General features: G+C 71.6%; 107 protein-coding genes and 1 other RNA gene (1 of these 108 running past the window's edge). 33 read left to right on the top strand and 75 right to left on the bottom strand.

Going from position 1 to position 113,789, the window contains the following annotated elements:
* The 13 genes from AB0J40_RS38500 to AB0J40_RS38440 all read right to left on the bottom strand — a co-directional run.
* Positions 1–2,657: the 5' portion of a hypothetical protein gene (locus AB0J40_RS38500; RefSeq protein WP_364463728.1), read on the bottom strand. The gene continues 265 nt to the left of window position 1, outside the view; the window shows 2,657 of its 2,922 coding nt (coding positions 1–2,657); the start codon lies at positions 2,655–2,657; its stop codon lies off the left edge, out of view.
* A 101-nt stretch (positions 2,658–2,758) separates the two neighbouring features.
* Complete coding sequence (locus AB0J40_RS38495; RefSeq protein WP_364463725.1) at positions 2,759–3,760, bottom strand: C40 family peptidase; 1,002 nt, start codon at positions 3,758–3,760, stop codon at positions 2,759–2,761.
* Between the two features lie 2 nt (positions 3,761–3,762).
* Complete coding sequence (locus AB0J40_RS38490; RefSeq protein WP_364463722.1) at positions 3,763–4,362, bottom strand: hypothetical protein; 600 nt, start codon at positions 4,360–4,362, stop codon at positions 3,763–3,765.
* 3 nt (positions 4,363–4,365) lie between these two features.
* Entirely contained in the window at positions 4,366–6,450 is a 2,085-nt protein-coding gene (locus AB0J40_RS38485) for a magnesium transporter (RefSeq protein WP_364463719.1), read from the bottom strand.
* Positions 6,451–6,547: 97 nt separating this feature from the next.
* Positions 6,548–9,511: an ATP-binding protein gene (locus AB0J40_RS38480; protein ID WP_364463717.1), complete on the bottom strand. Its 2,964-nt coding sequence runs from the start codon at positions 9,509–9,511 to the stop codon at positions 6,548–6,550.
* A 3-nt stretch (positions 9,512–9,514) separates the two neighbouring features.
* Positions 9,515–9,997: a hypothetical protein gene (locus tag AB0J40_RS38475; protein WP_364463714.1), complete on the bottom strand. Its 483-nt coding sequence runs from the start codon at positions 9,995–9,997 to the stop codon at positions 9,515–9,517.
* A gap of 9 nt (positions 9,998–10,006) precedes the next feature.
* Positions 10,007–10,276 carry a hypothetical protein gene (locus AB0J40_RS38470; protein ID WP_364463711.1) on the bottom strand — a complete coding sequence of 90 codons (270 nt, stop codon included), beginning with the start codon at positions 10,274–10,276 and terminating at the stop codon, positions 10,007–10,009.
* Positions 10,277–10,799: 523 nt separating this feature from the next.
* On the bottom strand, positions 10,800–10,949 hold the full coding sequence (locus tag AB0J40_RS38465; RefSeq protein ID WP_364463709.1) for a hypothetical protein: 150 nt from the start codon (positions 10,947–10,949) through the stop codon (positions 10,800–10,802).
* Between the two features lie 634 nt (positions 10,950–11,583).
* The gene (locus AB0J40_RS38460) at positions 11,584–12,441 is read right to left on the bottom strand and encodes a hypothetical protein (RefSeq protein ID WP_364463706.1); all 858 of its coding nucleotides are present in this window, start codon (positions 12,439–12,441) and stop codon (positions 11,584–11,586) included.
* Positions 12,442–12,514: 73 nt separating this feature from the next.
* Positions 12,515–12,910, bottom strand: an RNA gene (gene rnpB, locus AB0J40_RS38455) — RNase P RNA component class A.
* Positions 12,911–13,101: 191 nt separating this feature from the next.
* Positions 13,102–14,352, bottom strand: coding sequence for an FAD/NAD(P)-binding oxidoreductase (locus AB0J40_RS38450; RefSeq protein WP_364463703.1), 1,251 nt, complete (start codon positions 14,350–14,352; stop codon positions 13,102–13,104).
* The gene (locus AB0J40_RS38445; RefSeq protein WP_364463700.1) at positions 14,349–15,143 is read right to left on the bottom strand and encodes a ferredoxin; all 795 of its coding nucleotides are present in this window, start codon (positions 15,141–15,143) and stop codon (positions 14,349–14,351) included. Before AB0J40_RS38445 ends, AB0J40_RS38450 begins: the two co-directional genes overlap by 4 nt.
* Positions 15,144–15,151: 8 nt before the next feature.
* Complete coding sequence (locus tag AB0J40_RS38440) at positions 15,152–15,820, bottom strand: DUF4142 domain-containing protein (RefSeq protein ID WP_364463697.1); 669 nt, start codon at positions 15,818–15,820, stop codon at positions 15,152–15,154.
* A gap of 236 nt (positions 15,821–16,056) precedes the next feature.
* On the opposite strand from AB0J40_RS38440, the gene AB0J40_RS38435 reads away from it, so the two are divergent.
* The 3 genes from AB0J40_RS38435 to AB0J40_RS38425 are packed head-to-tail and all read left to right on the top strand — an operon-like array spanning position 16,057 to position 19,971.
* The gene (locus AB0J40_RS38435; protein ID WP_364463694.1) at positions 16,057–16,635 is read left to right on the top strand and encodes a sigma-70 family RNA polymerase sigma factor; all 579 of its coding nucleotides are present in this window, start codon (positions 16,057–16,059) and stop codon (positions 16,633–16,635) included.
* Positions 16,632–17,168, top strand: a complete 537-nt coding sequence (locus AB0J40_RS38430; protein ID WP_364463691.1) for a zf-HC2 domain-containing protein — start codon at positions 16,632–16,634, stop codon at positions 17,166–17,168. The genes AB0J40_RS38435 and AB0J40_RS38430 overlap by 4 nt, the downstream gene beginning before the upstream one ends.
* 31 nt (positions 17,169–17,199) lie before the next feature.
* Positions 17,200–19,971, top strand: a complete 2,772-nt coding sequence (locus AB0J40_RS38425) for an AAA family ATPase (protein WP_364463688.1) — start codon at positions 17,200–17,202, stop codon at positions 19,969–19,971.
* A gap of 1 nt (position 19,972) precedes the next feature.
* On the opposite strand, the gene AB0J40_RS38420 is transcribed toward AB0J40_RS38425, so the two are convergent.
* The 5 genes from AB0J40_RS38420 to AB0J40_RS38400 form a co-directional block, all read right to left on the bottom strand.
* Positions 19,973–21,214, bottom strand: coding sequence for an SLC13 family permease (locus tag AB0J40_RS38420; RefSeq protein ID WP_364463685.1), 1,242 nt, complete (start codon positions 21,212–21,214; stop codon positions 19,973–19,975).
* A 46-nt stretch (positions 21,215–21,260) separates the two neighbouring features.
* Positions 21,261–23,009 carry a hypothetical protein gene (locus tag AB0J40_RS38415; RefSeq protein WP_364463682.1) on the bottom strand — a complete coding sequence of 583 codons (1,749 nt, stop codon included), beginning with the start codon at positions 23,007–23,009 and terminating at the stop codon, positions 21,261–21,263.
* Positions 23,010–23,193: 184 nt separating this feature from the next.
* Positions 23,194–24,303: a bifunctional RNase H/acid phosphatase gene (locus tag AB0J40_RS38410; protein WP_364463679.1), complete on the bottom strand. Its 1,110-nt coding sequence runs from the start codon at positions 24,301–24,303 to the stop codon at positions 23,194–23,196.
* Positions 24,300–25,037: a C4-type zinc ribbon domain-containing protein gene (locus tag AB0J40_RS38405; RefSeq protein WP_364463677.1), complete on the bottom strand. Its 738-nt coding sequence runs from the start codon at positions 25,035–25,037 to the stop codon at positions 24,300–24,302. Before AB0J40_RS38405 ends, AB0J40_RS38410 begins: the two co-directional genes overlap by 4 nt.
* Before the next feature lie 9 nt (positions 25,038–25,046).
* A complete protein-coding gene (locus tag AB0J40_RS38400; RefSeq protein ID WP_364463674.1) occupies positions 25,047–25,868 on the bottom strand; it encodes a Nif3-like dinuclear metal center hexameric protein in 822 nt (273 codons plus the stop codon).
* Between the two features lie 31 nt (positions 25,869–25,899).
* On the opposite strand from AB0J40_RS38400, the gene AB0J40_RS38395 reads away from it, so the two are divergent.
* Complete coding sequence (locus AB0J40_RS38395) at positions 25,900–26,454, top strand: chorismate mutase (RefSeq protein WP_364463671.1); 555 nt, start codon at positions 25,900–25,902, stop codon at positions 26,452–26,454.
* On the opposite strand, the gene AB0J40_RS38390 is transcribed toward AB0J40_RS38395, so the two are convergent.
* A complete protein-coding gene (locus AB0J40_RS38390) occupies positions 26,438–26,566 on the bottom strand; it encodes a hypothetical protein (protein WP_364463668.1) in 129 nt (42 codons plus the stop codon). The two genes, AB0J40_RS38395 and AB0J40_RS38390, sit on opposite strands and share 17 nt — an antisense overlap.
* A gap of 124 nt (positions 26,567–26,690) precedes the next feature.
* Here AB0J40_RS38390 and AB0J40_RS38385 point away from each other — a divergent pair, with 124 nt between their 5' ends.
* Genes AB0J40_RS38385 through AB0J40_RS38375 form a run of 3 tightly spaced genes read left to right on the top strand, consistent with a single transcriptional unit; the run spans position 26,691 to position 28,714 of the window.
* On the top strand, positions 26,691–27,152 hold the full coding sequence (locus tag AB0J40_RS38385) for a low molecular weight protein-tyrosine-phosphatase (RefSeq protein ID WP_364463665.1): 462 nt from the start codon (positions 26,691–26,693) through the stop codon (positions 27,150–27,152).
* A gap of 60 nt (positions 27,153–27,212) precedes the next feature.
* A complete protein-coding gene (locus AB0J40_RS38380; RefSeq protein ID WP_364463662.1) occupies positions 27,213–28,046 on the top strand; it encodes an SURF1 family cytochrome oxidase biogenesis protein in 834 nt (277 codons plus the stop codon).
* A 50-nt stretch (positions 28,047–28,096) separates the two neighbouring features.
* Positions 28,097–28,714, top strand: a complete 618-nt coding sequence (locus AB0J40_RS38375) for an FMN-binding negative transcriptional regulator (protein ID WP_364463659.1) — start codon at positions 28,097–28,099, stop codon at positions 28,712–28,714.
* Between the two features lie 29 nt (positions 28,715–28,743).
* Here the strand turns inward: AB0J40_RS38375 and AB0J40_RS38370 are convergent, their stop codons facing one another.
* The 3 genes from AB0J40_RS38370 to AB0J40_RS38360 all read right to left on the bottom strand — a co-directional run bounded on the left by AB0J40_RS38370 (position 28,744) and on the right by AB0J40_RS38360 (position 30,875).
* A complete protein-coding gene (locus AB0J40_RS38370) occupies positions 28,744–29,151 on the bottom strand; it encodes a hypothetical protein (RefSeq protein ID WP_364463656.1) in 408 nt (135 codons plus the stop codon).
* A gap of 91 nt (positions 29,152–29,242) precedes the next feature.
* A complete protein-coding gene (locus tag AB0J40_RS38365) occupies positions 29,243–30,133 on the bottom strand; it encodes a cobalamin biosynthesis protein (protein WP_364463654.1) in 891 nt (296 codons plus the stop codon).
* Between the two features lie 40 nt (positions 30,134–30,173).
* A complete protein-coding gene (locus tag AB0J40_RS38360; protein ID WP_364463651.1) occupies positions 30,174–30,875 on the bottom strand; it encodes an FCD domain-containing protein in 702 nt (233 codons plus the stop codon).
* Positions 30,876–30,960: 85 nt separating this feature from the next.
* Here AB0J40_RS38360 and AB0J40_RS38355 point away from each other — a divergent pair, with 85 nt between their 5' ends.
* The gene (locus AB0J40_RS38355; protein ID WP_364463648.1) at positions 30,961–31,458 is read left to right on the top strand and encodes a gluconokinase; all 498 of its coding nucleotides are present in this window, start codon (positions 30,961–30,963) and stop codon (positions 31,456–31,458) included.
* On the top strand, positions 31,455–32,822 hold the full coding sequence (locus AB0J40_RS38350; RefSeq protein ID WP_364463645.1) for a gluconate:H+ symporter: 1,368 nt from the start codon (positions 31,455–31,457) through the stop codon (positions 32,820–32,822). The genes AB0J40_RS38355 and AB0J40_RS38350 overlap by 4 nt, the downstream gene beginning before the upstream one ends.
* On the opposite strand, the gene AB0J40_RS38345 is transcribed toward AB0J40_RS38350, so the two are convergent.
* Entirely contained in the window at positions 32,819–33,445 is a 627-nt protein-coding gene (locus tag AB0J40_RS38345) for a DUF6518 family protein (protein WP_364463642.1), read from the bottom strand. The two genes, AB0J40_RS38350 and AB0J40_RS38345, sit on opposite strands and share 4 nt — an antisense overlap.
* 55 nt (positions 33,446–33,500) lie before the next feature.
* Between AB0J40_RS38345 and AB0J40_RS38340 the strand changes: the two genes are divergently transcribed.
* Positions 33,501–33,824 (top strand): metalloregulator ArsR/SmtB family transcription factor, encoded by a 324-nt coding sequence (locus tag AB0J40_RS38340; RefSeq protein ID WP_364463639.1) that lies wholly within the window; start codon positions 33,501–33,503, stop codon positions 33,822–33,824.
* Positions 33,821–34,327 carry an SRPBCC domain-containing protein gene (locus AB0J40_RS38335; protein WP_364463636.1) on the top strand — a complete coding sequence of 169 codons (507 nt, stop codon included), beginning with the start codon at positions 33,821–33,823 and terminating at the stop codon, positions 34,325–34,327. The genes AB0J40_RS38340 and AB0J40_RS38335 overlap by 4 nt, the downstream gene beginning before the upstream one ends.
* Before the next feature lie 55 nt (positions 34,328–34,382).
* On the opposite strand, the gene AB0J40_RS38330 is transcribed toward AB0J40_RS38335, so the two are convergent.
* From AB0J40_RS38330 to AB0J40_RS38280, 11 genes are all read right to left on the bottom strand, one after another.
* Positions 34,383–35,351: a BadF/BadG/BcrA/BcrD ATPase family protein gene (locus tag AB0J40_RS38330; protein ID WP_364463634.1), complete on the bottom strand. Its 969-nt coding sequence runs from the start codon at positions 35,349–35,351 to the stop codon at positions 34,383–34,385.
* Positions 35,348–36,613 (bottom strand): 6-phospho-beta-glucosidase, encoded by a 1,266-nt coding sequence (locus AB0J40_RS38325; protein ID WP_364463631.1) that lies wholly within the window; start codon positions 36,611–36,613, stop codon positions 35,348–35,350. The genes AB0J40_RS38330 and AB0J40_RS38325 overlap by 4 nt, the downstream gene beginning before the upstream one ends.
* Positions 36,610–37,500, bottom strand: a complete 891-nt coding sequence (locus tag AB0J40_RS38320) for a carbohydrate ABC transporter permease (protein WP_364463628.1) — start codon at positions 37,498–37,500, stop codon at positions 36,610–36,612. The genes AB0J40_RS38325 and AB0J40_RS38320 overlap by 4 nt, the downstream gene beginning before the upstream one ends.
* Complete coding sequence (locus AB0J40_RS38315) at positions 37,497–38,486, bottom strand: sugar ABC transporter permease (RefSeq protein ID WP_364463625.1); 990 nt, start codon at positions 38,484–38,486, stop codon at positions 37,497–37,499. Before AB0J40_RS38315 ends, AB0J40_RS38320 begins: the two co-directional genes overlap by 4 nt.
* Positions 38,483–39,841: an extracellular solute-binding protein gene (locus AB0J40_RS38310; protein ID WP_364463623.1), complete on the bottom strand. Its 1,359-nt coding sequence runs from the start codon at positions 39,839–39,841 to the stop codon at positions 38,483–38,485. Before AB0J40_RS38310 ends, AB0J40_RS38315 begins: the two co-directional genes overlap by 4 nt.
* Positions 39,842–39,864: 23 nt before the next feature.
* Positions 39,865–41,061 carry an ROK family transcriptional regulator gene (locus AB0J40_RS38305; RefSeq protein ID WP_364463833.1) on the bottom strand — a complete coding sequence of 399 codons (1,197 nt, stop codon included), beginning with the start codon at positions 41,059–41,061 and terminating at the stop codon, positions 39,865–39,867.
* Positions 41,062–41,268: 207 nt separating this feature from the next.
* Positions 41,269–42,288 carry an NAD(+) diphosphatase gene (gene nudC / locus AB0J40_RS38300; RefSeq protein ID WP_364463620.1) on the bottom strand — a complete coding sequence of 340 codons (1,020 nt, stop codon included), beginning with the start codon at positions 42,286–42,288 and terminating at the stop codon, positions 41,269–41,271.
* A complete protein-coding gene (locus AB0J40_RS38295) occupies positions 42,288–43,667 on the bottom strand; it encodes a pitrilysin family protein (protein WP_364463618.1) in 1,380 nt (459 codons plus the stop codon). Before AB0J40_RS38295 ends, nudC begins: the two co-directional genes overlap by 1 nt.
* Entirely contained in the window at positions 43,664–44,956 is a 1,293-nt protein-coding gene (locus tag AB0J40_RS38290; protein ID WP_364463615.1) for a pitrilysin family protein, read from the bottom strand. Before AB0J40_RS38290 ends, AB0J40_RS38295 begins: the two co-directional genes overlap by 4 nt.
* 9 nt (positions 44,957–44,965) lie before the next feature.
* Positions 44,966–46,528, bottom strand: a complete 1,563-nt coding sequence (locus AB0J40_RS38285) for a DUF2207 domain-containing protein (RefSeq protein WP_364463613.1) — start codon at positions 46,526–46,528, stop codon at positions 44,966–44,968.
* A 17-nt stretch (positions 46,529–46,545) separates the two neighbouring features.
* A complete protein-coding gene (locus AB0J40_RS38280) occupies positions 46,546–48,258 on the bottom strand; it encodes a DUF2207 domain-containing protein (protein ID WP_364463610.1) in 1,713 nt (570 codons plus the stop codon).
* Between the two features lie 258 nt (positions 48,259–48,516).
* On the opposite strand from AB0J40_RS38280, the gene AB0J40_RS38275 reads away from it, so the two are divergent.
* Positions 48,517–49,869, top strand: a complete 1,353-nt coding sequence (locus AB0J40_RS38275; RefSeq protein ID WP_364463607.1) for a neutral zinc metallopeptidase — start codon at positions 48,517–48,519, stop codon at positions 49,867–49,869.
* On the opposite strand, the gene AB0J40_RS38270 is transcribed toward AB0J40_RS38275, so the two are convergent.
* The gene (locus AB0J40_RS38270; protein ID WP_364463604.1) at positions 49,866–50,882 is read right to left on the bottom strand and encodes an RDD family protein; all 1,017 of its coding nucleotides are present in this window, start codon (positions 50,880–50,882) and stop codon (positions 49,866–49,868) included. The two genes, AB0J40_RS38275 and AB0J40_RS38270, sit on opposite strands and share 4 nt — an antisense overlap.
* Before the next feature lie 34 nt (positions 50,883–50,916).
* Between AB0J40_RS38270 and AB0J40_RS38265 the strand changes: the two genes are divergently transcribed.
* Positions 50,917–51,924, top strand: a complete 1,008-nt coding sequence (locus tag AB0J40_RS38265) for a stage II sporulation protein M (RefSeq protein ID WP_364463601.1) — start codon at positions 50,917–50,919, stop codon at positions 51,922–51,924.
* Here the strand turns inward: AB0J40_RS38265 and AB0J40_RS38260 are convergent.
* Genes AB0J40_RS38260 through AB0J40_RS38240 form a run of 5 tightly spaced genes read right to left on the bottom strand, consistent with a single transcriptional unit; the run spans position 51,921 to position 57,162 of the window.
* Positions 51,921–53,213 carry a DUF58 domain-containing protein gene (locus tag AB0J40_RS38260; protein ID WP_364463598.1) on the bottom strand — a complete coding sequence of 431 codons (1,293 nt, stop codon included), beginning with the start codon at positions 53,211–53,213 and terminating at the stop codon, positions 51,921–51,923. The two genes, AB0J40_RS38265 and AB0J40_RS38260, sit on opposite strands and share 4 nt — an antisense overlap.
* A gap of 1 nt (position 53,214) precedes the next feature.
* The gene (locus AB0J40_RS38255; protein ID WP_364463595.1) at positions 53,215–54,180 is read right to left on the bottom strand and encodes a MoxR family ATPase; all 966 of its coding nucleotides are present in this window, start codon (positions 54,178–54,180) and stop codon (positions 53,215–53,217) included.
* Positions 54,177–55,316: a DUF4350 domain-containing protein gene (locus tag AB0J40_RS38250; RefSeq protein WP_364463592.1), complete on the bottom strand. Its 1,140-nt coding sequence runs from the start codon at positions 55,314–55,316 to the stop codon at positions 54,177–54,179. Before AB0J40_RS38250 ends, AB0J40_RS38255 begins: the two co-directional genes overlap by 4 nt.
* The gene (locus AB0J40_RS38245; protein WP_364463589.1) at positions 55,313–55,954 is read right to left on the bottom strand and encodes a DUF4129 domain-containing protein; all 642 of its coding nucleotides are present in this window, start codon (positions 55,952–55,954) and stop codon (positions 55,313–55,315) included. The genes AB0J40_RS38250 and AB0J40_RS38245 overlap by 4 nt, the downstream gene beginning before the upstream one ends.
* Positions 55,948–57,162, bottom strand: coding sequence for a hypothetical protein (locus AB0J40_RS38240; RefSeq protein WP_364463586.1), 1,215 nt, complete (start codon positions 57,160–57,162; stop codon positions 55,948–55,950). The genes AB0J40_RS38245 and AB0J40_RS38240 overlap by 7 nt, the downstream gene beginning before the upstream one ends.
* A gap of 249 nt (positions 57,163–57,411) precedes the next feature.
* Between AB0J40_RS38240 and AB0J40_RS38235 the strand changes: the two genes are divergently transcribed.
* A complete protein-coding gene (locus AB0J40_RS38235) occupies positions 57,412–58,431 on the top strand; it encodes a neutral zinc metallopeptidase (RefSeq protein ID WP_364463583.1) in 1,020 nt (339 codons plus the stop codon).
* On the opposite strand, the gene AB0J40_RS38230 is transcribed toward AB0J40_RS38235, so the two are convergent.
* The 4 genes from AB0J40_RS38230 to AB0J40_RS38215 all read right to left on the bottom strand — a co-directional run bounded on the left by AB0J40_RS38230 (position 58,424) and on the right by AB0J40_RS38215 (position 66,613).
* A complete protein-coding gene (locus AB0J40_RS38230; RefSeq protein ID WP_364463830.1) occupies positions 58,424–58,843 on the bottom strand; it encodes a hypothetical protein in 420 nt (139 codons plus the stop codon). The two genes, AB0J40_RS38235 and AB0J40_RS38230, sit on opposite strands and share 8 nt — an antisense overlap.
* 88 nt (positions 58,844–58,931) lie before the next feature.
* The gene (locus tag AB0J40_RS38225) at positions 58,932–60,014 is read right to left on the bottom strand and encodes a potassium channel family protein (RefSeq protein WP_364463580.1); all 1,083 of its coding nucleotides are present in this window, start codon (positions 60,012–60,014) and stop codon (positions 58,932–58,934) included.
* Positions 60,015–60,126: 112 nt separating this feature from the next.
* Positions 60,127–63,366 carry an ATP-dependent DNA helicase gene (locus AB0J40_RS38220; RefSeq protein WP_364463577.1) on the bottom strand — a complete coding sequence of 1,080 codons (3,240 nt, stop codon included), beginning with the start codon at positions 63,364–63,366 and terminating at the stop codon, positions 60,127–60,129.
* Between the two features lie 73 nt (positions 63,367–63,439).
* Positions 63,440–66,613 (bottom strand): ATP-dependent DNA helicase, encoded by a 3,174-nt coding sequence (locus AB0J40_RS38215; protein WP_364463827.1) that lies wholly within the window; start codon positions 66,611–66,613, stop codon positions 63,440–63,442.
* Positions 66,614–66,785: 172 nt separating this feature from the next.
* On the opposite strand from AB0J40_RS38215, the gene AB0J40_RS38210 reads away from it, so the two are divergent.
* The gene (locus tag AB0J40_RS38210; RefSeq protein WP_257923117.1) at positions 66,786–67,109 is read left to right on the top strand and encodes an MGMT family protein; all 324 of its coding nucleotides are present in this window, start codon (positions 66,786–66,788) and stop codon (positions 67,107–67,109) included.
* 28 nt (positions 67,110–67,137) lie between these two features.
* A complete protein-coding gene (locus tag AB0J40_RS38205; protein WP_364463574.1) occupies positions 67,138–67,995 on the top strand; it encodes a siderophore-interacting protein in 858 nt (285 codons plus the stop codon).
* Here the strand turns inward: AB0J40_RS38205 and AB0J40_RS38200 are convergent.
* Both AB0J40_RS38200 and AB0J40_RS38195 read right to left on the bottom strand, forming a co-directional pair.
* Complete coding sequence (locus AB0J40_RS38200) at positions 67,992–68,798, bottom strand: uroporphyrinogen-III synthase (protein WP_364463572.1); 807 nt, start codon at positions 68,796–68,798, stop codon at positions 67,992–67,994. The genes AB0J40_RS38205 and AB0J40_RS38200 overlap by 4 nt on opposite strands.
* Positions 68,791–69,759 (bottom strand): YafY family protein, encoded by a 969-nt coding sequence (locus AB0J40_RS38195; protein ID WP_364463569.1) that lies wholly within the window; start codon positions 69,757–69,759, stop codon positions 68,791–68,793. Before AB0J40_RS38195 ends, AB0J40_RS38200 begins: the two co-directional genes overlap by 8 nt.
* 62 nt (positions 69,760–69,821) lie before the next feature.
* Here AB0J40_RS38195 and AB0J40_RS38190 point away from each other — a divergent pair, with 62 nt between their 5' ends.
* A complete protein-coding gene (locus tag AB0J40_RS38190; protein ID WP_364463567.1) occupies positions 69,822–70,217 on the top strand; it encodes a DUF3224 domain-containing protein in 396 nt (131 codons plus the stop codon).
* Positions 70,218–70,226: 9 nt separating this feature from the next.
* Positions 70,227–71,330, top strand: a complete 1,104-nt coding sequence (locus tag AB0J40_RS38185; protein ID WP_364463564.1) for a crosslink repair DNA glycosylase YcaQ family protein — start codon at positions 70,227–70,229, stop codon at positions 71,328–71,330.
* A gap of 10 nt (positions 71,331–71,340) precedes the next feature.
* On the opposite strand, the gene AB0J40_RS38180 is transcribed toward AB0J40_RS38185, so the two are convergent.
* From AB0J40_RS38180 to AB0J40_RS38120, 13 genes are all read right to left on the bottom strand, one after another.
* Positions 71,341–72,006: a DUF4097 family beta strand repeat-containing protein gene (locus AB0J40_RS38180; protein ID WP_364463562.1), complete on the bottom strand. Its 666-nt coding sequence runs from the start codon at positions 72,004–72,006 to the stop codon at positions 71,341–71,343.
* Between the two features lie 94 nt (positions 72,007–72,100).
* A complete protein-coding gene (locus AB0J40_RS38175; protein ID WP_364463560.1) occupies positions 72,101–72,898 on the bottom strand; it encodes a maleylpyruvate isomerase family mycothiol-dependent enzyme in 798 nt (265 codons plus the stop codon).
* A complete protein-coding gene (locus AB0J40_RS38170; protein WP_364463558.1) occupies positions 72,868–73,527 on the bottom strand; it encodes a TetR/AcrR family transcriptional regulator in 660 nt (219 codons plus the stop codon). Before AB0J40_RS38170 ends, AB0J40_RS38175 begins: the two co-directional genes overlap by 31 nt.
* 100 nt (positions 73,528–73,627) lie before the next feature.
* Entirely contained in the window at positions 73,628–74,725 is a 1,098-nt protein-coding gene (locus tag AB0J40_RS38165) for a uroporphyrinogen-III synthase (RefSeq protein ID WP_364463556.1), read from the bottom strand.
* Positions 74,722–75,063: a nitrite reductase small subunit NirD gene (nirD, locus tag AB0J40_RS38160; protein ID WP_364463553.1), complete on the bottom strand. Its 342-nt coding sequence runs from the start codon at positions 75,061–75,063 to the stop codon at positions 74,722–74,724. The genes AB0J40_RS38165 and nirD overlap by 4 nt, the downstream gene beginning before the upstream one ends.
* Complete coding sequence (nirB, locus tag AB0J40_RS38155; protein WP_364463550.1) at positions 75,060–77,567, bottom strand: nitrite reductase large subunit NirB; 2,508 nt, start codon at positions 77,565–77,567, stop codon at positions 75,060–75,062. The genes nirD and nirB overlap by 4 nt, the downstream gene beginning before the upstream one ends.
* 1 nt (position 77,568) lies before the next feature.
* Complete coding sequence (locus AB0J40_RS38150) at positions 77,569–78,960, bottom strand: nitrate/nitrite transporter (protein WP_364463548.1); 1,392 nt, start codon at positions 78,958–78,960, stop codon at positions 77,569–77,571.
* Positions 78,957–80,384 carry an FAD-dependent oxidoreductase gene (locus AB0J40_RS38145; RefSeq protein ID WP_364463545.1) on the bottom strand — a complete coding sequence of 476 codons (1,428 nt, stop codon included), beginning with the start codon at positions 80,382–80,384 and terminating at the stop codon, positions 78,957–78,959. The genes AB0J40_RS38150 and AB0J40_RS38145 overlap by 4 nt, the downstream gene beginning before the upstream one ends.
* Complete coding sequence (locus tag AB0J40_RS38140) at positions 80,381–82,429, bottom strand: molybdopterin oxidoreductase family protein (protein WP_364463542.1); 2,049 nt, start codon at positions 82,427–82,429, stop codon at positions 80,381–80,383. Before AB0J40_RS38140 ends, AB0J40_RS38145 begins: the two co-directional genes overlap by 4 nt.
* A 133-nt stretch (positions 82,430–82,562) precedes the next feature.
* Entirely contained in the window at positions 82,563–83,369 is an 807-nt protein-coding gene (locus tag AB0J40_RS38135; protein ID WP_364463539.1) for a TIGR02569 family protein, read from the bottom strand.
* Positions 83,370–83,501: 132 nt separating this feature from the next.
* Positions 83,502–84,677 (bottom strand): adenylyltransferase/sulfurtransferase MoeZ, encoded by a 1,176-nt coding sequence (gene moeZ / locus AB0J40_RS38130; protein ID WP_364463537.1) that lies wholly within the window; start codon positions 84,675–84,677, stop codon positions 83,502–83,504.
* 156 nt (positions 84,678–84,833) lie between these two features.
* Complete coding sequence (locus AB0J40_RS38125; protein ID WP_364463535.1) at positions 84,834–85,997, bottom strand: DUF3152 domain-containing protein; 1,164 nt, start codon at positions 85,995–85,997, stop codon at positions 84,834–84,836.
* 80 nt (positions 85,998–86,077) lie between these two features.
* Positions 86,078–87,091 carry an alpha/beta fold hydrolase gene (locus tag AB0J40_RS38120; protein WP_364463532.1) on the bottom strand — a complete coding sequence of 338 codons (1,014 nt, stop codon included), beginning with the start codon at positions 87,089–87,091 and terminating at the stop codon, positions 86,078–86,080.
* Positions 87,092–87,168: 77 nt separating this feature from the next.
* Between AB0J40_RS38120 and AB0J40_RS38115 the strand changes: the two genes are divergently transcribed.
* Positions 87,169–87,795 (top strand): TetR/AcrR family transcriptional regulator, encoded by a 627-nt coding sequence (locus tag AB0J40_RS38115; RefSeq protein WP_160701635.1) that lies wholly within the window; start codon positions 87,169–87,171, stop codon positions 87,793–87,795.
* A gap of 63 nt (positions 87,796–87,858) precedes the next feature.
* Here AB0J40_RS38115 and AB0J40_RS38110 read toward each other — a convergent pair whose 3' ends face one another.
* Positions 87,859–88,767: an alpha/beta hydrolase gene (locus AB0J40_RS38110; RefSeq protein ID WP_364463530.1), complete on the bottom strand. Its 909-nt coding sequence runs from the start codon at positions 88,765–88,767 to the stop codon at positions 87,859–87,861.
* Positions 88,764–89,672 carry a diiron oxygenase gene (locus AB0J40_RS38105; RefSeq protein ID WP_364463528.1) on the bottom strand — a complete coding sequence of 303 codons (909 nt, stop codon included), beginning with the start codon at positions 89,670–89,672 and terminating at the stop codon, positions 88,764–88,766. The genes AB0J40_RS38110 and AB0J40_RS38105 overlap by 4 nt, the downstream gene beginning before the upstream one ends.
* A gap of 55 nt (positions 89,673–89,727) precedes the next feature.
* Here AB0J40_RS38105 and AB0J40_RS38100 point away from each other — a divergent pair, with 55 nt between their 5' ends.
* A complete protein-coding gene (locus AB0J40_RS38100) occupies positions 89,728–90,501 on the top strand; it encodes a TetR/AcrR family transcriptional regulator (protein WP_364463526.1) in 774 nt (257 codons plus the stop codon).
* Positions 90,498–90,815, top strand: a complete 318-nt coding sequence (locus AB0J40_RS38095; RefSeq protein WP_364463524.1) for a DUF4873 domain-containing protein — start codon at positions 90,498–90,500, stop codon at positions 90,813–90,815. The genes AB0J40_RS38100 and AB0J40_RS38095 overlap by 4 nt, the downstream gene beginning before the upstream one ends.
* Before the next feature lie 60 nt (positions 90,816–90,875).
* On the opposite strand, the gene AB0J40_RS38090 is transcribed toward AB0J40_RS38095, so the two are convergent.
* Both AB0J40_RS38090 and AB0J40_RS38085 read right to left on the bottom strand, forming a co-directional pair.
* Positions 90,876–91,106: a DUF3107 domain-containing protein gene (locus AB0J40_RS38090; RefSeq protein ID WP_013223016.1), complete on the bottom strand. Its 231-nt coding sequence runs from the start codon at positions 91,104–91,106 to the stop codon at positions 90,876–90,878.
* A 119-nt stretch (positions 91,107–91,225) separates the two neighbouring features.
* Complete coding sequence (locus tag AB0J40_RS38085; protein ID WP_364463521.1) at positions 91,226–91,879, bottom strand: ferritin-like fold-containing protein; 654 nt, start codon at positions 91,877–91,879, stop codon at positions 91,226–91,228.
* A gap of 553 nt (positions 91,880–92,432) precedes the next feature.
* On the opposite strand from AB0J40_RS38085, the gene AB0J40_RS38080 reads away from it, so the two are divergent.
* Complete coding sequence (locus tag AB0J40_RS38080; RefSeq protein ID WP_364463518.1) at positions 92,433–93,902, top strand: DEAD/DEAH box helicase; 1,470 nt, start codon at positions 92,433–92,435, stop codon at positions 93,900–93,902.
* Between the two features lie 24 nt (positions 93,903–93,926).
* A complete protein-coding gene (locus tag AB0J40_RS38075) occupies positions 93,927–95,267 on the top strand; it encodes a hypothetical protein (protein ID WP_364463515.1) in 1,341 nt (446 codons plus the stop codon).
* 4 nt (positions 95,268–95,271) lie between these two features.
* On the opposite strand, the gene AB0J40_RS38070 is transcribed toward AB0J40_RS38075, so the two are convergent.
* The 7 genes from AB0J40_RS38070 to AB0J40_RS38040 form a co-directional block, all read right to left on the bottom strand.
* Positions 95,272–95,805: a hypothetical protein gene (locus AB0J40_RS38070; RefSeq protein WP_364463512.1), complete on the bottom strand. Its 534-nt coding sequence runs from the start codon at positions 95,803–95,805 to the stop codon at positions 95,272–95,274.
* Positions 95,806–95,846: 41 nt separating this feature from the next.
* Positions 95,847–96,698, bottom strand: coding sequence for a PD-(D/E)XK nuclease family protein (locus tag AB0J40_RS38065; RefSeq protein WP_364463824.1), 852 nt, complete (start codon positions 96,696–96,698; stop codon positions 95,847–95,849).
* 67 nt (positions 96,699–96,765) lie between these two features.
* A complete protein-coding gene (locus AB0J40_RS38060; protein ID WP_364463509.1) occupies positions 96,766–99,228 on the bottom strand; it encodes an alpha-L-rhamnosidase C-terminal domain-containing protein in 2,463 nt (820 codons plus the stop codon).
* 125 nt (positions 99,229–99,353) lie between these two features.
* A complete protein-coding gene (locus AB0J40_RS38055) occupies positions 99,354–99,983 on the bottom strand; it encodes a MarC family protein (protein WP_364463506.1) in 630 nt (209 codons plus the stop codon).
* 1 nt (position 99,984) lies between these two features.
* Complete coding sequence (locus tag AB0J40_RS38050) at positions 99,985–100,857, bottom strand: PHP domain-containing protein (protein ID WP_364463503.1); 873 nt, start codon at positions 100,855–100,857, stop codon at positions 99,985–99,987.
* Positions 100,858–100,895: 38 nt separating this feature from the next.
* Complete coding sequence (locus AB0J40_RS38045; protein ID WP_072481681.1) at positions 100,896–101,456, bottom strand: PH domain-containing protein; 561 nt, start codon at positions 101,454–101,456, stop codon at positions 100,896–100,898.
* Between the two features lie 20 nt (positions 101,457–101,476).
* Positions 101,477–101,641, bottom strand: a complete 165-nt coding sequence (locus tag AB0J40_RS38040) for a hypothetical protein (RefSeq protein WP_167379843.1) — start codon at positions 101,639–101,641, stop codon at positions 101,477–101,479.
* 196 nt (positions 101,642–101,837) lie between these two features.
* Here AB0J40_RS38040 and AB0J40_RS38035 point away from each other — a divergent pair, with 196 nt between their 5' ends.
* Entirely contained in the window at positions 101,838–102,251 is a 414-nt protein-coding gene (locus AB0J40_RS38035; protein WP_364463499.1) for an NUDIX domain-containing protein, read from the top strand.
* Here AB0J40_RS38035 and AB0J40_RS38030 read toward each other — a convergent pair whose 3' ends face one another.
* Together AB0J40_RS38030 and AB0J40_RS38025 are read right to left on the bottom strand one after the other, a co-directional pair.
* Positions 102,252–103,346 carry a DUF2332 domain-containing protein gene (locus tag AB0J40_RS38030; RefSeq protein WP_364463496.1) on the bottom strand — a complete coding sequence of 365 codons (1,095 nt, stop codon included), beginning with the start codon at positions 103,344–103,346 and terminating at the stop codon, positions 102,252–102,254. It lies immediately after the preceding gene.
* Positions 103,347–103,353: 7 nt separating this feature from the next.
* Positions 103,354–103,857 carry a MaoC family dehydratase gene (locus AB0J40_RS38025; RefSeq protein WP_361103451.1) on the bottom strand — a complete coding sequence of 168 codons (504 nt, stop codon included), beginning with the start codon at positions 103,855–103,857 and terminating at the stop codon, positions 103,354–103,356.
* Between the two features lie 328 nt (positions 103,858–104,185).
* Between AB0J40_RS38025 and corA the strand changes: the two genes are divergently transcribed.
* The 3 genes from corA to AB0J40_RS38010 all read left to right on the top strand — a co-directional run bounded on the left by corA (position 104,186) and on the right by AB0J40_RS38010 (position 106,928).
* Positions 104,186–105,268 carry a magnesium/cobalt transporter CorA gene (gene corA, locus AB0J40_RS38020; RefSeq protein WP_364463493.1) on the top strand — a complete coding sequence of 361 codons (1,083 nt, stop codon included), beginning with the start codon at positions 104,186–104,188 and terminating at the stop codon, positions 105,266–105,268.
* Between the two features lie 173 nt (positions 105,269–105,441).
* Positions 105,442–106,092: a metallophosphoesterase gene (locus tag AB0J40_RS38015; RefSeq protein WP_364463490.1), complete on the top strand. Its 651-nt coding sequence runs from the start codon at positions 105,442–105,444 to the stop codon at positions 106,090–106,092.
* Complete coding sequence (locus tag AB0J40_RS38010; protein ID WP_364463487.1) at positions 106,089–106,928, top strand: chromosome partitioning protein ParB; 840 nt, start codon at positions 106,089–106,091, stop codon at positions 106,926–106,928. The genes AB0J40_RS38015 and AB0J40_RS38010 overlap by 4 nt, the downstream gene beginning before the upstream one ends.
* 45 nt (positions 106,929–106,973) lie before the next feature.
* Here AB0J40_RS38010 and AB0J40_RS38005 read toward each other — a convergent pair whose 3' ends face one another.
* Entirely contained in the window at positions 106,974–107,126 is a 153-nt protein-coding gene (locus AB0J40_RS38005; protein WP_364463484.1) for a hypothetical protein, read from the bottom strand.
* Positions 107,127–107,622: 496 nt separating this feature from the next.
* On the opposite strand from AB0J40_RS38005, the gene AB0J40_RS38000 reads away from it, so the two are divergent.
* Positions 107,623–107,901 (top strand): hypothetical protein, encoded by a 279-nt coding sequence (locus tag AB0J40_RS38000; RefSeq protein WP_364463481.1) that lies wholly within the window; start codon positions 107,623–107,625, stop codon positions 107,899–107,901.
* Between the two features lie 387 nt (positions 107,902–108,288).
* Here the strand turns inward: AB0J40_RS38000 and AB0J40_RS37995 are convergent, their stop codons facing one another.
* A complete protein-coding gene (locus AB0J40_RS37995; RefSeq protein WP_364463479.1) occupies positions 108,289–109,788 on the bottom strand; it encodes an MFS transporter in 1,500 nt (499 codons plus the stop codon).
* A gap of 120 nt (positions 109,789–109,908) precedes the next feature.
* On the opposite strand from AB0J40_RS37995, the gene AB0J40_RS37990 reads away from it, so the two are divergent.
* The 3 genes from AB0J40_RS37990 to AB0J40_RS37980 all read left to right on the top strand — a co-directional run bounded on the left by AB0J40_RS37990 (position 109,909) and on the right by AB0J40_RS37980 (position 111,742).
* The gene (locus AB0J40_RS37990) at positions 109,909–110,574 is read left to right on the top strand and encodes a helix-turn-helix domain-containing protein (RefSeq protein WP_364463477.1); all 666 of its coding nucleotides are present in this window, start codon (positions 109,909–109,911) and stop codon (positions 110,572–110,574) included.
* 82 nt (positions 110,575–110,656) lie between these two features.
* Positions 110,657–111,493: a helix-turn-helix transcriptional regulator gene (locus tag AB0J40_RS37985; protein WP_364463474.1), complete on the top strand. Its 837-nt coding sequence runs from the start codon at positions 110,657–110,659 to the stop codon at positions 111,491–111,493.
* 9 nt (positions 111,494–111,502) lie between these two features.
* Positions 111,503–111,742 (top strand): DUF397 domain-containing protein, encoded by a 240-nt coding sequence (locus tag AB0J40_RS37980; RefSeq protein ID WP_364463471.1) that lies wholly within the window; start codon positions 111,503–111,505, stop codon positions 111,740–111,742.
* On the opposite strand, the gene AB0J40_RS37975 is transcribed toward AB0J40_RS37980, so the two are convergent.
* Positions 111,726–111,920 carry a PspC domain-containing protein gene (locus AB0J40_RS37975; RefSeq protein ID WP_364463468.1) on the bottom strand — a complete coding sequence of 65 codons (195 nt, stop codon included), beginning with the start codon at positions 111,918–111,920 and terminating at the stop codon, positions 111,726–111,728. The two genes, AB0J40_RS37980 and AB0J40_RS37975, sit on opposite strands and share 17 nt — an antisense overlap.
* Positions 111,921–112,161: 241 nt before the next feature.
* Here AB0J40_RS37975 and AB0J40_RS37970 point away from each other — a divergent pair, with 241 nt between their 5' ends.
* Positions 112,162–113,058: a hypothetical protein gene (locus AB0J40_RS37970; protein ID WP_364463465.1), complete on the top strand. Its 897-nt coding sequence runs from the start codon at positions 112,162–112,164 to the stop codon at positions 113,056–113,058.
* Between the two features lie 85 nt (positions 113,059–113,143).
* On the top strand, positions 113,144–113,707 hold the full coding sequence (locus tag AB0J40_RS37965; protein ID WP_364463462.1) for a dihydrofolate reductase family protein: 564 nt from the start codon (positions 113,144–113,146) through the stop codon (positions 113,705–113,707).
* Positions 113,708–113,789: the final 82 nt, after the last annotated feature.

Here is a 113,789-nt window from a genome sequence, read left to right as displayed (position 1 = left end):
AACGGCTGGGGTGTCGATTCCGGGCCGGGGAAGACGGGTTTGGCGGGCCGCGTCGGAGGAGCCGTCTTCCAGGGCGGATTGGCCGCGGCGGGGGGTTGCTGCGGGCTTGCGGGGGGCTGTTGCGGGGTGGGCAACGGGCCCGCCTGCTGCGGCGAGGCAATTGGCCGAGGCGGGACAGGTGGCTGAAGGCCGGAGGGCTGCTGCGGTTGCGTTCCGGGCTGCGGCGGCCCGCTGACCGGCTGCTGCGCACCGGTGGGCTCGTGCTGTTGCGGAGCTGACTGCTGCGGCCCGTCCGCCAGCTGAGAGCCGGTGGGCTGCTGCTGTTCCGGAGTTGGCTGCGGCGAGGCAGGCAGCTGAGGACCAGTGGGCTCCTGCGGCGGCAGAGCTGGCTGCTGCGGCCCGGCTGGCGGCTGAGAGCCGGTGGACTGCTGCGGTTGCGAGGTCGGCTGCTGCGGCCCACCAGCCAGCTGCGACGAAGCGGGCGGCTGCGACCCGGTCGACTCCTGCGGTTGGGAGACTGGCTGCGGCGGCTCGGCTGGCAGCTGCGAGCCGATGGACTGCTGCGGTTGCGAGGTCAGCTGCGGCAGCCCACTACCCAGCTGCGACGAGGCAGGCGGCTGCGACCCAGCGGGCTCCTGCGGTTGCAGAGCTGGCTGCTGCAGCCCGTTATCCGGCTGCACCTCGGCAGTCGGCTGGTACTGAGGGGCGCCTGGCTGCTGCTGCGCTTGCGTCCCCGGCACGGGGGGCTGCGGCTCCCCCGGCGCGTGCGACTCGGCAGGCGGCTGCGGCCGCACCGACGGTTCAGCGACCGGTTCCACCTCACCAGGCAGCCGCGACCGCTCGGCCGACTCGGCGTCCGGCAGCGTCTCAACAGGCAGTTGCGGCCGCACCTCCGACTCGACAGACGAGTCCGGCGAAACCACGGCCGGCGACTCAGCAGAAACCGGTGGCAGCACCCCGGGCTCATCAAGCGATTGCCCCTGCCCGTCGTCCACCGGCTCCGGTCGCACCTCCGACTCGTCAAGCGACCGTTCCTGAGCTGGCGCCTGCACGACAGGCTTATCAGGCGCCTGCGGCTGCGACCCACCCAGCGGTTCCGACTCGGCAGACTCGCCCGCCACCGACTCCGGCTGCGACTCAGCAGGAGGCTGCGGCTGCACTGCCGGCTCGGCAAGCGATTGCGGCTGGTCGGTAGCCGACGGTTCTGGCTGCGCGGCAAGCGGCTGCGGTTGCTCCGCAGCCGACGATTCCGGCTCCGACTCAACGGCCGGCTCCGGATGCACCGCCTCTGCAGCCGATTGTGGCTGGTCCGCAAACTCCGGCGATTGCGGCGGAGCGGTGGCCGGAGACTCAACGAGCGGCTGCGATTGAGCCGACGAATCGGCGATCGGCTCTCGCGAGTCGACGGCGGCCGCTTGCGGCTCCGACTCGACGGTCTTCTCCGGCTCAGCAGACGATCGCCGCCGCTCCGCAACCTCGGGCTGCGCTTCAACAGAGCGCTGCACCACCGACTCAGCGAGCGATTGCGGCTGAGCCACAGCCGCTGACTCAGGCTTCGACTCGGCAGGACGCTGCACCACCGGCTCAACGGCCGGCTGCTCCTGCCCCACGCCCGCCGACTCCGGCAGCGCCTCCACAGGCCGCTGCACCACCGACTCAACGGCCGGTTGCTCCTGCCCCACGCCCACCGACTCCGGCTGCGATTCGGCAGGCCGCTGCACCTCCGGCTCCGTGGACCGTTGCTGCTGAGCCACGATCTGCGACTCCGGCCGGACTACCGGCCGCCCCTGGTCGGCGGGCGCCGATTGTGGCTCCACCGCCGACTCGGTAGGCGGTTCAGCACCGCCCAACGACGGCGCGGGCGCAGCCTGCTCCGGCAACCACCCAGCGGGAACCGCCCCCGCCGCACCGGACGGTTGCGGTCCGCCCACCCGCTGCGCGTCGGCAAAAGGCTCCGCCTCGGCGGAAAACTCCGGCGCCGCATGCCGAGGTGACTCCCCGGACCAAGCCGGGCTCACCCCCGAAGCCGCCTGCCCCCTTCCCGGCAGCTGCTGCTCCGGTGTCCCCGGGACCGACTGCGCCGGGGGCGGGTGCGGGACCGTGCGCCACACCGGGGCCGGTCCGATATTCATCGGTGCCGGTGCCTGGCCCGGTGGGGCTCCCGGCGGGGGCGGTGCGGGACGCGCCGCCGGCCGGGGGATCGGGTCCAGGCACGACACCAACACCGACGTGTTCTCCGGGTCCTCGACCTTCCGGCCGCTCCTCTCCCGGTAGACCATCTCGCCGTCGGCGTCCATCTCCACCAGGTAGCCCGCCTCCGCGAGCTGCTCCTCGTCGAGGTCCGCCAGCCTTTCGTACCGCGATGGCACCACCCGGTAGATCGGCCAGGCCAGCGAGGCGTGCTCCGCGTGGAACTGGGCCAGCAACGCCGCCATCTGGTGCTGCCACGGCAGCGACATGCCCTCCGCCAGCGACCGGGGCAACACGACGTACCCCGGGTCCACCCCCGGGTAGCCCTGGGCCAGCTGGTCGGCCAGCGGCGTGCTGGACGCGGGGCGCGCCGACTGCCTCGGCGGCTGGGGTGCGCCGAACAGCGCCGCCGGGTCCTGGGGCGAGCCCGTGCCGGGCTTGCCTCGTTTGCCGAATTTGCGTCCCACGTGCTCATCCTCTGCCAGTACGCGGTCACCTGCTCGTGGAAGCGGCCGCGACGTCGGGTGAATCGGCCGGCCCCGTTCGGGTCGAGGGCCCTCAACCCATGCTAAACGCCGGGCCGGACGGCCTGCGGTACGACTTCGGCCTCGTCGAACGAGAAGGACCGCGTGTGCACCGGCACGCCCGTCTGCTGCGCCTCGACCACCTTGCCGTCGCCCAGGAACATCATCACGTGGTGGATCGTGTCCGGGTTCGACGGGTCGGTGGCCAGGAAGATGAGGTCACCAGGCTGTGCCTCGCGCACCGGCAGCAACGCGCCCGCGTGGTACTGGTCGCGTGACACCCGGGGCAGGATGATCCCGGCCGACTCGTACGCCCGCAGCATCAGGCCCGAGCAGTCGTAGGAGTTCGGGCCCGTCGCACCCCAGACGTACGGCTTGCCCTGTTCGCCCAGCGCGAAGCTGATCGCCTTGCCGGCGGCCTGGCTCGGCGGCAGCAGCTGCCCCAGCCCGGTGCCGCAGGCGACGACGTCGACGACCTGGCCGACGTTCTCCACCAGCGTCGCCGCCATCGGCTCCCACTTGTGGTACCGGTCCGGGAAACCCGAGCGCTCGACGGCCTGCGCGGCGTCGCCCGGGCGCTTGTTCTCCCAGTCCGGCACCGCGAGCAGCACGTCGTAGAACTTGTTGACCGCGTACGTCGGGTCGGTGACCTGCGACACCGTCCCCCAGCCCATCGAGGGGCGCATCTGGAAGATGCCCTGGGAGTCGCGGTCGCCGTAGGTGAGGTTGTGCAGCCCGGACTCGGTCATCCCGGCCTGGATCGCGACCTGCCACGCGCGCGGCGCCAGTGACCGCTGCTTGCCGATCGAGATGATCAGCGCGACGGTCCCCTTCTGCTCGTCGTCCAGCTTCGACGCGTCGACCGTGCCGCGCTCGCCCTGGCCGGGCTGGGTCGGCCCGACCGAGGCGTCGCAGCTCATCAGCGACACGCCCCGGGCCTGCGCCTGCTGGTTGTCGATGACCACCTTGGCGGCGACGGCGGTGACGACCAGGGCACCGATCGCGGCGAACACGACCAGCCCCAGCCACAACCCCAGCCGCCGCACGGTCAGCTCGCCTGGTCGTAGTCGGCGACGCGCCAGCCCGCGTTGGTGTTCACGACCGTGATGGCGAGCTTCGGCCCGTCCGTCGGGATGGTCAGCTGCACCGAGCTCGTGTACGACGTCCCGACGACCGGCTCACCGGTGACCTTGGTGGCCGGGATGTTCGCCGGGTCGACCGACGCCATCACCGGCAGGTACTCCTCGGTCGTGAACGGCTTGAGCTGCGCCAGCCACTGCTCGGAGGTGATGCCGGCGGGGTGGTTGACCCACGCCGCGGCCCACTCCTTGGCGACGCGGACGGCGTCCCCGTTCGGCGCGGCGGTGGTCGGGGTGACCAGGGGCGCGGACAGGCGCGTGGGCAGGTTCGACGTCGGGACCGGCGCCGCGACGCCCGGCGGGGTCGCGGTGAAGGACGTCGTCGGCCCGGTGGTGGGCGACGCCTTGGCCTGCGGCTTGCCGACCACCTTCGGCAGCACGATGCCGAGCGCGGTGACCAGGATCGCCAGGAAGACCAGCGCCCCCATGAGGTGGCGGGGCGAGCGCAGGGGCCAGCCCCACAGGCGGCGGTAGACCGCGGCGCGGCCGCGGTTGGTGCGGATCGGCATGGGTCACCGCCCCATGACTTGGTCGGTGTCTCGCGGTTCTTCGCGGACCTCGATGCCGCGCGAAGGCCGGTACAGCACGAAGACCGGCTTGCCGGCGACGACTTCGGGGTCGACGCGCCGGGGTTGCGCACGCACGCCCGGCGTCCGCGGCACGTCCTGCGGCGCGTAGTCGCTGAAGCCGGACTCGGGCGCGCGCAGGTCGGACGGCACGACGACGGGCTCGGGTTCGTCGTTCCAGCGCCGGTCGGCGACCGGCGAGGTGTCGACGCGCCGGCTTTCCTCGCGCGCGGTGGTCGGCCGCCCGCCGGCACCGACGACGACGTAGTCGCCGGGATCGCCGTTGGCCGGGTTGTACTGGCCGAACACGGGGGCGCCGGGGCGGCCGCCCGCGGGCAGCGCGCCCGCGGAACCACCGCCTCCGACGGCGCCCGGCCAGGCCCCGGACCAGGCCGCGGCCGGACGGGCCGCACCCGAGGCGTTGTCGAGGCGCTGGGCGTTGGCGAAGATCGTGGCTTCGGGCCGGAACCGGCCACCACCGGCGGTGGCGCCGAGCGGGCCGCGCTGCTCGCCGTCGACGACGTCGTCGGTGTCGCGCACGGTCTGCCAGAACTCGTCCTGCGGCGTCGGGCCGTTCTTGTGGCGCCGGAACCGCGAGAAGATCCCGCCGCCCGGCGACGGCACGGCGGCGCCGACCATGCTGACCGACATCTCGACCATCTGCCACAGGCGGCGCACGGGGCGTCCGACCATGAACAGCAGCACGGTGATGAGCCCGGCGAGGACCATCTGCGTGAGCATGTTGAGCGAGTTCCCGGCGTCGAAGATGGCTTGCAGGAGAAGGGCGTGCACGCCGGCGAGGACGGAGAGCACGACGAGGTTGAAGGCGACCCCGCCGGCGACCTTGAGGACGCGGCGGAGGATTTCCGGGTGCAGCAGGGCGATGAGCCCGATCAGCGGGGCGGTGAGGGCGAAGAGGCGGATGAGGACCTGGGCCAGGAGGACACTCGCTTTGGCCAGGAGCTGGAAGAGGGAGTAGACGAGGGCTTGGCCGAGGGAGAGGAAGCCCGCGCCCGTGCGGCCGCCTGCTTCGCCGGTGAAGTAGCCGGTCGCGGGGCCGAGTTTGGTGGAGATGTCCTTGTAGGCGTTCTTCTTGCCGTCGATGACCGACTGGTTGGCGTCGTCACCGTTCACCAGCTGGTTGCGGGTGAACGCCTGGGCGTCGAGCAGGGGCTTGCCGTACTGCTCGGCCTGCGGCGCCGTGGGCGTCCCGAACTCCCCGCGCAGCCAGTTGTTGTAGACGATCTGCGTGTGGAGCTGGGTGGGCAGGATGTCGCGGATGATCCGGTCGCCGCTGTCGTCGACGAAGCCCGCCTGGATGTTCGTGGTGGTCTGGACGATCGCTTTGTCGATCGGGTCGAAGTAGCGCAGCATCGCCAGTGACGACGCGGCGAGCCACACCCCGGCCAGCGCGTAGAGCGCCCGTTTGCTGACCGCCGCGAGGTCACCGCGCCAGATGTTGCGGAACAGCATGATCGACAGGATCAGCGCGACCAGGCCGAACAACTGGGCGTAGATGTTGTTGTAGACCTTCTCGGCGCCCGACTTCACCGCGGCGTAGATCGGGTTCAGCAGGCCGCCCTCGAGCACCGTGTAGTGCAGCGAGTTGGTCGCGCCGACGATGTTCTTGCCCAGGTTGAACAGCTGGTTGCCACCCCAGGTGTCCAAAGTGGACCCCGCCGGGGTGAGGTTGAGGCCCGAGCAGTTGGTCTCGAAGGTGTTCCAGACCATGCCCGCGTAGCTGTAGTCGATGTAGGCGCTGTTCGGTTCGCCGTGGCCCTCGGGCGGGTCGATCGCGCCGACCATGCCCGCGCCCGGACGCTCCGGGTTCGGCGCCTCGCCACAGGCGGCCGCGCTGGCCGCGGGGGCCGTGGCGATGGCCTGCAGGCCGAGGACCAGCATGACGGCGAACATCGTCGCCTTGCGGCTCGGGACGCGGCGCGCCTTCGGGCCTTCCTTGATGCGGCGTTTCAGCGCGTGCCATGCGGCGGCCAGCGTCAGCAGCACCGCCAACGTCAGCAGGGTGCTCATGCGGCACCCTCCGCGGTCGCCCGCGCGGTCACTGGGGAACGGCGGGCCCGCCCCTCGCAGCCGGGGGCGGTGCGGCTACTTCGGCTCCGGGCGGCGTTCATGCGGCGTCCCGGCCGGTGCCGCCCTTTCCGCCCGTGCGGGCGTGCTGCTGCCCGCCGTTGCCGTTGGACGACACCCCGCCTTCCACCTCGCCCGTCTCCGCCGCCAAGGGGTCCGGCGCGCCCAGGAGGTTCTCGTCGGCCAGGCCGACCTCCAGTTCCGCCGCCAGCTCGAAGTCCTGCTCCAGCTCGATGTCGTCCTCCGGCGGGACCGCGACGTACGGCTTCTTCTCCTCCGGCGGCAACGCCAGCTCGTTCCCCGGCCGGCGCGAAGGCGCCGCGTCCTTGGAACCCGGGGTCGTGTCCATGACCGCCCGCAGGTGGTCCAGGTGCGGCCCGGAGAAGTCGACGCGGATGCGCTCCACCCCGCCCGCGCCGTCGCCGAAGATGAACTGGCGCGGCTCGACGTCGCGCTCCAACCCGCTTCGCTGCGCACCAGGACGACGGCCCAAAGCCGCGACGACCTGCTCGTAACCGACGCCGACCGGGACCTTCAACAGCCGCAAAGCGTCGGCCTGGGCGTCGTCGTCGTCCAAGCGCCCGACGAACACCGAGTCCAGCAGTGCCACGAAACCCTGGATCTTCAAGAAGTCCGCCGGGATCTGCGAGGACAGCAGCACCCGGACGTTCCACTTCCGCGAGTCACGCGCGAAGCGGTTCATCAGCACGCGCCCGGTCGGGACCTCGGACAGGAAAAACGCCTCGTCGATCCAGACGCCCTTGCGCATCTCCTTCGGCTTCTCGTACACCGACCGCTGGGTCAGCCACGCCGCCAGGTTCAGCATCTCGACGCCGAGGCTCTCCGCGTCCGTCCAGTACTCGCGGGGGACGCCGTCCTTGGGCAGGGTCAGCCCGGCCATCGTCAGGACCGTCAGCCGGTCGTCGCGCGTCTCCGAATACGGGTCCGCGTCCGTCTCCGGGATCAGCAGCGCCATCCGCTCGCGCATCTCGTCGAGGAAGTCCGCGACGACGCCCGCGTGCTCGTGGTGTTCCGACGAATCCCGCCGCAGCGCATCGATTACCTGGCCGGGATCCGCGTCGAAGCGGCCACCCACGGCTCGCACCGCGCGCAGCAGCACGATCCGGGTCTGGGCCATCCGCGAGACCTCGTACGGCAGGACACCGGTCAACACGTCCAGCACCAGCCGCCGTCGCGTCGCGCCCGCAAGGGCTTTCTCGCGGCGCCACGACCGCTCGGGGTCGTCCTCGTCCATGAAGTGCTCGATCAGCGGCTCGGCGACCACCCGGTACGGGTTGAGGATCCCCGGCTGGGCGTTGAGCAGGTTGATCGGCCGCGCGTACGGGCGCAGCTCCGGCAGGTCGCACAGCCGCGACAGCGGCCCGGAGGGGTCGAGGATCGTCCAGTTCGCCCCCGCGCGCAGCGTCTTGTAGACGATGCCGCCGCCGAGGAACGACTTACCACCACCCAGGCCGGCCACCATCGCGGTGAGGCCGGAGCCGTCGCGGATCTCCTGGGCCATCCACGGGTCCCAAGCCACCGGGCGCCGCGTCGCCGTGCACGTCTCGCCGAGCAGGATGCCGCGGCGGTCGCCGACCTCGGCCGTCGCCGTCGGGACCGCCGAAGACGCCCAGACCACCGACCCGCGGCGCATGTACGCCGCCGAGGCCAGCGGCTCGCCCGGGATGAACTCCCTGGCCAGCGCGTACTGGGCCTCGGGGTGCTCGATGGCGATCTTCGGCTTGTACAGGTCGAGCAGCTGCTGGGCCAGGCGCAGCGCGTCGCGCTCGGTCGGGCCGGACACCGCCAGCCGCCACCACGACCGGACGCGGGTGGCCAGCGCCGTGAAGCCCGACGTCATCTCGTCGTCGATCTCCAGCACCCGCCCGGCCTGCCGCGACAGCGACTGCGGCGGCTCCAGCTCGTGCTCGTCGGTGTAGTGCTTGACCTGCGAGCGGACCTTGTTCATCTGCCGCTGCAGTTCACCGGCGACCTCTTCGGGTCGCCGGACGTAGATGCGCGCGGACACTTCGACCGCGGCGGGCAGGCGGTCGGCGTGCTGGATCCACGGGTCGTCGACCTCGGGGATCTGCAGGCCGTGCATCTGCCCGACGGTCAGGATCGCCAGGTGCCGCGAGACGCCGGCGTTGGAGCCGGTGCGGCCGCGGACGGTGACCGTCGGCGCGTACGGCTCGGCGTAGAAGTCGGCGGCGTCGGTGAAGCTGGCCAGGTCCTCCGGCTCCCAGGCCGCGCCCGGCACGGCGGGCATGTTCCGCGGCGCGGGCAGGCCCAGCGAACAGGAGCGGTGCATCAGCCAGGACATCTCCTCGGCGTGCACCGGACGGCCTTCCAGGCCCGCGCTGCCGATGACCTGGTCGAGGTGCTCGACCTCGGAGTCCAGCGCGGTCAGCTCGGCGTCGACGGCCTCGGGCAGGATCTTGCGCAGCACCGGCGCGGCCCGCTCGACCGCGCGGTCGACCATCCGCCGGGTCTGCACCTGGACGCCCAGGTAGACCTCTTTTTCCGCCATCGAACGGCCCATCAGCTGCTGCTGCTCGCCGATCAGGTAGTCGTCGAACGACAGCGCGCCCGGGACGTCGTTGGGACGGCCGTGGGCGTTGTAGACGTGCGCCTCGGCCCACATCCGGATCGGGTACGGCCGGTTCGTCACGCGCAGGTGCAGCCAGCGGCCCTGCAGCTCGGCGTACTGGCCGGCGATCGCCGCGATCAGGTCGCGCCGCTGCGAATCCGACCGGAAGGACCAGCGCTGCGGCGCCAGCCGGTACCAGGCGTAGACCTCGTACCCCGTGCGGACGAGGTGGCCGTCGATGCTTCGCACCGCGATCGACGGGGTATACGCGGGGATCGCCTGCTCACCGGTCAGGCGACGGCCCTTGCCGCCCCCCGAGCCGTTCCGCGGCGCGCGGACCTGCTCGGGCGGTTGCCATGCGCCCGAGTGCGTCTCCCGACCCCGTTTTCCTCGGCTACCGCCGCGACCGAACAACGACTACCTCCCGGCCCGAGCCGCGGTGCCGCGGCTCCGGCGCGCTCGTGGTGTTCCCTGGGTGAAGGCAGCACCCGGCGGCGCGCCGTGGTGCTGGTACTGCCGCCTCCGTTTGTGCTTCGGCAGCGGGCGTTCGGCCCGTACCCGGACGCGGCTGGCGCTGACCGCGCCACCGGTGCCCGTGGTCACCTCTCTGGGGGTGTTGAGCTCGCGCCCGGCCATCGCGACCACGGTGCCCAGCGGGCGCTCGTGGCTGATCTTGGCGGTGAGCAGCCGCGTGATCACGATGGTGGCGACGAACGCCCAAGCCGTCGAGAAGAACCCGAAGCTCCACCCCGCCCAGCGTTCGATGCCGAGGACGACGAAGAACGCCGGGATGCCGATGAGCCACGCGACGTAGCGGGCTCTCCAGGGAAAAGTCGCTTTCGGCGGGCCGAGCCACACGGCGTCGACCCGGTAGACCTCGTCATCAGTCCTGATCCGCACGCCGCCGCCTCAGCCGGTGAACAGGCCGGCGATCCACTGGCCCACGTTCACGCCCGCGCCGCTGACCGCGAGACCGATGATGGCGAGCGCGATGACCACGCCGGCGAGCCGCCGCATGACACCGGCGTTGTCGCCCTTGCCGCCGCCCAGCCAGAGGAGCAGGAGGGCCACGGCCAGCAGGACCAGGGGGATGATGTTGTCGAGCAGCCACTGGCGCACGTTGCCCGTGCCCAGTTCGCCGCCGGCGGCCAGCGTGTCGAGGGTGGTCAAGGTCATCATCGCGATACTCCCGGTGCGCGGTGGGGCCCGCGCGGCTGTGGCTCAGGCGGTGCTTCGAACATAATGGGGGCTACGAGGGGTAGTGGTCAAAGCGCGCTGCGTAGATGACGGCTGGCTTGTCAACCGGTGTGGCGGGCAGGGCACACGAAAACTCCACGCCCACCATCATCGCGGCAAGGGCCCTCGGGTTAAAGGGAGGGCACCCATACTTCTCAGTGTGCTGACGAACTCACCCCAATGCCCGGGATTTGCTCACTGTGGGTACTGGCACCGTGGCCGTTGTGCGGCCTGGAACAGTGTGACATGACCCGAACGGCCCCGTCGCGCGAGTCCGCTCTGTGACCGTCCTCCGGCCGGTCGGCGCCCATGTCGATCTTGGCGTCCCGCGTTGTCCGTCACACCCCGCTCAAAACCTCACGCGCTTTTCACTACATAGCGTGATCAAGTGGCGATAAGTCGGAGAGCCTGCTTCTCAGGGCGCGCCCGCCAGAACGGGGATCCAACGGGCGCGCTCCGACGTCTCTCAACGTAGCGCCGCTACGATGACCTCGATCAGTTCGGCAACCTCGTGCGTATTGACTAACCAAAGGACGAGTCCCGCAGTCGCCAGCACGAACAGACCAGCGGCACACAAGACCGCCATCGCCCGCCTGAAAAGGATCTTGCTGCTCAACAGGTGGATCAAGGCCCAGGAGAATCCAGTCAACTGCACCGGCAGGTCAGCGCCGTGGCTGGAATCATACGCCGGATGGGGCGAACCCCTACGGCGGCGCGGGACTTGGGTAGTACGCTTTGACATTGCGACCTCACTTACCTGGTGCCTACCTGGTTGGTTTGTCGCACTGGCGTCCGACTGTGTCCGCAGTCGGGCGCTTTTTCTTGCGGGCCGCCACACCGCAAGTTCGTGCGTGTTAATCATCATGGAGCCTACGAGGGGTAGTGGTCAAAGCGCGCTGCGTAGATGACGAGTGACTAGTCCACCGGGGCGACGCGCACGGCCCACGAGAACTCCACGCCCACCATCATCGCGGCAAGGGCCCTCGGGTTAAAGCCAAGGCACCCATACTTCTCAGTGTGCTGACGAACTCACCCCAATGCCCGGGATTTGCTCACTGTGGGTACTGGCACCGTGGCCGTTGTGCGGCCTGGAACAGTGTGACATGACCCGAACGGCCCCGTCGCGCGAGTCCGCTCTGTGACCGTCCTCCGGCCGGTCGGCGCCCATGTCGATCTTGGCGTCCCGCGTTGTCCGTCACACCCCGCTCAAAACCTCACACGCTTTTCACTACATAGCGTGATCTTGGTGCTCAGGAGCGGCGCTGAGCGAAAACGCCCTTCGGGAACGCCCCGGCCGCAACCACCCGGCGGGTGAGGTCCCGGCCGAGCTCCTCCAGCCGGGCCAGCTTCGCCGGCCCGAGGAGGTCCCACGGCGCCTTCGCGGCGGTCTCGGTGGCGGCTTCGACGCGGTCGCGGACAGCGACGCCTTCGTCGGTCAGCGCGCCTTCGCCGTCGAGCAGGCCGCGGTCGCGCAGGCGCTGCTGGGCGGCGGCCCACTGCTCGTCGCTCCAGCCGCGCGTCAGCTTGGCCGAGTCGACGGTGAACCCGGCGCCCGTGGCGACGTGCGTGACGAGCGCTTCGACGCCGCTCAGGCCGTTGAGGACGAGGGCGGCGATGTGGCCGTCGCCGCGGTGCTCGCGCAGCAGCGTGATGGCGTGCCAGAGCGCGAGGTGCGGCGGCTCGGGCCAGTCCAGCCCGGCGTGGGCGGCGTAGAGCGGACGGCCTTCGACGGTGCACCCGGCGGTGGCCTCGCGGGCGAGCTCGGCGGCCTCGACGACCTGGTCGCTCTTGATCTCGTCTTCGCCGAGGAGCCGGGTCAGCGCCCGGTCGACGCCCTCGAGCCGGGCGGTGAGGACCTGCTCCGGCGTCGCGAGGGTCCAGGCGCGCGGGATCACGCGGGCGACGACCTCGGGGTTGAAGTTGTAGAAGGTGGCGGCGACGACCTCGGGCCCGACGGCGCCCATGGCCGCGGACCGGCTCGCGAAGTAGGGCATCCGGCCGGGCCGCAGGCCGATGCCGGTGAGGGCCTGGTCCACCTCGGGCGCGAAGTACGCCAGAGCGTGCAAGGAGTCGAACGCCGACTTGAACCGCTTCTCGTCACCCGCCATGCGCGCACCCTACTACCGGGTAACCCCGCGTGGGGACGTTCGCCGCAACGAACGTCCCCGTCGACGCGTGGGGCGGACGAGCCGGCATGTAAGCCGGATCCTGTTCCCCGGTCGCCTCACGGCTCGCGGGGCGGCGGCCATCCATCTCGGCCTGCCGTCGCCGGCAGGCTCCAGCGGCCTACCCGCAGGCTCGGACGGGCCGTCCTCGAACGCCTGCGCAGGAGCTTGCGCTCCCTCTTGGCCTTGCTCCGGGTGGGGTTTACCCAGCCGCCCCGGTCACCCGGGACGCTGGTGGTCTCTTACACCACCGTTTCACCCTTACCCCGGCCCTCGCGGGCCGGGGCGGTCTGTTTTCTGTGGCACTTTCCCGCGGGTCACCCCGGGTTGCCGTTAGCAACCACCCTGCCCTGCGGAGTCCGGACTTTCCTCGGACCGGGTCGCCCCGGGCCGCGACCGCCCTGCCTGCTCGTCCGCGGAGCCGATGGTAGCCCAGCGCCCGGCCGCCCCCGCCGCGGCGGCTGGTCGTGAGGGGAAACGGGGTTAGAACGCTGTTTCTCAGTCACGACTGGTCGGGACTGAGGTGCCTTGCTGCCTCGCCGCGGAAGGGCACCCATGGCAACCACCAGGGCGCCGAACACGGGAAGCGCCGTCCACGCGGCGTCAGTACCCCGCCGCGGCCCGGCTGTGGTGGCGGGGCCGCTCGGGTTCCGGGGGCCGTTGCGGTGGCACCACCGCCGGCGCCGGGTGCTGCCGGGCCAGCTCCGCCGTCCAGTGCAGCACCGCCGCCGGGCTGTCGAGCCCGATCAGCCCGATCAGCCGCCCGTCGCGGACGAAGCCCGTGATCGGCCGCGTTCCCGGTACCGGGGACTCCAGCAGCACCGTGTCCGTCCCGAGCATCGGGCGGCCGGCGACCTGGATGCGGACGCCGTGCTGCTCCGACCAGTACCGCGGCACCGGCGTGTACGCCGGCGACCCGGCCGGCCCCGCCAGCAGGTTCTCCGCCGCCGCGCGGCTCATCTCCACCGCGTTCAGCCAGTGCTCGTCGCGCCGCGGCGTCGCGTCGTACCGCACGTTGGGCCAGCGGGCGACGTCGCCCGCCGCGACGATCGTCTCGGACCCCAGGACGTGGCACGTCGGGCCGCACACGACGCCGTCGTCGAGCGGCAGCTTCGCCCCGCGCAGCCACGACACCGCCGGCACGCTGCCGACGGCGACCACGACGCACGCGACGTCGATCGCCCGCCCGTCGGCGAACTCCAGGCCGACCGACGTCGTGCCCGGGCGCCACCGGCGGATCGTGGTCCCGAGCTCCAGCCGGACGCCGCGGGCGGTGTGCAGCGCGGTGAGCCAGTCGCCGATGTCGGGGCCGAGCACGTCGGCCATCAGCGCCCGCGACCGGCCGAACAGGACGACGTCGCGGTTCATCTCGCGCAGGCTCGACGCGACCTCGCAGCCGATGAAGCCGTCCCCGATGACCGCCACCGGACCGGCGCTGGTGGCCAGCGCGCGCTGCAGCGCCGTCGTGTCGGACAGTGTCCGGACGACGACGACCCGCGGGTGGCCGTGCGGCGCGCCGGGCATCCGGCGCGGTTCGACGCCGGTGGCGATGATCAGGCCGTCGTAGCGGACCTCTTCGTCGCGCAGGTGCACCACCTGGCGGTTGGGCGACAGCCCGGTGACCGGGCTGTCGAAGTACCACTCCGCGTCGACTTCGAGGGGGTCGGCGAGCAGCGTCTGGGCGCGGCTGACCGCGCCGGTCAGCAGGCTCTTGGACAGCGCCGGGCGGTGGTAGGCGATGTCGGGCTCGGCGCCGAGGACGACGACTTCGCCGTCGAACCCGAGTTCGCGCAGCCGTTCGGCGGCGCGCAGGCCGGCGAGGCCGGCTCCGGCGATGACGATGCGTTCGCTCATCGGGTGGCTCCCAACACGTGGATGGCTCTCATCGGACAGGCGCGCGCGGCCGCGCGGACGTTCGGCGTTTCTCCGGCACCGGGCCGTTTCTCGTACTCGAGCTGCCCGTCGTGGCCGAGCTGGAAGACCCCCGGCGCTTCGGACTGGCAGACGCCGTAGGAGTGGCAGCGGTCGCTGTCGACGTCGACGCGCAGCGCGGCGACCTCCGGCTCGGGCTCGATGAGGCCGGCCCGGACCAGCGCCGACGCGGGCAGCACCCGCAGCGCCGACAGCAGCACCGGCGGGACGAGCAGCGTGATCCCGGCGAGCCAGACGACCGCCAGGTGCCCGCTCGAGACGGCGCCCAGCCACGCGTGCACCGCGAGCAGCCCGACGGCGAGGTAGCCGGCCTGGTGGAAGCGCAGCCAGCGGCCTTCGCGTGAGCGGCGCAGGCCCGCGGTCACCGACACGGCGACGACGAGCTCGAGGCCGGCGATGCCGATGGCGTGCCGCGGCGAGCCGTCGTAGAAGGGCAGCAGCAGGTCGGCGACGCCGAACGGGTCGTCCTCGAGGAAGAGGAACGTCAGCCCGTGCAGCGCGCCGGCGGCGAGGGTGAACGCGGCGAGCACGACGTGGCCGGTGCGCAGCGCGTCCCGGCCGCTGAACCGGCGGACCCAGCCGGCGGCGGCGAGGACGCCCCAGCACAGCGTGAGGCACATGCAGAGGTAGGTGAGGCGGCCGGACAGCGCGGCGGCCTCGGCGATCCCGGTGTCGTGCGGCGACACCGGGAGCAGCGCGGCGGACGGGGACATGGACGGGCTTACCTCCGGGTGCGCGGCGGGGTCCTGCCGGGGGTTCCGAGCAGGCGGAGCAGGCCGAACGTGGCGACGGCGGCGACGGCCACGAAGCCGGCCCCGAGTGCGATGTCCCCGGCACCGAGGGTGTCGTCTCCGGTGGCGGAGACGAGCAGGGACGTGGTTTCGGCGAGCCCGGTGCTTTCCAGGAGCGTCAGGTGGCCGAGCGAGGTGTCGACGGCGGTCTGGGCGAACGCGCGGACGTCGTCGTCGCGGGTGCCGGCGCGGACGGCGGAGGCGAGGGAGAAGAGGGTGCCGTACTCGGCGCGGAGGCGGTTGACGTAGGCGTGGTCGAACGCGTCGCCGGTGTCCGCGGCGAGTTCGCCCGCCCAGGCGCGTTCCTGCTCGGTCGGTTCGGCCGGGAGGGTGATGGCGAGCCGGTCGGCGACCGCGCGCAGGGCGACGCCGAGGCGGGCCTGGTCGTCGGCGATGCGGACGGCGACCGCGCGCACGCGCCGGTTGGTGGCGCGCTCGGCGGCCTGCCTGCTCGCCGGCGTCGCCCACAGCGCGTGCTGCTTCAGGCGTGTCAGCAGGGTGCGGTCGGTCTGCTGCAGTTCTCCGGCGGAAGCGGGGAGAGCGCAGCCGAGCACGAGCGCGGTCGTGGCGGCGAACAAGGCCACGAATCGGAACGGCATCCCCGTTGTCCCTTCGCGAAGTAGTCCTCACCGGTGGTTACGGGGAAAAGGTGCGACCCGGTTCTCGCCGTCACCTTTTAGTGACTGTGACGTGCGTCACAAGACAGAAAATGAACCGACCGGGTTGGGACCACGGCTAATTGGGCAAGGAAACTAATGCATATGGCCTATTAAGTGATTGTGCGCTACGCTCCGGAGGCCCCACGGTCCGCCAGTCAGGTGAGGTTGCGAGCTTTATGGAAGCACCGGGCAGAGAAAGTCGCGGCCACGTCGGCCACACCTCGTCCGCGATCGCGGTCGAAGCGCGCCCCGACGCGGGAGACGACCTCGTCCCGTTGCTCTACAAGGACTTCCGCGCCACCCTGTTTGCGCAGGTACTGGCCCTGACCAACCACGACCGGCAGTGGACCGAGGACGTCGTGCAGGAGACCATGATCCGCGCGTGGCAGCACTCCGGAACGCTCCAGCGCGAGCCCGGAATGCTGCGCGGCTGGCTGCTCACGGTGGCGCGCCGGATCGTCATCGACGGCTGGCGAAATCGCCGGGTCCGCCCGCAGGAGGTCGCTCTGGAGATCCCGGAAAACGCCGAGCCCACCGACCGCACGGACAGTTCGTTAGCCGCACTAACGATTGGCCGAGCATTGTCGGAACTGGACGAGAAATATCAGGCCGTCATCGTCGAGACCTACCTCGCCGGAAACACGGTCCGGCAGGCGGCGACAATTCTGGGAATTCCCGAGGGAACCGTGAAATCGCGGTTGTACACGGCGATGCGGCAATTGCGGAAAGCGCTCGGGGAGGTGGCGGTCCGATGAGGGCGGAGCACCGGGCGGCGGCGGCCTACGAACTGGGTGTCCTCGACGACGCGGAAGAGTTCGAAACCCACCTGCGCGGCTGTCCCCGCTGCCGGGAGCTCCTGGCGGAGTTCCACCCGGTGTCCGAGGCCCTCGAAGCGGCGGTCCGGCTCGGGTACCTACCCGGCGGTGGCCCGCCGGCCGGCGAGGCTGCGGCCTCCGGTGCCGGTCTCCCGGCCATGGGTGGCTCCGCCGCCGGTGGCGACCCGGCGTCCGGTGGCGCCGTCCCGCGGCCCGAGGCCGACTACCCCGCGCCGAGCGGCGGCGCGGCCCGGGGCCGGAAGCCGAGCGTGTTCTCGCGCCGGCGGGGGATGGCCGCCGGCGCGCTCTTGCTGCTCGCGCTCGGGGCGGCCTCAATGGCCGCCCGCGCTGCCCGGCCGGCCACCGCGAGGACCTGGTTCGCATCCGCTGCGTCCATCGTCTCCCCTGCTCAGATCGTGGCCGGTACCGGCCGTGACCTGCGGGATCCCCCGTGTCGGGCCGGTTTCCAGTAGTCTGCCCCAACCCAACATGAAAGTCCTTACGGTGGATACCGAAGTAAATCCCGAGCACCCCGTCAGCGGGGCTTCGGTACCGAAGCGCCCCGCCCCGCGGCTCCCCGGCCGCGAGCCCGAGCTCAGCCGCCTGACCAGCCTCTTCCCCGTCGCGCTCGGCGGGACGGCCGCGAGCGCGGTGCTGGTCGGCGAGTTCGGCATGGGCAAGAGCGCCACGCTGCACGCCACCGCCGCGCTGGCCGCGGACGCCGGCTTCACCGTCGCGATCGCCACCGGGTCGCGGCTGGAGAGCCACCTGCCCGGCGGGGTCGCCCGCCAGCTGGCCGACGCGCTGGACCCCGGCTTGGCGCAGGTCCCCGCCGAGTGCGGCCCGGCCGGCGAGAGCGAAGCGCTGGACCGCTTCTTCCGGATCGTCCGGGACGCGACCGAGCGGGGTCCGCTGTTCCTCGGCATCGACAACGTGCACCTCGCCGACGCCTGGTCGATGCGCTGCCTCGCCTACATCCGGCACCGCGTGCTCGACCTGCCGGTGTTGATCATACTCACCTCCTTGATCGGCCACCCGCCGCACCACGAGGTGGCGCTGCTGGAGATGGCGGGCTGCACGCCGGCCACGATCACCCTCAACGGCCTCGGCGACGCGGGCGCGGCGGAGATCCTCGGCCTCGCCCCGGGCGAGCTCGCGACCGCGTGCCGCGAGGCGACCGGCGGGAACCCGTACCTGCTGCAGGCGCTGCGGCCGCGGCTGCTGCCCGGCGCGGACCCGCACGAGCTCGGCTCGTCGCTGATCGGCCAGGTGCTGCACACGCGGATGGCGGAGTTCCCGCACGCGCCGGCGATCCTGCACGCCGCCGCGATCCTCGGCGAGGACGCCGGCTTCGACCTGCTGGCGCAACTCGCCGGCGTCGACGAGTTCGAAGCGCTGCAGGCGATCGACACCATGGTCCGGCTGCACGTGCTGAACAACAGCAACTCCCCGACGCTGACCTACCCGTTCGTCCGCAACTCCGTCCTCAAGGACATGCCGAAGACCACGCGCGCGGTCAACCACGCGCGGGCGGCGAAGCTGCTGTCGGAGGCCGGCGCGCCGCCGGAGCGCGTGGCCGCGCACCTGCTCGACGCGACGTCGATCCGGATCCCGTGGGGCGTGGACGTGCTGCGGCTGAGCGCGCGCAACGCCGTGTTCTCCGGCCGGTCCGAGCTGGGCGCGCGGTACCTGCGGCGGGCGCTGGAGGAGCGGCTGACGTCGGGCCGCCGGGTGGCCGTGCTGCTGCAGCTGGCGCACGCGGAGTTCCAGGCCGACCCGCCCGCCGCCGCACAGCGCGTCCGGGAGGCCGTCGACACGATCGGCAACCGCGACACGGCCGCGTTCATCGCGTCGGCGATGCTGCTGTCCCTCTGCGGCGGCCAGGACGCGCGGCTGGCGATCAGCGCGGCCGGCCAGATCGCCGCGCGGCTCGACGCGGGCGGCCCGGACGCCGTCTGGCCGCTGCTGTGCATGACCTACCTCGCCGAGGCCGGCAGCCGGCTCGGCCCGCCGCCGGAGTTCCGCGACTTCGAGGAGCAGTGGGCGCCGCTGACCGACCCGGCGGCGCAGCGCAGCCGCTCGGCGCTGCTGGCGCTGGACGCCGTCCGCAGCGGCGAGTCCGCCCAAGACGCGGTCGCGCACTTCGCGGACGCGTTGACCGGCGACGACGGCGAACTCTTCGAACAGCACTATTTCTTCACCCTGGCCACGTCGGTGCTCGCCGACGAGCCCGCGCACGTCGACCGGCTGTGCCGCGTCCTCGACGTCGAGCGCGAGCCGTGGGACGTGCACGTGCCGCACGGCGCGCTCCCCACCCTCGCCCGCGGGATCGCGCTGCAGGCCAGCGGCGACCTGCAGCGGGCGAGCGTCCACTTCGAATCGCTGCTGCGCCGCTTCGACGAGCGCGGCGGGACGACGACGTGCCCGGTCGGCGTGCTGTGCGCGGCGAAGCTCGTCGAGTGCTGGGTGGACCTCGGCCGGTTCGAGGCGGCGACGTCGCTGCTGGACCGGATGGACTTCGTGGCGAGCCAGGGCCTGTTCACCCACACCTATCTGCTGTACGCGCGCGGCCGCCTGCGCGTCGCGACCGGGTACACGCGTTTCGGGTTCGAGGACCTGCTCAGCTGCGGGCGCCGGCTCGCCCACCACGGCATGCGGTTCCCGGGGTTCGTGCCGTGGCGCGCGCACGCGGCGCGGGCGGCGCTGGCGCTGGGCCAGGCCGACGACGCGGCCCGGCTGGCCGAAGAGGACATCAACGCCTCCGCTCGCTGGGGCGCGGCGCGGCCGCTGGGCACGGCGTTGACGACGCTGGGTCTCGTCCGCGAAGACGACGAAGCCGAGCGCGCGCTGACGAAGGCGATCACGACGCTTCGCTCGTCGCCGGCCCGGCTGCAGCTGGCGACGGCGCTGACCGAGCTGGGCACGCTGCAGGCGCGGCACGGCCAGTCCGAAAAGGCCATCGAGACGCTGCGGCAGGCCGTCGAGCTGAGCGAGCACTGCGGCGCGCGTCCGCTGGCCCGGCGCGCGGCGGAGGAACTGCGCTCGGCGCGGCGGGCGCTGACCCCGGCGAAGGACAACGAGCACGGCTTGACTCGGCAGGAGAACCGCATCGCCGTGATGGCCGCGCAGGGGCTGACGAACCGCGAGATCGCGACGGCGTTGCACCTCACGCGGCGAACGGTGGAGCTGCACCTGTCCGGCGCGTACCGCAAGCTCGGCATCCCCGGGCGCGCGGAACTCGGCGGCGCACTGGCGAAGTCGCACCGCGGCGGGTGAGTCAGCTCACCAGGCCCAAGCCGAGCCACAACGCCCCGGTCGCCGCGGCCAGGCACAGGGGTGTCGTGATCGCCCCCAGCGCGTGGAACGTCTTCGCCGACGGATGCTCCGGCAGCGTGCGGCGCCACAGCAGCGTCGCCAGCGAGCCGAGGTAGCCGGCGTTCGGGCCGATGTTGACGCCCAGCAGGACGGCCAGCAGCACGCCCGGCGCCGGGCGCGGGCCGAGGACCGACAGCAGGATGAGCGTCGCCGGGAGGTTGTTGACCAGGTTGGCCAGCAGGGCCGCCACCCCGGCCGCGACGAGGAGGTCGAGCAGCCCGGTCGACGTCGGCAGGACGTCGCGCAGCAGCCCGCCGAGCACGTGTTCCGAGACCGCCTCGACGACGACCGCGAGGCCGAGCACGAACAGGCACAGCTGGGGCGAGGCCTCGGTGACCAGCTGCCACGGCTTGATCTTGCCCATCGCCAGCGCCCGGACGCCCAGGATCAGCGACGCCAGCGCCGCGATCCAGACGGGCTCCACGTGCCCGAGCTGGCCGACGCCGAAGCCGGCGAGCGTCAGGCCCAGGACGACCAGCGCGAACGTCGGTGTCTCCAGGTGCTGTTTCGGCTCGGCGGTCTCGCGCGGACGCAGATCTGCGGCGAAGAAGCGGAGGAACACGAGCAGCTCGATGACGATCGTGACCAGCCACGGCAACGCCATCGCCGCCGTGAAGCCGGCGAAGGTCAGTCCGGACGCCGCGAAGGCGAGGAGGTTCGTCAGGTTGGACACCGGCAGCAGCGTCGACGCCGAGTTCGCCAGGTGCGCGCACGCGTAGACGTGCGGCCGGGGCGGGAGTTTCAGGCTGGTGGCCGTCGCGAGGACGACCGGGGTGAGCAGGACGACGGTGGCGTCCAAGCTGAGGATCGCGGTGACGCCGGCCGCCGCGGCGAACGTGAGGACGAGCAGCCGGCGGGGTTTGCCGTGGCACGCCTCGGCCAGGCGGTTGCCGAGCCAGGTGAAGACGCCGTCGACACTGGCCAAAAAGGACAACAGCAGGATCGCGGCCAGGAAGCCCAGGGTCGGCAGGATTTCGACGGCCCGCTGCCCGGCGGCTTCCGGCCGCACGAGACCGAGCAGGAGCGCGAGACCCGCCGCGGGCACGGCCGCGACGGCTTCGGGCCAGCCGCGGGGGCGAACGATGGCGAAGACCAGCACAGCGGCCAGGAGCGCCAGGCTTCCCGCCCCGGCCCAGAAGTTCACGCCCCCACGCTAATCGACGCCCGGCACGGGGTTGCCGGGGCGGGCCCTACGGCGTGCCGGGCATCGTGATCGTCTGGCCGGGCTTCATCGTCGCCCCGCAGTCGTCCAGGGGGCCGCCGAACCGGTCCGCCGCCACCGCCGGGATCGTCTTCGCCGCGTACTCCTGGGCCGCCTTCAGCTTCGCCGGGTCCGTCACCGCGTCGCGGCGCACCCAGTCGCCGTTGCGCAGGCCCTCGATCGGCGACGAGTAGATCAGCACGTAGTCCCGGTCCAGCCGCGGGTCGAGCGCGATGCCATTGCCGGCCGCCCACGGGCCCCACGAGTGGATGAACGTCGGCTTCACCGTGTCGAACACGTAGTCGCGCAGGCCCGCCAGGTCGTTGTCGTGGACCAGGTCCGCGATCGGCTTGTTGACCAGGCCCGCCATGTCGACCAGCTCGAGCCGGCTCGTCATCGACGAACCGCCGAGGTCCGGCAGCAACAGCGACGCCTTCTGGATGCCCAGGATGTCCGCGTAGGTGTTGAACCCGCGGCCGAACCGGTCGGCCACCAGGCAGGCCGTGATGTTCGGGTTCTTCGCGAACTTGTCCGCCGCGGCCGCGAACCCGACCGCCGACGGCACGAACGCCCCCACCAGCACGACCACGATCCCGACCCGCAGGAGCGCACGCCGGTGCCGCAGCAGTTCGCCCGCCGAGAGCGTGCCCGCGATGACGGCCAGCGGCCACACCGGGCTGGCGAACCGGTGCTGGTACATCCAGTCGGCGACCATCACGCCGTACGCGACGATCCCCAGCCCCAGCGGCACCAGCAGCGCGATCAGCGACCGCCGCCACGGCGCCTTGACCAGCGCGAAGACGATCACCAAGGCCAGCAGGACCACACCCGCCCAGCCCGCGTAGCCGGCCAGCTCGAACGGCCGCTTGAGAGCGTCGATGCCGGGCAGGCCCTGCTGCTTGGCCACCGACGGGTTGGCCAGCAGCCGCCCGAACTCCGCGTGCCGCCACACGACGTACGCGCCGAACGGCACCGCGAACGCCGCCACCGACAGCAGCGCCAGCCGGAAGCTCTTCCAGAACAGGCCGCCGCGCAGCAGGAACAGCGCCGTCAGCGGGTACGCGCCCGCGTAGATCAGGCCTTCCGGCCGGGTCAGCGCCGCGAACGCGACCATGACGCCCGCCCACAGCGCGACCTTGGGGGTCAGCAGGCGGTCGTTGCGGACCGCCACGAACAGCGTCACCGCCAGCGTGACGACGGCGAACGCGAACAGCGAGTTCTCCAGGCCGGACACGACCCAGATGACGAACGACGGGATCGTCGCCAGCGTCAGGCCGGCGATCAGCGTCGCCAGCCACGCGAAGCGCGTGAAGATCTGCTTCGCCGCGATGTGGCAGGCGGTCAGGATGCCGCCGGTGAACAGCAGGCCCAGCGCCTTCGGGAACAGCACGTAGTCGGGGATGCCGAAGAGCGCGCCGTGGTCGAAGAGGCCGACGAGCTTGCCCAGGCCGAGCAGGACCATCCACGTCGGGTCGGAGAAGCCCTCGACCGGCGGGGCGCCCGGCTGCAGCACCGGACCGAGGCCGTCGGCGAAGCTGCGGGCGTAGGAGAAGGTGATGGCGGCGTCGTCGACGATCCAGTGGCCGTAGCGGGTGGCGTGGGCGGCGACCGCCGCGACGCCGGCGAGCACGGCCAGCACCGGCGCCAGGCGCGCGCCCCAGCCGCGCGTGGTCGTCGCGGGTGCCGGGTCCTCGGGGACGTCGCTCGGGGAGGTCTCGGTGAGTGCGCTAGCCGTCATGTCCTCGTCACTGTTCCGCCCGCAGGCTTCTGCCGGTGGGATACGCGCGAGCTGGCGCCCCCTTAGTGGGCCGATCCAGCCGGCCCGCCACCGCGGCGACGCGGTCGAGACACTGTAGCCAATACCCCATCCGGGGTCGGCCACGCGTCGGCGTTGACCGTGATCCACCCCACATTTCAGCCGGTCAGGCCAGGTGCGAGGTGTCGTTGACCAACCGGACCGAAGCGTTCCCGTCCGGGTAGAACTCGACGATCGACAGCGACGCCAGGTCCAGGTGCAGCCGGAACAGCAGCTGCGGTCCCGCGTCGAGGCCCATCCGGAGCAGCGTCTTGATCGGCGTCACGTGGCTGACCAGCACCAACGTCTTGCCGCCGTGCTCGGCGATCAGCTCGTCGCGGGCCTTGCGGACGCGCCGGTGGACGACGTCGAAGCTCTCCCCGCCGGGCGGCGGCACCGAGCTGTCGCCGAGCCACGAGGAGTGCAGTTCGGGGTCGCGGTCGGCCGCTTCGGCGAACGTCAGGCCTTCCCAGTCGCCGAAGTCGGTCTCGATGAGGCCGGGGTGGGTCTCGACGCGGCCGCCGAGCGCGTCGGCGACGGCCTGCGCGGTCTGCTTCGTCCGGGTCAGCGGCGAGGAGACGATCGGGACCGCCTGGCCGTCGACGACCAGGCCGTCCATCGCGGCCAGCCGCTTCGCCGCCGCGGCGGCCTGCGCGCGGCCCAGCTCGGTCAGCGGGACGTCGCCGCGGCCGGAGTAGCGGCGCAGCGCCGACATCTCCGTCTGGCCGTGGCGCAGCAGGAGCAGCCGGGTCGGCGTGCCCTTCGCGCCGGTCCAGGCGGTCGTCGCGCGGTCGGGCTTGCGGGTGGGCAGCTTTGGCAGTGCGGGCTTTCCGGCGGCCGCGTCCATGGCCTCGTTGGCGAGCCGGTCGGCGTGGGAGTTCTGCGCGCGCGGGATCCACTCGTATTTCACGCGCGAGAAGCCGGCGGCCAGCTCCTTGGCACGTTCGGCGAGCGGCTGCATGTCCGGGTGCTTGATCTTCCAGCGCCCGGACATCTGCTCCACCACGAGCTTCGAGTCCATCCGGACGTCCACAGTGGACGCACCCAGCTCGGCGGCGGCGGTCAGCCCGGCGATCAGGCCCTGGTACTCGGCGACGTTGTTGGTGACGACGCCGAGGCTCATCTTGCGCTCGGCGAGGACCTCGCCGTCGCTGTCCTTCACGACGGCGCCATAGCCCGCGGGGCCCGGGTTGCCGCGGGACCCGCCGTCGGCTTCGACGATGACGTGCGACGTCACAGACCCGACTCCATGGTCCGGACCAGGATCGCGCCGCAGTTCTCGCACTGGATGACGTCGTCCTCGGGGGCGGCCTTGATCTCGTTGACGGTGTTGCGGTCCAGCTCCAGCTGGCAGGCGCCGCAGCGGCGGGCCCGCAGCAGCGCGGCGCCGATGCCCTTGTGCTCGCGGACGCGCTCGTAGAGCTTGAGCAGCGGCTCCGGGAAGCGCGGCAGCAGCTTCGCGCGGTCTTCGTCGCGGCGCGCGCGGGTGGTGTCCAGGTCCTTGAACGCCTCGTCGCGGCGGGCGATCGCGGCGGCGACCTCCGCTTCGGCCTTGTCGACCTCGGCGCCGGTGCGCTGCGCGTCCATGCCGAGGGCTTCGCGCTGTTCCATCAGCTCCAGCAGGTCGTCTTCCAGCGCGCTCTGGCGGCGCTGCAGGGTCTGCAGCTCGTGCTCGATGTCGGTCATCTGCTTCGAGTTGACCGAGCCGGACGCGAGGAGCTTGCGGTCGCGGTCCTCGCGGGCGCGCACCGACTCGATCTCCTTCTCCTGCCGGGCGATCTCGCGGTCGAGGTCGGAGGCGGCGGTCTCCACGGACACGAGCGCGTCGCGGCGCTCGCGGGCGGTCTTCTCCCCCGCGTCGATCTCGGCCAGCTCGGGCAGGGTGCGGCGGCGGTGCGCGGTGCGCGAGAGCTCGGCGTCCACCTTGGCGAGCTCGAGCAACTGGCGCTGCACGGCGGGTTCGGCCTTCACGGTGCTCCTCTAAATCGATGTGCGCTCGGCGCGGACGGTCCACGGGTCGGTGCACCGCGTGGAGACGTGAATGTCGACGTTACCCGTAAACGCTTCCGCCACGACCGCCGAGGCTTGCCCGCACCACGGCCATTCGCTGGCCCAGTGGGTGAGCCCGACCAGCGCGGGCACGGGGCCGGGGTTCGCCAGGTGCTCGCCGGCGGGGTGATGCCGCAGGTCGGCGGTGACGAAGGCGTCGACACCGGCGGCGGTGGCCTGCTTGAGGTAGGAGTCCCCGGCGCCGCCGGAGACGGCGACGGTGCGGATCGGCCGGTCGGCGTCGCCGGCACCGAGGACGCCGGGCACGGTCGCGGGCAGGGCGTCGGCGACGCGCTGGACGAACCGCGCGAAGGGCTCCGCTTCGGGCAGCTCGCCGAGGCGGCCGATGCCGGTGACGCCGTCTTCGTTGGGTGAGAGGGGGCCGGTGACGCGCAGCCCGATCGCCTGCGCGAGGGCGTCGGACACGCCGGGGTCGGCCGAGTCGGCGTTGGTGTGCGCGCAGTAGAGGGAGATGCCCTCGCGGATCATCCGGTGGACGAGCGCGCCCTTGGCGGTGTCGGCCGGCACGCCGTGCACGCCGCGCAGCAGCAGCGGGTGGTGGGCGACGATCAGCTGCGCGCCGAGCGCGGCGGCCTCGTCGACGGTCTCGGCGACCGGGTCGACGCAGAAGAGCACGCGCGTGACGGGCTCGGCGGGGTCGCCGCAGACGAGGCCGACGGCGTCCCACGACTCGGCGAGCGCGGGCGGGTAGGCCTGCTCCAGGACGGTGATGATTTCGGAAAGCGCGGGCACCGGGGGATCTTCGCATGTACCGTCGCGGGCCATGCGAGTACTGGCTGTGCTCTTCGCGGTGGTGTCGGGCCTGGTCCTGGCTTCGGTCCCGGCGTCGGCTTCGTCTCCTGGCCTGTGGCACCTGACGGACCTGGCGGCGCAGCGCGTGGCGATCGCCGACCAGGTGGCGGCGGCGAAGTACGGAACGCCGTCCCCGATCGACGACCCGGCGCGCGAGCAGCAGATCTACGACTCGGTGTCGGCGCAGGCGCCGGGACTGGGCCTGGACCCGGCGGACGCGGTGCGGTTCTTCCACGCCCAGATCGAGGCGAACAAGCTGGTGCAGCGCGGGCTGTACGCGCGCTGGGACGCCCACCCGTCGGAGGCCCCGACGACCCGGCCCGACCTGGGGCAGATCCGCCCGGTGATCGATCGGGTGAACGCGGGGTTGCTGACGGAACTGGCGGCGACGCTTTCGCTGCGCGGCTCTCGCGCGTGCCCGGCACGGCAGCTGGTGGCGGCGGGCCTGGCGGACGTGGTGCACCACTTCGACGCCCTGCACGTGCGGGCGCTGGGCGAAGCGACGTCGGCTACCTGCCTGGCTTGACGGGGAGGCGCCCCGGCGGCGGGTCCACCGCCGCCGCCGCGAGCGCCGTGTCCGGCGTCAGTTGCAGTTGCCGCAGCAGCCGCAGCCCTGTCCGGTGCACTTCGAGCAGCACCCGTGCATGATCGCTCTCCTTCCGGTTCGCGTCCTCGCGTGATCGACGCTAAGCGGCGGCGCGGGGCGCCGGGTACCGCCGAGTGAGCGGGTGACCGGGTGAACCGGCCGGTTACGCTCGCGGCGTGACGCACCTCGTCTTCGTCTGCTCCGGCAACATCTGCCGCTCCCCCATGGCCGAGCTCGTCTTCCGCGCCCACCTCGACGACGCCGGTCTCACCGATGCGGTCCGCGTGTCCAGTGCCGGGACCGGGCCCTGGCACGTCGGGGAGCCCGCGGACAAGCGCGCCCGGGCGACGCTCAAAGCTCACGGCTACTCCACCGAGCACGTCGCCTCCGAAGTTTCGGACGAAGACCTGGCCGCCGACCTCCTGCTGGCCGCCGACGAGGGGCACGCCGAGTTCCTCCGGGCGCGGGTCGACGACCCCGCCAAGGTGCGGCTGCTGCGGTCGTTCGACCCCTCCGCGCCCGAAGGCGCCGAGGTCCCGGACCCCTACTACGGCGGTGACGACGGCTTCGAGGACGTCCTCGGCATGGTCGAACGCGCCGTGCCCGGTTTGCTGGATTGGGTCCGTTCGCGCGGGTAGCGGTCACCATCCGCGGAGGTCGGCGGGCGGCCGCGGCGGGGCACGGCCTACCGTGGTGGGGTGCGGTTGCGGTTCCTGCTGAAGCCCGGGTGGCTGGCTCTGACGGTGGTGGTGTTCGCCTTCGCCATCTGCTGCTTCACGCTGCTTTCACCGTGGCAGTTCAGCCGCAACGCCGAACGCGAGCAGCAGAACTCCGCGCTCGAGGCGTCGTTCACCGCCGCGCCCCTGCCGCTGGCCCAGCTGCTGCCGCCGGGCAGCGTGCCCGACCAGCGCACCGAGTGGCACCTCGTCTCGATCAGCGGCCAGTACCTGGCGGACAAGGAAGTCGTCGCGCGGCTGCGGACGGTCCAGGGCGAGGGCGCCTACGAGGTGCTGACGCCGCTGCGGACCACCGACGGCACGGTCGTCCTGATCGACCGCGGGTACGTCCGGCTCGACAGCAAGTCCGGCGTGCTGCCGTACGCGCCGCCGCCGCCCGGGACGGTTTCCGTGACGGCCCGGGTGCGGGCGGACGAGACCGACCCGAAGAACCGGGACGCCTTCGCCGACGCGTCGACCGGCGGGAAGCTGCAGAGCTACGTCGTCGACTCGCGGGTCGTCGCGCGGGCGGGGAAGCTCGACATCCGGCCGGGGTACTTCCAGCTCGACGCCGGCCAGCCCGGCGTGCTGGGCGCGTTGCCGCTGCCGCAGACCGACTCGGGGCCGTTCCTGTCGTACGCGCTGCAGTGGATCGCGTTCGGCGCGATGGCGCTGCTGGGGTGGCTGTACTTCACCGTCCGCGAGCTGAAGCCGGGCGGAGCGCTCGACGCTTCCGCGGCGCCGACGCAGCGGCGGAAGTCCGTCGCGGAGATCCTGGCCGAGGACGAGCTGGCCGAAAGTGGCCATCAGAAATAGCTTTGCAATGGACCTTTGGTAAGGCCACTTGCGGTGGTGACACTGGGGTCATGCTGATCCACCCCTGGGACGCCGTCGCGGACGCGGAGTGGCGCGACTGGCTGTCCACGCACGACTTCGGCCAGCTGATCGCCGGCGGTGCGGGCCGCGACCTCCCGGTGGTGACCCCGGCGCACTTCGCGTTCGACGGCGACGACACGGTCATCACGCACCTGGCGCGCCCCAACCCGATCTGGCCGCTGCTGGAGGAGCACCCGCGGGCGCTGCTGACGGTGGTCGACGACTACACGTACATCCGCGCGGACTGGAACACGGCGGGTGACCCGGCGGTCGGGGTGCCGACGTCGTACTACGCGACGGTGCAGCTGGAGGGCGACGTCCGGCTGGTCGACGAGCCGGAGGCGAAGGCGGCGTTGCTGGACAAGCAGCTGCGCCACTTCGAAACCGACGGCGCCCGGGCGCGGGTCAGCGCTTCGCCGGAGTCTTCGGACCGGCGGTTGCTGCCCGGGATCCGCGGGATCGAGTTCACGATCACGGGGGTCCGGGCGAAGTTCAAGTTCGGCGGCAACAAGACGGCCGAGGACCGGGAGCGGATCGGCTCGAAGCTGACCGAACGCGACGGGCGGCTCGATCGAGAAGCGCTGGCGCAGCTGCGCCGCCGCGGCTGAGGGCCCTTCAGCCGCGACGCGCGTCGCCGTCAGCCGCCGCAGCCCGGGACGGGGAGCACGGCCAGGGAACCGTGGATGGTCTCGCCGGTCGCGTGGTTGAGCGCGTCCGCGGTCATGATCTGGGTGACGCCCGGCTGGTTGGCGGTCGCGTGCTGTTCCCGGATGCCGGCGGTCGTCGAGACGTCGTCGCCGGTGAAGAAGACCTTGCCGTTGTCGGCGAAGGTGATGGACCAGACCTGACCGGCGACGGTGGTGTGGATCTCGAACTCCTCCCCCACGACGAACGACCCGCCGGGGCCGTCGTCGTCGTGCTTGGACTTCAGCGTGAACGTCGTGCCCAGGCTGCCGGCGGAGTCCTGCTCGTAGGTGGGACCGCAGCGGCGCTGGGCCTCGGCGGTGCCGGTGACGAGGAGACTCAACAGGCTCGCGGTGATCACGCCTGCCGCAATGTGCTTGTACCGCACGAAAATCCTCCCGGTAATCGTGGAGCGTTGCCTACGCCCGTCGATACGCGGAGGAGTTACAACGTCAACGCGAGCGGCGCCAGAACCCCGCGACCACCGCGAGCACCACCGAAGTGACACCGGCCAGCCATCCGACCACGCGGGACAGCTCCACCGCCCGCGTCACGTGCCCGGCGTCGGGATTCCGCCCCACCCCGAGCACCGGCAGCTCCGCCACCCCGTGCGGATAAACCGTCCGCCCGCCGACGCGAACTTCCAGCGCTCCCGCGAAAGCCGCCTCGACGCGGCCCGCGTTGGGGCTCGGGTGGGCGATCGTGTCGCGGCGCCACGCCCGCCACGCTCCGCCCGCCGAGCCGCCGACCACCGGGGCCGCCAGCACCGTCAAGCCCGCCGCCACGCGGGTCGGGACCAGGTGGACCAGCTCGTCCAGCCGGTCGATCGCCCAGTGGCCCCGCCGTCCCATGCGGGCGCGGCGCAGCAGGCTCACCGTGCGCGCTCCGAGCAGCCCCGGGACCCCCGCCACCGCGCCCCAGACCAGCGGCGCCACCACGGCGTCCGAAGTGTTCTCCGCCACCGTTTCCACCGATGCGCGCGACAGCCCCACCAGGTCCAGGCCGTCGGCCACGCGGGGGTCCAGCTCGGACAGGGTCGCGCGGGCCGGGTCGAAGCGGGACTCCTCGAGGTCGCGGGCCAGCTCCGTGCCCTGCAGGGCCAGGCCGGCCGCGCCGAGGACCGCCCAGGTCGTCACCGCCGTCGCCGACGCCTGGACCAGCGGGCGGCCGCGGCCGGCGCGTTCGAGCAGGAGGCCGCCGATCACCGCGACGCCCGCGGCCACCGCCCCCGAACGCTGCGGGAGGCGGCGGAACGCCGTCACCGGGAGCCGCCGACGGGGGTCGCCGAGGGCGCCGTCGGCCGCCACGCCCAACACCAGTCCGATCGCGCGCGCCGCGCTCACCCGTGCCCCCCGGCAAAAGAAAGTCCAGTACCCGAGGAGGCTACTCGACCAGCGCCGCGATCTCCTCACGCGCCTGGACGACGATGTCCCGCATCGCCCGCTCCGCCCGGTCGGCCTCCCCCGCCGCCACCGCCGCGGCCACCTCCAGGTGCAGCGCGATGGCCTCGGGCTGCGGTTCCGGCGGCATCAGCCCGTGCCCGGTCCGGCCGGTGAGCACCTCCGCGACGACCGCGGAAAGCTGCGCGAACATCGGGTTCCGGGACGCGGTCAGCAGCAGGTCGTGGAACGCGATGTCGAATTCGAGGAACGTCGTGAGGTCGCGCGCGCGGGCCGTGCGCGCCAGCCGCTCTCCCAGCGCGCCGAGCCGGCCGCGCTCCTCCGGCGTCGCGCGCAGGGCCGCGTACCGCGCCGCGCACGGCTCGATCCCCGAGCGCAGCTCGTTCAGCGTCGCGAGGGCCGCCGGCCGTGCGGGACCGTCGAGCTGCCAGCGGATCAGCCGCGGGTCGTAGTGGTTCCACTCCGCCGGCTCCCGGACGATCACGCCGACGCGGCGCTTGCTGCTGGTCAGCCGCATTGTCTCGAGCACCCGGACGACTTCGCGCGCCACCGTCCGCGAAGCTCCGAAGCGCTCCTGAAGCTCTTCGGAGCGCAGGACGGTGCCCGGTTCCAGTGACCCGTTCGCGATCGCCGCGCCCAGCGCGTCCAGTACCTGCTCGTGCCTCACCGGGTCCAACCTAGCCATCTGACTCGATTAAGTAGTACTTCATCTTGAATAAGTAGTACTTTTGAGTTTGACTCACCTGGGCACAACGAAGTGGGAGGTGCGGATGACCGTCATCGTGGTGATGGGGGTGTCAGGCTCCGGCAAGACGACGATCGGCACGGCGCTCGCGAACGCGCTGGGCGTCGAATACGCGGAAGCGGACACGTTCCATCCGAAGGCCAACATCGACAAGATGACCGCCGGGCATCCCCTGACGGACGAGGATCGCGCCCCCTGGCTGGAGGCCATCGCCGGCTGGATCCGCGAGCACCAGGCCTCCGGCGGCGTCGTGACGTCGTCCGCGCTCAAGCGCCGGTACCGCGACGTGCTGCGGACCGGTGGCGACGTCTGGTTCGCCCACCTGCACGGCGACCGGGCGCAGCTGGCCGAGCGGATGAAGACCCGCACCGGCCACTTCATGCCCGTGTCACTGCTGGACTCCCAGCTCGCCGACCTCGAACCCCTGGAGCCGGACGAGGCAGGCGCCGTCTTCGACAACACCAGCGGCACTCCGGAAGAGATCACCGAAGCCGCGCTGACCGCCTTCCGGGAGCACGCGTGAACACCCTCCTCGCCGCCGGCTGGACCGGCCACGACACCCGCCTGATCATCGCGACCGTCGTCGCGATCGCCGTCATCGTCGTGCTGATCACGAAGGTGAAGCTGCACCCGTTCCTGTCGCTGGTGCTCGGCTCGCTGGTGCTCGGCCTGACCGCCGGGATGCCGGTCGACAAGCTGTTGAAGAGCTTCACGAACGGCGTCGGCAGCACCGTCGCGTCCGTCGGCATCCTGATCGCGCTCGGCGCGATGCTCGGCAAGCTGCTGGCCGACTCCGGCGGCGCCGACCAGATCGTCGACACGGTGCTGGGCAGGGCCCGCGGCGGCGCGCTGCCCTGGGCGATGGCGCTGGTGGCGGCGTTGATCGGGCTGCCGATGTTCTTCGAGATCGGGCTCGTCATGCTCATCCCGGTCGTGCTGCTCGCGGCCAAGCGCACCGGGAAACCGTTGATGCTGCTGGGCATTCCGGCGGTCGCCGGGCTGTCGGTGCTGCACGGGCTCGTCCCGCCGCACCCGGGTCCGCTCGCCGCGGCGGGCGCGCTGAACGCGAACGTCGGCGTGACGCTGGCGTTCGGCCTGCTCGTCGGGATCCCGACGCTGGTCGTCGCGGGCCCGCTGTTCGGTCGCGTCGCCGCCCGGCTGGTGCCGGACGCGCAGCCGCCCGAGCGGCTGATCCCGGAACGCGCCGACCCGGACAAGCCGCGCCCGAGCTTCGCCGCGACGCTCACGACCGTGCTGCTGCCGGTCGTGCTCATGCTGGCGAAAGCGCTCTCGGACATCTTGCTGGGCAAGGAAAACCAGGCGCGCAAGGTCCTGGACTTCGTCGGTGACCCGCTGATCGCGCTGCTGGCGGCGGTCCTGGTGGGCATGGTGCTGCTCGGCCGCCCGGCGGGTCTCGACCGGGCGCGACTGTCCACTGTGGTCGGCGAGTCGCTCGGCCCGATCGCGGGGATCATCCTGATCGTCGGCGCGGGCGGCGGCTTCAAGCAGACCTTGGTGGACGCGGGCGTCGGCGACGTCATCACGGGCTTGGCGAAGGACGCGCACCTGTCGCCGCTGCTGCTGGGCTGGCTGGTCGCGGTGGCGATCCGCCTGGCAACGGGCTCGGCCACGGTGGCAACGGTCTCGGCGGCGGGCATCGTGGCCCCGCTGGCGGCGACCATGGACCCGTCGCACAGCGCGCTGCTGGTCCTGGCCATCGGCGCCGGCTCGCTGTTCTTCTCGCACGTCAACGACGCCGGGTTCTGGCTGGTGAAGGAGTACTTCGGGCTGTCGGTCGGGCAGACGCTGAAGAGCTGGTCGGTGATGGAGACGCTGATTTCGGTGGTGGCGATCGCGCTGATCCTGCCGCTGTCGCTGGTCGTTTAGAGGACGACGCCTTCGATCACGTCCGGCAGCTGGACCACGAGGTACGCCAGCGCTGTCACGGGAACGATCACCACGGCGAACCGCTGCACCTTGGTCGCGTGGAAGCCCTGGCGGGCGAGCACCGCGAGTGCCCCCGCCAGGGCGAGCACCCCGAGCGGCAGCCCCCGGTCGGGGTCGAACCCGCCGGCGTCGTACGCGTCGGCGAGCAGCAGCCCGACCGCCGCGGCCGTCGCGAGCGCGCCGCGCCACGTGTCCGCGCCGATCGCGTGGAACAGGAAGCCCAGCGCGAGCCCGGCGACCACCGCGAACCCACACCACAGCACCATGGTGTCGACCGCGATGTCGTAGGGCATGCCCGGGTACTCGATGCCGTAGAACACCTTCTTGCCGACGTAGAACGCCACCACCGCGCCGACGAGGAGCGACGCGCTCCGCGCGCAGGCCCGGCGCACGTCGGTGCGGGCGGCCACCACCGCCACCGCGAGCACCCACGGCCCGAGACTGTGCGCGAGCACGCGCAGCGGGAGCGAGTAGTAGCAGTCAGCGGCGAAGAACCCGGTCAGCAGACCGATCGCGCCGCACGTCAGCAGGTGACGGTCGCGCGCTACCCCCACGTAGGCCATGCGCCGCCGTAGCGACCGTTGACATGTGACCTTTTGGTCACCTATCCTCGCTGACGTGCCCGACGACGACCTGGTGTTCAAGGCGCTGGCGGATCCGACCCGCCGGTTCCTGCTCGACCTGCTCTTCGAGCGTGACGGCCGCACGCTCACCGAGCTGGAGACCCAAGTCGACATGACCCGCTTCGGCGTCATGAAGCACCTGAAGCTCCTGGAAGAGGCCGGGCTCGTCGTCGCGCGGAAGGAAGGCCGGGAAAAGCTGCACTTCCTCAACCCCGTGCCCATCCGGCAGATCCACGACCGGTGGATCGACAAGTACACCGAACGCCAGGTCACCGCGCTGCTCGATCTCAAGAACGAACTGGAAGGCGAAGAACCATGACGACCACCGTGCAGGTCCACCGCGTCTACATCAAGGCCACCCCGGAGCGCATCTGGGAAGCCATCACCAAGCCCGAGTGGACGCAGAAGTACGGCTACACCGGCCTCGCCGACTTCGACCTCAAGGTCGGCGGCAAGCACCGGACCCGCCCGACGCAGGCGTTCATCGACGCCGGGTTCACCGGGGACCTCGTCGACGGCGAAGTCCTCGAAGTCGATCCGCCGCGCAAGCTCGTCATCACCTGGAAACTGCTGATGGGCCCGGAAGGGATGGGCGCCGAGCCCTACACCACGCTCACCTACGACATCGAAGAAACCAAGACCGCCGGCACCAGACTGACCGTCACCCACGACCTCACCGGCGCGCCGCTCACCGCCGAGATGGTCGGCGGGGTGCACGAGGACATCAACGCCGGGCCGGGCGAGAACGCCGGTGGCGGCTGGGCCTGGGTGCTCTCCGACCTCAAGTCCCTGCTGGAGACCGGCGAGATCCTCGTTCCTTGAGAGGGTCTGGCGGGGCCTGTCTCGCGCCGCTTCGAGGCAGGCCCCGCCAGGGTCTTCAGACGCGCTGGGTCGCCGCCTTCAAGGCCGCCTTCGCAGCCTCCGACGCGCCCAGCGTGTCGAGTCCGAACAACGCCGCCCCCACCACGGGGTTCACGTCGACGACCCGGACCACCGCACGCGGCGCCACCTTCAGGCACCGCTTCTCGATCTCCGCGATCACCGGCGCGCCGATGCCGGTCAGGACACCGCCGCCGAGGACGATCTCCGGCGCGTCCTCGGTCAGGTCCAGTTCGCGCAGGATCACCGCCGCGAACACGCTGACCTCCTCGACGAACCGCGTCACGATGTCCTGCGCGACCTCGTCGCCCGCCGCGGCCACCTCGAACAGCAGCGGGCACAGGCCGTGGATCGACGCCGCGTCGATCTCCTCGAAGTGCAGGCCCTGCACCACGTCCAGCAGCGTCGGCCGGCCGAAGTACGCCGCCACCGCCGGCATCAACGCGGTCCGCGGGCCGCGGCCGTCCTCGGCGCGCACGGCCCACCACAGAGCCTCTTCGCCGAGCCGGTAGCCGCCGCCCCAGTCGCCGGAGATCTTGCCCAGCGCGGGAAAGCGGTGGACGCGGCCGTCCGGGCCGACGCCGGCGCCGTTGATCCCGGCGCCGCACACGACCGCGACACCCACCCCCGCGCTGCCCGCCCGGAGCAGCGCGAGGGTGTCGTTGCCGACCGTCAGGGTGTCGCTCCACCCGCGCGCGGACAGCGCCGCGTGCAGCGCCTCCTCCTCGCGCGGGAAGTCCAGCCCGGCCAGGTACGCGGACGTGTGCACCGCGAACGGCTTCTCCCCGAAGTCGGGGTATGCCTCCAGCACCAGGCCTTCCAGCGCCGTGACGCAGGCCGCGACGCCGATGTTCTGCGGCGACGCGCCGGGGCCGCGCGACTTCCCCAGCACGACGCCGTCTTCCGAGATCACGAGGACCTCGGTCTTGCTGTTGCCGCCGTCGATCGCGATGACTGCAGGCTTCATCCGCGAGCCCAGGGCAGGTACTCGCGGTTGATCTGCACCAGCGAGTCGGCGAGCGTGTCGGCCTTCGCGTACTGGCCGACCAGCGGGTGGGCGAGCAGGGCGTCGGCGACGCGGTCGCGGCCACCCTTCAGCGCCGCTTCCAAAGCCAGGAACTCGTACGCCGTGGTCGCCGAGATCAAGCCCGAGAACTGCGGTTCGACCGGCGGCTGCGGGATCGCCACCGCACCCTTCGAGTCCACAATGGAGCGCGCCTCGATGACGGCGTCGTCCGGGAGGAACGGGAAGGTGCCGTCGTTGCGGACGTTCACCACGTGCTCCTCGGCCGGCCCGCCCGCGGTCAGCGCGTGCACCAGCTGCACGGCGGCTTCCGAGTAGTACGCACCGCCGCGCTTCTCCAGCGACTCCGGCTTCGTGTTCTGCTCCGGGTCGAGGTAGATCTTCAGCAGCTCTTCCTCGACGTCGGACACGACGTCCGCGCGCGGACGCTCGGTGCGCTGCTTGGTCACCTGCTCGTCGTGCGCGTAGAAGTACTTCAGGTAGTACGACGGCACGACGTTCATCCGCCGCAACCACTTCTCCGGCACGCTGACCTCTTTGGACAGGTAGTCCAGGTGCTCCTCCAGCAGCTCCGGCAGCCGGTCGACGCCGTCGACGAGCGCGCCGCGTTCCCAGCTCAGGTGGTTCAGTCCGGTGTGGACGAGCTTGACGTCGTCCGCGCCGACGCCCAGGAGCCGGCCGAACTGGCGCTGCAGGTTGATCGCGACGTTGCACAGCCCGACCGCGCGGTGCCCCTCGTTGAGCAGGGCGCGGGTGACGATGCCGACCGGGTTGGTGAAGTTGACGATCCACGTGTCGTCACCGGCGATCTTGCGGACGCGGTCGGCGATGTCGAGCACCACCGGCACCGTGCGCAGCGCCTTCGCCAGCCCGCCCGCGCCGGTCGTCTCCTGCCCGACGCAGCCGCAGGCGTGCGGGAACGTCTCGTCGGAGCGCCGCGCCCGCTGCCCGCCGACGCGCAGCTGGATCAGCACGGCGGAGGCGCCGTCGACACCTTCCTCCAGCGACTGCGTCGTCTTGACCCGCGCGGGGTGCCCGGCGTGGTCGAGGAGGCGCTGGCTGAACCCGCCGACGGCCTCGACGCGGTAGGCGTCCGGGTCGACCAGCACGATCTCGTCGACGTCCAAAGTGGACCGGCGCCCGGCGATCCCGTCGATCAGTTCCGGCGTGTAGGTGGACCCGCCACCGACGACTGCCAGCTTCATCCCTTGACTCCCGTGAATGTGATGCCCTTGACGAACGACTTCTGCGCGAACACGAACAGCACGATCACCGGCGCCATGATCAGCGCGGTCGCCGCCATCGTCATGTTCCACTCGACGTGGTGCATGCCGCGGAAGGACGCGATCGCCAGCGACAGCGGCCAGTGGTCCTGGTTCTCGCCGGTGTAGAGCAGCGGCCCGAAGTAGTCGTTCCAGGTGAACAGGAAGCAGAACATCGCGGTGGCCGCGATCCCCGGCTTGGCCATCGGGATCAGCACCCGGACCATGGCCTGGAACTCGTTGCAGCCGTCGATCTTCGCCGCTTCGATGTAGTCCTTCGGAATGGTGAGGAAGAACTGGCGGAGCAGGAAGATCGAGAACGCGTCGAAGAAGAAGTACGGCACGATCAGCGGGACCAGCGTGCCGGTGAGGCCCATCCGGACCCACAGGTCGTACAGCGGCACGACGGTGACCTGCGGCGGCAGCAGCATCGCGGCCACGGTCAGCATGAAGAACAGGTTCTGCCCGCGCCACCGCAGTTTCGCCAGCCCGTAGGCCGCCGGGATCGCCGAAAGCAGCGCGCCCGCCGTCGCCAGCGCCGAATACAGCAGGCTGTTGCCGAAGTATTCGAGCAGCGGCGCCTTCTTGAACACCGTGACGAAGTTTTCGAAGTGCCATTCGCTCGGCCACAGGCTCGCCGTCATCGCCTGGTCGCTTTTCATCACCGCCGTGAGGAAGACGAAGAGCAGCGGCAGCATGAAGATCACGCCCATGGCGATGCCGACCGAGTGCAGCGCGATGAACGACAGCCGCTTGTCCCAGCTGCGCTTGAACCGCACCCGCGGCGGCACTCCCGCCGGCTTCTGCGGCGCTTCGGCCAGTGCGGTCATGCCCCCTCCTCCTGGTGCTGAGACTTCCGCAGCTGCCGCACGAGAATCCACGTGAAGCCCGCGGAAACGATGAACAGCAGCACCGCCATCGCGGCCGCGTAACCCATGTTGAAGTAGCGGAAACCCTGGACGTACAGCCAGATCGGGTACGTCAGCGTCGAGTTCTGCGGTGCCCCGATCAGCTTCGAGTTGCCGGCGACGTCCGCGGTACCCGCGCTCGCCGAGGCCGCCACGATCGCCTGCGTGAAGAACTGCAGCGCGTAGATGATCGAATTGACCACGCCGAACAGCAGGACCGGCGAGATCGACGGCAGCGTGACGTGCCAGAACCGGCGGATCGGGCCGGCGCCGTCGAGTTCGGCGGCCTCGTACTGCTCGGTCGGGACGTCGAGCAGAGCGGCCAGGATGATGATCATCAGCTCGCCGGAACCCCACAGCGCCAGCAGCGTCAGCGCGGGCTTCGACATCTCGGGGCTGTTGAACCAGAGCCCGCCGTCGATGCCGACGAGCCGCAGGAACCGGTTGACCGGTCCGAACTCCGGGTTGAACACGAAGACGAACGCCAGCGTGGCCGCCGCGGGCGGGGCCAGCGTCGGCAGGTAGCAGAGCGTCCGGACCAGGCCGACGCCCGACTTCAGCCGCGAGATCACCGACGCGACGCCGAGCGAGAACACCACCCGGCAGACCGTCAGGACGACCACCAGCCACAGCGTGTTGTACGCGGCCGTGCCGACCAGCGGCTCGCTGGTGAACATCCGGACGTAGTTGTCGAAGCCGACGAACTGCGGCGGGTTGATCAGGTCGTAGCGGGTGAACGAGTAGTAGACCGTCGCGATCAGCGGGTAGCCGAAGAAGATCAGGAACCCGACGAACGCGGGGGCCATGAAGAGGAAGACGGTCCGGCGGCGCTTGGCCCGGCGGGCCCCCGCCCGCACCTTGGCCGGTGCGGACGGGGAACCGTCGGTCTTGGCGACGAGCGTGGTCATCCGCCCGCGCCCTTCTGCTTCAGCTCGTCGTTGATCTGCGCGTCGACCTTCTGCAGGCCCGCGGTCAGATCGGGGATCGAGCCGGCCTGCCACTTCTCGGCGAAGTCGTTGACCGCCTTGAGGTGCGCGTCACCGATCGGCGTGGTCTGGTTCGAGACGAGCTTGCCGCTGTCGTACATGTCGAGGAACGTCTTGAACTGCGGCTGCAGGTCGAGGCGCGGCGAAGTCAGCGAGGCCTTCGTGCTGGGCACGTTCTTCAGGCCGTTGGCCATGTCCACGAGGGTGTCGGTGTCCAGCGTGACCTGCTTGATCAGCTCCCACGCGGCGCCGGGGTTCTTGGCGCCCTTGGGGATCGCGATGATCGTGCCGGTGGTGAAGGCACTTCCGTACTTGTCCGCCATGGTGGTGAGCACCGGGGCGGGCGCGGTGGCGTAGTTCAGGGTCGGCGCCTGATCCTTGATGAACGCGGTGCGGAACTCACCGTCGTAGATCATCGCCAGCTTGCCCTTCTGGAAGCCGTTGTCGGCGGAGTACTCGTCACCGAGACCGGCCTTGAACTTCTCGACCTTGTCGTGGCCACCGAGCGCGTCGATCAGCTTCTTCTGGAACTCGAACATCGCCTTCCAGCCGGGGTTGGTGGCGAGGTCCGACTTGCCGTCCGGGCCGAGGAACGGCGCGCCGAAGTTCGGCGCCCAGTACTGGGCCTGGTTGGCGTAGAACGGCATCGACGGCAGGAAGCCGGCGACCTTGATCGAGCCGTCCGCGTTGTACTCGGTCAGCTTCTTGGCGTCCTCGAGCAGCTCGTCCGTGGTCTTCGGCGGCGAGGTGACGCCCTTCGCCGCGAACATGTCCTTGTTGTAGTAGAAGCCGTAGACGTCGGCGAGCATCGGCATCGCGCACCGCTTGCCCTGGTACTCGGTGTAGTTGCGGACCGCTTCGGGGATTTGGTTCAGGTCGATCTTGTCGCGGTCGATGTAGGGCTTGAGGTCCTGGAAGCTGCCGGTGGAGCACCAGGCGCCGAGGTTGTCGGTGTAGAAGGAGATCGCGACGTCGGGTGGGTTGCCGCCGCGAATCGACTGGGTCAGCTTGTCGTCGTCCTGGTTGCCCTCGTGCTTGATCTCGATGTTCGGGAACTTCGTCTTGAGCTTGTTGAGACCCGCCGTGACCACGCCGTACTCGCGGTCGGTGAACTTGGAGTACACGGTGATCGTGATCTTGTCGTCCTTGCCGGGCGCGGCCGCCGCGTCACCCCCGCTGGGGGCGGCGGCGCCGGAACAGGCGCTGGTCAGCAGGACGGACGCCGCGGCGGCGGCCACCAGCAGGGCGCCTCGGCGGGTCCGGGTGGTAGGGGGCATGGCCCTCCTCCTCATCGGTCGGTCTACTCGGTCGGGGACGGGTGCTTCCGACCTCGGGCCTGCGACCCGAGGAGCGTGGGGGTGACGACGCCGAAGACGTCCTCACGGGCGGTGGCCAGCGCGGACTGCAGCGCACCGGCGCGGACGGCGTTGCCCTGCACGGAAGCGCAGCCGACGGGCGTGCGCGGCAGGACCAGTTCGTGGAGCTTTTCCTGCACCAGCGCGGCGAACTCTTCGCCGCCGGCGCGGCTGGTGTCACCGCAGAGGAGCACGAGCTGCGGGTCGGCGACGGCGACGAGGTTGGCGACGCCGCCGGCGACCCGCTTCGCCAGATCGTGGCGGAAGGGATGGTGTGGCTCGGTTTTCGCCATGGCTTCCCAGGCGGTGTCGGCCTGGATGCCGTGGGCGGCGGCGAGGCGGCAGATGGCGGGCGAGTCGACGAGGTTGCCGAACCGGGCGCCGGCTTCGGGCCAGACGTCCCCGGTGTCCACAGTGGCCGGATCGGGCACGCGCATCCAGTCGATCTCGCCGCCCCCGCCGGTGGCACCGCGCAGCAACCGCCGCCCGATGACGACGGCGCCGCCGACGCCTTCGGACAGCCAGACCATGACGAAGTCGTCGACGTCCTGGGCCTGCCCGACGGTCATCTCCTCGACGGCGACGAGGTTGACGTCGTTCTCGATGAGGACGTCGACGCCGAGTTCGTCGCTGAGTTTCTGCGGGACGTCGAAGCCGAGCCAGCCGGGGATGTGCGGGGCGGAGGAGAGCAGGCCGGTCCGCGGATCGAACGCACCCTGCGCGCCGATCACGACGTGGGCCAGGTCTTCTCGTTCGATCCCGGCGTCGCCGGCGACCTTCTGGAGTGCTTCGCCGAAGGTCCCGACGACGTCGGCCCCGGCGTGCACGGGCAGCGGCGTCCGGTACTCGGCGAGCACGATCCCGGCGACATCGGCGACGACGAAGTCGGCAACGTGCGGGGTGAGATCGACGGCGGCGACGAAGGCGAGGCTGCCGTTGGCGGCCCAGAGCTGGGCGCGGGGTCCGCGTCCGCCGCCTCGGACGCCGGCCTTCATGACGAGGTTGTCCTGTTCGAGCCGGGTGATGAGCTGCGCGGTGGCGGGCTTGGAGAGCCCGATGGCGAGCTCGAGCTCGGCCCGCGTGAGGGGGCCCTCCCGCAGGAGGACCTCGATGGCGGCGCGATCGTTGATCTCGCGCAGCATCCGCGGGCTACCGGCTCGCACTCGTTGCTCCCGACTTAATTAGGATACTTTACAGACGGTTTCCGGGGACTGTAGTGAGCCGGCGCACAGCCGTCAACGGTCTGGTGAAACGAGCAGGTAACGGCTGGGCGAGGTGCACAGGGCGCAACGAAAACGGCCCCGGCGAGTAGCCGGGGCCGTTTTCTGGTCGCGCTCTGTGGCGGGTGGTTACTCCTCCGCGTCCGCCCAAGCCTTGAGCATCACGCGGGCGATCGACGAGTTCCCCGGCAGGATGATCTCCGCCGCCCCGTCGGCGATCGGCGTCGGCTTCGACCCCTCGCCGCGCTCCGAACTGTTCGCGAATGCCTCACGCACCTCCGCGCGCGAGACCCACAGCGCCTCTTCGATCTCGCCGTCGGCGGGCACCAACGGCAATGACCGATCCGCCCGCGCCGTGAAGCCCAGCATGATCGAGCGCGGGAACGGCCACGGCTGGCTCCCGAGGTACCGGACGTCCGACACGGCCGCCCCCACCTCTTCGCGGATCTCGCGGACCACGCACGCCTCGAGCGACTCCCCCGCCTCGACGAACCCCGCCAAGACCGAATACCGCCCCGCCGGCCAGATCGGCTGGCGCGCCAGCAGCACGTGGGAACCGTTCACCCCCTCCGACGAGTGGACCAGGCAGATCACCGCCGGGTCCGTGCGCGGGTACTCCTCGCGCCCGTCGTTCGTGCACTTGCTCGCCCAGCCGAACTGGATCAGCTCCGTGGGATGTCCGCAGCGGGTGCAGAACTTCGCCTGGCGCCGCCAAAAACGCAACGCCTGCGCCGTCGTGAACAGCCCCGCCGACGTGTCGTCCAGCAGGTCGCCGTAGCCGCGCAGGTCGACCCACACCTCGCCGTCGGCGCGCGGGACCTCCTCCACGAAACCCCAGCTGCCCGCCATCTTCACGGTGTCGGCCGAGCCCGACGGACCGCCCGGCAGCGACCAGTAGTCGGTGTCCTGCCACTCGCCCAGGAACACCGCGTCCGCCGGCGGCGAAGACCCGAAGTCGATCGCCTTCCGGAACGCCAGTACCGAAGTGCCTTCGACGACCGGGGTGCGCCCGGTGTCGTCCAGCAGGACGACCCGGGCGTCGGCCCAGCGGGACAACAGCCGCGAAGGGTTGGTGCGCAAGCCTTCCTGACGGTCCACAGTGGACCGCGACAAGGTCGGCAACGAACCTAGCGAAAACGGGACGGACATCAGGCGGGCTCGCCCACGACGACGTCGCCCAGCGACAGCAGCTTGCGCTCCAGCACGCCCGCGTCGCCGACCACCACGCCCGTGAACCGCTTGGGGGCGAAGTACTTCAGCGCCGCTTCGGCCACCTCGTCCGCCGTCACCGCCGCCACCCGCGCCGGGTGCTCGTTCAGCCACTCCAGGCCGAGCCCGGTCGAGGCCAGCGCCAGCACCTGCCCGGCCAGCCCGGACTGCGACGACGTCGACGTCAGCAGCGAGCCGATCGCGTACTGCCGCACCGACTCCAGCTCGTCGCCCGACGGCGGGACCTGGCCGAGGCGGCCCAGCTCGTAGCGGGTCTCCAGCAGCGCCGGCGCGGTCGCCTCGGTGGCCGTGTCCGCGTCGACGTTGACCACCGCGGTGCCGTCGGTGAACTCGAACCCGGAGTGCGCGGAGTACGTGTACCCCTTGTTCTCACGGATGTTCTCCACCAGCCGCGACGAGAAGTACCCGCCGTAGGCCAGGTTCGCCAGCTGCAGCGCCGCGTAACCCGGGTCCGTGCGCGGAACGGTCTGCGCCGACAGCCGGATCTGCGACTGCACGGCCCCGCCGCGCGGCACCAGCAGCACGTTCGGCCCGGTCAGCTCGGGCAGCGGCGGCAGCCGGACGGCGGAGCGGTCGGACGCCCAGCCGCCGAGCACCTTCTCCAGGTCACCGATGACCGCCGAGGGATCGATGTCGCCGACCAGCACCAGCACCGAGCCGCGCGGCAGCACCGACGCCTGGTGCAGCGCCCGCACCTGCTCGGGCGTCACGACGGCGACATCTTCGGCGCGCGGGACTTCGCGCGTGGCGGGGTGGTCGCCGTAGCGGTGCTTCTGCAGCGCCTCCCGCGCGATCGTGCGCGGCTGGGTCCGCGAGACGGCGATCCGCTCGACGAGCCGCTCCTTCTCGCGCGCGATCTCCTCGTCGGCGTACGTCGCTCCCGTCAGGACGTCGCCGAGGACGTCGAGGAACGTCGGCAGCTTCTCGGCGAGCGCGGATCCGGTCAGCACCAGGCGTTCCGGGTCGACGCCGGCGCCGATGTCGCCGCCGATCAGCGCCAGCTCGGCGTCGATCTCGATGCGGTCGCGCCGCGCCGTGCCGGTCAGGATCGTCTCGGCGAGCACCTCGGCCGTGGCCGGGTGCAGCGCGTCGTCGCCCGCGAACGGGATCCACAGCCGGGCCTCGACCAGCGGCACGGTCGCCTTGCGCACGGCCAGTACCCGCAGGCCGTTGGGCAACGAAGTGTCCACATGGGACAGATCAGCGGCGGCGCGCTGCTCGCCCAGCGGCGGCAGCGGGCGCGGCCCCCGCGTCGTGCGGCCGATCTCGTCCGCACTGCGGTGCGTTGCTGAAGTCACTGCTCGTTGGTCCCTTCCGAAGCGGGCTTGACCACCAGGACGGCACGCGCGTCGGGGCGCAGCGCCTTCGCCGCCGCCGAAACGGCTTCCGAGGTGACGGCGGACATCCGGTCCGCGAGCTTGTACACCAGCGACGCATCGCCGTAGAGCAGCTCGAACGAACCGAGGGCCAGCGTCCGGGACACCAGCCGGTCGTGCTCGGAGTGCAGGCTCGCCGTCCAGCGGGCGGTGACCTTGCGCAGCTCCTCCTCGCTCGGCGGGGTCTCGGCGAGCTTCTCCAGCTCGTCGTCCAGCGCGGCGAGCACGCGCTCGCGCGGCACCTCGTGCGGGTGGATCAGGGTGATGGTGAACGTGTCGGGGTCGCGCGCCTCGAACGGGCCGAACAGCCCGGCGCCGGCGCCGATGTCGACGACCAGGGGCTCGCGGTGCACCAGCCGCTGCTGCAGGCGGGAGCCGTCGCCGTCGGTGAGGACGCCGGCGAGGACCAGGTAGGCCAGGTAGCCGTCGACGTCGTTGATCGGGTCGGGCATCCGGTAGCCGATGCCGAGCGCGGGCAGCGGGGCGTGCGGGTCTTCGACCTCGCCGCGCAGCTCGGTGGTCGGCAGCGGCTCGGCGAACGACGGCCGCTGCGGCGCGGGCCGGTGCGGGACGTCACCGAAGTGCGTCTCGATCAGCTTCCTGGCGTTGTCGACCTCGAAGTCGCCGGCCACCGTGAGCACGGCGTTCGCCGGCGCGTAGTAGGTGTCGAAGAACGCGGCGCAGTCGTCGACCGTCGCGCTTTCGAGGTCCTCGAAGCCGCCGTAACCGTTGTGCGCGTTGGGGAACGTCGAGTACAGCACCGGCGGCAGGGTGATCCACGGGAACCCGCCGTAGGGCCGGTTCAGCACGTTCAGCCGGATCTCTTCCTTGACGACGTCGATCTGGTTCGCCAGGTTCTCGGCGGTCAGCTTCGGCGCGCGCATGCGGTCGGCCTCGAGGAACAGCGCGCGCTCGAGCGCGGCGCTGGGCAGCACCTCGAAGTAGTCCGTGTAGTCCGGGTGGGTGGACCCGTTGAAGGTGCCGCCGCTGGACTGGACGTGCCGGAAGTGGGCGAGCTTCTCGAGGCTCTCCGAGCCCTGGAACATCAGGTGCTCGAAGAGGTGCGCGAAACCGGTGCGCCCCTCGGGCTCGGAACGGAAGCCCACGTCGTAGTGGACACTGACGCCGACCACCGGCGCGGTCGCGTCGGGTGCGAGGACCACGCGCAGACCGTTGTCGAGGGTGTATCGGACGAGCTCGGGATCGGCCATGGCCCCACCCTACGACGACCCACCGGTTCCCCGCGTGCCACCTCGTGAGTGAGAAACGGTGTTCTGACCCGGTTCCTCGCTCACGAGGTCCCGGAGGTGGCCGCGGTGGGCGCCCGCGAAGGTGCCCGCGAGCGCGATCGCGAAGGATCCGGCCTGGTCAGGGGTGATGTCGCCGTCGTGCCAGTAGACCGGCGGCGGGTGCTCGAGACCGTCGAACGCGGCCACCCACGGGCCTAGTTCGCCCAGAGCGAGCGCGTACGGGAGGCCGCGCGCGAACACCAGCTCGCGTTGGGGTTTGTCGAAGTCCTTCGCCCGGGTGGTGGCGAGTTCCTCGGCGACGCCGCGGAGCCGGCGCGCCACTTCGGCGCCCGCGTGGCGACGCTCCGGCAGCGCCGCCGAGACGGCGACGGCGGCGACCCCCGCCAGCGCCAGGATGACGCCGAGCTGGGCGTACCCGGCGGTCAGGGCCAGCAGGACGGTGAGGAAGACGCCGTAGAACACGACCCGGATCCCCGCGCGCCGAAGCCGCCCGGTCGCGAGCCACCCGCGGCCGGCGAGGTCCGCGGTCAGTTCCGCGCGGGGAATCCCGACGTGCCGCTGCCGCAGTTCGGCGAGGGTCACCGACTCCGCCGGCAGGACCGCTTCGAACACGGCACGTTCGAAGGCCGTCAGGTGCTCGTCGGCGGGGTTGCGGCGGGTCAGCGTCGGGCCGTCGCTCACCCAGACGTAGTTGCGGACGGCGAGGTCGAGCACGGTCGCGGCCAGGTCGGCGACCCCGGCGCGGCCGTGCAGCAGCACCCCGGTGTGCCCGGGCAGCACTCCTTCCGGGGACGCGAACTCGCCGTTCTTCGCGATCAGGCCGGCCTTCGGCGGGTCGCCGGTGTCCCGGCGGCGGGCGAGCAGGACCCAGGCGGCCGCGGCCGGCAGGAGCGCGGCGAAGCCCGCCCAGGCCCAGCCGACCGGGGCGGTGAGCACGAACGCCCCGGCGATCGTCCTGGCGGGGACGAGGACTTCGTTCCCGGGGACCGTGCCCGGGGGCAGCTGGACCGTCGCCGTCATGCGGTCGCCCGCCGCGAGGTTCTGCTGGCTGAACCGGGTCAGTCCCGCGTGGTCGATCTGCGCCGCGGCGCACGGGGAGTCACCCACCTGGCAGTCGACGGCGGTGGGGATCTCGGGCGCCGCGAAGGAGGCCCGGACGAACTTCAGCTCGGCGCTCCAGCCGCCGGCCAGTTCCCAGGTGACCCGGTCGCCGGCGACGGCACCGTCCACTGTGTACCGGACGACCGACGTGCCGGACGTCAGGTGGACGGTCAGCGCGTCCGGGTCCACCTGGGCGTTCCCGCTGCCTTCGAGGACGACGTCGCGGACGCCGTAGACGCGGTCGCGGTGGTGCGGGGCGGCGACCCGCAGCGGGACCCGGCGGTCCATGGTGACGCCGTCCGGGACCGAGATCGCCTCGACGACCGAGAGCGAGCCGTCGCGCTCGACCTTGAGCTGGATCTCGGCGCTCTGCGGCACCGTCGGCAAGGGCGGCTGGTCCACCGGCGCCGCGGCCAGGACCAGCGCCAGCACGGCCCCGGCGAGCACGGTCAGCGGGCGGTGCGGCCGGCCGCGGTGAGCAGCCCGTCGAGCGCGGTCAGGAAGGACGGGAAGCGCGCGCCGAACCGGCGCAGGTCGTGGTCGGCCTCCATGCCGCCGTACCAGTAGAGGCCGGCCGAGCCGTCGGACGCCGGGTTGAGCGCGGCGAAGGCGCCGAGCCAGCGTTCGGTGTCGCCGAGCACCACCGCGTACGGCAGCGACCGCGAGAACACCATTTCGCGGTCGGCGGGCGGGATGTCCTCGGCCTTGGCGGTGTGCAGGTAGTCGAGCAGGCCGCGGACCTGGCCGACGAGCGCCCGGCCGCGCGCGGTGCGCGAAGGCAGCAGCGCGGCCGCCGCCGCGACGGCGAGGCCCGCGAGGGCGACCGCGACGCCGAGCAGCGCTTCGCCGACCGTGAAGGTGAGGACGGCGGTGGCGGCCGCGCCGAGCGCGAAGATGCCGGCGCCGAGCCAGGTCAGCCGGCCGCGCGCGGTGTCCGGGCGGCGGGAGAACCAGCGCTTGGTGACGACGTCGGCGTACATGGCGTCGCTGATCTTGCGCAGGTCGAGGGTGCCGCGGGCGCGCAGCTGCGACACGAGGACGGCGTCGGTGCCCGCCGGCAGCAGCGTCTCGTAGACGGCGCGCTCGAAGTCGTGGAGGTGCTCGTCGGGCGGGTTGCGGCGGGCGAGCTGCCAGTCGGGCCCCGGTACTTCGGCCAGCCAGAGGTAGTTGCGGACGGCGAGGTCGACGACGGTCGCGCTGATGTCGACGACGTCGACGGTCTCGTCGACGACCGTGCCGACCTGGCCGGGCAGCACGCCGTCCGGGCTGGCGAAGAAGACGCGGTCGCCGTCGCGGAGGAGGACCTCGACCGGGCCGGTGGCGGTGGTGAGGGCGTCCGCGTCCTGCTTGCGGCGGCGGTGGACGTGGATGCCGCCCACGACGAGGAAGACCAGCAGGAGCGCGAAGGCGATGCCGGTCAGCGGCGTGAAGGCGAAGGCGGTGGCGAAGAGGCCGACGTCGGCGAACTTCGCGGTGGCCGGGACGGTGTTCGCGGGCAGGCCGACGAGCAGGTCGACGCGGTCGCCGGGGCGGACGTCGTTCTGTTCGAGGCGCACGACGCCGGTGTGGTCGAGCTCGGCGAGGGTGCAGCGCCGGCTCGAGCCGATGGGACCGGCGAAGCAGTCCACAGGGGACAGTCGCGGCGACGGCGCGAGGAAGGAGGCGGTGAGCCTGGCGAGCGGGGTGTCGAAGCCGCTGGCGACCTGCCAGCGGGCCTGCTGGCGGCCGCTCTGGTCGGCGACGGCGCCGTCGACGGTGTAGCCGACGGTCGACGCGCCGCCGGCGAAGGTGAGGACGAGCTGGTCGCCGGTCAGCTGGCTGGAGGCGGCGCCTTCGGTCTTGATGTTCCGGACGGCGAAGACGCGGTCCTGGTCGTCGCTCGCGGAGACCTTGAGGGGCACGCGCGAAGTGAGCTGCTTGCCGCCGGGGACGGTGACGTGCTCGGTGACTTCGAGAGAGCCGTCGCGCAGGACTTTGAGGGCGACGTCGGCGGTCGCGCCTTCCGGCGGCTGGACGTCCTGGCCGCTGAGCTGCTGGGGTTTCTTGACCTGGTCGGACGGCGGGTTCGGCAGCACGGGCCCGGCGGACGGCCCCTGAGCGGCGGCGGGCCCGGCGGCGACGAGCACCATGACGGCGGCCGCGACCGCCGCCCCCCATTTCATCGACACAGCACCACACCCTAGAGCACTCGATCTATGCTGACGCCCGGAACGGCGAGATTTCCGCAGGTACGCCGCTTCCGACGGGGAAATCGCACGGGGGGTTCCACTTTCATGACGCACGGCCCGCAGGGTCCTGGTTCCGGTGGTCCTGGTCCTGGTCCTGGTCCGCAGGATCCGCGGCGGCCGGTTCCGCCGCCGGGGGCCCGGCCGTTGCCGCCGCCGGGGGCCCGGCCATTGCCGCCGCCGGGGGTGCGGCCGTTGCCGCAGGGACGGCCGGGGCAGTCACCGCACACGCAGCCGAACCCCACGCCCGGCGGCACGCCGGGACCATGGCCGGGCGCCGCACCGGGTCAAGGCCCGCGCGGGCCCGTCGGCGCGCCCGGCCAGCCTCCACACTTCCCCGGCCAACCGCCATACCCCGGCCGGCCGCCCCAAGGCCCGCAGGGCTTCCCCGCGACCGGTCCCCACCCGCGTCCCGGCTTCCCGCCCGCCCGTGCCCCACTCCCGCCACCGGCCGCCGCCGCGGCGCCCGTCTTCGCCCCCGCCTACCCCGGCCCGCCGCCCGGGCATCCCTTCGGGCCGCGGTTCGCGCCCGGCTACCGGCCCTACGTCGCCAAGAAGTCGAACACCGGGGTCATCGTCGCCGTCGCGATCATCGGGATCGTCGCCGTGGTCGGGGGGCTCGTCGCGGCCGTCGCGCTCATCGGCGGCAACACCCGGCACGTCGCCGATGCCGGGTACTCGAGCACCTACCCCTCCGACACCTACGAAACCACCTCCGCGAGCGAAACCACCGAAACCACTTCGTCCACCGAAGAGACGACCACCAGCCGGACCACCGAGCGCACGACCCGCACGTCGGAACCACCGAGCGGCCCGCGGTCGGTCGCCGCGACCGGGAACAACCCGATGTTCGGCAGCCCCGACTACGGCCTGCAGAACATCCCCTGCTCGCTGAGCCGCTGGGCGACCGACCAGGGCAGCGCCACCCGCTTCTTCCAGTCCGGGATCGCCTGCCTCGACGCCATGTGGTCACGCATGCTCGGCGCCGTCGACCTGCCGTTCCGGTCGCCGAAACTGTCGGTGCCGCAGTCGCTTTCGGAGTCGTCGACGCCGTGCGGCAGCGGCGGCACGACGACCGGTGTCACGCCGTTCTACTGCCCGTCGAACGACACGATCTACATGCCGATGGACCGCATCGAGATCGACGTCTGGGGCAACCACCCCGGCCCGTACCTGTCGATCCTCGCTCACGAATACGGCCACCACGTGCAGAACCTGGCCGGCATTTCCGAGGAGTACGGCAACCAGCGCTACGACGCGGGCGCCGACTCGGCGATCGGCTTGGAGCTGTCGCGCCGGATGGAGCTCGAGGCGCAGTGCTTCTCGGGCATGTTCCTCGGCTCGGCGTCGGTGTCCGGCGGCTCGGTCGACAAGAACATCTACAACGAGGCCTGGAACGCCCAGGACCGCGGCGACGACTACGCCCGCAACGGCAAGCGCGACCACGGCAGCGCCAAGCACAACATCGCCTGGTGGCAACACGGCGCGACGAAGAACCGCAACCAGCAGTGCAACACGTGGCTCTCCGCCTCGGGAGACGTGTCCTAGCTCGGCGGCGCGAACGGGTTTTCGGCCACCGGCGCCGGAGTGCCCGACGGCGGGGTCGGCGGGTCCGCCTCCGTCGCGCTGCTGGGAGCCGGCGATCCGGCCGCCGACCACGGCGACGGCGCGGCGGGCTGCCCGCCCGTCGGCAGCGAGCCCGGCCCGGCGCGCTGAGCGCCGTTGGCCTGCGGGTAGCCAGGCGCACCAGGCCCGGCCGACACGTAGCCCCGCGCCGCCTGCACCTGCGCCGCGTACGCCTGCATCGCCCGCGCGTGGTCGCGGTTGCGCCGCTCCGCCAGGACCGCCGCCAAGAACGCCCACGGCGGCACCCCCGGCGGCACCGGCGTGCCCAGCGCGTTGCCCACCTGCTGCGCCAGGCTCCAGCCCAGCGCGTGCGCCGCCTCCGGGGCCAGCTGGCCGAACCTCGCCAGGAACTGGCGGCTCGCCAGCGCGAGGTCGTCCGGGAGGCGGGTCAGGTCGAGCTGGGCCGCCCAGCCCTCGAGGCCCGGGGGCATGCCGATCGCCGGGTAGCCCGCGCTTTCCGGGACGCGGTCGCGGATCACCAGCGTGCCCGCCAGGAAGTCACCCACTCGGCGGCCGTCGGACGAGCACAGCGACACGATCACCGCCACCGCCCCGAACACCCCGAGCGCCCAGAAGTCGATCACGAACCCCGCGAGCCCGCGGGTCAGCGCGTGCCGGAAGCGGATCGGGCCGCCGTCGACGCGCACCACCCGCAGGCCCATCGCCATCTTGCCCAGCGACCGGCCGCGCGAGAGCGTCTCGAACAGCACCGGGTAGCCGACCAGGATCAGCACCAGGAACACGAGGATCAGGGTCAGCGCGAGCGATTCGTCCTCGCCCGGCACCGTGAGCGTCAGGACGAAGAACGTGCCGAGCAGCAGCGCGAACTGCACGAGGACGTCCAGCAGCATCGCCAGCGCACGGCTGGCGAGCTTCGCGACGCGCAGGTCCAGGACGACGGCTTCCCCGGTGACCAGCTCGGATTCCTCGTGCACCGGCCCAGCCTAGCGACCGGATAGGGTGACCGGTGTGGATGTGGACGTCTTCGTCGCGACGCACACGGCGGAGTGGAACCGGCTCGGCGAGCTGACCCGCCGCGGCGGCAGGCTGACCGGCGCCGAGGCCGACGAGCTGGTCACGCTCTACCAGCGGACCGCGACGCACCTGTCGATCGTCCGCTCGGTCGCGCCCGACCCGGCGCTCGTCAGCCGGCTGTCCGGGCTGGTCGCCCGCGGCCGGAGCGCGATCTCGGGGTCGCACAACCCCGCGTGGCGCGAGGTCGCGCTGTTCTTCACGCGCCGCTTCCCCGCCGCCGTCTACCTCTCGCGACGCTGGTGGATCCCGGCCGCGCTGGTGTCGATCGCGGTGATGGCGGTGATCGCCGTCTGGGTCGCCGGCGACCCGCACGTCCGCGCGTCGCTCGGGAGCGCGGACGAGCTGAACCAGCTGACGAAGCCCGGTGGCGACGCCGAGGCGTACTACTCGACCGGCCCGGCGACGTCGTTCGCGGCGCGCGTGTGGACGAACAACGCCTGGGTGGCGGCGACCTGCCTGTTCCTCGGCGTCGCGCTGGGCCTGCCGGTGATCGGCGCGCTGTGGATGAACTCGCTCAACGCGGGCGTGATCATCGGCGCGATGAGCGCGGCCGGCCGCGGCGACGTGATGATCGGCCTCCTGCTCCCCCACGGCCTGCTGGAGCTGACGGCGGTGTTCGTCGCGGCGGGCACCGGCCTGAAGCTGGGCTGGACGGTGGTGGACCCGGGCCGCCGGTCCCGCACGACGGCGTTGGCCGAGCAGGGCCGTTCGGTCGTCGTGATGGCGCTGGGACTGGCGTGCGTGCTGTTCGTGTCGGGCATCATCGAAGCGTTCGTGACGCCGTCGGGCTGGCCGACGTGGCTCCGGGTGGGCATCGGCGTCCTGGTCGAGGTGTTGTTCCTGGTGTACGTGTTCACGTTGGGCCGGCGGGCGGCGAAGGACGGCGAGGTCGGCGACCTCGACGCGCGCGACGCCGGGGACTTCCTGCCCGAAGCGGCTTAAAGCCGGCCCGCGGCCTTCAGCGCCAGGTACCGGTCCGCCAACGCCGGCGGCAGCTCCTCCGGCACCGCGTCCACCACGCTGACCCCGTGCCGTCCCAGGCGTTCCGTCACGCGCTGCCGTTCCGCCACCGTCCGGGCCGCCGCCGCCGCGTCGTACACGGCTTCCGCGTCTTCGCGGCCCGCCAGCATCTCCGCGACCCGCGGGTCCGCCACCGACGCCACGATCAGCTCGTGCCGCGCGGTCAGCGAACTCAGCACCGGAAACAGCCCTTCCTCCAGCGGCGCCGCGTCAAGCCCCGTCAGGAGAACGACCAACGCCCGCCGCCGGGTCCGCTGGAGCACCTCCGCGACCATCCCGCGCGCGTCCGTCTCGACCAGGGAAGGTTCGATCGGCGCCATCGCATTCACCAAGGACGTCAACAGCGAAGCCCCCGACGAACCCTGCACCGCCGCGCGCAGCCGCCGGTCGTACGCGAGCAGGTCGACGCGGTCACCCGCGCGGGAAGCCAGTGCCGCCAGCAGCAACGCCGCGTCCATCGCCGCGTCCAGGCGCGGGGCGTCGCCGACCCGGCCGGCCGACACGCGGCCCGTGTCCAGCACCAGCACCACGTGCCGGTCGCGCTCGGGCCGCCACGTCCGGACCATCACGTCCGCCGCCCGCGCCGTCGCGCGCCAGTCGATCGAACGGACGTCGTCGCCGATCACGTACTCGCGCAGCGAGTCGAATTCCGTGCCCTGGCCGCGGATCAGCACCGCGTTGCGGCCGTCGAGCTGCTGCAGCCGCGCCAGCCGCGACGGCAGGTGCTTGCGGCTGTGGAACGGCGGCAGCACGCGCACGGTCCACGGCACCTCGTGCGAACCCTGCCGCGCGGCCAACCCCAACGGGCCCACCGACCGGACCGTCACGCGCGCCGCCGTCCGGTCGCCGCGTCGCGACGGCCGCAGCGCGGTCACCAACGCCCGGCGCTCCCCCGGCGGGACGCGCAGCGCGTGCCGGTCCGAGGCGCCCGCCGAAGGCGGCCACGCGTCCCGCAGCATCCCCCGCACCGTACGACGGCCGGGGTTCGCGACGACCAGCGTCACCTCGCACGGCTCGCCGAGCCGCACCGACGTGTCGCCCGACCGCCGGAACGTCAGCGGCCGCACGCTGCCCGCCAGCACGAGGTCGACGACCACGAGCAGCAGGAGCACTCCGCCGACCGCCAGGAGCCCGAGGTCCGACGGCACGAGCAGCCCGACCACCAGCGCGCCGAACAGCGCGAGCAGCCCGAGCCTTCCGGTGACGGCCATGTCAGCGCGGCACGGGCACGGACGCGAGCACGCGGTCGAGCACGCCGTCCGCGGTGACGCCCTCCAGCTCGGCCTCCGGCCGGACGTCCAGGCGGTGCCGCAAAGCCGGGCGCGCCAGGGCTTTCACGTCGTCCGGGGTCGCGTAGTCGCGGCCGGCGAGCCACGCCCACGCGCGGGTCACCGCGAGCAACGCCGTGGCGCCGCGGGGAGAAACGCCGATCCGCACCGACGGCAGCTGCCGCGTCGCCCGGCACAGGTCGACGACGTACCCGATCACCTCGGGTCCGACCGTCACGCGCGCCACGGCTTCGCGCGCCGCGGCCAGCTCGGTCGCACCGGCCACCGAGCGAAGGCCGGCCGCGGCGAGGTTGCGCGGGTCGAAACCCTGCGCGTGCCGCCAGAGGATGCCGATCTCGTCCTCGCGCGAGGGCGCCGGCATCGTCAGCTTCAGCAGGAACCGGTCCAGCTGCGCCTCCGGCAGCGGGTACGTGCCCTCGTACTCGACCGGGTTCTGCGTGGCGATCACGATGAACGGGTCGGGCAGCGGCCGCGACTTGCCGTCGATCGAGACCTGCCGCTCCTCCATCGCCTCCAGCAGCGACGACTGCGTCTTCGGCGGCGTCCGGTTGATCTCGTCGGCGAGCAGCAGGTTCGTGAACACCGGGCCCTCGCGGAAGGAGAACTCGCCGCTGTGCGCGTCGTAGACGATCGAGCCGGTGACGTCGCCGGGCATCAGGTCCGGCGTGAACTGCACGCGCGTGGTCTCCAGGTCCAGCGCCGCGGCCAGCGCCCGCACCAGCAGCGTCTTCGCCACGCCCGGGACGCCTTCGAGCAGCACGTGCCCGCGGCACAGCAGCGCCAGGATCAACCCGGTGACGGCGGCGTCGTTGCCGACGACGGCCTTGCCGACCTCGGCGCGCAGCGCGATCAGCGCGTCACGGGCCCCGGTCGCGTTCTCGCTGGTCAAGTTCGCCCTGCCTCTCGTTCCACCCTGTCCAGTTCGCCGGCCAGCCGGACCAGCGCCGGGTCGTCCGGCACCGGCGGGCCGTAGAGCACGGCGCCGATTTCGGTCGCCGGCCGCCCGGTCCGCTCGCTCACCGAGTGCACCAGCGCGGCCGCGTCGGCGTCGCGCGGCAGGCCGAGCACGGTCCGCAGCCGGGTCCGCGACGCCTCCCGCAGCGTCTCGCCCGCGTGGTCCGCGGCCTTCGCCCGCCGGTACAGCCGTGCGCGGCCCTCCGCGGTTTCGGCCGCGCGGACGACGATCGGCAGCGGCTCGGTGACGACCGGGCCGAGCCGGCGGGCCCGCCACAGCGCCAGCAGCGCCACGGCGATGAACGCCTGCGCGGCACCGTAGTACCAGCCGTCCGGGATGAGGTCGAAGATCGATTTGCGGGTGTCGTCGAGGCCGGGGTCGGCCGTCGACGGCAGGTACCAGACCAGTGTCTTGTGCTGCCCGAGCAGGCGCAGGCTCAGCGCCGCGTTGCCGTCGTCGGCGAGCCGCGCGTTGGTCAATGGCGCCGAGGAGCCGAGGAGTGTCGTCGTGCCGCCGGAGTCGGCGAGCTGCAGCAACGTGCCGCCGCCATCTTCGCCGGGGTAGCACGACCGCGCGCCCGGCGAGGCGTAGCCGATCCCGCCGAGGGTGACGTCGCCCGCCGCCACCGCCGCGGCGACCGTGCACTCCGGGTGCAGCGTGCCGACGTCGCTCTGGCCGACCGGGTGCACCAGCGGCAGCGATTCGCGCAGCGTCGGCGCTCCCGGCGTCACGAGGACGACGTCGGCGGCGTGCTGCCGCAGGGCGTCGAGCCGCTTGGCCGGGACCAGGTCCGGCTGGGTGACCAGCAGGGTCGCGTCTTCGCGGACGGCCGCGTCCGCTTCGTCCATCGAATGCGCGGGGCGGACGTCGACGCCTTGGTCCGCCAGGAGCTTCGCGAGCGCGTGCGCGCCACCGGGTTCGTAGGAGCCGGGTTCGAGCGCGCCGTGGGTCTGCTCGCCGCGGCCGAGCAGGAGCAGGGCGCCGGCCGCGAACACCAGCAGCACCAAGGCCAGGGGGATCCGCACACCGCGCCAGATCCGGCGCACGTCCGGGGAAACGGAGGTGCTCACGAGGCCGCCATGGCGACCGGACGTTCGCGGCGGCAACGCTCGTCCAGCTCGGTCAACGTGCGGTAGGCGGCTTCGGTGCCTTCGCGGCCGCCGTAGTGGACGTCGTCGAAGAGCCGCGCGCCCTGCCGCAGATCGGCAGCGACATTCGGCAGCAGCACCCCGGCCTCGGCGGCGGCTTCGTCGGCCGTCCGGCCGGAACGGGCGTCGAGCAGCGCGCGTTCCTCCAGGGCCCGCACGACGGCGCGGAAGCGGTCGCGGACGGCGTCGTCGTACCGGCCGGCCGCGGCGGCTTCGGCGGCCGCGCGGCGGTAGTCGTCCGCGCTCTGCCGCCTCCCACCGAAGACGACCCGGTCCGCCCGGGACGTGCGGGCGATCTTGCCGGTGCGCAGCCGGATGACCACGACGAGCACGATCAGCACCACGAGGACCAGCAGGACGCCGAAGATCCCGCCCGGGACCACGTTCGAGACGCCGTTCAGCAGTTTCCCGAGCTGCTCGGCGAGCCACTGCCCGAACTCCTGCACGGCGTTCGGCTTCGCGGCCTGGTACCTCGGGTCGGACAGCTCTTCGGCCGCCGCGCGCCGCGCAGAGTCCCGGTCGATGTCGACCGGGACGTCGGTGAGCAGCAGCGTCACCATGCCTGCGGCGGCTGGACCCCGGCCGCGCGGGCCAGCTCGATGTCCATGCCCTCGCGGCGCATCCGCTGGTCGAGGTAGACGATCACGGTGACCAGCGCGACGAACGGCGTGGCGATGGTGCCGGAGATGATCTGGCCCGCCGACTGCAGCAGCAGATCGCCGGTGCTGGGCACGAACACCTGCGCCGACGGGTTGAAGAGCCCGCTGAAGAAGCCGCCGCCGAGGCTGAACGGCAGCTGGATGATGTTGTTGACCAGGTACTCGATCACCCCGGCGAGCAGCAGGATGCCGAACACCCGCCAGAACGAGCCGCTGACCAGCTTCACCGACCGCGAGAACGCCTGCCGGAACGTGCCGCGCTCCAGCACGAGCGCCGGGCTGGCCAGCGCCCAGAACACGTACGCGATGACGCCGGGGACGATGCACAGCAGCACGCCGATGGTGGTGACGATCGAGTAGACGAACCCGACGCCCAGCAGCGGCAGCAGCCGGGGCTGCACCTCGCGCCACGCGACGCCGAAGGTGACTTCCCGGCCCAGTGCCGCGCGGCCCATCACCGCGGCCAGCAGGCCGTTCGCCACGGTCGTCAGCAACGTCGTGAGCAGCGCTGTCGGCAGCACGGCGATCAGCACGTCCCCGAACGCGCCGAACACGGCGTTGCGCAGCTCCTCCTCCGTCGCACCCGGGCCGAGCCCGGTGGTGGTGGCCAGGTTCTGCAGGTCGGCGAAAACGAACTTCTGCACGACGAAGCTGAGGGCGGCCGTGATCACCGCGACCACCGCGCCGATGCCGAGGACCACCAGCGGGTACCGGCGGATCGTGGTGATCGCGCCGTCGAGGATGTCGCCGATGTTGAGCGGCCGCAGCGCGATCACGCCCGGCTTGCCGAGCCCGTGCGGGCTCCAGGGCCGCTGCTGCTGGTACGGCGGGACCTGCTGGTACTGCGGCTGCGGGCCCCACTGCGGCTGCCCGCCGTACGGCGGCTGCCCGGCCGCGGCGGGACGCTCCCAGCCCGGCGGCGTCGCCGGTCCCGGGTTCGCCGGGGCGTCCGGCGGCTGCCACCCGCGCGGCGGCGTCGCCGGTGACGCGGAGTGGTCTTCGCCGGGCTTCGAATCACCCGTTCCGGGGGCGGGGATCCGCGGGATGCCCTGGCTGGGTGTCGGCGTGTCGTCGCCCTGGCCGCCGGGCGCGCCACCGGTGTCTGTCATCGAAGCCCCTCGCCTGCAGTACCTGCTTGGCGACACTCTCTCAGAGCCGGTCGCACCCGGCCAGACCTGGGGTGACGTCCGGGCGCGGTGACGCGGTGCGCACGGACGGGTGCGAGAGGCCCCGTTCCCCCGATATGCTGAACGGCGGATCGGGTACCCCCGGTCCGTACCGAGACCCTTCGGGACTGCCCAGTGACGCAACCGCCCCACGGCCGGGTACCGCCTCGCGGGACCGTCCAGCCGCCGCCGGTGCCGGATGCGCAACCGGATCTGCCCTGGCTGGGCCGTCCCCACACCGTCTCCGCGCCGCGACGCCGCTCCCCGGCGGCCGTGATCGGCGTGTGCCTCGGGGCCGTGGCCGTGCTGGTGCTCGGGCTGGTCGCGATCGTGGTCCTGAACCGCGGCGAAACGCCGCTGGCCAACGCGAACTTCCGCGACAACCCGTCGTCGCAGGACGTCCCTTCGCAGCTGCCGCCCGGCGGCGCGGGTGCCCCGGCGTCGGCGTCGAGCCCGTCGGCCGAGCTGTCGACGCCCAGCCCGACCGGCCCGCAGAAGATCCTCAAGCTGGCCGACCACCCGATCCTGCAGGACCCGAACGCCGGTCTGCAGAACCGCGTCTGCAACCTCCCCGCCTGGCAGAGCACGCAGGACGGCGCGGAGGCGTTCTTCACCGCCGCCAGCAAGTGCCTCGACGCCGCGTGGGGCCCGTTCCTCGAGGCCTACCACCTGCCGTTCACGCCGCCGGCGCTGCACTTCCCGACCGGCGCGAGCTTCGAGACCGAGTGCGGCACCATCCAGGTCGGCATCGCGACCGCCGCGTACTACTGCGAAAACAACCTGTACGTCCCGTTCCGCGGGCTGCAGACCGACCAGTACGGCAACAACCCCGGCGTCTACCTGGCCCTGTTCGCCCACGAGTACGGCCACCACGTACAGGAGGTCGCCGGGCTGATGGACGCGGCCTGGCAGAAGATCTACGAGGCGGGCCAGAACAGCCCGGCCGGGCTGGAGATGTCGCGGCGCAAGGAGCTGCAGGCCCAGTGCTTCTCGGGCATGTTCCTCGGCGCGCACGTCGACCAGGGCGGCACGATCAGCCGGGACATGTACAACAAGGCCTGGAACGACCAGGAGACCCGCGGCGACAACACCTCCCGCAGTCACGACCACGGGACGAACGCGCACTACGCGTCGTGGTGGCGGGCGGGGGCGACGAGCAACCGGATCGCCGACTGCAACACCTTCGCGGCGCCGTCGTCCGAGGTCAGCTAGCCGGTTTGGGCCGCAGCGGGATGCTCAGCCAGAGGTAGACGAACATCCCGCCGGAGAAGCAGGCGAACACGAGCAGCGCGAGTCCCAGCGGGCGCCGCGCGTCCGACGCCCCGGCCGACGTGTCCGCGACCCGGACGGTGACCGTGCCCTGGTCCGGCAGCACCTCCGGCACGCCGACCTCGATGCGCTCGTTCTGGCCGTGCCCGCAGCCGTTGAGCGTGCCTTCGTGCGTCTTGCCGGCGACGGTGAACTTGACGGTCTCGACGGCGTCCGGCCGGTCGCACGGCGCGGGCTTGGTGACCTCGGCCTGCACCGGCGCGCCCACGTCGTCGTTGGAGATGCCCAGCAACCCGGGCCCGGCCAGCCAGGCCAGCAGCACGACGAGCACGCCCGCCGCGGCGGGGATCGCCACCGTGGGCCACTTCAGGGCGAGGGATCGCGGGGGCACTTCGCCATGGTTCCAGATCCGGCGGGCAAAACCCAGGCGCCCCGGTCCGGCGTCAGCGCTGCTCTATTTTGTCCGCCTGCGTCACCTTTTTGACGTAGAGGAGCTTGTCGCCGGGTTCGATCGCGTCGGCCTGCGGGGCGTCCACGCGGTACAGGACACCGTCGCGAACCAGGCCGAGCACCAGGTCGGACAGGTGCCGCGGCGAACCGCCCTCTTCGGACGGCTCGACCGGCCGCTCGGCGATCGCCAGCCCCGATTCGGGCGTGAGCAGGTCCTCCATGATGTCGACGACCAGCGGCGTCGACGTCGCCATGCCGAGCAGCCGCCCGGCCGTCTCGCTGGAGACGACGACCTGGTTGGCACCCGACTGCTTGAGCAGGTGGACGTTCTCCGCCTCCCGCACCGACGCCACGATGTGCGCCTTGGGCGCCAGCTCGCGGGCGGTGAGCGTGACGAGCACCGCCGTGTCGTCCCGGTTCGGGGCGACGACGACCGCGCGGGCGTGCTGCACCGCGGCGACGCGCAGGACGTCGGACCGGGTGGCCGAGCCGTGCACGGCGACCAGGCCGAGCGCACTCGCCGCGTCGAGGGCCTGCTGGTCGGTGTCGACGACGACGATCTGGCCCGGGGCGACGTTCTCGTCGCCGAGCAGCGCGTTGACGGCGGACCGGCCCTTGGTGCCGAACCCGACGACGACCGTGTGGTCGCGCACCTTCGTCCTCCACTTCTGGATCTTGAACGCCTGCCGGGAGCGCTCGGTGAGCACCTCCAGGGTGGTCCCGACCAGGACGATGAGGAAGAGCACCCGCAGCGGGGTGATCACCAGCACGTTCACCAGGCGGGCGGACGACGTGGCGGGCGCGATGTCGCCGTAGCCGGTCGTCGACAGCGAAACGGTGGCGTAGTACAGGCTGTCCAGCAGGGACAGGCCGTCGCCGTTGGCGTCGCGGTAGCCGTCGCGGTCGACGTACACGATGATCACCGTGGCCAGCAGCGCGAGCAGGGCACCGATGATCCGCTTCAAGATCGAGCGGAGCGGGCTGACCGTCAGCTCGGGCATCTTCAGGACGCCGACGAGCTCGTGGTCGGGCCGATCGGTGAGACTGCCCAGCGGCAACCGCTTCAGGGCCTTCATGCACCCGCTCCCAGAGGCGGGTGTCGAGCGTCACTCACGCCCGGAGGATAGCCGAACCGCCCCGCCCCCCGCCGCGCGAGCGGCCTCGCGATCGCGCGGGTTCCGGCCCGGGTCACGCCTCGGGGATGTCGCGGAGAAGCCTTCTCAGGCCCTCGGGGTCCAGCAGGTCCGCCGGCCGGATCGTGCGGTTCGCGCGGACGTAGTGGAACGCCGCGCGGACCCGGTCCACCGGGACGTTCTTCAGCGCCGCCCACGCCATCCGGTAGGCCGCCAGCTGCACCGCCAGTGCCGGCTGGCGCGACTCCGGTGGCACCGAGCCCGTCTTCCAGTCGACGACCGTCCAGCCGCCGTCCGGGTCGGCGAACACCGCGTCCATCCGGCCGCGCAGGGTGATGCCCTCGACGTCCGCCGTGAACGTCACCTCCACCGCGTGCGGTACCCGCGTGGCCCATTCGCTCTCCTCGAACCGCTCCTGCAGCTCTTCGAAGTCCGCGTCGGGGGCCTCGCCGAAGTCGGCCGCGCCCGGGAGGTCGTCGATCTCGATGAGCTGGTCGCCCGAGAACCGGCGCTCCAGCCAGCCGTGGAACTCCGTGCCGCGGCGGGCGAAGCTGTTGGGCTCCACCGGGAGCGGGCGGCGCAGGTCCGCCGCCAGCTTGCCCGCGTCGTCGGCCAGCGAGACCAGCTGGCTCACCGTCAGCCGCGACGGCAACGGGACCCGGTGGACGTGGTCGTCCTTGCGCGCCCACTCCTCGAGCAGGACGTCGGTGTCGGTCAGCCAGCCGTCCGGATCGTCCTCTTCGGGCTCTTCCTCGTCCAATGTGGACATCGCTTCGGACACCAGCTCCACGCCGGTCTGCACGCCGGTGCGGCGGTCGGCCAGCGGGTCGACGGGCCAGCGCCCCTTCCGCGAGTCCGAGACCAACGGGTTCTCGTCCTCTTTTTCCGGCTCCGGCGCCCACTCCGCGAGCTGCCCGGCGCCCGTCTCGCGCAGGACGTCGCCGATCTCCGTCAGGAACTCCGATGGGCCCTTGTACCGGCTGCTGCTCTCGTTCCACCAGTGCCCGGACACGATCAGCGCGTGCTCGGACCGCGTCAGCGCGACGTAGCAGAGCCGCCGTTCCTCCGCCTGCTCGCGCTCGACGAACCCCGCTTCGTGCAGCTCCAGTCCTTCTTGGACTTCTTTGCGGTCGTAGCCTTCGGCGATCCGCAGCTCCGGCAGGTCCTGCGAGTCACCGCGCAACGCGGCGGGCAGCGACGTCGCGGTCCGCAGCCACGACGACGACCGCCGCCGGCCCGGGAAGACGTCCTGCACCAGGTGCGGGACGGCGACGACCTCCCATTCCAGGCCCTTCGCCGAGTGCACGGTCAGCACCTGCACGCGGTCGGGCACGACCTCGACCTCGCCCGGGGTCAGCCCGTCTTCGGCGTGCGCGGCGGTGTTCAGGTAGTCCACAAAGGACAATAGGGTGGCCGTCGGCGCCGTTTCGGCGTAGTCGGTGACGACTTCGGCGAACGCGTCCAGGTGCGCCCGTCCGGCGGATCCCGGCCGCGCCAGCGATTCGACGTCGAGGAGCATCGTGCGTTCGACGTCGGCGACGAGCTCCGGCAGCGACTGGTCGAGCCGCCGGCGCAGCGCCGCGAGCTCCCAGCCGATCCGGCGAATGCGCTGGTAGCCCGCTTCCGAGTACCGCTCCGGCGAGCCCGGCTCGTCGATCGCGTCGATCAGCCCGGCCTGCTCGACGCGCTCCGCGACCAGCTCCGGCTCTTCCGTCGTCTTCTCCGGACTGGAAAGTTCGCCGGCCCGCCGCCACAACGCGGCGACGTCGGCGGCCGCGAGCCGCCAGCGCGCGCCCGTGAGCAGCCGGGCGGCCGCGCTGCCGGACAACGGGTCGGCGAGCACTTTCAGCGTCGACACGAGGTCCGCGACCTCGGGCTCGTCGAGCAGCCCGCCGAGCCCGACGACCTCGACCGGCAGCCCGCGCGCCCGCAGTTCGGCGGCGATGGGCGCCATGTCGGCGCGGCGCCGCACGAGCACCGCGGCCGTCGGCGGTTTCCCGGTCTCCTCCTGCCGGGCGTGCCAGCGGCGGGCCATCGCGTCGGCGACCCATTCGCGCTCGGCGCGGATGTCCGGCAGCAGCGCGGCCGCGATGTCCGCCGGGCCGGCGCCGTCCCGCGCCCGCAGCCGTTCGACGCCGAGGCCGCGCGCCCGCAGCGGTTCGGCGATCGCGTTGGCGAGTTCGAGGATCTCCGGCGGGTTGCGGAAGCTCGTCAGCAGGCCGAATTCGTGCGCGGGGACCAGCTTTTCGCCGTCGTGGCGGGGGAAGTCGGTGGTGAAGCGGGGCAAGTTGGCCGCGCTCGCGCCGCGCCAGCCGTAGATGGCCTGGGCGGGGTCGCCGACCGCGGTGACCGGCATCGGCTGGTTCTCGACGCCGCCGAACAGCGCCCGCAGCAGGACGCGCTGGGCGTGCCCGGTGTCCTGGTACTCGTCGAGCAGAACGGCGCCGAAGCGCTCGCGTTCCCCGCGCACGACCGAGGGGTAACCGATCGCGAGCTGGGCGGCCAGCGACATCTGGTCGGCGAAGTCGAGCGCGCCTTCGTTGCGCTTGCGGCGGTGGTACTCCTCGACGAGCGGCAGCAGCGCGAGCCGGAAGTGCTGCGCGGCCATGATTTCGGTGAGCTTCTGCGGCAGGGCGGCCCGCTGTCCCTTGGCACGTGGGGCGTTTTCGATGACGCGGCACATCCACGTCGTGTACTCGGCGAGCTGGTCGACCGAGATGAGGTGCTCGCCCAGTTCGCCGGCCAGCTGCAGGAGGTCGGCGGTGACGGTCGGGGGGACGCGGTCGGTGTCGAGTTCGTTGTCCCAGGTGGACACCACGCGGTGCGCGATCTGCCACGACGACGTTTCCGACAGCAGCCGGACGCCGGGCTGGACCGGGAGGCGAAGGCCGTGTTCGGAGAGCAGGCGGCCGGCGTAGGCGTGGTAGGTGAGGACGGTCGGCTCGCCGGCGACCACAGTGGACCGCAGGCCGCCGCTGGGGTCGAGCCGGTCGAGCAGCCCGGACCCGGCCAGCCGCCGCAGCCGCGCGCGGACGCGTTCCCCGAGCTGGCGCGCGGCTTTGCGGGTGAAGGTGAGCCCGAGGACGCGATCGGGGCTGACGATCCCGTTGGCCACGAGCCAGACCACGCGTGCGGCCATGGTTTCGGTCTTCCCGGCCCCGGCCCCGGCGACGACGAGCGAGGGTTCGACGGGCGCGGCGATGACGGTGGCTTGTTCGGGGGTGGGCCGGTGCAGCCCCAGTGCATCGGCGAGTTCGGCGGGCTCGACGGGGTTGGCGACGACGAGCGGGCTCACGCGCCCACCCCCGACGCGCCGCTTTCACGTGAAAGCTCCGCTTTGAGCGGCAAAGCTGGCCGGGTCGAGTTCCTCACGGGCCTGGCACCTGCCTGCCCTCCGGCCGCAGCGGGCAGCACCCGCGGGCCGGGCAGCGGTCGCAGTCCGGGTTCTCCTGGGCCTGGTAGTCCGGCCCCGCCGCCGAAGCCGCCGCGTCGCGGACCAGCTCCAGCCACTGCTTGCCGCCCACGTCGTCCAACGGCGGCTGGGACCGCTCGGTCGACCCGGTCTTGGTGTTCGCCTTGGCGACGTACACCAGCCGCGCGCCCCCGGGCTCGTTGCTGCCCTTGATCGCGCCCAGCAGCACCGCCAGCTGGTACGCCGCCAGCTGCGGGTGCGCCTCGGCGTCCGCGCCGGACACCGGCACCTTGCCGGTCTTGATGTCGACGATCACCGGCCGCCCGTCGGCGTCCAGCTCCACCCGGTCGACCCGCCCTCGCAGCAGCACGCGGACCTCGTCCTCGCCACCGGCCGGCAGCTCGACCTCGATGTCCTGCTCGACCCCCGCGGCCTTCAGCTCCGCCCGGCTGCGCTCCAGCCACGTCACGAAGTTCTGCAGCATCTGCTCGACCCGCCGCCGCTCCCGCCGGGAGAACCACGGCGCCCCGGCGTCGACGCGCACCCACGCCTCGTCCAGTGCCGCCTGCAGCTCGGCGTCCGTGCGCCCCGAGGCCACCGCCTGCGCCAGCCCGTGCACCAGCGTCCCGGTGACCGCGGCCAGCTGCGCCGGGTCGGACCCGCCGTGGCGCTCGATCATCCAGCGCAGCGGGCACTTCGTCAGGATTTCCACTGTGGACGGTGAGATCCGGACCAGGTCGCCGGGCCGGTGCACCGGCTCGTCGGTCGACGCCGGGAGCAGGCCGTACCAGGTGGACGGGTGCGCACCGGGCACCTTCGCGTCCGCCAGCCGCGCCAGCTGCTTGGCCGCGCGACGCCGGCGCACCGGGTCGGCCTTGTCGTCGCAGACGACCTCGCGCAGCTCCCCGACCAGCTCGGCCAGCACCAGCGACCGCCCCGGCGGTTTCATCCGCGAGTCGAGCCCGCCGTCGTCGGCGCCGTTCTCCTCGAGGTCGTCGAGGAACCGCGACGGCTGCTCGTCCTCCCCGGACACCGCCGTGACGAGCAGCGTCTGCTTCGCCCGGCTCATCGCCAGGTAGAACAGCCGCCGCTCTTCGGCCAGGATCGGCGCGGTCTGCGAGACGGCGTCGTCGTCCACACCGGACATCAGGTCCTTCAGCCGCTCCACGCCCAGCACGGATCCGCGCAGCCGAAGGTCCGGCCACGCTCCCTCCTGGACACCGGCGACGGCGACGACCGTCCACTCGCGCCCCGCGGCCGCGTGCGCGGTCAGCAGCGAGACCCCGTCCGACGGCACGGCCGCCGGCGCCAGGGTGTCGCCCGCGATCTGTTGTGCTCCCAGGTAATCCGCGAAGGACGCGACACTCGCGCGCGGCAGCCGGTCGACGTACCGGCCGGCCGCGTCGAACAGCGCCACGACGGCGTCGAGGTCGCGGTCGGCCTGTGCGCCCAGCGATCCCCCACGTTCGACCTGCTTGAGCAGCTTGTCCTGGAGCCCGCTTTCGGTCCACAGCTGCCACAGCACCTGCTCGACGCCGTCACCGCGCGCCACCGCCTGGTGCGTGACCCGCAGCAGGCCGCCAACGCGCCGCACCGGTTCGGCCTCCGCGTCGGCGAGCCCGGCGAGGACGTCCCCGCCGCGCAACGCTTCGACGAGCAGCTCGTCGCTCGACCGCTGCCCGCCGCCGGCCAGTTCGAGCCGACGCAGGCCGCGGCGCAACCGCCGCAGCGCCAACGGGTCCGCGCCGCCGAGCGCCGACGAGAGCAGCATCTCGGCGAGGTCGACGTCGAGGAGATCGGGCGAGGGCGCGAGCTTGAGCACGGCCAGCAGCGGCCGCACCGCGGGCTGGCGCGCCAGCGGCAGCTCCTCGGTCGCCGAGCCGATCGGGACCCCGGCGGCGCGCAAAGCCCGTTGCAGCACCAGGAAGGTTCGCGCCGGCGACCGGACGAGCACCGCGATCTCCGACCACGGCACGCCGTCGACGAGGTGGGCACGGCGGAGCTGGTCGGCGATCCAGCCGGCTTCGGCGGCCGGTGTCGGCATCACGCGGACCCGCACGTTTCCACCGGTCGCACCCTGGGGCGGGACGATCTTCCGGTGCGGCGACGCGCCCGGCAGCGTCGCGCCGATCTTGGCCACGGCCAGGCGGACGGCCGGGGCGAGCCGGTGCGACGTCGTGAGCGTGACGGTCCGGCTGCCGTCCGGGTCGGCGTCGGCGAACAGGCTCGCGTCGGCGCCGCGGAAGGAGAACACGTTCTGGTCGGGGTCGCCGGCGACGACGAACTCGGCCGCGGTGTGCCCGATCACCCGGACCAGGCTGGTCTGCAGCGGATCGAGGTGGTGGGCGTCGTCGACGAACAGGTGCCGCACGCGGGTGCGCTCGCGCATCCGCAGCTCGTCGTCGTCCTCGAGGGCGAGCAGCGCGGAGGTGACCAGTTCGGCGGCGTCCAGGGCGGGCGCGCTCGCCACGCCGAGGGCGTTGCCACCCGCGCCCTGCAGCTGCGTGACCTCTTCGTACTGCGCCCAGAACCGCCCGGCGGCGACCCACTCCTCGCGGCCGCGGCGGCGGCCCAGCTCGGCGAGGTCCTCCGGGCCCAGCCCGCGTTCGGCGGCGCGCATCAGCAGGTCACGCAGCTCTTCGGCGAACCCGGGCACCATCAGCGCCGGCCGCAGCTGCTCGGGCCAGTACCCGGCCCCCTCGTCGAGGTCGCCGGCCAGCAGTTCGCGGACGACGACGTCCTGCTCGGCGCCGGCGAGCAACCGCGGCGGCGGGAGCTCCTCCGCCATCGCTTCCAGCCGCAGCAGCGAATACGCGTACGAGTGGACCGTGCGGACGAGGGGCTCGCGGACGGTCCGGGGCAGCGGCCGCGCCTGCTCGGGGTCGGAGGTGAGCCGGCGGGTGATGTCGGCGCGCAGCGCGTCCGCCGCCTTGCGGGACGTGGTGAGCACCAGCACGCTCTCCGGGTCGGCCCCCTCGGCGATGCGGCGGGTGGCGGCCGACGCGAGCAGCGACGTCTTGCCGGTGCCGGGACCGCCGAGCACGCGCCGGAACCCACCGGGCGCGGAGAGCACGCGCCGGGCGCCGTCGTCCCAGGTGAACGTGGGTGCGCCGGTGATCGGCGGGCGCACCAGCCGCGCGTCCGCCCGCCCCGTTCGCCTCGCGTTCACCCAGCGATGGAACCACGCCCGCTCACCCGGGTGGCGCACCGGCACGCCTTAACACGGGCACGTTCGGCGAAGGTGCCGCAACGTGCGCCGGGCGGCCACGAAAAGTGTCGTACCCATCCGGCAGAGTGTCGGCATGGACGACGTTCTGCACGAGCGCGTGCGGGAGATCATCGAGTCGGTGCCGGCCGGCACGGTGGCCACGTACGGCGACATCGCGGCGCTCGCCGGCGCGCCCTCGCCGCGGATGGTCGGCGCCATCCTGGCCGAGGACGGGCACGACCTCCCGTGGCACCGGATCCTGCGCGCGAACGGGACCCCGGCGCCGCACCTGGTGCACGACCAGCTCGAACGGCTGCGCGCGGAGGGCGTGCTGGCCGACGGCCAGCGCGTCGACCTGCGGAAGTACCGCTGGAAGCCCGACGGTGACGAAGATCCCGGCGAGGAGGGACTGTTCTGACTCCTGATTATTAGGTTAGCCTCGCCTAATGACGACACAGGTGGAGCGGCCGGCTTTGACGTACCACCGGGCGCGGGTGACCGCGGTCCGGCCGATCACGCCGCGGATGGTGCGTGTGACGTTCGAAGCGGCGAGCTTCCGCGAAGTGCCGCCCGGGGCGCCGGACCAGTACGTCAAGGTCTTCTTCCCGCAGCCCGGGCAGGAGGAGCCGCGATTGCCGGAGACCGGCTCCGACGTCATGTCCTGGTACCGCACGTACCTGGCGATGCCGGACGACGTCCGGCCACCGATGCGCACGTACACGGTCCGGGCGCACCGGCCCGCGGCGGCGGAGATCGACGTCGACTTCGCGCTGCACGGCGACACGGGACCGGCCTCGGCGTGGGCGTCGCGCGCGGCGGCGGGCGACCGCGTGGCGTTCCTCGGCCCGCACGGCCTGTACGACGTGCCCGGCGGCACGGACTGGCAGCTGCTGGTCGGCGACGAAACGGCGTTGCCGGCGATCGGCGCGATCATCGAGCGGCTCCCGGCCGGCACGCGCGCTTCGGCGTACATCGAGGTTTCGGAACGCGAAGAGCGCCAGACGTTCGAGACGCGCGGAGCGGTCGAAGTCCACTGGCTGCTTCGCGGGGCGCGCCCGCTGGGCGAGGCGCTGCTCGACGCGGTGCGCGCGGCGAGCTTCCCCGGCGGAGCGCCGTACGCGTGGGTGTCGGGCGAAGCGGGCGTCGTGAAGCTGGTGCGTCGCCACCTGGTGCGTGAGCGGGAAGTCGACAAGCGGCGGATCTGCTTCACCGGCTACTGGCGGCTGGGGATGAGCGAGGAAGCGGCGAGCCGGGAAGCGGTCCGCGCGGCGGAAGCGGGTGAGGCACCGGCCGACGAGGACTAACCGCCGAGGCTGGTGACCAGCAGCTTCACCAACGCCCCCAGCCGTTGCCGCTCCGGCTGCACCGTCTCCACGCCCACCTCTTCCAGCGGCGCCGCCGTCACCGGGCCGACGCACGCGACCAGCAGCGGGCCGCGCAGCGCGGCGAGCAGTTCGTCGTACCGGCCGTACTCCCGGGCCAACGTCAGGAGGTTCGCCGCTGCCGGAGCGCTCGTGAAGGCCAGCGCTCCCAGCTCACCGGCCACCGCCGCGTCGATCAGGCCGTGCACCGGTGTCACGTCCGGCGGCGAGAACCACCGGTACGGCTGCACTTCCACCAGCGAAGCCCCGGCCGCGACGAGCTGCGAGGTGTGCTCCGGCAGCGGCGTCCCGTGCAGCTGGACCGCGATCCGCGCCCCCGAGACACCCGCGGAGACCAGCGAACCGAAGAGTTCCGCATTGGACTCCGACTCCGCCGAAAAGGACTCACGCAGTCCGAAGCCGCGGACCGCGCCGACCGCCTTCGGCCCGCGCGCGTAGATCCGGGAGGCCCGCAGCCGGTCCAGCAGAGCGTCGTCGAGGCCCCAGCCCGCGGCCGCGTCGAGCCAGCCGCGGAAGCCCGCCCCCGTCGTCACCACCGTGCAGTCGATCGGCGCCGCGACCAGCGTCGACGTGGCCGCGCGCAGCTCGGGGTCGCGGTCCAGCGGCACGATCGTGATCGTCGGGGCGTGGCGGACGTCGGCGCCGTGGCGTTCGAGGGCCGCGATGAAGTCCTCCGCGCGGCGTTCGGCCGTCACCCCGATCGCGATCCCGCTCAGCTCACCCATAGAACGCGCCCATCTCCTCGATCGCTTCCGCCAGCTCCGCACGCAGGTCCGCCGGTGCGAGGACCTCCAGGTGCGGCCCGAACCGCAGCAGCTCGCCGATCGCCGGCTCGCCCGGCTCCACCGGCAGCTCCACGGTGAGCCAGCCGTCCGCGTCGGGTTCCCCGGTCGCCGACCGCAGCGCGCGGGCGCCGACCGAACCCGCGTAGAACGGTACGAGAGCCTGCGCCCGCGGCGACAGCCGCACCACCGCCACCCGCGGGAACATCCGGCGTTCGAACTGCTCGGACCACTCCTGCCAGTACCGCGCGAGGTCGAATCCCGCCGGCCGCTCGAACTCCTCGCCCAGGTCGGTCAGCTCCAGCACGCGCGAGATGCGGTAGGTCCGGTCGGTGCCCTCGCAGCGCCCGGCGAGGTACCAGTTGCCCGCTTTGAGGATCAGCCCCAGTGGCTCGACGTCCCGCTCGACCACGCGCTGCCCCCAGCGTTCGTAGCGGATCCGGATCCGGTGCGACGACCAGACGGCGTCGGCGATCGCCGACAGCGCCGGCAGGCTTTCGATGCCCCGGTGCCAGCCGGGGACGTCCAGGTAGAACCGTTCCGCGACGCGGCCGGCGCGGTCGCGCAGCTCCTGCGGCAACGCGGCGTACAGCTTGAGCTGGGCCGCGGCCAGGACCGTGCCGAGCCCCAGCTCGGCCGCCGCGACGGGCAGGCCCGCCAGGGAGAGCGACTGCGCCTCCTCCTCGGTCATCCCGGTGAGCCGGGTGCGGTAGCCGTCGACCAGGCGGTACCCGCCGGTCCGGCCGCGGTCGACGTACACCGGGACGCCGGACGCCGACAGCGCGTCGATGTCCCGGTAGACCGTACGCACCGAGACCTCCAGCTCCTCGGCCAGCTCTTCGGCCGTCATCCGGCCGCGGTTCTGCAGCAGCAGGAGGACGGAGAGGAGCCGGCTGGCGCGCATGGATCCAGTTTGACAGAAAAACCTGACACAAGCTGACAGGTATGCCCAGCAGAGTGGTCCCCATGAACGGATTCACGACGAAGAAGTGGGAAGAGAAGATCGTCAGCGGCGTCGAGGGCGGCCCGCGGGTGGCCTACGCGCACGCCACGTTCACCTACGTTGGCGTCATCGAGGGTGAGTCGATCTGCGACCTTCTGCTGTACTACGCGGGCGAGGGCTACGACAGCGGGCAGACGACGTCGCCGAGCTTCGAGCGCATCGAAGGCAAGGTCGACGGTCGCGAAGGGACGTTCATCGTGCGCCACGAGTACACGTTCGACGCCAAGGGCATCGCCTCGACGTTCACCGTCGTCCCCGGTTCGGGCACCGGCGGGCTGGCCGGGCTGACCGGCAGCGGGACCGCCGGCGGCGCGCTGGGCGAGGACAAGGTGGGCTACACGTTCGAGTACGCGTTCTAGGAGTCGCAAGTGGACCGTCGTCAGGTACTCGCATACCGCATCGCCGAGCACGGGCTGCACCGCACCGCCCGGGACGTGTCCGAGCTCGCGGTCGTCCGGGCCGGGCTGCAGGACAGCATGCGCGACACCGCGCTGCTCGCCCTCGCCGCCCGGCTCGACGGCGACGTGTCCCTTGTGGACGACGACCGGCTCGTCCTCGCGTGGACGCTGCGCGGCGCGCCGCACTACCACCTCCGCACGGACCTGCCGGAGGTGATCCGGGCGCTCGTCCCGCTGGACGACGCGGACGCGCTGGCCCGGATGCTGTGGCAGCGCAAGGAACTGGCGGCGACCGGGCTGGCGGCGTCCGAAGTGGTCTTCACGGCGGCGGCCGCGATCCGCGCGGTGGTCAAGGAACCGATGACGAAGGGCGCGGTGTCGGCCGCGGTGACGAAGAAGCTGCCGGCGGCGTTCGCCCGCTGGTGCCGCGGCTGCAACGCGACGCACATCCACGAGCAGCTGATGCGCGTCGCGACGCCCCACGCCGGGGTCCGGCTGGTGGCCGGCGCGTCCCCGGCGACGCTGGCACCGCTCGAAGGGCGCGGCCGGATGCGCAAGACACCCGACGTCGCGGCGGCGACGGCGGTGGTCGAGTCGTACCTGCGCCTCAACGGCCCCGCGTCGCCCGGCGAGGCCGCCGAATTCGCGGGGACGGCCCGCGCGGTGGTCGACAGGACCTGGCCGTCCGGGCTGGCGTCGGTGCGGGTCGACGGCAAGACCCGCTACCTGCCGCAGGATCGCCTGGCGGCGCTGGAGAACCCGCCGGAGCCGGAAGTGGTGCGGCTGCTGCCGCCGCTGGACCCGTTCATCCAGGCCCGCGACAAGGCGTTGCTGGTCCCGGACCCGGCGCGCCGCAAGGAGGTCTGGAAGATGCTGGGCAACCCGGGAGTGCTCGTCGCGGACGGCGACATCGCGGGCACGTGGCGCACGAAGGGCAGCGGCGCGAAGCTGACGTTCACGGTGACGGTGTTCGACCCGCTCCGCCCGGCGGTCCGCGCGGAAGCGGAAGCCGAGGCGGAGCGGGTGGCCGCGGCGCGCGGGTTCGGGAAGCACGCCGTCACCTGGGTGGGCTGACGGACACCGCTCACCGGCTGCCGGCGTCGATGTCGCCGTACGCGGTGGTCGCGTGGATGGTCAGGTCCGCCGCGCCCTCGGCGTTCTTGAGGGAGTTGCGGATCCGGCCGTAGGTGGTGCCGGCGTCGAGGGACGCGGAGACGCCGTCGGCCGCGCCGACCGTGATGTCCCCGGCCTGGGTGCTCAGCACGAGGTTGCCGCGCACGGCCTCGCCGATCCGGATGTCGCCCTTGCCGGTGCTGATCTCCGCCGGGCCGGTGAGGCGCCCGACGGAGACGTCGCCGGCGTGTGCGGTGAGGTGGAGGCTCGCGACCTCGTCGAAGACGGCCTCGCCGTGGGCGCCTTCGACGGTGACGTCCCCCAGCCGGCCGACGCCCCGCAGCCCGACGCTGGCGGCCTTGGCCCGGACGTCCGAGCCGGCGGGCAGGTGCACGGTCACGTCGAGCGCGCCGGACGGACCGAAGTACTGGTTCTTCGAGGCGCCTTCGATCCGCAGGACACCGTCCTGGAACGCGATCTCCACCTGCTCGGCGGCTTTCACGTCCCGGCCCTTGGCGGGATCGGCGGGCAGGACCTCGACGGTGGTTTCGGGACGGTCGGCGGCGACGAGCCGGACGCGTCCGGCGGGGATGTCGAGGACCGTGGTGATCGGGGCGGTGGTGGCGAAGTTCTGCATCGTGTTCTCCTGGTGGCTCGTTCTCGGTGCTGAAGCCACCATCGCGGGCCCGGCTGACACCGGGCGGCCACCGCACTGACACGGCTCGCCGCGGTCAGAACACCACGCGCGCCGCTCGCAGGGCCTCGGCCGCCGCCGGGTCGCCCGTCACTTCCGGATCCGGGCTGCCGGGGCGCCCGGAGAGGTGCCACAGGTGGTCCAGCGTTCCGGCCCGGGCCCACGCCACCGGCTCACCGTCGCCCAGCTGCCACGAGCCACCGGCCGGGCCGGAGAGGTCCAGGACCAGCGCCGGGCCCGGCCACCGCATGGCCAGATCGCGTACCACCTGCGCGACGACCAGCCCGTCGTCGGCCCCGACCGCGAACTCCCGGCCCGTGGCGCGGGCTATCTCCAGCCGGTGCAGCCAGGTGTCGCGGTTGGACAGCACGTCCAGCACGTACGCCAGCTCCGGCTCGACCAGCGATTCGCCGGGGAAGGTCCGCTCGGTGCGCTGCCGCCGGACGAAGGACGGGGCGCGCCGCCGCATGCGGACCGCCCGCGGTCCGACCTGCGCGAGCCGCGCGCGGAGCTCACCGCCGGACAGCGAGCCGAAGGTCGCCACCTGCAGTGCGTTGTGCGCGTCCAGCGCCGACAGCGACGGGAACCGCTTCCGTGCGGCGCGGACGCGGCCGGCGATCGTCCACGGCCGTGCGGTCTCCGCGTGCTGGCCGACGAGGTGGGCGACCACCTCGTGCACGGTCCAGCCGCCGGCCGTCGGCTGCCGCCAGTCCGCCGCGCCGAGCGACCCGAGCAGGGCGTCCAAGGCGGCGAGTTCGGCGAAGCCGACGCGGGCGACCTCTTCGCGGCCGGGGCGCGCGATCGTCAGGGCGTGGGTGGTTCGGATCCGGGGCATGGCTGCTCCCCTCCGGGGGTGAAGTGCCGGACGAACATGGCGAAGGCCTGCGGCAGCAGCGAAGTGAACCGCCCGCCTTCGTAACCCGCACCGGGCTCGTTCGCGAGCTGCTGCGAGAGAGTGCCGGTGACGACGATGGACAGCAGGGCGACACCGGCGTCGGAGCCGGCCTCCGGCCGCAGCTCTCCTGCCGACACCGCATGGTGAAGAGCCGCACGCACGAGCTCGACCAGTTCGACGCTCGGCCGGAACGCCTCGGCCGACGGCGTGAACTCCGGCACCGGCCGCCAGGCGACGAGCTGGGCGTGCACGGGGTGGGCCATCGCGACCCGGCCGAGCGCCTCGACCGCCGCGGCGAGGGCAGGCAGCCCGGGCGCCCTCCCCCGCAACGCCCGGGCCACCGCCTCTCGTTGCTGCTCCGCCCCCTCCCGGAACAGCTCGTCGTAGACCGCGTTCAGCGACGCGAAGTGCTTGTACAGCGAGGGTTGCCGGATCCCGACCCGGCGGGCGACCTCGGACAGGCTGAGCCCCGCCACCCCGCGTTCGGCCATCACCTCGATCGCCGTGTCGAGGATTTCGCGCCGGGTGTCCGCGCGGCGGCGCCGTTGCGGTCCTCGCGTCTCGTTCACAACCGGCTCCAGGCTATATTCTCTAGCTTCAGCTATAGGTTATCCCATCGATGGCGGCACGCCAAGCCTCGGCGGCCGGGATCGCCCGTCCGGCCGAAGCTCAGGCGTCAACGGCCAGCCGGTACCCCCGCTTGACCACCGTCTGCACGACCTTCCCGCCCCCCAGCGAAGTCCGCAGCCGCCCGATGGCCGTCTCCACCGCGTGCTCCTCCCCGCCCCCCGGCAACGCCGAAATCAACTCCCGGCGCGACACCACCCGCCCCGGGGAAGCCGCCAGCGCGCGCAACAACGCCATCGGGGCCGGGGCCACCTCACGCCACTCGCCGTCCACCACCGCCGCCTGGCCGCGCAGCTCGATCGACAACCCGCCCGCCGAAAACCGGGGTGACCGGGCCAGCAACGTCTCCGACACCGTCCGGGCCAGCGCGCCGATCCGGGCCCGGTGCGGCTGGACCGTCGGTATTCCCAGCGCCGCCAGCGGGCCGGCCGTGATCGGACCGACGCAGGCCGCGACGCACGGGCCCGACAACGCCGAAACCAACCCCGGCAGCCGTCCCGTCCGGCGGGCCAGCGCCAGCAGCGACGCCACCGCCGGCGCGCTCGTGAACGGCAGCGCGTGGATCGATCCGTCCAGCACCCCGTCCAGCAACCGGTCCACCGGGCCCGGGTCCGCCGGGCCGACCCAGCGGTACACCGACACCTCGATGACCTCCGCGCCCGCCGCGCGCAGGGTGTCCACGAAGTACGGCAACGGCTCGCCGTGCAGCTGGACCGCGATCCGCTTGCCCGACACGTCCGAAGAAAGCAGGTGCTGCAACAACTCCGCGTTGCTCTCCGACGCCGGCGAGTACGCCTCCGACAGCCCCGCCGCGCGGATCGCCCCGGTCACCTTCGGTCCGCGCGCCAGCAGTGCGGCCGACGAAAGGCGCGCCAGCAGCGCGTCTCCCAGTCCCCAGCCCTCGGCCGCCTCCAGCCAGCCGCGGAAGCCGATGCCCGTCGTCGCGACCACCGCGTCCACATGCGACTCGAGCAGCTTCGACGTCGCCGTGTGCAGTTCGGTGTCGTCCGTCAGCGGCACGATCCGGATCGCCGGCCCGTAGCGGACGCTCGCCCCCTTGCGCACCAGCAGCGCGCCGAGCTCGTCCGCCCGGCGCGCCGCGGTGATGCCGACCACGAACCCGGTCAGCGGCAGGATCACGGGCTCTCCACTTCGACCACGCCCTCTCGCACACGCACCTCGTACACGGGAACCGAGACGTCGGCGTCCAGGCACTGTCCGCTGTCGAGCGCGAACCGTTCCTTGTAGACCGGCGACGCGACCACCGGGACGCCGCCCGCGTCCCCGACGATGCCCCGCGAGAGCACCGCCGCACCGCTGCACGGGTCCCAGTTGGACAATGCGTACCAGCGGTCGCCCGGCAGGTGGAAGATCGCCACCTGCACGCCGCCGTCGAGCAGGGCCGCCACCCCGGCGTACTCGGGCACCGCGCCGACGGGGCAGACTGCCGTCCAGGTCCGTTCGATCGACGTCGTCATCGGCGCACCTCCGGAACTCCCAGCATCACGGGCACTTTCTGCTCCCGCTCCTCGCGGAACGAGATCGTCGGGTCGGGCGTGCCCGGCGCGTTGACGAAGGAGGTGAACCGGGCCAGCTTCTCCGGGTCCTCCAGGACGCCCTTCCACTCGTCGGCGTAGTTGTCGACGTGCTTGGCCATCGCCGCGTCGAGGTCCTCGCAGATGCCGAGCGAGTCGTCGACGATCACCGCGCGCAGGTGGTCGAGGCCGCCCTCCATCTCCTCGATCCACGGCGCGGTCCGCTGCAGCCGGTCGGCGGTGCGCACGTAGAACATCAGGAACCGGTCGATGGTCCGGATCAACATCTCGGTGTCCACATCGGACAGCAGCAGCTCGGCGTGGCGCGGGGTCGTCCCGCCGTTGCCGCCGACGTAGAGGTTCCAGCCGTTCTCCGTCGCGATGATGCCGAAGTCCTTGCCCCGCGCTTCCGCACACTCCCGCGCGCAGCCGGAGACCGCCGACTTGAGCTTGTGCGGCGACCGCAGGCCGCGGTAGCGCAGCTCCAGCTCGATCGCCAGCCCGACGCTGTCCTGGACGCCGTAGCGGCACCACGTCGACCCGACGCACGACTTGACCGTCCGCAGCGCCTTGCCGTAGGCGTGCCCGGACTCGAAGCCCGCGTCCACCAGCCGGCGCCAGATCTGCGGCAGCTGGTCCACGGTGGCCCCGAACAGGTCGATCCGCTGCCCGCCGGTGATCTTGGTGTACAGGCCGAAGTCGCGGGCCACTTCGCCGATCACGATCAGCTTGTCCGGCGTGATCTCCCCGCCGGGGATCCGCGGCACGACGGAGTACGTCCCGTTGCGCTGCAGGTTCGCCAGGTACCGGTCGTTGGTGTCCTGCAACGTCATCTGCTCGCCGCCGAGGACGTGCCCGTTGCCGAGGGTGGCCAGGATGGACGCCACCGCCGGCTTGCAGATCGCGCAGCCGCTGCCCGTGCCGTACCGGCTGATCAGCTCGCTGAACGTGGTGATCCGGGTCGCCTGGACGATCTCGAACAGCTCCGCGCGCGACTGCGGGAAGTGCTCGCACACGGCCTTCGACTGCTCGACGCCCGCCGCGCTCAGCAGCTTGCCGAGCAGCGGGACGCACGAGCCGCACGCGGTGCCGGCGCGGGTGCACGCCTTGAGCTTGGGAACGGAGTCGCAGCCGTCCTCGTGGATCGCGCGGGTGATCGCGCCCTTGGAAACGGCGTTGCACGAGCAGATCTGGGCCGCGTCGGGCAGCGCGTCGACGCCGACCGCGGCGCCGCCGCCCGCCGGGGCGAGGATCGCCCCCGGCTCGGCCGGCAGCGGACGGCCGACCAGCGCGCGCAGCGTGTTGTACTCCGTCGCGTCGCCGACGAGCACCCCGCCGAGCAGCGTCTTGCCGTCGTCGGTGACCACGAGCTTCTTGTACGTCCCGGCGACCGCGTCGTTGACCGCGACCTCCAGCGCGCCCTCGGTCACCGCGTGCGCGTCCCCGAAGGACGCCACGTCGACGCCCATCAGCTTCAGCTTCGTGGACGTGTCCGGTTCCGGGAACTCGCCGGCGCCGCCGGTCAGCTGCGCGGCGACGATCTCCGCCATCGCGTAACCGGGTGCCACGATGCCGTAGACCTTGCCCTCCACCGCGGCACACTCGCCGATCGCGTAGATCGCCGGGTCGCTGGTGCGGCAGGAGGCGTCGGTGAGGACACCGCCGCGCGGGCCCACCTCGAGGCCCGACTGACGAGCGAGGTCGTCGCGTGGCCGGACGCCGGCGGAGAACACGACGAGGTCGACGTCGAGCTCGGTGCCGTTGCCCAGCTTGGCCAGCAGCCGCGAGCCGTCCGCCTCGATCGCGTCGGTCGACGTTCCCGTGTGGACGGTCACGTCGAGGTTCGTGATGAGCCGGCGCAGCAGCGACCCGCCGCCTTCGTCGACCTGCAGCGGCATCAGCCGGGGCGCCATCTCGACGACGTGCGGCGAGAGTCCCATGTCCCGCAACGCCTTCGCGGCCTCCAGGCCGAGCAGGCCACCGCCGATGACGACGGCCGAGCGCCGGCCGCGGCCCGGCTTGTCGATCGCGGCCGCGCGGATCGCGTCCAGGTCCTCGATGGTCCGGTAGACGAAGCAGCCGTCCAGGTCGTGCCCGGGCACCGGCGGCACGAACGGCCGCGACCCCGTGGCCAGCACCAGCGCGTCGTACGAGACGACCGCGCCGGACGCCGTGGTGACCGTGCGCGCGGCCCGGTCGACCGAGACCGCCAGCTCACCGAGGCGAAGGTCCACGAAGGAGTCGCCCGCGTAGTCCGAGCCGGGCAGGGCCAGCGAAGCCGGGTCCCAGGTGTCCACGTAGGACGTGAGCGCCACCCGGTCGTACGCCGGGCGCGGCTCCTCGGACAGGACGACGATGTGCCAGTTGCCGGAAGGGTCTTCCGCGCGCACCGCCTCCACGAGCCGGTGGGCGACCATGCCGTGTCCGGCGACGACCAGGGTGGGCATCTCAGACCTCCGCTCCCGCGAGCGCCAGACCGCGCTCACTCGTGGGCTGTTCGGCGGGCTTGCGCAGGTAGACCGCCCAGGTGACGGCGAAGCACAGCCCGTAGAAGACGAGGAATCCGATGAAGGCGGGGACACCGCTCTTGGCGTCGGCGAACGACTGCCGGAAGGCGAGGTTGATGAACAGCCCGCCCTCGGCGCCGATCGCGCCGGCCAGGCCGATCAGCGCGCCGGACAGGCGCCGCGCCTTGAGCAGCTCGGCCGCTTCTTCGGCGCCGTTCGAGATGGCCACCTTCGCCTTGGCGCGGAAGATCGCCGGGATCATCTTGTAGGTCGAGCCGTTGCCGATGCCGGTGAGCACGAACAGCACGATGAAGGCGATCGTGAACAGCGCCAGGGACTTCGACGTCGACGCGAGGATCAGCACCACCGTGGCCAGCGCCATTCCGATGAACGTGAAGAAGGTGATCTTCCCGCCGCCGATCCGGTCGGCCAGCCAGCCGCCGGTGGGCCGCGAGAGCGAGCCGAGCAGCGGGCCGAGGAACGTCACCGCGGCCGCCTGCAGCGGGGTGCGGCCGAACTGGTTCTGCAGCACCAGGCCGAAGGCGAAGCTGTAGCCGATGAACGAACCGAACGTGCCGACGTAGAGGAACGACATCACCCACGTGTGCGGGTCCTTCACGACCTCGCGCATCGCCTTGGTGTCGCCCTTCACGGTGGCGAGGTTGTCCATGTAGAAGTACGCGCACACCGCGGCGACGACGATCAGCGGGATGTAGACGTAGAGCACGATCCGCGGCGCGGTCGCGCCCGCCGTCCCGATCACCAGCAGCCCGACCAGCTGGATCGCGGCGACGCCGAGGTTGCCGCCGCCCGCGTTGAGCCCGAGGGCCCAGCCCTTGTGCTTCTCCGGGTAGAAGGTGTTGATGTTCGTCATCGACGACGCGAAGTTGCCGCCGCCGACCCCGCCGAGGGCCGCGACAAGCAGGAACGTGCCGAGTGACGTGCCGGGGTGCAGCACCACCGCGGCCAGGATCGTCGGGATCAGCAGCAGGGCGGCGGACACGACCGTCCAGTTGCGACCGCCGAACTTCGCCACGGCGAAGGTGTAGGGCAGCCGCATCAGGCCGCCGATCAGCGTCGGCGTCGAGACGAGCAGGAACTTGTCGGCGGCCGAGAAGCCGTAGTCCTTGCCCATGAACAGGACGATGACCGACCACAGTGTCCAGATGGAGAAGCCGATGTGCTCGGCGAACACGGAGAACCAGAGGTTCCGGCGCGCGACCTTCTTGCCGGTCGACTCCCAGAACTCCTCGTTCTCCGGCTCCCAGTGTTCGATCCAGTGCTTTCCTTGGTGTGCCACGGCGTTCTCCTTGCGACGGGTCGGGTTGGTCATTGCGCCGCGAGCCAGTTGGCGATGCCGCCGACGGTGTCGGTGCACCCGCCGCAGCCCGTCGTCGCTCGCGTGGCCCGCGCCAGTGCGGGAGTGTCGGTGGCCCCGGCCTTCCAGGCCTCGATCAGCCGGCCCTTGGTGACGTTGTTGCAGCGGCAGATCACCGCCGTCGCCGGCAGGTCGGCCGGGCTGGCCGCCGGGGCGCTCCCGCTGGGCAGCGCGCGGCCCAGCAGGACCGCCAGGCGGTCGTCGGGCAGCGGGGTGCCGCGGTCGTGGAACTGGGTGATCGACGCGGCCGCGTCGGGCAGGCCGAGCAGGATCGCGCCGGTGACGCGGTTTTCGCGGACGACGAGCTTGCCGTACCGGCCACCGGTGGGGTCGTTGAAGGTGAGCACCTCGGCGTCCGGGGTGCCGGCGTCGAGCTGCGTCTCGCCGAGCGCGGCGAGATCGATGCCGCGGGCCTTCAGCCGGGTGACGGCTGTGGTGCCGCGGTAGCGGGCGGCCGCGTTCGTCCCGGTCAGGACGTCGGCGAGGACTTCGGCCTGCTCCCACGCCGGCTGGATCAGCCCGGCGGGCGCTCCGGGGTGGCGGGCGCAGTCGCCGAGTGCGTGGATCCGGCCGTCGCTGGTGCGCAGGACGTCGTCCACGAGCACGGCGCCGTCGACGGCCAGCCCGGCTTCCACGGCGAGGGTCGTCTCGGGACGGACGCCGGCGGCGACCACGACGAGGTCGGCCGGGACGAGGGTGCCGTCGTCGAGCTTGAGGCCGTCGCCGGGCAGGTAGCGGGCGGCGGTGGCGCCGAACTTGAACGTAACGCCCATGTCGGTGAGCTGCCGGGCCAGCACGTGCCCGGCGGCCGGGTCGAGCTGGCGTTCCATGACGTGGCCGAGCGGGTGCACGACGGTCACCTGGTTGCCCCGCCCGGCCAGCCCGCGAGCGGCTTCGAGGCCGAGCAGGCCACCGCCGAGGACGGCGACCGGCGCGCCGAAGCGGGCGGCGTCGAGGATCTTGGCGCAGTCGTCGAGGCTGCGGAAGGCGACCACGCCCGGCCCGGCTTCGAGGCCTTCGACCGGCGGGATCCACGGGTTGGCGCCGGTCGCCAGGACCAGGGCGTCGTAGTCCACGCATGCCCCGTCGCCCAGTTCGACGCAGCGCTTCTCGCGGTCGATGCGGGTGACGTCGACGCCGAGCCGCAGGTCGATGTTGTGCCGCGCGGCCCATTCGTCGTCGTGCAGGCGGACGCTTTCGGCGCTCATCCCGCCCGCCACGACGGCGGACAGCAGAACTCGGTTGTAAGCGGCGTGCTTTTCGGCGCCGAGGACCGTCAGGCGGACGCGTTCGGCGATCGGGTCACGGCGGCGGATCTCGTCGGCCAGCCGGGCACCGGCCATGCCGTAGCCGACGATGACGACTTCACGGGGGGTCATGCGGCACCATCCACAGTAGACAGGGACACGGCACACACCTTGAACTCCGGCATCCGGCTCACCGGGTCGAGCGCCGGATTGGTGAACAGGTTGGCGCGCTGCTCACCCGGGAAGTGGAACGGCAGGAAGACGAGATCGGGCCGAAGCGACTGCGCGAACCGGACCTTGGCCACGGTCTCGCCGCGCCGGGACCGGATCCGGGCCGGATCGCCTTCTTCAAGACCGGCTCGCTTGGCGGTGTCCGGATGGACCTCGACGAACACCTCCGGGACGACGTCGTTCAGCTCCCCGATCAGCCGCGTCTGTGCGCCCGACTGGTAGTGCTGCAACACGCGACCGGTGGTGGCCTGCAACGGGAACTCGTCGTCCGGCAGCTCGGCCGGACCGGTGTGCTCGACCGGCACGAACCGCGCGCGGCCGTCCGGGTGGGCGAACGCCTCGAGGAACATCCGCGGCGTACCGGGGTGGTCGTCTTCCGGGACCGGCCAGTGCAGCGCCTCGCCGGCGCGCAGCCGGTCGTAGCTGACCCCGGAGTAGTCGGCGATCCCGCCCTTGGACGCGATCCGCAGCTCCTCGAACACCGTCTCGGCATCGGTCGGGAACCGGCCTTCGGGCTGCCCGAGCCGCTCGGCGAGCCCATTGAGGACGTCCAAGTCGGACCGGACACCGGGCGGCGCGTCGATCGCCTTGCGCCGCAACAGGACGCGGCCTTCGAGGTTGGTGAGCGTGCCGTCTTCCTCGGCCCACTGGGTGACCGGGAGGACGACGTCGGCCATCGCCGCGGTCTCCGACAGCACGAAGTCGGCGACGACCAGGAAGTCCAGTCCGGACAACCGATCCTGGACGCGCTGGGACCGCGGCGCCGAGACGACGACGTTGCTGCCGAACACCAGCAGCGCCTTCGGGCCGTCTTCCTGGCCGAGCGCTTCGAGCAGCTCACTGGCCGAGCGGCCGGGGCCGGGCAGGCTGTCCGGGTCGACGCCCCAGACACCGGCGACGTACTCGCGCGCGGCGGGGTCGTCGAGCTTGCGGTAGCCGGGCAGCTGGTCGGCTTTCTGGCCGTGCTCGCGGCCGCCCTGGCCGTTGCCCTGGCCGGTCAGGCAGCCGTAGCCGGAGCCCGCGCGGCCGGGCAGCCCCAGCGAGAGGGCGAGGTTGATCCAGCCGCCGACGGTCGCGGTGCCGGTGGCGTGCTGCTCGGTACCGCGGGCGGTCAGGATGTAGCCGTTGCGGGCGTTGGCGAGCTTCGCGGCGGCCAGGCGCATGTCGGCGGCCGAGACACCGGTGACGCGCTCGGCGCGTTCCGGCCACCAGCTCGCGGCGATCCGCCAGGCTTCCTCGAACCCGGTGGTCCGTTCGTCCACATAGGACCGATCGAGGTGGCCGCCTTCGACGACGGCGTGCAGGATGCCCAGCGCCAGCGCGAGGTCCGTGCCGGGCGCGGGGGCGAGGTGCAGGCTCGCCAGCTCGGCGGTGGGGGTGCGCCGCGGGTCGACGACGATGAGGTCGGCCCCGCGCAGGTGCTGGGTGAACGGCGGCATGGTCTCGGCCGGGTTCGCCCCGGCGAGCAGCACGACGTCGGCGTCCTTGAGGTCGGTGACGGGGAAGGGCAGCCCGCGGTCGGCCCCGAAGGCCTTGGTCCCCGCGGCGGCGGCCGAGGACATGCAGAACCGGCCGTTGTAGTCGATCTGCGAAGTGCCGAGCGCGACGCGGGCGAACTTGCCGAGCAGGTAGGCCTTCTCGTTGGTGAGACCGCCGCCGCCGAAGATCGCGACGCCGTCGGCGCCGTGCTTTTCCTGCGTTTCACGCAGCTTGCGGGCGACGAAGTCGAAGGCGAAGTCCCAGCTGACGGGCTCGAGGGCGCCGTCGACGCGGATCATCGGGGTGGTGAGGCGCTTCGGGCTCGTGAGGAGACCGCCGGAGGTCCAGCCCTTCTGGCACAGGCCACCGGCGTTGACGGGGAAGTCCCGCGGTGCGACGCGGGCACCGTCGAGGGTCATGCCGCACTGCAGCGCGCAGTACGGGCAGTGGGTGTCGACCTGCGGCACGGGCACCTCCTCGGCGGTTCGGGGATGCCCTGACGCTAAGGAGGCCGTGTTACTCGAAATCGACGGAATGTTTCAGGCAGTTGACATTGCTGCGGGAATCACGCGCCCTCGACGGTGAGGTGCGTGACCTGGGTTACAGAACTGCGGAAACCTCGCGCGCCGCAGCTCGCAGGCCGTCCAGCGATGCCTGCGTCGACCTCGGGTTCAGCGCGTTGGACGCCAACCGGAACAGCACGGCCCGCAGCAGCAGCTGAGGCCACTCCGGCAGGTGCGCCCACCGCTCGAGCAGCTCCCGCGAAGCCCCGCCCCACGCCAGCGCGTCCACCGCCACGATGGCCGCGCCGTACTCGCCCGGCCGGTAGTACGGGACGAAGTCCACCACTCCCGGGGCCGCGTCGCCGTCGAACAGCAAGCCGGCCAGCAGCTCGCCGTGGGCCACCTGCAGCGGCAGGCGGATCGGGCGGCGGGCGCCCGCCAGGACCTCGAACCAGCGGCCGCCCTTCGTCTCCTCCAACGGGACCTCGAGTTCCTCCCACGCCACCCGGTCGGCGATCGCGTCGAGGTCACGACGGCCCGCGAGGAACTCCGGCCGGGGCAGGCCGATCGTCGCGCGGTGCAGCTTCACCGCCGCCAGCACCGACTCGTCGCCCCGGTGCTCGGGCGTTCCGGACACGAACCGGGACGCCGTCCAGCCGCCGACGATCCAGCGGCCGTCGGTGGACCGGACCGGCTTCGCCACCCGCAGGCCCGGTTCGGCGATGTAGTCGAGGGCGCGGGCCGTCCACAGCGTCCTGGCCTTGTCCGTGACCGGCTTGAACACGAGGTCGCCGCTGCGCCACGCCGTCGAGTCCGGCAGCGGCTCGCCGGCGGCCGGATCGTCGGCGGGGCCGCCGAAGGCCGAGCAGACGTGCGCCGGAGGGCGTTCGAGGGTTGACCGCACAACAGGTGACGGTACCCGGCCGGGTGTTCCACGAACGAGAAGACGCGCTGGTCACGGAGTGTTTTACGACTCGGACGAAACGCCGTGAAGGCCGCCTCCGAAGCCGGAGGCGGCCTTCACGGGGAACCACTGTCAGTAGGTCGGCAGGCTCGGGTCGATCTGCTTGGCCCAGGCCAGCACGCCACCGCCGAGGTGCGTCGCGTCCTTGAAGCCGGCCGCGTGCAGGGCCGCCAGGGCCTCCGCCGACCGCGCGCCCGACTTGCAGTGCAGGACGATCGGCTTGTCCTGCGGCAGCTCCGCCAGCGCCTCGCCCGAAAGGATCCGGTCCTTCGGGATCAGCGTCGCGCCCTTGATGTTGACGATCTCGTACTCGTGCGGCTCGCGGACGTCGATCAGGGCGAAGTTCTCGCCGCTGTCGAACTTGGCCTTGAGCTCGGCCGGCGTGATGGTGCTGCCCGACGCGGCCTGCGCGGCCTCGTCGGAAACCACGCCGCAGAACGCCTCGTAGTCGATCAGCTCGGTGATCTTCGGGGTCTCCGGGTCCTTGCGGATCTTGACCTCGCGGTACTTCATCTCCAGCGCGTCGTAGCTGATCAGGCGGCCGAGCAGCGGCTCGCCGATGCCGGTGATGAGCTTGATCGCCTCGGTCACCATGATCGAGCCGATGGACGCGCACAGCACGCCCAGCACGCCACCCTCGGCGCAGGAGGGGACCATGCCCGGGGGCGGCGGCTCCGGGTAGAGGTCGCGGTAGTTGAGGCCCTTGCCGTTCGGCGCGTCCTCCCAGAAGACGCTGACCTGGCCCTCGAACCGGAAGATCGAGCCCCAGACGTAGGGCTTGCCGAGGATCACCGCGGCGTCGTTGACCAGGTAGCGCGTGGCGAAGTTGTCGGTGCCGTCGACGATCAGGTCGTACTGCTCGAAGATCTCCAGCGCGTTCGACGAGTCCAGCCGGTCGGTGTGCAGGTGCACCTTCACGAACGGGTTGACGTCGGCGATCGACTCCTGCGCCGAAGCGGCCTTGAGCTTGCCGACGTCGGACTGGCCGTGGATGACCTGGCGCTGCAGGTTCGACTCGTCCACGACGTCGAAGTCGACGATGCCGAGCGTGCCGACCCCGGCGGCGGCCAGGTACAGCAGCGCCGGGCTGCCGAGGCCGCCGGCGCCGATCACCAGGACCTTCGCGTTCTTCAGCCGCTTCTGCCCGGTCACCCCGACGTCCGGGATGATCAGGTGCCGGCTGTACCGGGCCACCTCTTCCTTGGTGAGCTCGGCAGCCGGCTCGACGAGCGGCGGCAGTGCTGACATGGGTCCTCCATCTCGCGCGCGTATCGCGTCCATCCCACTATGCACAACGCCCGGGGGCAAATATGCCTTCCCGCGTCCGGATGGTGGGACAACCCCTTCTTGAGGGGGTCCGGGTGGCGGAGCCCCCGGCCCGGGGCGAAGCCCCGGATGGCACCGCTACTGGGGCGTGGGGTTCGGCCAGGAGTTGGTCTTGCAGATGCGGCCGTCCTTGGCCACCTTGCCCTTGTCGCCGCCGGGGATGTCGTTGAGCATCGACACGTAGTCGTCGTTGACGCCGAAGGACTGCTGCATCATCACCGGCGCGGGCTGGTCGTTGCCGCCGCAGCCGACGTGCTGGTTGCCCAGGGCGTGCCCGACCTCGTGGTTGATGGCGTACTGCCGGTACCCGGTCATGTCGGCGCCGTACGCCTTGGCGCCGCGCACCCAGCGGGCCAGGTTGATCAGCACGCGGCCGAGGCTCTTGCGGTAGCAGGACGCCTCGAACTTGATCTGGAAGCCGCACGCGTCGGCGCGGTGCGTGGTCTCCGGCGTGGTGAGGCTCACCCTGAACGACGGGTTCGGGAAGTTGGCGTCCACCCGCTGGAACGCGATCTTGCCGTCCCAGGTCCAGCCCTGGGTCGGGTTCGACAGCGTGCCCTCGACGGCCGCGGCGAAGGCGTCGTCACCGGCGTAGCTCGCCGGGTCGATGCCGTCCTCGACCTCGATGGTGTAGGTGTACAGCTTCCCGGTGCCGACCTTCGGGCCGCTGCCCGGCACGACGTGCCACTTGCCCGCGCCCGCCTGCGTGAACGGGATGCCGTTGGGCAGGTCCGCGGTCGGCACCTTGAGGTCGACCGGGGTGGCCGGGTTCTCCGGGATGGCCTGCTCGCCGTTGCCGTCGATGGCGCCGCCCGCCGCGTCACCGCCCGCCGACTCGACGCCGGGCCCCGCGGCCCCCTGCTCGGCGATCGGCTCGGCCGGGCTGTTCGCGGTGTTGACCACGACGAGCACGGTCAGCACGACGAGGATCGGCAGGGCGTAGACGCGCCAGCCGTAGGTCTTGGTGAGCTTCGCGATCCCCGTCTTCTGCGGCGGCGCGGCCTTCTCGCGCGAGGCCTCGACGCGCGGCTTCCACGACGCGCTCAGCGGCTCGGCGCTGGTCCGCCGCCCGCCGGGGCGGTAGCGGTCCTCGCCGACGCGCTGGGCGGTCTGCTTGGCCGGGCGGTACTGGCCGGTCCGCGGGGCGTCCGCCGGCTCGGGGCTGCCGGTCGTGCGGCGGGCCGACGCGCGGTGGGGAGCCCGCCGATCGTCGCCTCGCGCGTCCTGCTTCACCCGATCCACCGCACCAGGGTGCCACAGCGCCACCGGACCGTTATCGGCGACTGGCGGACCGCCCGGGGATTTGTTGTCACCCGATCGGACTACCAGGTACCGGCTTCGACGTGCTCCCACATGCCGAGGACGGCCTTCGCTACGACGATCGGGCGTTCCATCTGGGCCACGTGTCCGGTGCGCGGCAGGACGAGCAGCCGGGCCTTCGGGATCACCCGGGCCGTCCGCATGGCGCGTCTCACGGAAATGACGCGGTCCTCGCGCCCCCAGACCACCAGTGTCGGGGCCTGGACGCGCGGCGCCGCCGACCACAGCGACGCCTTCCCGAGCGTCGACCAGGCGCGGAAGATCGCGAACGTGCTGCGCGCCATCGCCGGCGCGGCCCAGGCGAACCCGGCGCGGGCGCCGTGCTCGTCGGCCAGCTCGTCCAGCCGCTCGGCCGGGAACCGCGACGGGTCGGCGAAGCACAGCTTGATCACCTGCGCGGCGCGTTCGCGCGGGCCGAGCGCGGCCAGCTGGGCCCGCACCCGGGCGCCGACCAGCGGCAGGTACGCCAGTGCCATCCGCGGGTCCGACAGCCGCCGCGGGTCGAGGCGGCGGTCCGGCATCGCGGGCGAGATGAGCGTCAGCGTCTTGACCAGTTCCGGGCGCCGCTCGGCGATGAGCAGCGCGATGGCGCCGCCCATCGAGTTGCCGAGCAGGTGGACCGGCGCGCCGACGGCCTCGATGTGCCGCGCGACGACCTCGGCGTGCGCCTGGAGGCTGAAGTCGAACCCCTTCTCGGGCTCGGAGTAGCCGAAGCCCGGCAGGTCGGGCGCGGTGCCGCCGGCGACCGGCGCCAGCAGCGCGGCCAGGTCGGTCCAGTTCGTCGACGAGCCGCCGAGGCCGTGCACGTAGACCGCGGGCACGCCGTCCGGGCCCGGGGTGCGGCGGACGTGGAGGCGGGCGGTCCCGACCTCCTCGAAGGCCGCAGGCCACGGCGGTTTCAACGGCTCGAGGGACGGCAATTCCCTGGTCGACAGGGGCACGTGCGTCAGCGGCGCCCGCGTGGTCGCGGCGGTGTTCACGGATTCAGGATGCCCGACCCGTGGCAAGGCATACATACCGACGAGTAATCTTCAGGTCGACTTCACGCGGTGGCGACCCCGCCCGTCGAAGAAGCGATGACGGGAGGACGAGCATGACGGAGATGACGCGGCTGCAGCAACGTGGGGTGCGCCTGCCCCGGACGGAACGGCGGGCCCAGCTCCTCGCCGCGGCGCAGCGGGTCTTCGCCGAGAACGGCTACCACGCCGCCGCGATGGACGAGATCGCCGAAGTGGCCGGCGTCAGCAAGCCGGTGCTCTACCAGCACTTCCCCGGCAAGCTCGACCTGTACATCGCGCTGCTGGAGAGCCACGTCGACGAGCTGGTGAAGCGCGTGCAGAACGCGCTGGACTCGACGACGGAGAACAAGCAGCGCGTCCCGGCCACGGTCGGCGCGTTCTTCGACTTCGTCAGCGAGGACGCGGGCGCGTTCCGGATGGTGTTCGAGTCCGACCTGCGCGGCGAGCCGGCGGTCCAGGAAGCGGTCGACCGCGCGACGTCGGCGAGCGTGGACGCGATCACCGAGACGATCACGGCGGACGCGGGCCTCGACGAGGACAAGGCACGGCTGCTGGCGGTGGGCCTGGTCGGGATGAGCCAGGTCAGCGCCCGGTTCTGGTTGCAGCACCACCAGTCGATGAGCCGCGAGGAAGCAGTCGCCTTGACGGCCAACCTGGCGTGGCGGGGCATCGGCGGCGGCTTCCCCCTCAAGGACGCCTGACCCCAGCGCCCCAATGTGGCCTTCGGTGCGTCTGACGCAACCAAGGCCACATTGGGGCGCTTGTCAGCGGGCCGCCGTGCGGACCAGCGCGCTGATGCGGCGGGCCACCTCGAACGGGCGCTCCTGCGGGAGCATGTGCCCCGCGCCCGGGAACCGGACGAACTCCGCGTGCGGCAGCTCGTCCGCGATCACCTTCGCGTGCGCCAGCGGGCACAGCCGGTCCTTCTCCCCCGCCAGCACCACCGACGGCACGTCGCACAGCGCGCCCAGCCCGCCCACTCCGCGGTGGGACGCGATCGCGTCCAGGAACATCCCCGCGCTCGCCGGGTGCGCCGCCAGCAGCTGCTCGACGACGCTGTCCACCTGCTCACGTCCGGGGCGCACGCCGAAGACCAGCCGTCGCGCGCCCGAGCGGACCATCCCCGGCCGCAGCCGCAGCGTGTCCGACCGCAGCCGGGCCAGCAGGCGGGCCAGCCGCGGCTCGAAGCGCGTCACGCCCCGGCCGACCAGCCCCGGGAACCCGAGCGTCAGCTTGTCCATGTCGCCCGACGACGTCGCCACGAACGCCGCACCCGCCAACCGGTCCCGGACCAGCGCCGGATGCCGCTCGGCGAGCACCATCAGCGTCATGCCGCCCATCGAGTGCCCGGCCAGCACCACCGGCCCGGCCGGCACCCGCGAAGCGATCAGCTCGGCGAGGTCGTCGGCCAGGCGGGCGATCGTGGCGCCGCCGGGGCGGGCGTGCGCCGAGCCGCCGTGGCCGCGCAGGTCGTAGCGCAGCACCCGCACGCCGGGGTCGAGGTGCGGGAGGACGAAGTCCCACGTCCGGTGGTCCTGCGTCCAGCCGTGCACCAGGACCAGCGTCACCGCCGAGTCGGCGGGCCCGGACTGCGAGACGTGCAGCGCGGCGCCGTCGCTGGTGACGAACCGGTGCTCGATCGAGGGGTCGCGCAGCCGCGACGCGGTGGTCACCGGCCCGCCGGCAGCAGGAACGACTTGCGCCAGAAGTACTTCCCGGGCAGCCCGACCAGGCCGGACTCCGCCAGGAACGGCATGATCTTCTCGCCGGCCCACGCGATCGTCCCCTGCCAGTGCGGGTTGTTCAGCGCCGCCTCGACGCCGTCACGCGGCCGGATGCCGACCGCCTGGTAGACGTTCGGGTTGATGAACGCCCGCGTCACGAAGTACGAGATCAGCGCGATGATGAACTGCTGGTAGGCGATTTCGGCCTTCGACAGCTTCGCCATGCCGCGCGTGACCTCTTCGCGGGCGAAGGTGACGTGCCGCGCCTCTTCCAGCACGTGGATCCGGTTGACCATCCGGACCAGCGGCTGGACGCCCTCGTCGTTCATCTGCTCGCGCTGCAGGCGGTCCAGGACCTCCTCGGCGACCAGGATCGCGCCGTAGCGGGCGGGGCCGTAGGAGATCGTCGGCATCAGCTTCGCCAGGCGCCGCAGCCACGGCACCGGGCCGTAGGCGGGGCAGCCGATCCGCGACGCCAGCCGCGCGAACATCGTCGAGTGCCGGCACTCGTCGGCGATCTCGGTGAGCGCGAACTGGGCGTGCGCGGACGTCGGGTCCTCTTCGTAGACCTCCTTGAGCAGCATCTGCATCAGGAGGATCTCGAACCACAGCCCGGTCGTCGCGACGCTCGCGACCTCGTGCTTGCCCAGCTCGATGCGCTGGTCGGGGGTCAGTTTCTCCCAGAGTTCGGTGCCGTAGAGCGAGGAGCGCTCCTCCAGGATGAAGCGCTTGCCCTCGACCAGCGGCGCGGTCCAGTCGATGTCGACGTCGGGGTCGTAGAACTTGTTCGCCGACGACTTCAGCAGGCGGTCCGCGGTCTTCTCGCGATCCGGTTCCTTCAGCGTCCGCGTCATTGCCGACACCCCTTCCGCAATGTGTAACTTGAGGTAACAGTTACCTGTGCGTAGCATGAGCCTCGTGATCGAACGTGTCAAGCGCTCCGGAAAGCAGCCCAGGTCTTCGTCGCGCGACGAGGAGGCGACCGGCGACGCCCGCCGCGACCGCTGGCGCAAGCACCGGATCGCGCGGCGCAAGGAGTTCGTCGAGGCCGCGCTGCGGGCGCTCGACACGCACGGCCCCGACCTCGGCATGGAGGACGTCGCCGCGGAGGCCGGCGTCACGAAACCGGTGCTGTACCGGCACTTCGACGACAAGGCCGACCTCTACGTCGCCCTCGGCCAGCGCGGCACGGAGATCCTGTTCGAGCGGCTGATCCCGGCCATCAACGCGGAGCTGGCGCCGGTCCCCCGGATCCGGATGGCGCTGGACGCGTTCTTCACGGTCATCGAGGAGCACCCGAACCTGTACCGGCTGCTGGCGCACGGGCGGCCGGAGAAGCCGGTGTCGTCGGACGTCGTGGCCGAGGACAAGGAACTGATCGCGACGGCGCTGACCGCGCTGCTCGGCGACTACATGCGGATGTTCAACATGGACTCCGGCGCGGCCGAGCCGTGGGCGCACGGCATCGTCGGCATGGTCCAGAACACCGGCGAGTGGTGGCTGGACCGCCGTTCGATGGGCCGCGACGCGGTCGTCGAGTACCTGACGCAGATCATCTGGGCGGCGATCGACGGGCTGACCCGCCAGAACGGCGTGGTCATCGACCCGAACCTGCCCCTGGAAGCCAACAAGGTGGTCCAGCTGGGCCGCTCGGAGCCGGATTCGGCGAAGGAGACGTCATGAGCGAGCACGACGAAGACGGCTACAGCGGCCCGGCGACCCTGGTGGTCGACGGCGTCTCGCTGGCGGTGACGGTCGAGCTGCGCGGCTACTTCCAGCCGATCGACGGGTACTACCGCTGGTACGGCCGGGTGGCGGTGAACGAGGAGCTGACCAGGCTGGCGGGCGGCAAGAAGAAGCCGGTGACGATCGCGACGGGCACCCACACGGCGTCCGGCGAACTCTCCGACCCGGACCCGTGGGGCCGCTACCGCGTCATGGGCACGAGCACACCGCCGTTCCACGTCCCCACGACGCTGGAAGAACTCAACGCCTGAAGCCCGTGAAGGCCACCCCGGGAACGTCCCGGGGTGGCCTTCACGGCTGTTCGGGCTGGGTCAGTCGCCGACGCCGAAGCCGACCTTGCGGACGTCGGACGGGGCGATCTCGACGTACGCGATGCGGTCGGACGGGACGATGTACTTGCGCCCCTTCTCGTCGTTGATGCGGAAGAGCCCGTCACCGGCCGTCAGGGCCTCGGCGACCAGCTTCTCCACCTCTTCGGGAGACTGGCCACTGGACACCACCAGCTCGCGCGGTGTGTCCTTGATGCCGATCTTGACCTCCACGTGGGACCTCCGCTGGAAATTCGTAAGGGATGTGCCGGCCAAGGCTAACCGAACCGGCTCGTTCCGGTGGCGCATGTCCGCGCCCGACCGCGTCGTCACTTCCGGGTACTCCATCGGGATCAGCCCAGGCCGAGCGCCTGCATGCGCTTCGTGTGCCCCTGTTGCAACCGCCGGAACAGCGCGGCAATTCCGGAGAGGTCACCCGAACCGCCGATGATCAGCTCGGCCAGCCCGTCGCGCTCGGCGACGACGTACTGGGCCTGCGTGAGCGCCTCGCCGAGCAGGCGGCGCCCCCACAGGGCGAGCTTGTCACGGGTCTTGGGGTCGGCTTCGATGCCGGCGGCGACTTCGCGTTCGGCGAACGCGGAGTGGCCGGTGTCCGCGAGCACGGTGAGCACCAGGTCCTTGGTCTCCGGGTCGAGCCAGCTGGCGATCTCGCGGTAGAGGTCGGCGGCCAGCCCGTCGCCGACGTAGGCCTTGACCAGCGACTCGAGCCACGACTTCGGCGGCGTCGACGCGTGCCAGGCGTCGACCTTGGCCACGAACGGCGTCATCGCGTCTTCGATCTTGACGCCGTGGGCGGCCAGGTGGTCGGCCAGCAGGCCGTAGTGACCGATCTCCGCGGCCGCCATCCGCGCCAGCGCCGCCCGCCCGGCCAGGGTCGGGGCGCTGCGCGCGTCTTCGGCCATCCGGTCGAACGCGGAAAGTTCGAGGTAGGCGATCACACCCAGAAGGTCGACTACGCCTTCTGAGATCTCTTTCGGCTCGGTCACCCGGGCAGGGTATCGCCGAAGGGCCCGGGCGTGCCGCGACGAGACCGATCACACTGGTTCCGGCGCGCCGGGTACTGTCGAAAAACTGCTGACCAGGTACACTGCGAGAGATATCAAAGCTTCCGTACGCCATACCGGCGTCGGGAACAGGCAGGTCACGCGGCTTGCCGACGTACTGCAATGTGCGTGCACGCCTCTTCCGGCATTCCCGGGACGGACCGGTTCCGCGCTCCAGATCAGCGCCAGGGACCAGCGTTTACTCCCGGTCGAGTGTCGAGCGGACCCACGGCTGTGCGCGCTGGTCACGAGAGAGGCGATCACCCTGACCGCAGAAATTCCCACAACCGAACAGACCCCCGCCGTCGCGCTGGAACACAGCGAGACCGGCCCGGCCGCGCTCGACACGTCGCACCCGCTGCAGGCGGGCGTCGAGGTCGAGCCCGAGGCCCCGACCTTCGCGTCCTTCGGCGTCAAGCCGGAGATCGTCAAGGCGCTGGGCGAGGCCGGCATCGAGCGGACCTTCGCGATCCAGGCGCTCACGCTGCCGCTCGCGATGGCCGGCGACGACCTCATCGGCCAGGCCCGCACCGGCATGGGCAAGACGCTGGGCTTCGGCGTCCCGCTGCTGCACCGCGTCCAGGTCCCCGGCGACGGCACCCCGCAGGTGCTGGTCGTGGTGCCGACCCGCGAGCTGTGCATCCAGGTCGCCAACGACCTCAAGGGCGCCGGCAAGCACCTCGGCATCCGCACTCTGGCCATCTACGGCGGCCGCCCGTACGAGCCGCAGATCGAGGCCCTGCGCAAGGGCATCGACGTAGTGATCGGCACCCCTGGCCGGCTCCTCGACCTGGCCGAGCAGCAGCACCTCGTGCTGGGCAAGGTCCGCGGCCTGGTGCTGGACGAGGCCGACGAGATGCTCGACCTGGGCTTCCTGCCCGACATCGAGCGCATCCTGCGGATGGTGCCGGACGAGCGGCAGACCATGCTGTTCTCGGCGACCATGCCGGGCCCGATCATCACGCTGGCCCGCACGTTCCTGCGCCAGCCGACGCACATCCGCGCCGAAGAGAACGACGCGAGCGCGATCCACGAGCGCACCGCCCAGTTCGTCTACCGGGCGCACTCGATGGACAAGCCCGAGGTCATCGCCCGCGTCCTGCAGGCGAAGGACCGCGGCCTGACGATGATCTTCAGCCGCACCAAGCGCACCGCGCAGAAGGTGGCCGACGACCTGGTCGAGCGCGGCTTCGCGGCCGCCGCCGTGCACGGCGACCTGGGCCAGGGCGCCCGCGAGCAGGCGCTGCGCGCGTTCCGCTCCGGCAAGGTCGACGTGCTGGTCGCGACCGACGTCGCGGCCCGCGGCATCGACATCGACGACGTCACGCACGTGATCAACTATCAGTGCCCGGACGACGAGAAGACCTACGTCCACCGCATCGGCCGCACCGGCCGCGCGGGCCGGACCGGCGTCGCCGTCACCCTGGTCGACTGGGACGAAGAGCCGCGCTGGAAGCTGATTTCGGACACCCTGGGCCTCGACAAGCCGGAGCCGGTGGAGACGTACTCGTCGTCCCCGCACCTGTACGCCGACCTGGGCATTCCCGAGGGCACGACCGGTCGGCTGCCGCTGGGCAAGCGCACCCGCGCCGGCCTGGGCGCCGAGGTGGAAGAGGACCTGGGCGGCAAGCGCCGCGGCCCGCGTGGCCGGGGCAAGACCGCCGACGACGCCGCGGAAGAGGCGCCGCGCAAGCGCGCCCGGAGCCCGCGCAAGCGGACCCGCGGTGGTTCGCGGGCCGCCGAGGCGATCGAGGCCGCGGACAACGCCGCCGCTTCGGAGTCCGGCGAGGCACCCGCGTCGTCGGAGGGCCGCACGCGGACGCGTCGCCGCACGCGCGGCACGGCGCCGGAGACGACCGGCCCCGTGGCCGAGAAGGAAGCCGGCGAGAACGCGGAGCGGCCGGCTCGGCGGCGCCGCCGTCGCCGTCCCGCCGCGACGTCTGATACACCTGCGTCGGCAGACTGAGGCCTACGCACGGGGGTCGGGTAAGTGAGCGAAGACGAGAAGGCGCCCGAAAGCGCGCCTGAAGAGGTCGCGCCCGCGGAAGAACCGGCCCCCGAGTACGGCTCCGAGGACGTCCTGGAGGACGTTCCTCCCACTCCGCCCGCCCCGCGCGTCAAGGCCCGGCGTTCGCCGTGGAACCGCGGGCGGGACCGGGTGGCCGCCGCGCTGATCGCGGTCACCGTGGTCGCCGTCGCGCTGGTCATCGGCGTGACGAGCGACAGCGCGGCCACGGACCGGACGGAGGCGGCGGCGCCCCCGCCGTTGCCGGCGGCACCGGACAAGGTGCCGGGCTCGCTGACCGAGATCTGGAGCGCCCGCAGCGGCGCGACGCCGGTCCCGGTGGTGGCGGGCGACACGGTGGCGACCGCCGACGGCGGCGAGGTCGACGCCCGCGACCCGCTGACCGGGCAGGTCCGCTGGCACTACACGCGTGACCTGCCGCTGTGCACGGTCAACGAGACGTGGGGCCGGCTGAACGCCGTCTATTCGAAGACTTCGTGCAGCGAGGTCACGCAGCTGGACCCGGGCACGGGCCGGATCACGGCGCAGCGCAACGGCAACGCGGAGCTGGGCACGCGGCTGGTCAGCGACGGCTCCCACGTGACGACGACGGGCAAGAAGCTCCTCACGACCTGGCGCGACGACCTGGTGCAGAGCGCCGAGTACGGCCAGGTCCCGGCGCTGGTCAACGCGGGCAAGCAGCCGCGCACGGGCTGCACGTACGGCACGGTCGCGGCGGCGTCGGGCAAGGTGGGCGTGATCGAGCGCTGCCCGGGCGACCCGGCCGACCGGTTGACGGTCTACAAGGCGGCGCCGGAGAAGGACGACGAGCCGCAGGTGGCGTTCAGCTCGGTGCTGGCGGGCAAGCGCGCACGGGTGATCGCGATGTCGGGCGACCTGGCGGCGGTGGTGCTGCCGGACCAGAAGCTGCTGGTGATCTACAACGGCGACGGTTCCCAGCGCGCGGCGTACCCGCTGGACGTGCCGGCTTCGGACCTGGCGCAGGACCCGCCGGCGGGGGTGGAAGCGACGACCCAGACAACGCAGAACGTGTACTGGTTCAGCGGCTCGAAGGTGGTGGCGTTGTCGCGTGACGACCTGTCGCCGCGCTGGACGTTGAGCAGCGCGTCGGGGCCGGGGATCGTGTTCGCCGGGCAGCTGGTGGTCCCGATCAAGGGCGGCTTGGCGGTGCTGAACGAGAACGACGGGTCGACGATCCGCACGGTGGGGGTGGACCGCCGCGGTTACGCGGGAGTGGTCCGTCTCGGCGCGGCGGGCCCGGTACTGCTGGAGGAACGCGGCGGCACCCTGACGGCGCTCAAGTAAGCGCTCAGGTAAGCCAGAAGAGGGTCAGGGCCGAGACGGCGAAGAGGACAACGGCCACCCCGGCCCCGGCGGCGGTCACACCGTTTCGGCGGTCGGCAACGCGCTGGGCGACCAGCGCGAGCACAGCGGCGATTGGGTGGCCGATCAGGAGCGCGGGGCCAGGTCCGGGAGCACCGGTGTAGAGGTCGATTCCGCCGACGACGAGGACCCCGAGGGCGAGCACGGTGAGCCCGGCGGCGAGTGAGCCGGTGAATCCCCGCCACCAGCGGCCACGCGGCTTTTCCGGCTCGGCGGGCTGTTCGGCGGGCTCGGCGAGCTCGATCCGTTCGGGGTCGACGCGTTCGTGGGGAACGGTCTGCGCTTCGACGGCGAGTGATTCGGTGGCGAGCGGCTCGGTCTCCTGCACTCCGGCGGCGGGCTGGGCGGCGAGCGGCTCGGTCGGCTGAGCCCCGTCAACCGCCGGCTCGCCCTGCCCCTCAGCCACCCCGGTCCCGGCGGCGAGCGGCTCAGTCCGCTGCTCGGGCGTCCCGGTCTGCAACTCGTCGGTGTCCGGTGAAGCCAACCTCTTCCTCTCCCCTGTCAAGGCGCGAGCAGGTCCCACGGCTGCGCCTGCGGGGCGGCTTCCTGCCCCGCCGCGCAGCTCGGCCTGAAGTCGCACCAGGCGCAACGGCGGTCCGGGCGGGCCGGGAACAGCACGTCCGCGTCGCCGCCCGCGTCCAGGGTATCCGTGGCCAGCCTCAGGTCCGCGGCGGTCTCGCCCGCGCGTTGCAAGTGCCGCTGGAGGCTCTCCGGGGTGTGCTCGGCCGCCGCGATCGTGCCCGTGGGGAGGTGGTGCAGCTCCACCGTCGTGCACGGCATCCGCAGCGTCCGCGCCGACGCCACCGCGTACAGCGCCAGCGCCTGCGACGCCCGCGCCTCGTACTCGTCCGGTGGCCGCCGTCCGGTCTTGTAGTCGACGATCACCAGCGACCCGTCCCGCGCGTCGATCCGGTCCGCGCGCCCCTCGATGATCATCGACGGCCGCTCCCCCGGCGACGGGCTCACCGGCGCCGACACCCACCGCTCGAGCCCGACCGGGTCGTGCGTGACGTCGTTGTCCTCGACGTACTCCGCCACCCACTCCTTCGCCCGCGCCCGGTAGCGGGCCGCCTGCTCCTCGCTCTCGAAGCCCGCGTCCTTCCAGAACTCCGCCACCAGCGCCACCGCCCGCTGCGGCACCCGCTTGAGCACCGGCAGGTCGAACAGCGCCCGCAACGCGTTGTGCACCACCGCTCCCAGCGTGCTGTGCGCCCACGGCCCGGTGCGCTGCGGGGTCGGCCGTTCGAGGTACGCGAGCCGGTACCGGCGCGGGCAGTCGTCGAAGGTGGCCAGCCGCGCCGGCGACACCTTCGTGAGCCGCACCGGTTGCGCGACGCCGAAGTCGAACCCCATCTGCTCCTTCACGGGTGCCACGCTACGCACCACCACCGACAGTTTTTGCGCGGCACCCGGAAGGCGACTACCTCACCACCAACACTGTGTGCGTACCACCGGAAACGGTCAACGGACCCGCCGCGCGGATCGGCCGCCCGTCCAGCAGCACCAGCTTGCCGGCCGGAACCACCAGCGAACCCGAAGTCCCGCGAGGAGCCGTGACAGTCAACGAGAACACCGAACCCTGCTGAGACCACGAAGCCGACAACGCGCCCTTCGGCGTCGGCACAGCGCCACGCGCCCACGAGACCGAACCCGGGTGCGGCGCCACAGTCCACGTCGCGAAGCCCGGCGAAGCAGGCGAGACGCCCAGCAGCTCGTTCGTCAACGCCGGCACCACACCGGTCGACCAGCCGTGCGCCGCCGACGTGTACCCCTGCTCGTAGTGCGAACCGCCTGCACCGATGCCTTCCCACGCCGTGATGCCCGGGTCGTGGGACGCCATCCAGCCGTACATCCGCTTGATCTGGTCGATCGCCGAGTCCGGCTGCCCGCTCCGGAACCGCGCCTGCAGCTCGGGGAACGACGTGAACGCGTACACGCGCTTCGTGCCATCGGAAACGAGAGTGTCGTTGTCCATGAACGGATTCCCGTACGGCAACGCGCCCGCCGCGAGCCGCGCCAGCGCCGAAGTTGCCTGCGAAGGCGACGCGATGCCGGCCAGGATGGCCTGGCTGTTGCCGTCCTGGCCGTGCCGCACCGCGCCCGTCCCGGAGTCGAGGTACGCGCCCGCCGCCGGATCCCACAAGTAGGTGTTCACGGCGGAAGCGACGCCGGAAGCCCGCGCGAGCCACCGGTCGGCGTCCGCGGGGTGCCCGGTCGCCCGCGCCAGCCCCGCCGCACCCTGAAGCGCCCTGACGTACAACGCGTTGTAGTACGTCACTTCGCCGGTCCGCGGCAGGAACGCGTAGTCGCCGTAGCCGCCGGTGCCGTTGAGCCCCTTCGCGAGCAACCCACGCGAATCGGTGACCGACGGGTACCACGAGTCGAGCGTCTTCACGAGATTCGAGTAGTACGAAGCCGCGTACGCGGTGTCGCCCGTGTAGAGCACGTAGTCCCAGCTCGACGTCACCCACCAGAGCGGATAGTCGAACAGCGGCAGCGTGTAGTCGTTGATCGACGCGGGCGGGATCCAGCCGTCGGCCCGCTGGTGGTCGGCGAGGTCGGCCAGGACGTTCTTCGCCGCCGTGCCGTCCTGGTGCGTCAGGTACTCGGTCAGCCCGGACACCGCGACGTCGCCGACGTACGGGTCCCGGTCGCGCTTCGCGCCGTCGTGCAGCACCAGTTTCCCGGCCAGCGACGGCGAGAACGCGCCGCGCGGGTCCACATCGGACTCGCGGAAGGTGTCCATGCCCAGCTCGTTCGTGTACGAGGCCGCGTACCAGTAGCGGTTCAGGTCGGCGTCGGACGACTCGAACCAGCCGCGGTAGGTGTCCGGCGTGCCGAGGAACGGCGTGAAGTCGAGCGCGACGCCGTTGATCCGCACCTCGCCGGACGGCTGGGCCAGCGGCGCGTCGGACGCCAGCGCGTCGAGGCTGATCCGCAGGTAGCGGAAGCCGTGCAGGCCGTCCGCGCACACCTGCGTCCCGCTCAGGCAGCCCTTCGTGTCCGTCCAGACGGTCGGCGACGCGGGCACGGCGTACTGGTCGCTGCCCGGCCCGCCGGAGAAGTCGGAGCGCGTGAAGTCGGAGCGTTCGCCCAGGTACTGCAGGGTTTCCGAGAACGACAGCCGGACGCCCGGCCGGTTCGCCGAAGCGCCCGCGAAGGAAATCTTCGGGTACCCCGCGACGACCTTGCCGAAGTCGACGACGGCCGTCGGCACCGGCGGGTCGGCGACCAGGCCCGGCCAGACCTCGGTGACGCGGCTGAACTCGCCGGACGGCGTGTTCTGGTCCTTCGTGACGGTGATCCGGACCTGCGTGGTCGTCACCGGCCGGTCGAACTGCACCGCCCGCTGGACCGCGGTGTTGCCGGTGACCGTGGCCGCGGTCCGCCACGCGCCCGCGTCCAGCACCTCGACGGTGTAGTCCTGCGGCACACCGTCCACACTGGACAGCAGCGTGACGCCGGGCAGCGCGACCGGCGCGGCCGAGGTGATGGTCAGGACGTCCGGGTAGGCGCCGATCGTGTCGTCGTTCCAGAACGTCTCGGTGTTGCCGTCGACGGCGTTGCCCGGGTCGTAGGTGCGCGGCTGGCCGTTCCCGCCGTTGTTCGGCGCGTGGAACGACGACGCGGCCGCCGTGGTCCCGGCGGGCCAGGCCGGCTTGGGCGGCGACGCCTGCCGCTCGAACGTCGCGACCCCCCGGCCGAGCAGGCCGTCCGGGTTGGTGACGTCGCCGGTGGTGGACAGCACCCGCACCGGCCGGACGTCCCTGGTCGACGGCGCGACGACGTACTTCTGCCAGCTCGGCGCCGCGTCGGCGGGCACGGCGACCACGCCGCTCGCCACCAGCACCGTGACCGGCAGGACTGCTCTGAGCCACTTCATCGAGGCCTCCGCAAGGCGTTTGAATCGTTTCAACCGCTGAGCTGAGGTCCAGGCTGCGCGAGCGGTGCCAACGATGTCAACGACCGCGGGAGTTCCTGTCCGGCAGGACAACCCGAAAGGCGGGGTCAGCTGCCGCCGGCGATGAAGCCGCGCACGGAGTTCGCGACGAGCTCGACGGCGATGGCCGCGAGCAGCAGGCCGGCCACCTTGGCCAGCAGCGTGATGCCGCTTTCCTTGATCAGCCGGATGACGACGCCGGAGTAGCGCATGCAGATGTAGATCACGAAGTGCGTCATGACGATCGCCAGCGCCAGCGCGATGTACGCACCGATGTGGCCGTCGGCCTGGCGGACGAACACGATGGTCGCGGCGATCGCGCCCGGGCCGGCCAGCAGCGGCGTGCCGAGCGGGACCAGCGCGACGTTGACGTCCTCCGCGGCCGCCTCGGGTTCGTGGCCGCTGCCGGTGAGCAGCTGCAGCGCGATGAGCAGGAGCAGCAGGCCGCCGGCACCCTGCAGCGCCGGGATGCCGATGCCGAGGTAGGCGAGGATCGCCTGACCCGCGACCGCGAACAGGCTGATGACCAGCAGCGACACGAGGACGGCCTGCCGCGCGGCGCGGGCGCGCACGGCCATCGGCTTGCGGCCGACGAGGCTCAGGAACACCGGCACCGTGCCGGGCGGGTCCATGATGACGACCAGGGTGATCGTCGCGCTCATGAAGAGCTTGGCGTCGAAGAAGTCGGCGAGCGCCATGTCAGCCCTTCACGACCTGGAACCCCGTCGCCCGCGAAACGAGCTCCTCGAGCTGCCCGGGGTCGGTGGTGCACTCGCCGAGCGCGATCGTCTTGTTGGTGCCGTGGTAGTCGCTCGACCCGGTGACGAGCAGGCCGAGCTCGCCGGCCAGCTCGCGGGTGCGGGCCCGCGTCGGCGCGTCGTGGTTCGGGTGGTCGGCTTCGACGCCGGTGAGCCCGTGCGCGGCCAGGCCGGCGAGGGTGTCCTCGCTGATCGTGGCGCCGCGGCTGAAGGCGAAGGGGTGCGCGATGACCGTGACGCCGCCGGCCGCGGCGATCATGTCGATGGCCTCCTCGACCGGGGTGTCCCGGCGGGCGACGTAGTAGCCGCGGCGCGGGCTCAGGTAGTCGGCGAAAGCCTCGTCGACGGACTTGACCAGCCCGGCGCGGACCAGCGCCTGGGCCAGGTGCGGGCGCCCGGGCGGGGAGTCCTCGGGCAGCAGGCCGAAGATCTCGTCGATGTCGATGGGGAGGCCGTCGGCGGCCATCCGCTCGGCCATCCGGCGCAGCCGCGTGCGGCGCTCGACGCGCAGCCGGGTCTGCTCGGTGACCACGGCCTCGGCCGTCGGGTCGAAGAGGTAGGCGAGCAGGTGGACGCTGATCTGGCGGCCGGTTTCGGGGTCGATCGACACCGTGGAGAGCTCCGCGCCGGGGACGAGGGTCAACCCGGGCGGAATGGCCTCGGCGGCGGGCGCCCAGCCCGCGGTGGTGTCGTGGTCGGTGATCGCGACGACGTCGAGCCCGGCTCTCGCCGCCGCGGCGACGAGACCGGCCGGCGTGTCGGTGCCGTCGGAAGCGGTGGAATGGGCGTGCAGGTCGATGCGCATCGGGTCCATTGTCGACGATGCGCTGGGTCACACGCCCGGCGGGCTTGTCAGCCGACCGGCTTCTTTCCGCGGGCCGCCCGCTGGGCCTTGATCATGGAGAAGCGTTCGGCCTGCTTCTGCTTGTCGCCGAAGACCAGCTCGGAGATCGTGTCGTAGAACTCTTCGGGCCTCGGCAGGTAGTCGATCCGGTTCAGCGCCTGGATCTGACCGGCCGATTCGACGACCATCGTGCCGTAGCCCATCATGCGGCCGGTGGCGGTGCGCACGTAGCTGAGGTCGGTGACCTTGCTGATCGGCATCATCAGCACCTTGGTGGTGAACACCCCGGTGGTCATGACGAACCGCTTGTCGGTGACCACCAGCCGCTCGACCCACCACTCCATGACCTGGTAGGCGAACCGCAGCACGACGAGCAGCGCGACGTACCAGAGGATGTTCTGGCCGATGTACAGCGCCGGTGGCAGCAGGTAGGACACCAGGACGCAGACGGCCAGCAGCGCGGCCGCCTCGAAGGTGTCCCACAGCAGCACCGCCCAGTGGCGGCGGATCCGGATGACCCGCCGCTCGGTGTCGAGGAGGTACTCGTCGGGGTCGCGTGGCGCGAACATGGTTCGAGGGTAGCCCCCGATCAGCCCTTGAACACGTTGCTGACGAAGGTGATCACCGATTCGGCCGAGCTGCGCAGGAAGTCGACGATGTTGCCGACAAGGCCCGCGGCCTGACCCGGCTGGGCAATGACGAAGAACAGCACCAACGCGATACCGGCGAGGCCCGCAATCTTCTTCACGTTCACCGCGATCAAATCCCGTCTCTTACGGTGACACCGGACAACAGCAAAAATCCTGACTTTTTACGTTGTACCGCACTGAACAGGCACAGGGGAGGTAAGTCCCGCGCTTGGGTCAGCACGCGGTCCGAAGTGTACCGTACGGCTACTCTCCGTGTACAGGACATCCGTTTTCAGTTCGGTCACGTCTACCCTTCGGGACATGGACGGCCTCACCAGCACCACGATCCGCTGCGTAGGCGGTATCGCGTACGACGCACACGGCCGATTGCTGCTCATCCGCCGCCGGAACGACCCCGGTTCGGGGCAATGGTCGCTGCCGGGTGGCCGAGTCGAACCGGACGAAAGCGACAAACAGGCAGTAATCCGCGAGCTGCTCGAGGAGACCGGACTCGACGTGATTCCCGGCACACTGGTGGGGTCGGTGACGAGGGGCCCGTACGAAATCTTCGATTACGGGTGCGAAGTGACCGGCGGAACGCTCACGGCGGGTGACGACGCGACGGACGTCCGTTGGTCCGATGCGGCAGACCTGGACGCGCTCGAGGCCGCGGGGGAGCTGGTGGATCTCCTGTACGTGACGCTGCGCGACTGGAAAGCGCTCCCCCGCGCCTGACTACAGCGGCAACCAGGTCATCCGCTGCCCGTGCGGGGCGGTCCGGGCCAAGGCGTGGGCTTCCGCCTTCCCGTCTTCCCACCGCACGACACCCAGGGTCGCGAGCCCGTCCGCGCCGGCGAGGTCCGCGCGCCCCGGCAGCACCGTCTCGAGGGCCGCCCCGTAGAACTCCTCGGAAACCCACCACACCGGCCGCGAAGCGGCCAGCGAAGCCAGCCCGTCGACGAACTCCGCACGCCGCGGAGCCGGGAAGTACGCCAGCGCGTGGCTCGTCACCACGACCAGCGGCCCGTCCAGGGAACCGGCCGCCGAGGCCAGGTCGTCGACCCCGTCGCCCTCGATCAGGCGCGGCCGGTGCTTCGCCTGCTCCGCCGCCGCCGTCCGCAGCAACCGGATGCGGTCCGGCTGGTCGGCCCAGACGCACGCCTCCAGCCACGCCAGCTCGTCCTCGTCCGACAGGTCCACCGGCGCCCGGTCCAGCCCCGCCCGGTCCAGCAGAGCCAGCTTCTTCGGCAGCTTCGGCGCCACCGCGCCCGGCGCGAGGTCCAGCGCGCAGTGCAGCCCGACCGCGGCCTTCGCCGGGCCCGCCGTCAGCTGCTCGCCGCCGTCGCACTGGTAGCGGTAGCCGAAGCGGTCCAGCCCGAGCAGCAGCCCCGCGCTGCAGCCGACCTCCAGCAAGGACACCTTCCCGCCCGCTTCGCGAGCCGCCCGCGCGACACCCGGGTACAGCAGCGCCGCCCGGCGGACCTCGTTCGTCTGCGTGTACCGCGACGAGATCAGCGCGCGCGCCTTGTCCGCGCGCTCCAGCAGGAACGACCGGAACAGCGGCCAGGTCTCCGAATCGACGCCGTCGAAACCGCCCAGGGACGGGTAGTACCGCGACAGCGGGTGGATCGGGTCCGCCTGGACCAGCCGGTGCGCGGTCGCCATCAGCAGCGTCGCCCGCACCTCGCCGTCCCGCGCCGACGTCAGCAGACCCGCCACGTCGTCGTCGGAAGCCGCCTGCAGCGCCAGGTGCTCGTACAGCGGCGACACCCCGCGCGCTTCGACTTCCGCGAACGTGCGCAGTACGCCCTTGATCCCGTCCAGGTCCATCAGAGCCTCATTCGTGCGGGACCGGCCGGCCCGGCTGCTCCCCGCCCCTGGTCTCGCCGTAGGAGCGCTTCGGCACCATCACCTTCCGGCGGAAGGTGCACACGATCGTGCCGTCCTGCTTGTAGCCGCGCGTCTCGACGTACACGACGCCGCGGTCGTCCTTGGACTTCGAGGGCGTCTTGTCCAGCACCTCGGTCTCGCCGTAGATGGTGTCGCCGTGGAACGTCGGCTTGACGTGCTTGAGGGACTCGACCTCGAGGTTCGCGATGGCCTTGCCGGAGACGTCCGGCACGGACATGCCCAGCAGCAGCGAGTAGACGTAGTTGCCGACCACGACGTTCTTGCCGAAGTCGGTCGTCTCCTCGGCGTAGTGGGCGTCCAGGTGCAGCGGGTGGTGGTTCATGGTGATCAGGCAGAACAGGTGGTCGTCGTATTCGGTGACCGTTTTGCCCGGCCAGTGCTTGTAGACCGCACCGACCTCGAACTCCTCGTAGTACCGACCGAACTGCACTCGTCTTCTCCCTGTCCGCGTAACACCGCGTGAGGCTGGTACGACACGCATCCGTAGTGAGGAGTACCCTCGACCATTGGTGTTCGCGCGTCAACGCGAGCCCCACCACTCTGCACTCTCAACTACGGTGCACCCGGCCCGAAGGAGGTGAGGAACCCCGATGAGTAGTGGCGATAGTCCGCTCCCTAGTAGTCCCAGCGTTCCCACCTCACGGGTCGTCTCCAGGTAGGCCTTCTCTCTTCCCGGGAACGCTGGTGTCGCCGGGCGGACGCGGTCCGCCCCTGGTCAGTCGTCTCGCACGACCAACGCACGACGCCCAGGAGATCCCATGCCTGCCATTCCCTCGCTCGGCGGCCTTCGCGGCCGCGGCAACAAGGGCGCCGTTCCCGTCCGCCCGGTCCCGGTGCCGCTGTCCGCGTACGTCGTGGACTGCGCGGTGTACGTCGCGGGCGAGCGCCTGCCCGGCCGCTGGACGCACACCGAAGCGATCAAAGAGGTCCGCAAGCGGCACGAGGGGTTCGTCTGGATCGGGCTGCACGAGCCCGACTCCGACCAGATCCAGGGCATCGCGGAGACGTTCGGGCTGCACGAGCTGGCGGTCGAGGACGCGCTCGAGGCGCACCAGCGGCCCAAGCTGGAGCGCTACGACGACACGCTGTTCCTCGTGGTGAAGACCGTCCGGTACGTCGAACACGAATCACCCACCACGGCGAACGAGATCGTCGAGACCGGCGAGCTCATGGTGTTCCTCGGCCGGGACTTCGTGATCACCGTCCGCCACGGGAACCACTCGGGTCTCGCGCGCCTGCGCCGCGAGCTGGACGACGACCCCGAGCGCCTGCAGCTGGGGCCGGCCGCGGTCGTGCACGCGATCGCCGACCACGTCGTCGACCACTACCTCGACGTCACGGGCCGGATCGAGAACGACATCGACGTCATGGAGGCGCAGGTCTTCGCGCCCCGCTCGCAGATCAGCGCCGAGCAGATCTACCTGATGAAGCGGGAGGTCCTCGAGCTGCGGCGCGCGGTGATGCCGCTGGCGACACCGGTCCAGCGCCTGGCCGAGGGCTACACGCGGCTGGTGCCGGACGAGGTGCGCTCGTACTTCCGCGACGTCGCCGACCACCTCACGACCGTGTCCGAGCGGGTGGCGGCGTTCGACGAGCTGCTGTCCACCCTGGTCGACGCGACGGTCGCGAAGATCTCCCTGCAGCAGAACACCGACATGCGCAAGATCACGTCGTGGGCGGCGATCATCACCGTGCCGACGATGATCGCGGGCATCTACGGGATGAACTTCGACTACCTGCCCGAGCTGCACTGGAAGTTCGGGTACCCGCTGGTGATCACAGTCATCCTCGGCATCTGCCTGTTGCTGTACCGAATATTCCGGAAGAACGGCTGGCTCTAGGTCCCCCTCTTCCCCCATCGGAGTGTTCGCCATGTCCCGGATGCTGTCCAACCTCAAGTTCTGGGCGCTCGCGCTCAGCCTCGTGTGGATCTTCGTCATCACTTTCGTCATCGTCGCCGACCCGGGTTTCGCGCACGGCATGAAATGACCGTCCCGGGTCGTACCCTGGGGCCATGCCGAAAGCGCTGGTCGTCTCCGACGAGGTCGACGAGCGGCTGTGGACCGACGCGGTCCGCGCCGTCTCCGTCGACCTCGTCATCGGCGCCGGCGACCTCCCGTACGACTACCTCGCGTTCCTGGCCGGCGCGCTCGACGTGCCGTGCGTGTTCGTGCCCGGCAACCACGACCCGGACCTGAGCGGCTACACGCGCTACGGCGGGCTGTCCATGAAGGACGGTTTCCCGACGGCGTGGCCGGGCCCGGCGGGCGGCATCAACGCCGACGGCCGGATCGTCGACGTCGCCGGCCTGCGGTTCGCCGGGCTCGGCGGTTCGATCCGCTACAACGACGGCCCGAACCAGTGGACCCAGCGCCAGCAGGCCCGCCGGGCCCGCCGCCTGGTGCGGCGCGCGCGGCGGCGGCGGCGTCGCGACGGCCGCGGCGTCGACGTCCTGCTGACGCACTCGCCGCCGCTGGACCTGGGCGACCGGGCGGACCCGCCGCACCGCGGGTTCGCGTGCCTGCACCGCACGATCGACGTGCTGCGGCCGAAGTGGCTGCTGCACGGGCACATCCACCCCCACGGCGAGCCGGTGCCGGACCGGGTCGTCGGCGAAACCCGGATCCGCAACGTGGTGGGCCACCGGATCATGGAGTTCTCATGAAAGAGACGGGGTTTCCCCGCGCGGACGCGGAGAACGACTTCCTCCGCGCGCGCCGCGGCCAAGTGCTCTCGCGGCTTTCGACGTGGCTGCGCCGCGAGCCCGACGACGTCAACATCATGCTGCCGTTCCACGAGGTGGTGGAGGCGCTCGGCTACCTGGGCGAGCACCGGATCGGCCTGCGGGTGATCAAGCTGGACTCGATCGCGGGCACGGTCGACCGCAGCCGCGACTTCGACCGCCGCTTCCGCCCGACGTCGGGCCGCGTCCGCGAGCGCTGGGAGCGCCTGGCGCTGGCGGCCCGCCGCGGCGAGGAGATCCCGCCGATCGAGGTGTACCGGGTCGGCGAGCTGCACTTCATCATCGACGGCCACCACCGCGTTTCGGTGGCGATCGCCCAGGGACTGTCCACAATAGAGGCTTCGGTGACGGTGGTCCGGACCAAGCTCAACCCGAGCGGCATCCGCCACCGCGGCGACTTGATCGTCAAGGACTATCGACGGCTGTTCCTCGAGCGGGTGCCGTTGACGGGCCACGCGCGGGCGTCGGTGATCGTGTCGGACCCGTGGGACTACGCGAAGCTGGGCGAGCACGTGGAGGCGTGGGGCTTCCGGCTGATGCAGGACGAGGGGAAGTTCTGCGACCGCGCGAGCGTGGCGCAGCGGTGGTTCGACGAGGAGTTCGTCCCGGTGGTGGGGATGCTGCGGCAGGCAGGCCTGATCGGCGACCGGACGGACGCCGAGGCGTACATGTGGGTGGCGGCGGAGCGGTACCGGCTGATCCGGACCCACCGCTGGGACGACGAGGTCATCGAGACGCTGCGGTCTCGGGGACGTTAGAGCCCGAAGACGTACCACGTCTCGCCGAATCGGAGCCACATCCGGTCACCTTTGCTCGCTCAGCACCCGCCCGTCCAGCCGCCGGGATCGGCTGGCGACCACCTCGTCGTCGTGCGGGCGCACGTTCAGGATGGAGCGCTCGCCGCCGTGGTGTCGTTGGAAGAGCGCGTCCGCGCCACTGACGGTCACTTCGAGCACCGAGCGCAGCGACGACGCCTAGACGCCGTCGCTGCCGACCTACACCAGCAAGACTGCAAAGCCAGAGGTCGTGCCGGACGCGCCCAGGGCGGTTCGCCTTCTGCAGTCCAGCGGCCCGGATGACGGACCGAGGTTCGACTACACGCATACCACCTCCGGAAACGTGACTCGAGCGTCCGCAGCAGAGTTGCATCAATCTGATGCAGCCCGTATGCTGGCGACACGGAGGCAGCGGCCTCCGCAAAGCGAGAGGAGGTGACGACCTTGACCCGATGGACAACGTGCAATGCGATCCTATTGAAGCCGGGAATTATGTCCTAATTTCCGGCCACTAAAAGGGCCATCCAGCCCAAATAATCAATTAACCACGCAACCAGAAAGGTTTCGTCATGAACTTTATCTATGGCTATTACTAGCCTCACCTAAGGTAGTTCCGTGGACATTTGTCTCGAAGCCAGCCGGCTTCAGTGCCAACGGAACGGAAAATGGAAATAGTTTGAGTATTACCGCCCCGTCGGACAATTTCGACAACACGATCAGTCCAACAGAAGCGGCGATCCTCAAGGTCGCACTTGAAAAAATCAGCAATTCAGGGAGCGGCAACCCGAAGAAGACGGAGTCACTTACGCAGATCACCGGAATCTCAGCCTCGGCGTCTTCGCCCGCACTTATCCTGTGGGCAGCCGCCGGGCAGGGCTACCCGGACTGGATGATCCTGCTGATCTGCGCCATCGTCTCCATCGGCGGCTTCATCACATCCGCGATCCACCACTAGAAGCCAATAATCAGGAACGACAATATCCGGTCTGGGTCACCATTCCGGATTTTGTCGCGCCAGGGGAATCAATGACCAAGAAGGCAGGAAATCAGTCAGTTGCAGCAGAACGAATCACGGTTGGCTTGATACCCAAGGTGACATCAGAGCTCGCAGAACTGAGCAACGAATCAGGAATGTCGAAGACGGACATAGTCAACCGAGCGATTAGTCTCTACTATTTTATCGAGCAAATCATCTCCAAAGGAGGACAAGTTAAGGTAGTGGAGAATGATCAGTCAGGAGAAATGCTCTTGAAGATCCTATAACACTTAAGGTCGCTATTTATGCACCTCAATTACTCGTGGAGCGGGCCACGCGAGAAGGCGGGCCCGCTCCACAGAGAACTCACATGTGCACGGCGCCGGGAGCGGCTTCGCCCTTCGGGACACCCGGGCGCAGCAGCAGACCGCTCAACAGCGCGCCGGCCGCGAAGATCACCGCCGCCCACGTGAACGCCGTCGTGTAGCTCTCGATCGCCGCCTCGGCCGCCAACTGTGGCGTCGGGACCTTGCCCGCCAAGTACGACGTCGCCGCGTTGCCGGCCAGCGTCGACAGCAGCGCCGTGCCGATCGAGCCGCCCACCTGCTGCATCGTGTTGACCGCCGCCGATGCCACGCCCGCGTCGTGCGCCTCGACGCCGAACGTCGCGACGCTCATCGCCGGCGCCATCGCCAGGCCGATGCCGAAGCCCATCACCAGCAGCGGGCCGAGGACGCCGGACGCGTACGTGCTGTCCAGGCCGATGCCGCTCAGCCAGAACAGGCCGACCGCGGCGATCGCCATGCCGGTCGGGACCAGCGGACGCGGGCCGAAGCGCGGCAGCAGCACGGCCGTCGCCGTCGTCGCCGCCAGCATCAGCGTCGCCACCATCGGCAGGAAGCCGACGCCGCTCTGGATCGGCGTGAACCGCAGGTTCTGCTGAACGTAGAACGTCAGGAACAGGAAGATCGCGAACATGCCGATGGCAAGCAGGAACATCGCCAGGTAGGAGCCGCCGCGGTTGCGGTCGAGCAGGACGCGCAGCGGGAGCAGCGGGTGCGAGACGCGCTGCTGCAGCCACGCGAAGACGCCCAGCAGCACGACGCCGGCCGTGAGGAAGCCCCACACCGACACCGACGACCACGAGTCCGACTCCGCGTTCGCGAAGCCGTAGACCAGCGCGAACAGGCCGGCCGAGGCCGTGATCGTGCCCGGCAGGTCGAGCTTCGGGCGCGGGCCGGCGTCCCGCTGGTTGCGCAGCAGGACCGAGCTGCCGACGAACGCGACGACCGCGAAGATGATGTTCACGAACATGCACCAGCGCCAGTCGAGGTACTCGGTGAGCACGCCGCCGAGCAGCAGCCCGACCGCCGCGCCGCCACCGCCGATGGCGCCGAACACGCCGAACGCCCGGCCGCGTTCCTTCGGGTCGGTGAACGTCGTGGTCAGCAGCGAAAGCGTGGCGGGCGCGAGCAGCGCGCCGAAGACACCCTGGGCCGCGCGGGCGATCAGCAGCATCTCGATGTTGGTCGCGAAGCCGCCGAGCGCGGACACCGCGGCGAACCCGGCCAGGCCGACGAGCAGGGCGTTCTTGCGGCCGAACAGGTCGGCCAGCCGGCCGCCGAGCAGCAGCAGGCTGCCGAACGCGAGCGCGTACGCCGTGACGACCCACTGCCGGGCGTCGTTGGAAAAGCCCAGGTCGACCTGCGCGGACGGCAGCGCGATGTTCACGACGGTCGCGTCCAGCACGACCATCAGCTGCGCGATGCCGATCATCACCAGGATCAGCCATCTGCGGCTGTGGTGGGGGTTCTCGGCGGCGCGCGCGTCCCCCGGCGGCGCGACGGCGAGGGTGGATTCGGACATGGGTGTCCCCTCACTGGGAGTGATCAGGAAGCTATGTGGAGTAGGTATCTCCCCTTACGCGACCCAAGGTACACAAGAACCGGAGATGGTGCCTCTACTTCAGGGGCTAGACTGGACGGCATGGCACGGGACGCTGGTCCCGCCGCACCGGCGCGGCCGCTGCGGCGTGACGCTGAACTCAACCGCCGTCGCATCCTCGCGTCGGCTCGCGAAGTGTTCGGCCAGCGCGGGCTCGACGCCACGCTGGACGACATCGCCCACCACGCCGGCCTCGGCGTCGGCACGGTCTACCGCCGGTTCCCCAGCAAGGAACACCTGGTCGAGGCCATGTTCGCCGAGCGGATGGAAGAGATCGGCGATCTCGCCGCGGAAGCGCTGAAGGCCGACGACCCCTGGCAGGCGTTCGTCGACTTCACCTGGAAAGCGGCCGAGATGCACTCCGCCGACCGCGGGCTGCGGGAGATCATGCTGTCCAACAAGTTCGGCCACGAGCACGTCGCCGAAGAGAAAGCCCGCATGGTGCCGTTGATCACACAGCTCGTCGAACGGGCGCAGGACGCCGGTGGGTTGCGGGCGGATTTCGCCCCGTCGGACATGGCGCTGGTGCACATGATGGTCGGCTCGGTGGTCGAGTTCACGTGCGCGGTCGACCCGGACCTGTGGCGGCGCAGCCTCGGCATGCTGCTCGACGGGCTCCGCGCCGAGCCCGGCAAGCCCTCGCAGTTGCCCCGCCCGCCGCTCGACGAGCAGGAGATCGACCGCGCGATGTCCTGCTGGCGCCCCTGATGGGGTGATCGGCGCGGGATCCCGGCGCCGCCCTCCCGCCCGGACACTGCACCCCGCGCGATCATGGCGACGGGGAGGTGCGGTGGCGTACTACAGCGTTCCGGCGATCAGGCGGTTGCAGCTCGGACGCGAGCTGAAGGCCTGGCGGGAGAAGGCCGGGCTGACGCTGGAACAGGCGGGCGGCGATCTCGACATTTCGAAGAGCACGCTCTCGCGGATGGAGAAGGGGCAGGGGGCCATCCACCCGCTGCACGCCAGGGCGATGGCGGAGCTGTACCGGCTGCCCGAGGACGATCTCGTGCGGGTGGTCGACATCGCACGCGAGGCGAAGCGGCCCAACCAGAACCGGATCGAGGGGGTGTCGGTCAACAGCTATCCGGCGCTCGAGGCAGAGGCGGTGTCGGTCCGCAACTTCGAGCTGGCATGGGTGCCCGGACTCTTGCAGACCGAGTCCTTCACGCGAGCGCTCTACGCCGATAGCGGCACCCGCGAACGCAACCACAAGCTCCACGTGCGGATGCGCCGCTGTCAGCGGCTCCGAGCCGAGGATCCGCTGAAGCTGCACGCGATCGTCGATGAGACCGCCCTGGTGCGCCGGGTCGCCGAGCCCCACGTGCTCGTGGCGCAGATGCTGCACATTATCGAGCTCTCCGAGCTCGACAATGTGCGGGTGCAGCTGCTGCCTGCCGATATCGGGGTGCATCCGGGTCTTCGAGGCGCTTTCTCGCTGCTTCGGTTCCCGGAGGACACGATCGGGGATCTCGGCTATGTCGATCACGCCGCCGGGAACCTGCAGCTGGTGAAGCCCACCCAGATCTCGCAACTGGCGAGGCGCTTCAGCGCTCTTGCTAAGCTCGCCCTGAGCGAAAAGGAGTCCTGCGAGCTGCTTCTCCGGCTCGCGGATCGGCTGAGCGCATAGGGGTGGGCTGTGGAAGAAGATTGGCGCAAGAGCAGCTACAGCCAAGGCGAGAACACCGCGTGCGTCGAGGTGGCGTTCGCGTGGCGGAAGAGCAGCTACAGCGGCAACGAGAACACTGCTTGCGTCGAAGTCGCCTTCACCACACCTGCCGTGGCGGTGCGGGACTCGAAAGATCCTTCCGGCCCGCACCTCACCGTCGCCCCCTCTTCCTGGCGTGGCTTCCTCACCTCCGTCACTCCGACGGAATGATCGCCCACAGGATCAAGTAAGCCACGAACTGCGGCCCGGGCAGCAGGCACGACAGCACGGCCAGCAGCCGGACCGTGCCGGTCTTCATGCCCCACCTCTGGGCGAGACCCGCGCACACCCCGCCGATCATGCGGCCGTAGCGGGGACGGGACAGCCGTCGAGTGACCGGTGCGCTCATCGTTTTTCCCTTTCCTCGAAGTTCCGATATCTCCACTTCACCACCGGAGTACCCGCTTCCGCATCGCCCGCGGGAAGGACCGCTCCCTTAGGGGACGGCAAAGGCGAAAAACGTTCGTACAGCCATGAAAACCAGCCGAACTCCGATGACCTGCGCGTTCTCCGGCCGAGGCTGGGAAAATACTGAGAGATGTCCCCGTCAGGGCTGGTTTTTCCGCCCGATGCGGTGATACTGGCACACCGTGTACCCGCGTCCGAAACACTTGGTCGTCGCGATGGTCTGCGCCCTGCTCACCGCCGGGTGCGCGAAGACGCAGGCCGCGCCGGAACAGACGTCCGGGCCGACGCCGCTGACCGCGTCCGCCGCGCTCGGGGACTACGCCACCGTCGACTACTGCAGCCTGCTCGACGTGCCCGCCGTCGCGCCCGGCGCCGTCGCGACCCCGACGTTCGAAACCTGCCGGGCCGACGCCGGCGGGCGCACGATCCTCATGGGGCCGCTGGCCTTCGACTCCGACCCGAACATCCGGCCGTACCCCTACCCCGGGCCGGTGCCGGACGGCGTCGCGGTCCAGCAGTCGATGTTCAACGACCACAGTGCCTGCACCCGTGCCATCACCTTCGCCGACGGCAACCGGCTCGACCTGTCGGTCACCGACGCCGGCGACGACCAGGCCGCGCGCTGCGGTGTCGCGGACGCGGCCGTCGGCTCGGCGCTGACCGCGATCACCGCGGGCAAGGTCGGGCGGCTGAACTTCCCGGGCCGCTCGTGGGGCCAGGTGGCGCCGTGCGTGCTGCTGGACAACCCCGACCTCGAAGCGGTCGCGGGCAAGGGCAGCCGGCCGGCGACCGGACTGTCCGGGCACAGCTGCATCCGCGGCAAGGTGAGCCTCAAGCTGACGGTGCAGACGACCGAGCCGTCCGCCCCGGCCGAACCGCTCGGCGGACGGCAGGCCGTCGTCCGGCTGGCGGGCGCGTTCTGCCTGGTGGACACGACGCAGCCGGCGCCGGGCCTGCCGGGCCGCCGCGAGCTGGCGGAACTCAGCGTCGTCGAAACCGCGGGCACCGCGGGCGACGGCACCTGCGCCCAGGCGCGCGCCGCGGCGAACACGATCCTGCCGCTGCTCCCGACGCCGTAGGAACTTTCTCGCGGGGGGCTGTCGAATTCCGCCCGGACGGTTCGTAGTCCAAGTGACAGCACCCGAGCCGATACGGAGCCCCGCCATGACCGCGACGTACACCTTCGACGTCTTCGCCAGCCTCGACGGCTTCGGCAGCCACTACGGCGACTGGGGCGGTTACTGGGGCAAGCAAGGTCCCGAACTGCTCGCGCACCGCCTCGCGCAGTACCGCGACGACCAGCGGATGGTGTTCGGCGCCACCACCTTCCGGAGGAACGTGGAACTGCCCGGCGACGAGACAACCGACCCGTGGATCGGCCGGATGCGGAGCCTGCCGGCCACGGTCGTCTCGAGCACGCTCCGCGGCCCGCTGGACTGGCCCGACGCGACCGTCGTGAGCGGCGACGCGGTGGAGGTCGTCGCCCGCCTCAAGGAGGAGTCCGACGTGCCGTTGCGCTCGCACGGCAGCCTTTCGCTGAACCGGGCGCTGCTGGCCGCCGGGCTCGTCGACCGCCTCCAGGTGACGCTCTTCCCGGTGCTCAGCGGCAAGTTCGGGGCCGCCCCGGTCTTCGCGGGCTTGGAAGCCTTCGACCTCGAGCTCCTCGAGAGCCGGACGCTCGACGGCGGCACCCAGGAGCTCGTCTACCGCCCCACCCGGCACCTCTGACCAAGTCGTGGGGTGGGGGGGGGGGGTGGTTCCCCCACGACCAGCAACACCACCGGGTAGGGGTGGGTTTGTTTGTTTTGGT

Origin of the sequence: Amycolatopsis sp. NPDC049691 (assembly GCF_040675005.1) — a bacterium.
Taxonomy (GTDB): domain Bacteria; phylum Actinomycetota; class Actinomycetes; order Mycobacteriales; family Pseudonocardiaceae; genus Amycolatopsis.
The sequence above is the reverse complement of the archived record's forward strand: the minus strand, read 5'-3'. Positions and strand labels throughout refer to the sequence as shown.

Coding starts and splice junctions, on each gene's coding strand:
- AB0J40_RS38490 (WP_364463722.1), bottom strand. CDS start 4,362: ATGCCGATCCGCACCAACCGCGGCCGCGCCGCGGTCTACCGCCGCCTG.
- AB0J40_RS38485 (WP_364463719.1), bottom strand. CDS start 6,450: ATGAGCACCCTGCTGACGTTGGCGGTGCTGCTGACGCTGGCCGCCGCA.
- AB0J40_RS38470 (WP_364463711.1), bottom strand. CDS start 10,276: ATGATGACCTTGACCACCCTCGACACGCTGGCCGCCGGCGGCGAACTG.
- AB0J40_RS38460 (WP_364463706.1), bottom strand. CDS start 12,441: ATGGCGGGTGACGAGAAGCGGTTCAAGTCGGCGTTCGACTCCTTGCAC.
- AB0J40_RS38450 (WP_364463703.1), bottom strand. CDS start 14,352: ATGAGCGAACGCATCGTCATCGCCGGAGCCGGCCTCGCCGGCCTGCGC.
- AB0J40_RS38445 (WP_364463700.1), bottom strand. CDS start 15,143: ATGTCCCCGTCCGCCGCGCTGCTCCCGGTGTCGCCGCACGACACCGGG.
- AB0J40_RS38440 (WP_364463697.1), bottom strand. CDS start 15,820: ATGCCGTTCCGATTCGTGGCCTTGTTCGCCGCCACGACCGCGCTCGTG.
- AB0J40_RS38435 (WP_364463694.1), top strand. CDS start 16,057: ATGGAAGCACCGGGCAGAGAAAGTCGCGGCCACGTCGGCCACACCTCG.
- AB0J40_RS38430 (WP_364463691.1), top strand. CDS start 16,632: ATGAGGGCGGAGCACCGGGCGGCGGCGGCCTACGAACTGGGTGTCCTC.
- AB0J40_RS38415 (WP_364463682.1), bottom strand. CDS start 23,009: ATGACGGCTAGCGCACTCACCGAGACCTCCCCGAGCGACGTCCCCGAG.
- AB0J40_RS38395 (WP_364463671.1), top strand. CDS start 25,900: ATGCGAGTACTGGCTGTGCTCTTCGCGGTGGTGTCGGGCCTGGTCCTG.
- AB0J40_RS38375 (WP_364463659.1), top strand. CDS start 28,097: ATGCTGATCCACCCCTGGGACGCCGTCGCGGACGCGGAGTGGCGCGAC.
- AB0J40_RS38360 (WP_364463651.1), bottom strand. CDS start 30,875: ATGGCTAGGTTGGACCCGGTGAGGCACGAGCAGGTACTGGACGCGCTG.
- AB0J40_RS38355 (WP_364463648.1), top strand. CDS start 30,961: ATGACCGTCATCGTGGTGATGGGGGTGTCAGGCTCCGGCAAGACGACG.
- AB0J40_RS38345 (WP_364463642.1), bottom strand. CDS start 33,445: ATGGCCTACGTGGGGGTAGCGCGCGACCGTCACCTGCTGACGTGCGGC.
- AB0J40_RS38335 (WP_364463636.1), top strand. CDS start 33,821: ATGACGACCACCGTGCAGGTCCACCGCGTCTACATCAAGGCCACCCCG.
- AB0J40_RS38330 (WP_364463634.1), bottom strand. CDS start 35,351: ATGAAGCCTGCAGTCATCGCGATCGACGGCGGCAACAGCAAGACCGAG.
- AB0J40_RS38325 (WP_364463631.1), bottom strand. CDS start 36,613: ATGAAGCTGGCAGTCGTCGGTGGCGGGTCCACCTACACGCCGGAACTG.
- AB0J40_RS38320 (WP_364463628.1), bottom strand. CDS start 37,500: ATGACCGCACTGGCCGAAGCGCCGCAGAAGCCGGCGGGAGTGCCGCCG.
- AB0J40_RS38315 (WP_364463625.1), bottom strand. CDS start 38,486: ATGACCACGCTCGTCGCCAAGACCGACGGTTCCCCGTCCGCACCGGCC.
- AB0J40_RS38310 (WP_364463623.1), bottom strand. CDS start 39,841: ATGCCCCCTACCACCCGGACCCGCCGAGGCGCCCTGCTGGTGGCCGCC.
- AB0J40_RS38305 (WP_364463833.1), bottom strand. CDS start 41,061: ATGCTGCGCGAGATCAACGATCGCGCCGCCATCGAGGTCCTCCTGCGG.
- nudC (WP_364463620.1), bottom strand. CDS start 42,288: ATGTCCGTCCCGTTTTCGCTAGGTTCGTTGCCGACCTTGTCGCGGTCC.
- AB0J40_RS38290 (WP_364463615.1), bottom strand. CDS start 44,956: ATGGCCGATCCCGAGCTCGTCCGATACACCCTCGACAACGGTCTGCGC.
- AB0J40_RS38280 (WP_364463610.1), bottom strand. CDS start 48,258: ATGAAATGGGGGGCGGCGGTCGCGGCCGCCGTCATGGTGCTCGTCGCC.
- AB0J40_RS38260 (WP_364463598.1), bottom strand. CDS start 53,213: ATGGCCGTCACCGGAAGGCTCGGGCTGCTCGCGCTGTTCGGCGCGCTG.
- AB0J40_RS38245 (WP_364463589.1), bottom strand. CDS start 55,954: ATGGTGACGCTGCTGCTCACCGACGTCCCGGTCGACATCGACCGGGAC.
- AB0J40_RS38240 (WP_364463586.1), bottom strand. CDS start 57,162: ATGACAGACACCGGTGGCGCGCCCGGCGGCCAGGGCGACGACACGCCG.
- AB0J40_RS38225 (WP_364463580.1), bottom strand. CDS start 60,014: ATGAAGGCCCTGAAGCGGTTGCCGCTGGGCAGTCTCACCGATCGGCCC.
- AB0J40_RS38210 (WP_257923117.1), top strand. CDS start 66,786: ATGGACGACGTTCTGCACGAGCGCGTGCGGGAGATCATCGAGTCGGTG.
- AB0J40_RS38205 (WP_364463574.1), top strand. CDS start 67,138: ATGACGACACAGGTGGAGCGGCCGGCTTTGACGTACCACCGGGCGCGG.
- AB0J40_RS38200 (WP_364463572.1), bottom strand. CDS start 68,798: ATGGGTGAGCTGAGCGGGATCGCGATCGGGGTGACGGCCGAACGCCGC.
- AB0J40_RS38195 (WP_364463569.1), bottom strand. CDS start 69,759: ATGCGCGCCAGCCGGCTCCTCTCCGTCCTCCTGCTGCTGCAGAACCGC.
- AB0J40_RS38190 (WP_364463567.1), top strand. CDS start 69,822: ATGAACGGATTCACGACGAAGAAGTGGGAAGAGAAGATCGTCAGCGGC.
- AB0J40_RS38180 (WP_364463562.1), bottom strand. CDS start 72,006: ATGCAGAACTTCGCCACCACCGCCCCGATCACCACGGTCCTCGACATC.
- AB0J40_RS38175 (WP_364463560.1), bottom strand. CDS start 72,898: ATGCCCCGGATCCGAACCACCCACGCCCTGACGATCGCGCGCCCCGGC.
- nirD (WP_364463553.1), bottom strand. CDS start 75,063: ATGACGACGTCGATCGAACGGACCTGGACGGCAGTCTGCCCCGTCGGC.
- nirB (WP_364463550.1), bottom strand. CDS start 77,567: ATGCCCACCCTGGTCGTCGCCGGACACGGCATGGTCGCCCACCGGCTC.
- AB0J40_RS38150 (WP_364463548.1), bottom strand. CDS start 78,960: ATGACCAACCCGACCCGTCGCAAGGAGAACGCCGTGGCACACCAAGGA.
- AB0J40_RS38145 (WP_364463545.1), bottom strand. CDS start 80,384: ATGACCCCCCGTGAAGTCGTCATCGTCGGCTACGGCATGGCCGGTGCC.
- moeZ (WP_364463537.1), bottom strand. CDS start 84,677: ATGTCAGCACTGCCGCCGCTCGTCGAGCCGGCTGCCGAGCTCACCAAG.
- AB0J40_RS38120 (WP_364463532.1), bottom strand. CDS start 87,091: ATGTATGCCTTGCCACGGGTCGGGCATCCTGAATCCGTGAACACCGCC.
- AB0J40_RS38115 (WP_160701635.1), top strand. CDS start 87,169: ATGACGGAGATGACGCGGCTGCAGCAACGTGGGGTGCGCCTGCCCCGG.
- AB0J40_RS38105 (WP_364463528.1), bottom strand. CDS start 89,672: ATGACGCGGACGCTGAAGGAACCGGATCGCGAGAAGACCGCGGACCGC.
- AB0J40_RS38100 (WP_364463526.1), top strand. CDS start 89,728: ATGAGCCTCGTGATCGAACGTGTCAAGCGCTCCGGAAAGCAGCCCAGG.
- AB0J40_RS38095 (WP_364463524.1), top strand. CDS start 90,498: ATGAGCGAGCACGACGAAGACGGCTACAGCGGCCCGGCGACCCTGGTG.
- AB0J40_RS38080 (WP_364463518.1), top strand. CDS start 92,433: ATGGCCGGCGACGACCTCATCGGCCAGGCCCGCACCGGCATGGGCAAG.
- AB0J40_RS38065 (WP_364463824.1), bottom strand. CDS start 96,698: ATGGGGTTCGACTTCGGCGTCGCGCAACCGGTGCGGCTCACGAAGGTG.
- AB0J40_RS38060 (WP_364463509.1), bottom strand. CDS start 99,228: ATGAAGTGGCTCAGAGCAGTCCTGCCGGTCACGGTGCTGGTGGCGAGC.
- AB0J40_RS38055 (WP_364463506.1), bottom strand. CDS start 99,983: ATGGCGCTCGCCGACTTCTTCGACGCCAAGCTCTTCATGAGCGCGACG.
- AB0J40_RS38050 (WP_364463503.1), bottom strand. CDS start 100,857: ATGGACCCGATGCGCATCGACCTGCACGCCCATTCCACCGCTTCCGAC.
- AB0J40_RS38045 (WP_072481681.1), bottom strand. CDS start 101,456: ATGTTCGCGCCACGCGACCCCGACGAGTACCTCCTCGACACCGAGCGG.
- AB0J40_RS38035 (WP_364463499.1), top strand. CDS start 101,838: ATGGACGGCCTCACCAGCACCACGATCCGCTGCGTAGGCGGTATCGCG.
- AB0J40_RS38030 (WP_364463496.1), bottom strand. CDS start 103,346: ATGGACCTGGACGGGATCAAGGGCGTACTGCGCACGTTCGCGGAAGTC.
- corA (WP_364463493.1), top strand. CDS start 104,186: ATGCCTGCCATTCCCTCGCTCGGCGGCCTTCGCGGCCGCGGCAACAAG.
- AB0J40_RS38015 (WP_364463490.1), top strand. CDS start 105,442: ATGCCGAAAGCGCTGGTCGTCTCCGACGAGGTCGACGAGCGGCTGTGG.
- AB0J40_RS38010 (WP_364463487.1), top strand. CDS start 106,089: ATGAAAGAGACGGGGTTTCCCCGCGCGGACGCGGAGAACGACTTCCTC.
- AB0J40_RS37995 (WP_364463479.1), bottom strand. CDS start 109,788: ATGTCCGAATCCACCCTCGCCGTCGCGCCGCCGGGGGACGCGCGCGCC.
- AB0J40_RS37990 (WP_364463477.1), top strand. CDS start 109,909: ATGGCACGGGACGCTGGTCCCGCCGCACCGGCGCGGCCGCTGCGGCGT.
- AB0J40_RS37975 (WP_364463468.1), bottom strand. CDS start 111,920: ATGAGCGCACCGGTCACTCGACGGCTGTCCCGTCCCCGCTACGGCCGC.
- AB0J40_RS37965 (WP_364463462.1), top strand. CDS start 113,144: ATGACCGCGACGTACACCTTCGACGTCTTCGCCAGCCTCGACGGCTTC.